Origin of the sequence: Kocuria sp. CPCC 205260 (assembly GCF_040981045.1) — a bacterium.
GTDB lineage: Bacteria > Actinomycetota > Actinomycetes > Actinomycetales > Micrococcaceae > Kocuria > Kocuria palustris.
In genome coordinates this window covers 115,344-230,686 of record NZ_JAVKPT010000001.1, presented here as the reverse complement: position 1 = coordinate 230,686, position 115,343 = coordinate 115,344, and the positions used below count along the sequence as shown (strand labels likewise).

Genomic DNA, 115,343 nt, shown 5'->3' with positions numbered 1-115,343 from the left:
GCAGCGCAGCGATCTCCAGCGAGTACGGGAGCACCGAGGACAGCAGCGCGGCCGCCAGGGCGAAGAGCAGCAGCCCGGGCTCCTCGACAACCCGCACCGCTCCCGAGGCGCCGATCGGCACCACGACGACTGCGGCGATGATCATGGCCGCACTGAGCCCGCCGAGTCCGGGGACCTGCTTGCCCGTCTCCGCGCTGGCCAGGATGTAGAGGGCCCAGAACGCCCCGGCGAGCAGGCCGAACACGACGCCCAGCGGATCCAGGGAAGCCGCGGTGACAGCGGACTCGACGCCCAGCAGGGCCATGCCGATGAAGGCCAGCGCGACCCAGAGCAGATCGCGGGAGCGTCGGGACAGGCACGCCGCCAGCACGAGGGGGCCCAGGAACTCGATGGCCACTGCCGTCCCCAGCGGGATCCGCTGGATGGCGGCGTAGATGAAGCCGTTCATCCCGGCCAGGGCGAGTCCCAGGGCGATCACGCAGCGCCACTGCAGCCGGTCCCACGCCCGGATCCTCGGGCGGGCGGCCAGCAGCATGAGACCGGCGGCCAGCAGCAGCCGCAGCGCGCTGGCGCCCCACGAGCCGAGGTCGTCGAAGAGCTGGGCGGCGGCTGCCGCGCCGACCTGGATCGACAGACAGGCGGAGAGGACCATCGCGGCCCCGGGGCCGGTGGAGCGGGCAGTCGACGGCGCGCTCACGAGGACGGGCTCATCGGGGTGGTGGCGATCATGGGCTCAGCATGTCGGAGCCGCGGCTGTCGGGGCCAGTCGGGCTGTCTCGTCGTCTCCCGCCGGTAGGCTGAGCCGCTGTGCAGACCTTCCTCCCGCTGCCGAGCCCAGCAGACTCCGCCCGCGCTCTGGACCGCCGTCGCCTGGGCAAGCAGCGCGTCGAGACGCTGCAGATCCTGCGTGCGCTGTGCCTGCCGGACTACGGCTGGGGCACGCACCCGGCCGTGCTGATGTGGTCCGGACATGTGCCCGGGCTGGTGTCCTACGGGCTGGCCATGGTCGATGAGTGGGAGGCCCGCGGCGGGCGGGATTCCACGCGCTGGAAGATCGCCGAGTTCGCTCCGGAGGCGGCCCGCAGCCCGGCGGCCCTGCCGCCGTGGGTGGGCGACCCGGAGTTCCACGCGGCGCACCGCTCGTCGCTGATCGCCAAGGACGAGCAGCACTATCGCCCGCTGTGGCCCGAGACCCCCATGGGCCTGGAGGCCGTCTGGCCGAGTCCGCCCAGTCCGCACGAGAAGCCGTTCGAACCCGGCCCGGGCCGGCGCGCCTGGGTCGTGACCGGTCCCGTGCTGGAGCACGATGCCCTGCTGCTGCCCGCCGAGCCCGCGCCCGGGGACACCGCAGCCCAGCGCCGACGCCGCCCGGGGCAGCTGGAGCGCCTGCGCACCGAGGCCCAGCCCGGTGAGGAGGTGCTCATCCCGCTGGCCTCGGCCTCCGCCGAGGGACCCGCGTTCGGGGCCGAACGAGATGAAGCGCAGGAGGGCTTCGACGAGCCGGTGCTGCGGGGTCGACTCGGCGCCGGGGAGCACGGCGACGACGGCATCCGCCGCGAGGTCGAGTGGCTGGAGATCCTCTCCCGCGATGCTCTGGAGGATCCGTGGCAGCTGCAGCGCCCCCGCACCGTCTTCCCGATCCGTCGCTGAGAGCGGATTCCGCCATGGGCTGAGCGCTGAGGTGGACGCACCGGGGCCGGCAGGCGGACAGTGGTGTCCATGAGCATTCCCACTGTGAACGATCTTGCCGCTTCCGCCCGCAGCACCCGTTGGGTGCTGGCCTCTCGACCCAGCGGCTGGCCCACCGAGGACGACGTCCGCCAGGAGACCGTGGAGCTGCCGGAGCTGTCCGACGGCGAGATCCGCGTGGTCAACGAGGCCATCTCCGTGGATCCTTACATGCGAGGGCGCATGAACGACGGCCCCTCCTACGTCCCGCCCTTCGAGCTCGGCGAGCCGATGGACGGCGCGGCGGTGGGAGTCGTCGTCGCCTCCCGCTCGGAGGATGTCCCCGAGGGCACCCGCGTGCTGCACGGACAGGGCTGGCGCGACGTCGCCCAGCTGTCGGCGGCGAAGACCCAGAAGCTGCCCGACCTGCGCGACACCGAGGGCCCGCTGGCCGCCTCGAAGTTCCTGGGGATCGCCGGGATGCCGGGCTTCACGGCGTGGCTGGGTCTGACGCGGATCGCGGCCATGCAGGAGGGCGACACGGTGTTCGTCTCGGGTGCCGCCGGCACCGTCGGCTCGGCCGTGGGGCAGATCGCCCGGCTCAAGGGCGCCGCCCGCGTCATCGGCTCGGCGGGCGGTCCTGAGAAGAACCGCATCGTGACCGAGCGCTACGGCTTCGACGCCTGCCTGGACTACAAGCGCGGCGACGTCATGGGCCAGCTCGGGGAGGCCGCTCCGAACGGCATCGACGTCTACTTCGACAACGTCGGCGGCGATCACCTGGAGGCTGCGATCCAGCACTTCAACGACGACGGCCGCGCAGCACTGTGCGGTGCGATCAGCCAGTACAACGACGACCAGCCCGCCCCGGGTCCGCGCAACATGGGGATGCTGGTCACCAAGCGGCTGATGCTGCAGGGGTTCATCCAGGGCTTCTACACCGAGGCCATGGGCGACTTCCTGGCCGAGATGGGTCCCTGGCTCGAGGCAGGGGAGATCGTGGCCGATGAGACTGTCGAGGACGGGATCGACCAGGCCTTCGACGCCTTCCTGGGCATGATGCAGGGCCGCAACGTCGGCAAGATGGTGGTGCGCACCGCCGTCGCCGACTGAACGCCCGCCTGTCCGACGAGGCTCAGCCCTCCTTGTCCTTGCGCTTCTTCTTCAGGGAGGGCTTCTTCTCCGCCTTGGCCTCCACCTCGGCGGAGTGGTCCGGGACGGCGCGCTGCAGCTCGCGCGGCGGGCGCTGATAGCCCGAGGAGGGCGGGCGCTTGGGCAGCTCCAGCTCCGGGCGCTCGATGTGCTCCCACTGGATGGTGTGCAGCAGGTCGGCGATCATGTTGATCCGCGCCCGCCGCTTGTCCTCGGCCTCCACGATGTTCCATCGCGAATAGGGGAGATCGGTGTGCACGAGCATCTCGTCGCGGGCCCGTGAGTAGTCCTCCCAGCGGGTCAGCGACTCGAGGTCCATGGGCGAGAGCTTCCAGTGGCGCATGGGATCGGAGAGCCGGGACTGGAAGCGCTTCTCCTGCTCCTTGCCGGAGACCGAGAACCAGTACTTGCGCAGGATGATCCCGTCTTCGATCAGCATCTGCTCGAAAATCGGGCACTGGCGCAGGAAGCGCTGATGCTCCTCCGGGGTGCAGAAGCCCATGACCCGCTCGACCCCGGCGCGGTTGTACCAGGAGCGGTCGAAGATCACGATCTCGCCCGCGGCCGGCAGATGCTCGATGTAGCGCTGGAAGTACCACTGCGTCTTCTGCCGCTCGGTGGGCGCCGGCAGCGCCACGATGCGGGCGGTGCGGGGATTGAGGTACTCGGTCAGGCGCTTGATCGCCCCGCCCTTGCCCGCCGCATCACGGCCCTCGAAGACGATCACGACGCGATTGCCGGTCGACTTCACCCACTGCTGCATCTCCACGAGCTCGGCCTGCAGTCGCAGCAGCTCCGCCTCGTACAGGGACTTGTCCATGCGCTTCGTCTTGGTCATGCCACGACGATAGCCAGCTGTGAAACAGATCACTCAGCCGGGACGGGCAACTTGCCGTCACGCGAAGGGGCGCCCGGCCCATATGGACCGGGCGCCCCTTCAGCGCTGCGCAGGATCACTCCGGGGAGACCTCCACGGGCGGACCCATGGCCAGCAGGGTCAGGTAGAGAGCCGCCACCACGACGACGACTACGACCGTCGAGACCACCGGATGCCGCAGCAGGGCGGCCAGCAGCTTCTCGAGCGGTCCGCGCGCGGGCTCGTCGCCGTCGTTCCCGCCGCGCAGGCGCCAGCGGTGGGGGAGCAGACCGCGGCGCAGGGCACGGCGCTCCACCGGGATCGTGGCGTAGGGGATCACGGCGCTGAGCAGGGCGAGCAGCCCGTCGGTCAAGGACCAGCGGGCGTCGATCCATACGATCACGACGACCGCGCAGTAGCTCAGGAACACGAAGCCGTGGATGCCGCCGCCCACGGACACCGGCCAGTCGCCCAGATGCAGCGCGTACTTGCCGATCATCCCCAGGATCAGCAGCGTCCAGGTCACCGCCTCGGCAAGCGCCAGGACGCGGAAGAGCCGGTGCGGCGTGACGGGGTCCGCGTGCGGCGCAGGCGCGGCGGGGTCCGTCGTGGGGCCGGTGCTCGGACCGGTGGTGCGGGGGTTCGGATCGCTCGACATGCCCCCATTGCACCGCATCAGGCTGGACGCGTCCTCCAGGCGCCGCCGGGGAGCGGGCGCCGCATCGCAGCCGCTCGGTCAGCGACCGCGGCACGACGACGGCTGGGCCGGCGTCGTGCGTGGTGGGTCTGGAGGGCTGTGCCAGACTGAGCGCCATGTCGCAGACCCGTCCGGAACAGGACCAGCAGCCCGTCGACCTGGCCACCGATCTGCTCCAGACCATGGATCAGGTCACGCAGGATGCCCTGAACTTCGGGTACCGGATCGAGCAGGGCTTCACCCAGTTCCGGCAGCGCAATGCGGAGCGGCGCGGGGATCGACCCGTCATGGTCGCCTTCGACTGCTACGGAACCACCGACCACGTGCGCATCCTGGGCCGGGCTCTCTACAAGACGCACGGGCGGGAGGACCCCACCGCCGAGGACGAAACCTCGATCCGCGGCTGGCGCTCCTTCACCTCGATCCCCATCGGCTTCGCCCACGTGGATGTCGAGATCGAGGGCGTGCAGTTCCGGCTGGTGGCGGACAAGGGCGGGGTGATCGATGCCGACGTGGAGATCAGCCTGGAGCCCGGCGTGCACACCGCGCGGCTGCGCACCGCCGGCTCGGCCTGGGCCACCTCCCGGATCTGGGTGGTCGACGACTCCCAGCGCATCGGCGTGGTCTCCGATATCGACGACACCGTCATGGTCACCGCCCTGCCGCGGCCCATGCTGGCGGCCTGGAACTCTTTCGTGCTCAACGAGCACGCCCGCGACGCCACCCCCGGCATGCCGGTGCTGCTGGAGCGCCTGCGCCGCCGCCACCGCGGCCTGCCCTTCATCTACCTCTCGACCGGGGCCTGGAACGTGGCGCCCACGCTGCGCCGCTTCCTGAGCCGCAACGCCTACCCGCCCGGAACGCTGCTGCTCACCGACTGGGGACCCACCACGGATCGCTGGTTCCGCTCGGGGCCCCGGCACAAGGTCGAGAACCTCGAGCAGCTGGCCCGCGAGTTCCCGCATATGAAGTGGATCCTGATCGGCGACGACGGCCAGCACGACCCGGAGATCTACGGGGGCTTCGCGCAGCGCTACCCGCAGAACGTGGCCGCCGTCGTGATCCGCACGCTCTCACCCACCGAGGCCGTGCTGGCCTCCGGTCGCCTGCTCACCGCCGACGGCCCCGAGCTGCCGGAGGGGATCCCGCTGATCCGCGCGAACGACGGTGCCTCGATCTCGGAGCAGCTCGAGGAGCACGGGCTGCTCTGAGGCAGGAGGCTGTGCTGTCGGGGAGGGCCTCTACCGTGGACCTATGACCGAGCAAGGCACCCAGTCCGAGTCCCTGCCCACGGCCCCGTCGTTCCGGCGGCCCGAGCCGCAGCTCAGCGCGGTCGAGGATCTGCCCGCAGACAGCGCCCGGCAGATCGATCGCCTCGTGGAGCGCACTCAGGCGGCATTCAGCGCCCCGGCGACGCTCGAGCTGCGGCTGGAGCGCCTGGACCGGCTCGAGCGCGTGCTGACCCGGCACCGTGAGGCGCTGCAGGCGGCGCTGGCCCAGGACCTGGGCAAGTCTCAGACCGAGTCCGAGCTCACCGAGATCGGCGTGACGCTCACCGAGCTGCGCCACGTCCGTCGCAGCCTGGCCTCCTGGATGGCGCCGCGGTCCGTGGGATCGGCTGCGGTGCTGAGTCCCTCCAGCGGCTGGGTCCAGGCGCAGCCCCTGGGCACCGTGCTGATCATCGCTCCGTGGAACTACCCGGTGCAGCTGCTGCTCTCCCCGCTGGTGGGCGCGCTCGCGGCCGGCAACACCGCGGTGGTCAAGCCCTCCGAGCACACCCCGCACGTGTCCCAGGCGCTGAGCCGGGCCCTGGAGCAGGAGCTGCCCGACTGCGTGGGCGTGGTCCAGGGCGGTGTCCCGGAGACCACGCGGCTGCTGCAGCACCGCTTCGACCACCTCTTCTTCACGGGCAACTCCGCTGTGGGGCGCGTGGTCATGCGGGCCGCAGCCGAGCACCTCACGCCCGTGACGCTGGAGCTCGGCGGCAAGTCGCCGGTGTGGATCGACGACACCGTCGATCTCGCCGCAGCCGCCCGGCGCCTGGCCTGGGCCAAGCTGGTCAATGCCGGGCAGACCTGCGTGGCACCGGACTACGTCATGGGCCCGGCCAGCGTGCTGGAGCAGCTCGTGCCGCTGCTCACGGAGGCCATCCGCGAGTTCTACGGCGAGGATCCGCAGTCCAGCCCCTCCTACGGGCGGATCGTGAGCTCACGGCACCTGCAGCGCCTGACGCAGCTGCTCGAGCGGGTTTCGGCAGCGGACGTCCTGGCCGGCGGGCGCCACGACCTCGAGGACCGGTACCTGGAGCCCACGATCGTGCGCAGCGCACCGGATGGTCCGCTCATGGAGCAGGAGATCTTCGGGCCCGTCCTGCCGCTCGTGGCGGTGGAGGACCACGGCCAGGCGATCGACGTCGTCCAGGCCGGGGAGAAGCCCCTGGCGCTCTACGTCATGAGCCGGGACGAGCAGGTGCGCGCCGGCTTCAGCGAGCGGACCTCCTCCGGCGGCATGACGTTCGAGGCCCCCATGGTCCATCTCATCCACCCGCTGCTGCCCTTCGGCGGTGTGGGCGATTCCGGCATGGGCGCCTATCATGGGCGCGCCAGCTTCGACACGTTCAGCCATCACCGCTCGGTGCTGGCCAAGCCCCTGAGCCCGGAGACCCTCAGCGTCACCTTCCCGCCGTACAGCGGCGCGCGGGCCTGGGCAGCGCGACAGCTCATGTCCGCGCCCACGCCGTCCGAGCTGGTGCATCGTCTGCGCCGCCGTCGGGGCGGGCGCACGCGGGACTGAGCCTTCCGCCGTCCACGACGGCCCCCGCAGGAGCACGGCCTCCGAGGCCGGGATGGCTTCGGGGGCCGCGCCCTGGGCGGATCAGACCGGGGGCCTCAGCCGGAGAGCCCGACCAGCCCCACCATCACCGGCACCATGGTCACGATGAGGATGATGCCCAGGACATCGAACACCGCGCCCGTGCGGATCATCCGCACCATGGGCACTGCGCCGGTGCCGTAGACGATCGCGTTCTGCGGCGTGGAGACCGGCAGCATGAACCCGAACGACGCCGCGAACGTGGCCGCCATGGCGGGCACCAACGGATCGACCTCCATGGCCTGGCACAGGGGGATGACGATCGGGACGATCACCGCGGCGGCGGCCGTGTTGGAGGTCGTCTCCGAGATCAGCACGGCCAGCACTGCGGAGAACACCGTGATCGCGGCCAGGCTCGTGACCCCCAGGTTCTCGGAGGCGCCGGTGCCGATGGTCTCGGCCAGGCCGGTGTCGGCCAGCATGGAGCCGAAGATGATGCCCGTGCCGAAGAGCAGGATCGTGCCCCAGTCGATCTTGGCGGCCTCGGACCAGGTGAGGGTGGGCTCCCGCTTGGCCCAGTCCTTGGGCAGGATGAACAGCAGGGAGGCGCCGAGCACCGCCACGATGCCCTCATCCAGGCGGTCGTCCATGAAGATGTAGAGCTCGGAGTCGGTGCCCGCGAACAGGCTGACCACGGCCGGCAGCAGCCACAGGGTGATGGTCACGCCGAAGGCGATGATCGTGTTCTTGGCCGCGCGATCCATGGGGCCCTGGGCTTCGCGCTGCTCGCGGACGTAGTCCTCCACACCGTCCAGGCGACGGACCTCGGGCCGGTTGAGCAGGAACATGGTCGCGGCGAGAACGATGAACATCCCCAGGCAGATCGGGAAGGCCATGACCATCCACTGTGCGAACGAGATCCGGATGCCCATGGCCTCCTCGATCAGGCCGCGGCCGATCAGGTTGGGCGGGGAGCCGACCGGTGTCAGCAGGCCGCCGACGCTGGCTCCGTAGGCCAGCATGAGCATGAGTGCTGCGCCCACGCGCAGGCGCAGCGGATCGAAGTCCTCCTTGACGATGCCTCGGTCCTGCATCAGCTGGGCGATCACCGCCAGGATGCCCAGAGCGGTGGGCATGAGCATGGCCACCGTCGCGGTGTTGGAGACGAAGGCCGAGAGGACGCAGGTGATCACGCCGAACGCGATGATCACCCGGTAGGTCGAGCGCCCCACGCCCGGCAGCGAGAGCACGAACAGGGCCACGCGCTGGGCGATCCCGTGCTTGAGCATGGCCTGGGCCAGGATGAACGCGCCGATGAACGTGAAGATCGTGGTCGATCCGAAGGGCGCGAGCACGTCGCCGGCCGGGGCCACGCCCAGCACGACGATCGCGCCGACGCCGATCAGGCCGCCCACGGGGATGGGCACCGGCTCGCAGATCCACAGCACGATCACGCCCAGCAACACGGAGGCCAGCAGATGCTGATCCGGCTCGAGGTTCACGGGCAGCAGCGCGAACAGGATCGCGATGGCGGGAGCGACGAAGAAGCCGGCCGTCTGGCGGGCTCGCTCGAACTTCTCCTCCCGCGGGGAGAGCTTCTGCTCGCTCAGGCTGCGGAACGTCTTGCCGCCGAGCAGGGCGGAGCGCACATCCGTGCGCCGGGAGGCGTCCCGGGCCCAGGAGATGGGGCTGGTGTCGGTCACTGGAGGTCCTTCCTCACGAGGGTCCCCTCACCCTGCGCCTGTGACGCAGGCCACGTCCAAGTCAGGATAGCTACCATTCGCATAGGCAGGGCCGATGAGTCGCTTCCGCGGCCCCCGAGAGATGAGGCTGCTTCCATGGACATCCGTCAGCTGACCTGCTTCCTGGCCGTGGTCGACCACGGCGGATTCACCCGGGCCGCCGAGCACCTGTACATCGCCCAGCCGTCGCTGTCCCAGACGATCAAGGGGATGGAGTCCGAGCTGGGTGTGCCCCTGTTCCACCGGATCGGCCGAGGCGTGGTGCTCAGCGAGGCCGGGAAGGCGCTCGTGGGACCCGCGCGGATCGTGCTGCGGGATCTCGAGGTGGCGCGCAGCGCGGCCGCGGAGCTGTCGGAGACGCTGTCGGGCAGGCTCGAGATGATCGCCATGCCGTCGCCGGCCATGGAGCCGCTGGCCACGCTCGTGGCGGGATTCACCGCCGAGCGCCCGGGCGTGCGGATCGCTGTGAAGGCGGCCTTCACCCCGGAGCAGGTCGTCGACGCGGTGCGCCAGGGCTCGGCCGAGCTCGGCCTTCTGGGCACCCCCGAGCCGTTCTGCAGCGCCGCGGTGGATGTGCAGCCGCTGCCGCGGCAGGACCTGATGATCGTCCTGGCCCGGCATTCGCGGGCCTTCGACGGGCTCGAGGCCGTGCCTCTGGCGAAGCTGTCCGGACAGCCGATGATCGCCTCGCAGCGCGGCTCGCTCATGCGCCAGGTCCTGGACGAGGCGCTGGCCGAGGGCATCGACCTGCGCATCGTGGTGGAAGCCGCGCACCGGACCTCGATCCTGCCGCTGGTCATGGCCGATGTGGGACACGCGATCCTGCCGTCGTCGTGGATGCCCACGGCCCGGGCGATGGGCCTGACGGCGCTGCCCCTGGATCCGCGGCCGCCGCTGCACATCTCGCTGATCAGCCGCACCGCCGATCTGACCCCGCTGGCCGTCGCCTTCCTGGGCCATGCCCGCGAGCACGCTCGTGAGGAGGGCCCGGACGGAGACGAGCTCCCGACCCCGCAACTTGGATAGGCCCTTCCTATGGAGGGGATCGCAATGCGGTCTTGGACCGATCGAGTCGTCGCGGTCTCTACTGGATCCCAGCCGCAGACTCCCGCGGCGCCGCACCTCGACGAAAGGCCGATCATGGCTGAGCAGACCTTCCGCATCGCCTCCATCCCCGCCGACGGCGTGGGCAAGGAGGTCGTCGCCGCCGGACGCCGCGTCCTCGACGCGATGGCCGAGGCCTCCGACGGCGCCTTCGCCTTCGACTGGCAGGAGTTCCCCTGGGGCTCGGCCTACTACGCCGAGCACGGCGTGATGATGGCCGAGGACGGCCTGGAGCAGCTGCGCGACTTCGATGCGATCTACTTCGGCGCCGTGGGCTGGGAGTCCGTGCCGGATCACGTGAGCCTGTGGGGCCTGCGCCTGAACATCACGCAGAACTTCGATCAGTGGGCCAACATCCGCCCCGTGAAGTTCCTGCCCGGCGTGCAGTCGCCGCTGCGCAAGGCCGATTCCGAGGACCTCGACTGGATCGTGGTGCGCGAGAACTCCGAGGGGGAGTACGCCGGACTGGGCGGACGCAACCTCTCGGGCCGCGGCCCCGGCGAGGAGGTCGCGATCCAGTCGTCGCTGTTCACCGAGAAGGGATGCGAGCGGATCATCCGCTTCGCCTTCGACCTGGCGCGCACCCGTCGGGTGAAGAAGGTGTCCTCGGTGACCAAGTCGAACGCCCAGCAGTACGGCATGGTCCTGTGGGACGAGGTCTTCCAGCGCGTGGCCGCCGAGTACCCGGACGTGGCGAACGAGTCGGTGCTGGTGGATGCCATGAGCGCCAAGTTCATCCTGCACCCGGAGGACCTCTCGGTCGTGGTGGCCTCGAACCTCAACGCCGACATCCTCTCGGACCTGGGCTCGGCGCTCGCGGGCAGTCTCGGCCTGGCCGCCAGTGCCAACCTCAACCCGGAGCGGCGCTTCCCGTCGATGTTCGAGCCGGTCCACGGCTCCGCTCCGGATATCGCCGGTCAGGAGATCTCCAATCCGATCGGCGCGATCGCTTCCGCGGCGCTGATGCTCGACCAGTTCGGCCTCTCCGATCAGGCGCGCCGCCTGGAGGCCGCGATCGAGGCCACGACGGGGGCCGGCCACCTGACCCGCGACATCGGCGGCACGAGCTCGACGGACGAGGTCACGCAGGCGATCATCGAGGCACTGGCCAGCGCGCAGCCCAAGCCCGAGGCCGACGCCGCCTACGAGACGGTCTGAGCCGAACCCACCGGATCTGCCGCCGACCGCACCACTGAGAACCGAGGTCCCCCTCATGCCATCGCCGAACGTGCTCATCGCTCCGGACAAGTTCAAGGGCAGCCTGACCGCCCGCGAGGTGGCCGCTGCGCTGGCCGAGGGGATCCGGGCCGTCGTGCCGCGGGCGCAGGTGCGCGAGCTGCCTCTGGCCGACGGCGGCGACGGCAGCGTGGAGGCCGGCCTCTCGGCGGGCTTCGCCGCGCATGAGGCGCCTGTGACGGGCCCGCTCGGGGATCCGGCCGTCACCGCCATCGCTCTGCGGGAGGCCACCGCGATCGTGGAGGCGGCCACCACGAGCGGGCTGCAGATGGTGCCCGACGATCGCCGCGATGCCGGTGCGGCGAGCAGTCGCGGCCTGGGGGAGGCGGTGCGTGCGGCGCTCGAGCTCGGCGCCGAGCGCATCGTCCTGGCCCTGGGCGGAAGCGCCTCGACCGACGGCGGCATCGGCATGCTCACCGCACTGGGGTGGCGATTCCTGGACGCCGACGGCGTCCCCGTGGACCCCAGCGGCCTGGGGCTGGCGGAGATCCGTCGGATCGAGGCGACGGGCGCGGTGGATCTCACGGGCATCGAGCTCGTGGCCGCCAGCGATGTCCAGAACCCCCTGCTCGGCTCCGACGGCGCCGCCGCGGTCTACGCACCGCAGAAGGGCGCGGACCCGCAGGAGGTCCAGCAGCTCGAATCCGGCCTGCAGCACCTGGTCCGGCAGCTGGCCGGGATCCGCCCCGATGCCTTCAAGCTGGCCGAGCGCCCGGCTGCGGGTGCCGCCGGCGGGCTCGGGTTCGCGGCCATGCTGCTCGGGGCCCGGATCGCCTCCGGCGCGGATCACTTCCTGGACCTGCTGGGCTTCGACCGCGCCGCGGCCGGCTGCGATCTGGTGATCACCGGCGAGGGCCGGATCGACAGCCAGACCCTGTCCGGCAAGCTGCCCGCCGTCGTCGCCCATAGAGCCGCCCCCGCGCGGGTGGAGGCCGTCGTGGGGCACAACGCCCTGGGCACGGACACCGCCCCGGAGGCGGGCATCGCGCGCATCCGCTCGCTGAGCGAGCGCACACAGGCCGACTGCGCGCACGACAGCGAGCTGTCCCGGACGCTGCTGGTCGAGATCGGCCGGGAGATCGGGGCGGAGCTGGCGGAAGGGGCCGATCAGGTCCGATGACGTCATGACACGCCGCGCGGCAAGAGATTTCGCCGGTGCACAGGCTGCTCGAAGGGGGCGTCCCCAGGTGTGGATGACGCCCCCTTCGTCATGCCCGATGCGCGTGGGGACGCGGTCCGCAGCGGCCGGTGAGGACACCCGGTCTGTGGACATCCTGGGGAGGGGGCCCGATGGTGACGAATCTGACCGTCACACATCATCTTGGGGTCGTGCCGTGGGTGCGGCACTAGATGTAGTATCTCTATCCAGCGCAGGAAACAGAGCGGCCCGGATGACGCGGACCGATCGGAGCCCCCGGAACGGCGGTCCTGCACCGAGCACCGGACACCTTCCGGAGGCCTCGGAGCGGCTCTTCTCACCACGCCACTCACCCCCATGAACAGGAAGGGATCACCGACATGTCAGTGACCGTCTACAGCAAGCCCTCCTGCGTCCAGTGCAACGCCACCTACCGTGCGCTCGCCAAGAAGGGCATCGACTACAGCGTCGTCGATGTGACCGAGGACCAGGCCGCCTACGAGCACGTCGTGAGCCTGGGCTACCAGCAGGTCCCGGTCGTGGAGACCGGTGAGGACCACTGGTCCGGCTACCGCCCGGACATGATCTCCCAGCTCGCGGTGCGCGTCTCCGCCTGAAGCTCTCCGACCACGACGGCCGGACCGCGCGGCGCTCGTCTCCCGAGAGGGGGATCGGTGCCCGGTCCGGCCGTCGAGCACCATGGTCGCCCCCGCACCCCGGCTCGTCCGGGACCCGTCGTACCGCTTGAGAAGTGAGTGACTGCCTTGTCCGCACTCATCGCTGATCTGCGCCGCGCGGCCGCTGAGCGCGACCGGCTGGCCGCCGAGACCACCGATCGCACGTCGACGAGCTCGGGCGACCCCCTCGTCGTCTACTTCTCGTCGATCTCGGGCAACACGCACAAGTTCGTCGAGAAGCTCAGCGCCCGCTCGCTGCGCCTGCCGCTGCGCACCCACGAGGAGGCCCCCGTCGTCCGGGAGCCCTACGTGCTGGCTGTGCCCACCTACGGCCGCCCCGGCGGCTCGGGGGCAGTGCCCCCGCAAGTCGTGAAGTTCCTCAACCTCGAGGAGAACCGCCGTCAGCTGCGCGGGGTCCTGGGGGCCGGCAACACCAACTTCGGCGAGCATTTCTGCCTCGCCGCCCAGAAGATCGCCGTCAAGTGCGATGCCCCGCTGCTCTACCGATTCGAGCTGATGGGCACCGAGCAGGACGTCGCCAATGTGAACGAAGGACTGATGAAGCTGTGGCAGTGACCACCCATACCTCCCACGCCGGCGTCTCCGGCTGGGGCCACGAAGATCCCAAGGTCCCCGAGAAGTTCCGCGGCATGGGCTATCACGAGCTCAACGCCGTGCTGAACCTGTACGACGCCGACGGCAACATCCAGTTCGACGCCGATCGCCACGCCGTGCGCCAGTACTTCCTGCAGCACGTCAACGAGAACACCGTCTTCTTCCACGACCTGAAGGAGAAGCTCGACTACCTGGTGGAGCACCAGTACTACGAGCCCGAGGTCCTCGAGAAGTACGACTTCGAGTTCGTGAAGAAGCTGTCCAAGCTCGCCTACGGGCACAAGTTCCGCTTCAAGACGTTCCTGGGCGCGTTCAAGTACTACACCTCGTACACGCTCAAGACCTTCGACGGCCAGCGCTACCTCGAGCGCTTCGAGGACCGCGTGGTCATGGTCGCGCTCTACCTGGCCGACGGCGACCGCGAGCTGGCCGAGCACCTGGTGGAGGAGATCATCTCCGGGCGCTTCCAGCCGGCGACCCCCACGTTCCTGAACGCGGGCAAGAAGCAGCGCGGCGAGATGGTCTCGTGCTTCCTGCTGCGCATCGAGGACAACATGGAGTCGATCGGCCGTTCGATCAACTCCGCACTTCAGCTGTCCAAGCGCGGCGGCGGCGTGGCGTTCGCGCTGACCAACATCCGCGAGTCCGGTGCCCCGATCAAGAAGATCCAGAACCAGTCCTCGGGCATCATCCCCGTCATGAAGCTGCTGGAGGACTCGTTCTCCTACGCCAATCAGCTCGGGGCTCGCCAGGGCGCCGGTGCGGTCTACCTGCACGCGCACCACCCGGACATCAACAAGTTCCTGGACACCAAGCGCGAGAACGCGGATGAGAAGATCCGCATCAAGACCCTGTCGCTGGGCGTCGTCATCCCGGACATCACGTTCGAGCTGGCCAAGAACAACCAGGACATGTACCTGTTCTCGCCCTACGACGTCGAGCGCGTCTACGGCATGCCGTTCTCGGACGTCAACGTCACCGAGAAGTACCACGAGATGGTCGACGACGCCCGGATCACCAAGACCAAGATCAAGGCGCGCGACTTCTTCCAGACCCTGGCGGAGGTCCAGTTCGAGTCGGGCTACCCGTACGTGATGTTCGAGGACACGGTCAACAAGGCCAACCCCATCGAGGGCAAGATCATCATGTCCAACCTGTGCTCCGAGATCCTGCAGGTCTCAGAGCCCTCGACGTACCACGACGACCTCACCTACGAGACGGTGGGCAAGGACATCTCCTGCAACCTGGGCTCGCTGAACATCGCGCTGACCATGGACTCCCCGGACTTCGGGCAGACCATCGAGACCGCCATCCGCGGACTCACCAGCGTCTCCGAGCTCTCGCAGATCGACTCGGTGCCTTCCATCCGTCGCGGCAATGAGATGTCCCACGCCGTCGGGCTGGGGCAGATGAACCTCCACGGCTACCTGGGGCGCGAGCGCATCTACTACGGCTCGGAGGAGGGTGTCGACTTCACGAACATCTACTTCTACACCGTGACCTACCACGCCGTGCGGGCCTCGATGCTGCTGGCCAAGGAACGCGGCTCCACGTTCGTGAACTTCGAGAACTCGGACTACGCGAACGGCTCGTACTTCGACAAGTACACGGAGCAGGAGTGGCTGCCGGCCACCCAGCGCGTGCGCGAGCTGTTCGCCCAGTCGGAGATCCACATCCCCACGCAGGACGACTGGCGCGAGCTCAAGGCCCAGGTGGCCGAGCACGGCATGTTCAACCAGAACCTGCAGGCCGTCCCGCCCACGGGCTCGATCTCCTACATCAACCACTCGACGGCGTCGATCCACCCGATCGCCGCGCCGATCGAGATCCGCAAGGAGGGCAAGCTGGGCCGCGTCTACTACCCGGCGCCCCACATGGATCAGGACAACCTGGAGTACTTCCAGGACGCGTACGAGATCGGCTACGAGAAGATCATCGACACCTACGCCGCTGCCTCCCAGCACGTGGATCAGGGCCTGTCGCTGACGCTGTTCTTCAAGGACACCGCCACCACCCGCGAGGTCAACAAGGCGCAGATCTACGCGTGGCGCAAGGGCATCAAGACGATGTACTACTCGCGCATCCGCCAGCTCGCGCTGGAAGGCACGGAGATCGAGGGCTGCGTCTCCTGCATGCTGTGATCCCCGGATCCAGCAGCGCACACGCACCCCGAACAGACTCGAACAGGAGATACTGACTGAGATGATGAGCGAGAAGGTGGAGCTCACCCGCCACCACGCCAAGGCCATCAACTGGAACCGCGTCCAGGACCCCAAGGACGACGAGGTCTGGGACCGGCTCACCGCCAATTTCTGGCTGCCGGAGAAGGTGCCGCTGTCCAACGATGTCCAGTCGTGGAACACGCTCACCCCGCAGGAGCAGGACCTCACCATGAAGGTCTTCACTGGGCTGACCCTGCTGGACACGATCCAGGGGACCGTCGGCGCCGTGTCGCTGCTGCCGGATGCGGTGACGCTGCACGAGGAGGCCGTCTACACGAACATCGCGTTCATGGAGTCGGTGCACGCCAAGTCGTACTCGTCGATCTTCTCCACGCTGGCCTCGACCAAGATGATCGACGACGCCTTCCGCTGGTCCGAGGAGAACGAGTTCCTGCAGCGCAAGGCCGACATCGTCCTGGACCGCTACGTGGGCGATGACCCGCAGAAGAAGAAGGTGGCCTCCACGCTGCTGGAGTCCTTCCTGTTCTACTCGGGCTTCTACCTGCCCATGCACTTCTCCTCGCACGCCAAGCTGACGAACACGGCGGATCTGATCCGCCTGATCATCCGCGACGAGGCCGTGCACGGCTACTACATCGGCTACAAGTACCAGCGCGCCATGGAGCAGGAGAGCCCTGAGCGCCAGGCCGAGCTCAAGGACTTCACCTACGACCTGCTCGACGAGCTCTACGAGAACGAGATCGCCTACACAGAGTCGCTCTACGACGCGGTGGGGTGGACCGAGGAGGTCAAGAAGTTCCTGCACTACAACGCCAACAAGGCGCTGAACAACCTCGGCTACGAGGCCCTGTTCCCCAAGGAGATGACCGACGTCTCCCCGGCGATCCTCTCCGCGTTGTCCCCGAACGCCGACGAGAACCACGATTTCTTCTCCGGCTCCGGGTCCTCCTACGTGATCGGCAAGGCCGTGAACACGGAGGACGAGGACTGGGACTTCTGAGCCCCCAGCCTTTGCTTAAGGCCCGACGGCGCTGATGAGAGGCCCGGGCCTGCAGATTTCTGCAGGTCCGGGCCTCTTTGCGTGCCCCCGTGGGCGGGGCAGGGAAGAGCACAGATGGACTGAAGCACCCTGGGCACGATCCGATTCTTCTTCAGAAAAGCTGGCCACGATGGGCTGGGGGCACTGGTGGAACACCGCTCGTCTGCATGAGGCCCTGGTCTATCGCACTCTCACGGAGGTCGAGTCGGCCTACATTGACGGCCAAGACACACAGCCTGTTACGTCGCGACCTCGGAACGAAACCCAGGGCACTTCAGCGACAGATTGGGTCGTGTCGCTCACGCTAGTCGGACCGAGTGCTTCGCCGGCCTGTCCGTGACGGGGTCGGGCCCTGTGAGTCCGGGATGATCCCGCACGCACCACTACGCTGGTCTCGTCCGCCGGGATCCTCCCGGCATCTCGAATCGGGGTCGGGGTGAGTTCCACGCATCGTCATGGCCTTCTGGGCGCCGCAGCGGTGGTGGTCGTCGTCGCCTCGCTGATCGCAGGAGTTCCCCAGGGCCCCATGTCCAAGCAGGTCCAGCACTACGAGTCCACCGACGAGCCGATCCCCAACCCGGGGCGCGGGATGTCGCACTACACCCAGACTCGCTACGCCGAGGACGGCTCCGGGCACACGCCCCTGGACGTCTGGCAGCTGCGCCGCTGGAAGGACGAGGACCAGACCACGGTCGTCTATCGGATCGTGCTGCTCGACGGATACCGCGAGTCGGACGCGCTGCCGCAGAAGGTCCTGGAGGACCTGGACGCGGATCTCGACCTGCTCAACGACGAAGGCATGAAGGCGATCCTGCGCTTCGCCTACACGGAGGACGGAACGAACGACGCCACCCCGGATCGCACCGTCGCCCACATCCAGCAGCTGGCGCCGGTGCTCAATGATCACCGCGGCGTGATCCACTCGCTGCAGGCCGGCTTCGTGGGGCAGTGGGGCGAGTGGTACTACTCGGACAACTTCGCCAGCAGCGCCGACGAGCCGTGGAACCTCACCGACGACGACTGGGCGAACCGCCAGCGCGTCATGGATGCGCTGCAGGAGAGCATCGACCCGCGGATCGTGCTGCAGGTCCGCTACCCGGAGATCCATCGCCGCCTCGTGCACGAGGACCGCAAGGACCGGGTGGGCATCCACAACGACTGCTTCCTGGCCTCGGACACGGACATGGGCACCCTGGTCAAGGACGACGACCGCGCCTATCTGGAGCAGGTCGCGAAGAACGTGCCCACGACGGGGGAGACCTGCGCGGTGAACCCCGGGCGCTCCGATGACGCCGAGACCGCGGTCTCCGAGCTGCAGCGCTACAGCTGGGCCGTGCTCAACGCCGACTTCAACCAGGAGGTCCTGCAGTCCTGGGGCGAGGACGACCTGGCCGAGATCCAGAAGCGACTGGGCTACCGCTATGCCCTGGCCAGCGCCTCCGCGCCGCGCGAGCTGGCGCCGGGGGAGGACGGCCAGCTCTGGCTGCAGCTGCGCAACGACGGCTACGCGGCCACCGGGCGGCATGCGGAGATCATCCTGACGTTCTCCGACGACTCCGGCCGGATCGTGCACACCGCGCGGACCGACGTGGAGCTGGATGACATCCGCCCGGGTGAGGAGGGCTATGTTCCGGTGCCGTTCCAGGCACCCGCCCAGACGGGGTCCTACTCCCTGGGGCTGCGGGTCCCGGATCCGGACAGCGACTCCACCAGCGCGGATCTGACCAAGCCGGCCTACAGCGTGCGCCTGGCCAATGACGGCATCTGGGATTCCGAGACCGGCGTCAACGACCTGGGGATGCAGCTCACGGTCGAGTGAGGCTCTCGGTGCTGCGCACCGCGCCAAGGGCCGCCGCACGACCGGCGCGCGTGGCTCCGATGGTCGAGGCCGAGGCGCCGTAGCCCACCAGGAACAGCCCGGGCTCCCCGGACACCGAGACGCCGTCTTCCTCCATCTGCACGCCGCCGCCGGGCTGACGCAGCCGCAGCGGCGCCAGGTGATCCAGCACTGCGCGGAAGCCTGTCGCCCACAGCACCGCATCCACCGGGGTCTCCCATGCCCTCGAACCATCCGCTTCGGACGGGTGACCGGGCAGGGCGGCGGCGGGGCGCTCCGACTGGTCCAGCAGGGCGTCGACGATCGTGCCCTGCGAAGGCAGCCCGCGACCGTCGGGCCTGGCGCCATCGAGCACGGCACCCGTCTGCGTGAGCCGCAGCAGGGGGCCCCGGGAGATCAGCGTGCCGTCTTCGATGCCGTGGCGGTACTGCTCCGTGAGCGGCAGGCCCGTCGCGGCGACCACCGACAGCGGCGGCAGGCCCGTCGTCGTGCGAGCGGAGACCGAGGCCTCCACGTCCGCGCCCCAGGACTTGTCGAAGAACCGATCCGTCCAGTCCGGCTCCCGACGGGTGCTCCACACCGTGTGCGCCCCGGTGGCCTCGAGCTGCAGCAGGAACTGCAGGGCCGAGGTGCCTCCGCCCACCACGAGGACGCGCTGGCCGGCGAACTCCTCGGCGGAGGTGAAGTCGCGGGTGTGCAGCTGCCGTCCCGCGAACTCCCGCATGCCGGGATAGGCGGGCCAGTGCGGACGGTTCCAGGTCCCGGTCGCGCTGATCACCGCGTGCGCTCGCCGCACCGAGCCGTCCGAGGCGGTGACGCGGAACAGGCCGTCGTCGTCGCGCTCCACCGCGGTCGCTGCAGTCGGGCGCACGACGGGCAGTCCGAGCTCGCGCTCATACGCCGCGTAGTAGCGGGAGACCACGCGGCTGGCCGGCTCGGTCGGATCGGGGTCGCCCAGCGGGAAGCCGGGCAGGTCGTGGATGCCGTGGGCGGCGTCGAAGGTCAGCGAGTCCCAGCGATGCCGCCAGGCGCCTCCGGGTCCGTCGTTGCCGTCGAGCACCACGAACTCCCGCCACGGCTGCAGCCCCTTGCGCAGCAGGTGCGCCGCCGCGCTGAGTCCCGCCTGGCCGGCGCCGATGACGATGACGCGCAGTGGATCGCCCTCGGCCTGCCCCGAAGTAGATGATGTGTCCACAAACACGAAAGCGCACAGAAGGGGTGAGCTATTCCCCCGAGGCGGGCGCGGGGATCACAGGGCGGAGATGCGCACCTGTGCAGACGCAGCGGCAGGGCTGCTGCCTGCGGGCGAGGACGTGCCGTCGGCCCAGGCCAGGAAGTCGTCGAACGCGATGATCGGCTTGCCGTACTGCGCGGCCTTCTTCGCCTTGCCGGACTGGGTGCCGAGCTCGGCGACCACCAGGGCGTCACACCGGGTCTTGGTGACGTTGGCGACGGGGGCGAGCCCGTGGGAGGCAGCCAGGCTCTCCACGTCGTAGCGGGAGAGCTCGCGCCCGTCGGCGCCGTGGGCGGTGCCCGTGAAGCAGACTCGCGCGCCGGGGGAGAGGACGTCGGACAGGTCGACGTCTGCGCCCTGGTCGCCGTCCAGGATCTGCGTGCCGAGCTGAGCCTCGATCTCCTGCAGGATCCCGTGTGCCGTGGGGCTCAGCGCGGCGCGCCCGGCGGCAGCCCGCAGCGCCTCGGTCAGCGCCGCCGCACGGTCCTCGTCCGACGCATCCAGGCCGGGGGCGTGCACGAGCAGCTCGACGCCCTCGTCACCGCGCGGCATCAGGTAACCGGGGCGGTCGTCGATCGCGGGGAACGGCTCCTCGCCGGTCAGGCCACGCCGGGCGGCGATGTCCCGGGCAGCCAGTGCCCGCTCCAGCGCAGTCGGGGCGCTCAGCCGCGTGCGGTCCTCCCAGGTCAGGGAGCCGTCGTCGAGCTCGGTGCCCAGCGGCATGCGGGTCACGTGCTGGTTGCGCTTGAGCTCGAAGTCGATGCGGCTCAGCGCCTGATCCACGTGCAGCCCGATGGGGGTCCGCTCGCTGAGCAGCGGAGCCAGCGCCGCCCAGGCCTGCTCGAGCAGGGGTGCCAGCTCCACGTCGGCGGCGGTGATGCCGTAGTCGGTGCGCGCGGAGCCCAGGTCGCGGGTGGGGTTCACGAGCGTAGAGGCCTGCTGGCCGTCGTCGGTGACCACGGCCAGCTCGATCGGGCGGGGCTTCCAGCGCGAGCCCTCATCGCCCACCCAGCACACGCCGAAGTAGACGCTGCCGCGGGTCTGCAGCGCCGGTGCCTGGGAGCGCAGGAAGCGGCGGACCCGCTGATCCACGCGCAGGTCCTTGGGCAGCACGTCGCGGGTGAGGACCATGCCGTCGAGGGAGCGGCAGCGGCTCAGCGCCACGTAGAGCTGCCCGTCGGCGAAGGTGCCTCCGGTCAGGTCCACCACCACGCGGTCCAGGGTCTGGCCCTGGCTCTTGTGGATCGTGATCGCCCAGGCCAGGCGGAACGGCAGCTGGGAGAAGGTGCCTACGACCTCGTGCGTGAGCTGCCCGCCCGCCACCGACGGCCGGGTCACCTCCCACAGGTGCCGCTCCACGGTGGCACGCGAGCCGTCGGGCAGCTCGACGACAACGTAGGGCTCGCCGTCGTCGTCGAACAGCGTCTCGGTGATCTTGGCCAGGGTCCCGTTGACCCAGCGATCGGCCGGATCATTGGTCAGCAGCATGATCTGGGCGCCGGCCTTGTACTCGAGCACGTCCTCGGCCGGGCGCTCCATGCCGTCGAGCTCGCCGGTGATCCGTGCGGTGGAGAAGGCGGAGTGGGCCGGGAGCCGTTCGAGCATCCGTCGGTTGCGCGCCCCGGCGATGCGGTTGGTCGTGGCCAGGGTCAGCCAGAACTCGTCCAGCGGCGGTTCGAACTCGGGGTCGGTGTGCCGGTTGAGCTCGGTGCGGGCCTCCTCGAGCAGGCCGCCGTCGCGCACGGCGTTGAGGATCTCGACCATGCGGGTGTCGTTGAGCTGGCGGAAGACCGTGGTCAGCTCCACGACCGCGAACGACGACGCCGCGTACTGGTGCCCCGAGAAGAAGAAGGGGGAGTCGTAGTAGGTCTGGAAATGCTCCCGCTCCGGCTCGGTGACCACCGGGGGCAGCTGATGCAGATCGCCGACCAGCACGAGCTGCACACCGCCGAACGGCGTGCCCGGCTTGGGCCCGAACTGCTCCAGGGCGAGCGCCAGGCAGTCGAAGAGATCGGCGCGGACCATGGAGATCTCGTCGATCACCAGGGTGTCCAGGGCCTTCAGCGTCTTCATGAACCGCCCGGGTCGATAGTCGCCGGAGCGCACCTGCTCGGGGGTGATGCCCGCAGGGAAGGAGAACAGTCGGTGCAGGGTGTAGCCGCCCACGTTCAGTGCGGCGATGCCCGTGGGTGCGGCCACCACCACGGAGCGGGAGGTGCTCTCCAGGAACGTGCGGATCAGCGTCGACTTGCCCGTGCCGGCGCGGCCGGTGAGGAAGACGGGGACGCCGGCGTGCAGCTTCTCCAGGGCGTCGGAGAACTCGGCGGTGAGGGTGAGGGTCATCGGCCTCAGTCTCCCAGGCGGAGGTCTTCGCGGGATGGCGGAACGCGCAGGTCCAGGGAGGTGTCCGCGATCACATAGTGTGGGCTCGAATCGGAAGCTCCGCCGATCGCGGACCGCACGCCGACAGCACTCATGGCGGATGTCGCGAAGGAGGTCACCATGGGCATCGTCGCCCTTGCGGTGTTCATCACCATCACGGTGGTGCTCAACGTTCCCCTGCGGCGCCCGATCGCCGAATCGCTGCTCGTCGCACTGATCGGCACCGCACTGGTCGGCGGAACCCGATTCTTCGAGCTGCTGAGCCTGGGCGTGGTGGAGGCTCTCGACAACGACGTCACCTTCGCAGGCATGGCCTTCGTCTTCATGGGCGTGATCGTCCAGCAGACCGGTCTGATCGAGCGCCTGATCACGATCTTCAACTCGATGTTCGGCCGCCTTCGCGGTGGCGCGGCCTACGTCTCCACGGCCGGATCCGCGGCGATCGGGCTCGTCGCCGGTTCGACGGCGGGCAATGCCGCCACCGTGGGCGCAGTGACCATTCCCTGGATGAAGGAGAACGGCTGGTCGCCGGCGCGCTCTGCGACGCTCGTGGCCGGCAATTCGGGACTGGGAGTCTCCCTGCCTCCGAACTCGACCATGTTCATCATCCTGGCTGCGATCCCCGCAGGGCTGGGGGTCAGCGGCGCCGACGTCTATGTCTCGCTGCTGGTCACCGGTGCCTATGCCGTCGTGTACCGCATGATCGTGGTCTGGATCTGGGCCCGGCGCGACGGATTGGAACCGGCAGACGCCTCGGAGATCATGCGCTTGCCCCAGGCCCTGCGGCAGGGCTGGAGCTCCACCCTGATCTTCCTGGGCATCCTCATCCCCGTCGTTCTGACCTTCGGGCCGCTCTACGACTGGCTCTCGGCGTCGCAGCGGGTCGGTGAGGAGCCGATGGGCGAGATCTCGATCATCGTCTGGGTGCCGATTCTCATCTCTGTGATCGCATTGATCGAAGGCCGCAAGCGTCTCGCCGGGAGGTGGCGGGAGACCGCTCGCGCCGTGCGCGACGAAGCGCCGCAGTTCGCGACCGTCGGCATCTCCCTGTTCTCGGCGCTGGCCGCCTCGACGATCATGTCCGAGCTGGGAGTGGGGGATCAGCTCTCCGCCGCCCTGGAATCGGTGCACCTTCCTGTGCCGCTGCTCGTGCTGCTGATCTGTGCTGCGATCGTCGTGGTGGCCACGCCGCTGTCGTCGACAGCGACCGCCGCCGCCATCGGCGCCCCAGCGGTGATCGCCATGGATTCCATGGGGATCCCCGCCGTCGTGGCCGTCTGCGCCGTGCTGCTGTGCACCTCGACGGAGGGGGCATCCCCGCCTGTCGGCGCGCCCATCTACCTCGCATCGTCCTTGGCGAAGGTTGAGCCGCGACGCATGTTCGTGCCGCTGATCGTCTGGTTCGTGGTCCCGGTCATTCTGCTCGCCTGGGTCGTGGCCCTGGGCTTCCTGCCGATCCCGCATTGAGCCATGGATCCGACAATGCACCGAAAGGAGCCGTCATGAGACGGATCGTTCTCGTCGTCTTCTGGGCCTCGCTGGCAGTCTTCCTGCTGCTGGGCCTCGGCATCGTGGCAGGTCAGCTGGCGGGAGTCCTGCTGGGCAGCGGAAGTATCGTGGCCGGGGTCGCCTCGGTCCTGAACTGGCCGGCCTTCTCCGCAGCGACGGTCTGCTCCCTGGCTGCGTTCGTCCTCGGTTACCTCCCCGATCCTGACCGTCCTTCGACGCGGGTGGAGCTGTCGGCAGACAATTGAGACGTCACTGATACGACACGAACCACGGCTTGGGGTCGTTGTCGAAGGTCTCCTCCGGGGTCCAGGTGGGGGTGTCCTCGTCGTAGAAGTTCTTCCACGCCATGCGCATGCCCTCGGGCAGGTCGCTCTTCAGAGCATCCCACGTGCCCAGCTTCAGCTCGCGGGTTCCGTGGCCGTCGGCGTGCACGACCATGGCGACCTCCGGTACAGACGCGTCGATGTTCTCGCGATCCGGGAGCATGTCCACGGAGAACTGGTGCAGGATCAGCACCTTCTGCGGAAGCTCGTCCTCCTGCACGATGCCGGCGAGCCACTGGGCGACCTCGTCGACCTCCGCGGCCTCGACCGAGCCGACCTGCACCATGTGCTGCCCTCCGGGCTGCAGCCGCCACTCGGGATCCAGGGCCAGGCCCACATGGGGCTCGCGCAGCAGGTCCTCGTAGCGCTTGGCCTGAGTCAGGAAGTCTGTGGAGCCGGGCTGCAGATCCAGCACGCAGTAGACGCCTGCCTCGCCGGCGGCGTCGATCCACGGGCGCAGCGTCTGGGGATCGAGCTCGTTGGAGTAGTCGCCGTCGGGCCCGGCCTCGGAGGAGGCGACGGTCGCGATGATCTCGAAGGCCGGGATGACCGGTTCCTCGGAGAACGGCTCGTACTCCTTGGCCAGCTCCTGCACGCGGGTGATGGACGCGTCGACGTCCTGCTCGCCCAGGCAGCCCAGCCCTGGGACGCCCGGGGAGCCGTAGAGGGCGATCATGCGCCGGCCGGGGAAGACCTCGGTGCCGCCGCCGGGCAGCTCGACCGGCTCCGGCGTCGACGACGCGCTGCCGCCCGTGGCCTCGGAGCCGCCCTGGCCGTCGTCGTCCTGCGAGCCGCAGGCGGCCAGGCTCAGCACCGCCGCGGCGGCGCCGCTCAGGAAGACGGATCGGGGGAGTCGGGCGCTGCTCATGGGGGTGAGCTCCTCTGCGGGAAGACATCGGGAAGAGCCCTCACCCTAAGCTCACTGAGCATGAGGAGCCCTCAGGGTTGCCCGGGGTTTCTCGTGGTCCCGGGCGCTCAAGCCACGGGGATCTGCCCCGTGGGCGGCGACGGGGTCCGACCTGCGCCGCGACCGTGGACGAGCCAGTAGTACGCGACGGCGACCAGCAGCACACCGGCTGCGCACAGGTACATCCCGCGGTAGCCGAGAGCGGGCACCGCAGAGCCGAGGACAGCGGGCCCGACGGTCGCGCCGAGGTCCATGCACAGGAAGAAGGTCGCCGTTGTCAGTCCCACGCGAGCGATTGGGGCGACCTTGACGGCCGCCGCCTGGGCCGCGGTGATGATCGCGCCGAAGGAGCAGCCCAGCATGGTCCCGGCCGCCAGCAGCATCCATCCGGAGCTCGCGAAGGCCAGCATGACCAGGGTCGCCGAGAACAGCACCAGCGCCGGAGGGATCACACTGTTGTCGCCGCGCCGGTCCTGCCGCCTGCCCAGGTACGGGCGCGTGAGGACGATGGCGATCGCGTACACGACGAAGAAGGCCGCGGCCGAGCTCACCAGATCCAGCTCCACGGCGTAGGCGTTGAGGTAGGTCAGGATCGTGGAGTAGGCCATGCCCGCGAAGACCATGAGCCCGGATATGGGGAGGGCGCGCGTCTCGATGATCGACGACAGCCGCCACTGCCGTGCCGAGCGGCGCTGGGCCTGAGTGAGCTCGACCTCGGGGACGCGCAGCACGAGCACCACGATCAGGGCCAGGCCCGCCACCGCGGAGACGAGCACGAAGAGGCTCCCGTAGCCGATCGAGCGCGAGAGCCACACGCCCAGGGCGGGGCCCACAGCTGTGGCCAGGGTGGTCGATAGCCCGAAGTACCCCGTGGCCTCACTGCGGCGCCGAGGCGGGATGACGCCCTGGACCGCCGCCGGGGCGATCGTGGTCACGGCGGCGAAGGCGATGCCGTTGACGAAGCGCACGGCCAGCAGCCCGGCCATCCCGGTGTCCGGCAGATAGGCCGTGGAGATCAGCGTGAACAGGACCATGGCCGTGACCAGGACGCGCCGCCGTCCGATGAGCTCCATGTACTTGCCCGTGAGCAGCCGGGCGATCACCGCGCCGACGGTGAACGACGACGTCGTCAGCCCGGCCTCGGCCTGACCGGCCGAGAAGCGGTCCATCGCGTAGGCGGCCGAGATGGTGGTCACGAGGTAGAACTGCATGGACACCAGGAACTGGACCAGCCACAGCAGCACGAACCGGGTGCTCAGGATCCGCTGCGACAGGTCCTTGGACGCCTCGGGTGCGGGGCGCTGCAGCAGCGGGATCTGTCCGGTGACCGGCTGGTCGTAGCGCAGCGGCTCGACCTCGGGCTCGTCGTTCCGCCGGTCCTCGTGGGGATCGTCGGGGTCGTCCTGCGGGGCGGGAGGCGTCGTCATATGGCTGCGGGGACTCCGTTCGGGACAGGCGGCGACCGGGATGGCTGGGGCACGACCATTGTGCCCCGCCCGCAGAGGCTTGCCTCGCGAGCTGCGTCGTCGCACCGCGCCGGTAGCATGGCCTGGTCGCGCGGCCCCTGTACGGCCGCGTCCCTCGAACCGAAAGGCTGCAGCAGCTCATGAGCGAGTCCGTGTCCCAGAACCCCTCCGCGCAGGATCCCAGCGTCGGCGGGATCACCGTCACCGTGGACGGACAGCAGCAGCAGGTCGCGACCGGCACCACCGCCGCCGACCTCTACCAGGGCCAGCGGGAGGTCGTCGTCGCCCGGGTCGACGGCACCCTGCGGGATCTGGCCACGCCCTTGGCCGAGGGCCAGTCCATCGAGCGCGTGCTGATCTCGGACCCGGAGGGCCTGGAGGTCCTGCGCCACTCGACCGCCCACGTGATGGCCCAGGCGGTGCAGGAGCTCAAGCAGGAGGCCAAGCTCGGCATCGGCCCGTACATCACGGACGGGTTCTACTTCGACTTCGACGTCGATGAGGCCTTCACCCCGGAGGATCTCAAGGCGCTGGAGAAGCGCATGCAGAAGATCGTGAACTCCACGCAGAGCTTCCGCCGGCGCTCCGTGACCCACGATGAGGCCGTCGCGGAGATGGCCGATGAGCCCTACAAGCTCGAGCTGATCGGGCTGGCCCAGGGCCCCGGCTCCGGTGCGGAGGTCGCCGCCACGGAGGGCGCCTCGCAGGAGGTGGCCGCTGGCGAGCTGACCATCTACGACAACGTCGACCGCAAGTCCAGCGAGATCGTCTGGAAGGACCTGTGCCGCGGGCCCCACCTGCCGGACACCAAGCTGATCGGCAACGGATTCGCCCTGATGCGCTCGGCGGCGGCCTACTGGCGCGGCTCGGAGAAGAACAAGCAGCTGCAGCGCATCTACGGCACGGCATGGCCCACCAAGGACGAGCTCAAGGCGTACAAGGATCGGCTCGCCGAGGCCGAGCGCCGCGATCACCGCAAGCTGGGCTCCGAGCTGGACCTGTTCTCCTTCCCGGACGAGATCGGCTCCGGCCTGGCCGTGTTCCACCCCAAGGGCGGTCTGATCCGCATGGAGATGGAGAACCTCTCGCGCGAGCAGCACGTCAAGCACGGCTACTCCTTCGTGAACACGCCGCACATCACCAAGTCCACGCTCTACGAGATCTCCGGTCACCTGGGCTTCTACAAGGACGGCATGTTCCCGCCCATGCAGATGGACGAGGAGCGCGATGCCGCAGGCAATGTCACCAAGCAGGGCCAGGACTACTACCTCAAGCCCATGAACTGCCCCATGCACAACCTGATCTTCCGCCAGCGCGGCCGCTCCTACCGCGACCTGCCGCTGCGGCTCTTCGAGTTCGGCACGGTGTACCGCAACGAGAAGTCCGGCGTGATCCACGGCCTGACCCGCGCCCGCGGCTTCACGCAGGACGACGCCCACATCTACTGCACGCGCGAGCAGATGCGCGATGAGATCGCCACCACGCTGGACTTCGTGCTGGACCTGCTGAAGGCCTACGGCCTCGATGACTTCTACCTCGAGCTGTCCACGCGGGACCCGGAGAAGTCGATCGGCGACGACGCCGCCTGGGAGGAGGCCACCACCACGCTGGAGGAGGTCGCCACCGCCTCGGGTCTGGAGCTCGTGCCGGACCCGGAGGGCGCTGCGTTCTACGGCCCCAAGATCTCGGTCCAGGCTCGCGACGCCATCGGGCGCACCTGGCAGATGTCCACGATCCAGCTGGACTTCTTCATGCCCGAGCGCTTCGACCTCGAGTACGCGGCCGCCGACGGCTCCCGTCAGCGCCCCGTCATGATCCACCGCGCGCTGTTCGGCTCGATCGAGCGCTTCTTCGGCGTGCTGACCGAGCACTACGCAGGCGCCTTCCCGGCGTGGCTGGCGCCCGAGCAGGTCCGTGCCATCCCGGTGGCTGAGGCCTTCGACGACTACCTGGGCGATGTCGTGGCAAAGCTGCGCACCGCCGGGGTGCGCGCCGAGCTCGACTCATCCTCGGACCGGTTCCCCAAGAAGATCCGCACCGCGTCCAAGGACAAGGTGCCGTTCGTGCTGATCGCAGGCGGCGACGACGCCGAGGCCGGTGCGGTGTCCTTCCGCTTCCGTGACGGCTCGCAGGAGAACGGCGTGCCGGTCGAGGAGGCCGTCGCCCGGATCGCCGCGCACGTGAGCAACCGCGTGAACGACGACCCCGTCCCCTCAGCCGCCGCAGGCGATGAGACGGTCGGGCAGGCCCCCGGCGTGGACGCCGATGCGCCGGGGTCGCAGGGCGCGCAGTCATGAGCACGGGGGAGCAGGACGCGCGCGTGGGCCAGCACCACTGGGTGCGCCAGGACGACTTCGAGATCCCCGGGGTGCCGGATTCGTTCCAGCGCCTGTGGACCCCGCATCGGCTGGCCTACGTGCGCGGTGAGGACACCTCGGTCGAGACAGTGCCGGGCTGCCCGTTCTGCACGGGTCCCGAGCGCAGGGACGACGAATCCCTGATCGTCTTCCGCGGCGCGCACTGCTTCGTGATCCTCAACCTGTTCCCCTACAACCCGGGCCACCTGCTGGTGTGCCCGTACCGCCACGTGGCGGATCTGACGGAGCTGACGGACCAGGAGCTCACCGAGCTCATGCGCCTGACCCGCGACGCTGTCGTGGCAGTGAGCGAGGCCTCGCACCCGAACGCCTTCAACACGGGGCTGAATCTGGGCCAGGCGGCTGGCGGTTCGCTGTCGGATCACCTGCACATGCATGTGGTGCCGCGGTGGATCGGGGACTCCAACTTCCTGCCCGTGACCGCGCACACCAAGGCGATCATGGACTCGCTGGGCGGGACGTGGATCGATGTCCGGGAGCACTGGCCGGAGCCGGATTCGGCGGCGCCGTCGTCCGTTGCGGCAGGTCAGGATCCGACCGCGCCGTCCGAGGAGAGCTGATCGCCCCGGCCTCGCCCGCAGCCATGCAGCCTCCTTCGACTCTGTGTGGCATCCAGCGGCCGAGTCCGCACCGTTGAGCCATCGATAGGCCGAGTCTTCACCGCTTCCGCGCTGAAACGGTGTCAGATCGGCCTCTGGAGTCGCGACGGGTGCGGAATCGGCCGACGGATGGCAGTGAGGTGAAGAAGCGGCCGCTCGATGCCGCTCCGGGGATAACTGAGTGCACTTAGGCTGAGGGGATCCGCAACGCCGCGGGTTCGCTTTCGGAGGCTGCGGCAGGTGAATCGACGGGAGCCACGATGTCCGCGAACCAAGGCACGCCGAGCTGCCCGGCGACGGCCGCGCTCAAGCACCTGAAGGCGCAGCTGGGGACGCGGCTGAGCACCGACCCCGCTGAGCTCGAGCCGCTGCGGGAGGACCGCTCGGGACACCGCAGCGACGGCGCCCCTCTGGCGCTGATCCGCGCCGGAAGCATCGAGGACGTCCAGCTCGTGTGCCGCACCGCCTCCGAGCACGGCATCCCGGTCGTCACCCGCGGCGCGGGCACCGGCCTGGCCGGAGGGGCGTGCGCCGGCCCCGGAGAGCTCGTGCTCTCCACGCAGGACCTGGATCAGGTGCACGAGATCTCGGTGCCCAACCGGCTGGGCGTCGTCGGGCCCGGGATCCTCAACGGCGCGCTGAACGCACAGCTCGCCGCGCACGGGCTGTGGTGGGCCCCGGACCCCGCGAGCAAGGACATCTCCACGGTGGGCGGCAACATCGCCATGAACGCCGGCGGCCTTCTGTGCGCCAAGTACGGTGTGACCCGCGAAGCGGTGCTCACGCTGAAGATAGTGCTCGCAGACGGCCGCCTGATCTCGGTGGGTCACCGCACCGTGAAGGGCGTGACCGGTTACGACCTGTGCACGCTGCTGATCGGCTCGGAGGGCACGCTGGGCGTGATCGTGGAATGCACGCTGGCGCTGCGTCCCGTCGTGACGAGGCCCCGGCCGGTGGTCGCGGCGAGCTTCCCCAGCCTCCTCTCCGCCTCGGCGGCCGCCTCCGCCGTGATGGCCGAGGGGCTCACCCCGGCGCTGCTCGAGCTGATGGACGGGCCCACGGTGGAGTGCGTCGAGCAGCTGCGCGGTCGGCGCATCGGAGCGCCCGGGTCGTCGTTCCTGCTGGCCCAGACCGACGGGCCCGAAGGGGCCGAGGTCGCAGGGCGGATCGCGGCGATCCTCGAGCGCGCAGGGGGCGAGGTCCGAGCGGCCGAGGACGAGGCGGAGGCCGAGGAGCTCATCGGTCTGCGACGCAGAGCGTTCCCGGCGCTGGAGGCGCGTGCGCAGCGGATGGCCCAGGAGGGCGGCTTCGCCGGCGGCGGCTCGATCCTGGTCGAGGACATCGCCGTGCCGCGCGACCGGCTGGCCGAGGCCTTCGAGCGGATCCGCGAGATCGAGCTGCGTCACGGGATCCTCATCCCCACGACCACCCACGCCGGCGACGGCAACCTGCACCCGATCTTCCTGGTCGGCGACGACGAGGTCCCCGAGCGGACCTGGGAGGCCGCCGGAGAGGTCTTCCGGATCGCCCTGGAGCTGGGCGGCACGCTGTCGGGGGAGCACGGCATCGGCCTGCTCAAGCGGCGCTGGCTCGGAGATGAGCTCGGAGAGGATCAGCTGGACCTCCAGGCGCAGATCCGCGCGGTGTTCGATCCGCAGGGGATCCTCAATCCCGGCAAGGTCTTCGCACGGGAGCACTGAACCTGGCGGCGAGCCCCGGCCCTGCCGTCGCTGAGTCGTCAGGGCGACGAACTAGGATGTCCGCCATGTCCAGACCACTTGTGAGGCTCCTCGGCCAGGGCGTGCGCGCCGCCACCAAGCTGCGCGGCGGAGGCTCGGCGTTCCCCGGGCTGGTGATGGAGAAGCTGCACCCGGACTTCGTGGCCGAGCAGCTGGCCCGGCTGCCCCAGGGCGTCGTGGTGATCTCCGGGACCAACGGCAAGACGACCACCACCAAGATGGCCGTCCAGCTGCTCGAGTCCCAGGGCCTGCGCGTGTTCACCAACCGCACCGGCTCGAACTTCGTGCGCGGGGTGGCGGCCTCCCTGCTGGAGGAGATCTCCCTGACCGGCAGGCTGGACGCGGACATCGCCGTGCTGGAGCTCGACGAGGCCCACGCGGTCCACTTCGTGAAGCTCGTCCAGCCCCGGTTCGCACTGCTGCTCAACGTCATGCGAGATCAGCTCGACCGCTTCGGCGAGATCGACACCACCCGCCGCATGCTCTCGCAGATCGCGGCGGCCACCACCGAGGCCGTGGTCCTCAACCGCGAGGACCCGCGCATCGCCTCTCTGGCCGATGACGTCCGCCCCGGGACCGCGGTGCACTGGTACGGGCTGTCGGAGAAGCTGCGGCCCATGTTCCCGTCGGACGACGACATGCGCGGCGCCGACGGCCCCGAGGCTCCGGTGCCGTCGCAGGAGGCCAAGCCGGAGGCGATCGTCCAGCTCGAGGACTTCGAGGCCACCGACGTCACGTTCTCCGTGCGCGGGGAGCCGGCGCAGGCGGAGGTCCATCTCTACGGCGTCTACAACGTCTACAACGCCGCGGCCGCCCTGGCGCTGGCGCTGACCGTCTCGCAGGAGCGCAGCGGCCTGTCCGCCGCGCTGCCGTCGCTGCTGGGGGAGCTGTCCCGCGTGACCCCGGCCTTCGGACGCGGCGAGACGATCATGGTCGACGGCACCCCGCTGCAGCTGCTGCTCGTGAAGAACCCCGCGGGCTTCCGCCTGTCGCTGGCCTCCGCCGCACCGGAGTCCTACGCGACCATGATCTCCATCAACGACGAATACGCCGACGGTCGCGACGTCTCCTGGCTGTGGGACGTCGAGTTCGAGTCCCTGCGCGGCGGGGGAGTGGACATGGTCACCGGCACGCGCGCCTGGGACATGGCTCTGCGCCTGGACTACGACCAGGTGCAGGTCGGCGCCGTCGAGCCGGACATCGCCCGAGCGCTCACGGAGTTCATCGCCTCCGCCGACGGACGCCCCATGCGCGTTTTCTGCACCTACACGTCCATGCTCACGCTGCGCCGCGAGCTGCGCGCCGTGGCCGTCGTGCCCGAGATCTGAGAGAGGACCGCGATGACCACTGCGACTCCCAACCTCCCCGCCGCAGGAGCCGAGCCCGAGCTCGGCGGGCAGGGCGAGATCCACCTCGTGCAGCTCTATCCGCGCGACATGAACATCTACGGCGACTGGGGCAACACGCTGACGCTCAAGCGCCGTCTCGAGCGCCGCGGCTACAGCGTGCGCGTCACCGACTACAACCCCGGCGACTCCTTCCCCGGCGACGGCGACATCTTCGTGGGCGGCGGCGGCCAGGACTCCGGGCAGTTCCGCGTCATGGAGGACCTGCAGCGCATCAAGCCCCTGCTGCTGGAGCTGGTGGAGGACGGCGCGCCCATGCTCGCGATCTGCGGGCTCTACCAGCTCTTCGGCCACCGGTTCCGCACGATCGGCGGTGAGACGCTGACCGGCGTGGGGATCTTCGACCTCGAGACCGTCGGGGGCCCGGAGCGGCTGATCGGCAACATCGTCACCGAGTCGCCCGATCTCGGCACCGTGATCGGCTACGAGAACCACTCCGGTCTGACCCACCTGGGCGCGGGCCAGAAGCCCTTCGGCAAGGTGGTCTCCGGTGCGGGCAACGACGGCCAGGACGGCACGGAGGGCGCGGTGACCCGCGAGGTCATCGGCACCTATCTGCACGGCTCCCTGCTGCCCAAGAACCCGGCGGTGGCCGATCACCTCATCGCCACGGCGGTGCGGCGACGCTATGCGCACGAGACCCTCGAGCCGCTGAACGATCTGCTGGCGGAGAAGGCGCGGGAGGTCGCGGCCTCCCGTCCGCGCTGAGCCCGGGACCCGTCGCCTACAATCGACCAGCAGACTTCCCAGCGCAGCGTCATGCGCCGCGGTGGTGCGCCGCACGGCCCCTCCGGCCGTGACCGGCACCCCCGACGCACGCGCTGCCAGCCGCCGCCGGGAGGAGCCCGGCGCTGCGGCACCGACACGAACCAGGAGGCAAGCCATGTCCGGTCACTCCAAGTGGGCCACGACCAAGCACAAGAAGGCCGCCATCGACGCCAAGCGCGCCAAGGCCTTCGCCAAGTACATCAAGGGCATCGAGGTCGCCGCGCGCCAGGGCGGCGCCGACACCGCGGGCAACCCGGCGCTGGATCTGGCCGTGTCCAAGGCCAAGAAGAACTCGGTGCCCAACGACAACATCGACCGCGCCATCAAGCGCGGCGCCGGCCTGACCGGCGAGGTCATCGAGTACTCGGAGATCTTCTACGAGGCCCGCGGCCCCCAGGGCTCGGCGCTGTACATCGAGTGCCTGACCGACAACAAGAACCGCGCGGCCTCCGAGGTCCGCGTGGCCGTGACTCGCAACGGCGGCACCATGGCCGATCCGGGCTCGGTCACCTTCATGTTCGAGCGCAAGGGCGTGGCCGAGGTCGCCAAGGCCGACGGCGTCACCGAGGACGACGTCATGATGGCCGTGCTGGACGCCGGGGCGGAGGAGGTCATCGAGGACCAGGACGTCTTCGAGGTCATCTCCGAGGCCACCGACCTGCCCCAGATCCGCACGGCTCTGGACGAGGCGGAGCTGGAGTACAACAACGACGACCCCCAGTTCCGCCCGAACATGAAGGTCGAGCTCGACGCCGACGCCGCGCGCAAGTTCCTGCGCCTGGCCGATGCGATCGAGGAGCTCGACGACGTCCAGAACGTCTACTCCAACGTGGAGATCACCCCCGAGGTCGCCGCCCAGCTCGAGGACGAGGACTGAGCCAGGCTCCGGCACCCGCCCGACGTCCGGCCATGGGCTCCGCGGCCAGGGCGCAGGCCCCCGAGCAGGTCATCCTGGGCGTCGATCCCGGGCTGACCCGCTGCGGGTTCGGGATCGTGCGCATGCGCGCCGACCGCCGCGCCGAATGGGTCCACCACGAGGTCCAGGGCACAGGCGCCGACGAGCCCCTGGAGCAGCGGATCCTGCGCATCGCCCAGGCGGCCGATCAGCTGCTCGAGCGCTTCGCCCCGGATGCTTTGGCGATCGAGCGCGTGTTCGCGCAGAACAACGCCCCCACCGTGGTCGGCACCGCCCAGGCCTCGGGCGTGGTGATCGCCGCCGCAGCCGCTCGCGGGGTCCCCGTCGCCTGGCACACCCCGTCCGAGGTCAAGGCCGCGGTCACCGGCGACGGCTCGGCCGAGAAGGCCGCCGTGACCAAGATGATCGCGCGCATCCTCCGCCTCGAGCAGCTGCCGCGTCCGGCCGACGCCGCCGATGCCCTGGCGATCGCGGTCTGCCACGGCTGGCGCTCCGGTGTGGGCGCGGGCCTGGACGCCCAGGCGGGCACTACGACCACGCACCAGGGCGCCCGCACGGGACTGCAGCGCGCGACCCAGGAGCGCGGCACCGCCCTGACACCCGCTCAGCGCGCCTGGCAGGCCGCGGAGCAGAAGGCTCGGCGCGGCCACTGAGGGACCGCATCGTCCTCGGGTGCGGGCCCTCGCCCCGGGCGAGGGCCTGCACTGTGTGGTCGTCGCGGCTTGGTAGGGTGAGCGAGGCATCGTACTGATGTTCGAATGGCTGCCCGATTCGCGGGCGGCTCCCCGCATCGAGGAGAGGGTGTTCCCATGATCGCGTCCGTGCGCGGCGAGGTGCTGCACAAGGGGCTGAGCACGGCCGTCGTCGACGTCATGGGGCTGGGCCTCGAGCTGCAGGCCACCCCGCAGACTCTCTCCGGGCTGCACGAGGGCCGCGAGGCCCGGCTGGCCACCGCGTTCGTGGCGCGCAAGGACGACTCCCCGCTGCTGTTCGGCTTCGCGGACGCGGAGGAGAAGGAGATCTTCGAGACCATGCTGGGCGTCTCCGGCATCGGTCCGCGCACCGCACTGGCGGTGCTGGCCGCGCTGGGCACGCAGGAGGTCCGCACGGCCATCGCCCAGGGCGACCCCAAGCCGTTCACCACCGTCTCCGGGATCGGGCCCAAGGGCGCCAAGCGCATCGTGCTCGAGCTCGCGGACAAGCTCGTTCCCGCCGATCCGGCACCGGCCTCGGCCCCGCAGGCGGCGCAGATCCCGCTGTGGCGCACCCAGGTCACGGAGGCCCTCACGGGTCTGGGCTGGAACGAGAAGGACGCCTCGGCGGCCATCGACGACGCCCTGGTCGGTCGAGAGGAGCTCGCCGACTCCGGTGACGTCGCCCTGATCTTGCGCACCGTGCTCGCGTGGCTCGGCGCCCGGGCCTCGGCTCCTGCCGCCGGCCGGGGCTCGACTCGCACGGGGGAGGGCCGCTGAGCATGGACGCACAGCACAGCGGGTCCGAGCGCCTGGTGGGCGGGGAGCCGGAGCTGGACGAGCGCGCCGTCGAATCGGCCCTGCGCCCCGAGTCCCTGGCGGACTTCGTGGGTCAGCCGCGTGTGCGCCAGCAGCTCTCCCTGGTCCTGGAGGCCTCCAGACTGCGGGGCCGCAGCGCCGATCACGTGCTGCTGTCCGGACCTCCCGGTCTGGGCAAGACCACGCTGGCCATGATCATCGCCCAGGAGATGGGCGCTCCGCTGCGCATCTCCTCCGGGCCTGCCATCCAGCACTCCGGCGACCTGGCCGCGATCCTGTCCTCCCTGACTGAGGGCGAGGTCCTGTTCCTCGACGAGATCCACCGCATGTCCCGGCCCGCCGAGGAGATGCTCTACATGGCCATGGAGGACTTCCGGGTCGACATCGTGGTGGGCAAGGGCGCCGGGGCCACCTCCATCCCGCTGGACCTGCCTCCGTTCACCCTGGTCGGTGCCACCACGCGCGCCGGGCTGCTGCCGGGACCGCTGCGCGATCGCTTCGGCTTCACCGGGCACCTCGAGTTCTACAGCGACCACGAGCTCGTCTCCGTGCTGCGCCGCTCCGCCGGGCTGCTGGACCTGCGCCTGTCCACGGAGGGCTTCGAGGAGGTCGCCACCCGCTCCCGCGGCACTCCGCGCATCGCCAACCGCCTGCTGCGCCGCGTGCGCGACTGGGCGCTGGTCCACGGCGTGGACAGCATCGACGCCCGCGCCTGCTCCGCCGCCCTGGAGATGTACGAGGTCGACTCGCGGGGCCTGGACCGCCTGGACCGCTCGGTGCTCGAGGCGCTGGTCCGCCACTTCGGCGGCGGACCGGTGGGGCTGTCCACCCTGGCGATCGCCGTGGGGGAGGAGACGGAGACCGTCGAGGAGGTCGCCGAGCCGTACCTGGTCCGCGAGGGCCTGCTGGCGCGGACCCCGCGAGGACGCATCGCCATGCCCGCGGCTTGGGAGCACCTGGGACTGGTACCGCCCGAGCACGCAGCCTTCCGGGACACTGCGGTGCGCCAGGCCCTCGGCGACCAGGACCCCCCGCAGCAGTAGCCCTCCGGACGGCGACCGGCTGCGATCCGGCGCCTGGGAGCCCGCTGACCGGGCCCTGCGCGGCCGCGTCCCCTACCATGGACGGGAATCCTCGCCGCCGCCGCGTTGCCCCACGTGCTTGTCCAGGGGCGGAGTCCCGGTCGCGGCACCGACCACCACGCGATGCGCAGAAGCGCATCGCAGGATCAGGAGTCTGCATGACACCCGTCGTCACCGAATCGCTGTCCGCCGCCGGAGCCGCTGGAGGCGGCGGGTCCTCCATGCTGCTCTTCGGCTTCATGCTGCTGCTGATCATCGGCATGTTCTGGTTCTCCAGCCGCACCCGCAAGAAGCAGCAGGAGAAGCTGAAGTCGCAGCAGCGCGCCATGGAGCCCGGCATGGAGGTCATGACGAGCTACGGCCTCTACGGCCGCCTGGTCTCCAAGGACGAGGACGCCGTCAAGGCCGTCATCGAGATCGCCCCGGGCACCCAGGTCACCGTGCACCTGCAGACCCTCACCAACGTGGTCGAGCGTGACACCCCCGCTGCCGGCGGCACGGATGCCGCAGGCTCCACCGCAGCAGGGGGCGCCTCCGCTGACGAGACCCCAGCCGGCGACCCCACGGATCCCCGCGATCCGGGAGCCGACTCCTCCCGCTGATCAGCCAGCACCCGCGCCTCGGCCCCGTCGGCCGGGGCGCTCGTGCGTGTTGCGGCACCTGAGACCGTCTCTTCGGGTCCACCCGCGCCCGCCCGGCCCACGTGTGCCGCGCTTCACAGCCCCCTCGAACCCCGCAAGGATCTGCGCCCCGATGTCGACATCGCCAGAAGATCGCTCGTCCGCGAGCACCCCCGGCCGCGAGCCGGGGGACCGGAAGAAGAAGCCGCGCCGCAGCGAGCAGGAGACGACGGCCCAGCGGGCGCAGCGTCGTCAGCTCGGCGGCACCGAGCTGCACCGGGCGGTGAGAACTGCTCGAGGCTCGCTCGTGGGCATGTTCGTGCTGCTGGTCGCCATGCTCGGCGTGCTGGGCTGGGGCGCAGGTCAGGGCCACACCGGCTGGGGGCCGCGCCTGGCGCTGGACCTCGAGGGCGGCACGCAGATGATCCTGACCCCTGAGCTGACCGGTCAGCAGGAGGGCGAGGAGATATCCCAGGAGCAGCTCGACCAGGCGGTGGAGATCATCCGCCAGCGCGTCGACGGCTCCGGCGTCTCGGAGGCCGAGGTCTCCACCCAGGGCGGCGAGAACATCGTCGTGTCCATGCCGGGCACGCCCGATCAGGAGACCCGGGACCTGATCCAGACCTCGGCGCAGATGAGCTTCCGACCCGTGCTGATGGTCGGCCCCGCCGAGGCCACTCCGGAGGACGAGCGCACCCCCGAGGACGAGCAGGTCGAGCCGGACGGCGAGCCCACGGACTCGTCGGACCCCAACTGGGTCGACGGCGATCTGATGGCCAAGTACGAGGCCACGGACTGCACGCAGCCGCAGACCCCCGAGCAGCGCGCCGCCCAGGACCCGGAGGCGGCCATCGTCGCCTGCGATCCCAGCGGCGGCGGCAAGTACATCCTCGGCCCGATCGAGCTCGAGGGCACCGATATCTCGGACTCGTCGTACGGCATGGCCCAGGGTGCCAACGGGACGACCACCGGCCAGTACGCCGTGAACATCCAGTTCAACGAGGAAGGCACCCAGACCTTCAAGGAGCTCTCCGAGCGCCTGAACTCGATCGGTCAGACCAGCCCCGGGGACCCCCGCAGCCAGTTCGCGATCCTGCTGGACGGCGAGGTCATCTCCGCACCGTCCATGGACGCGGTCATCCCCGACGGCCAGGCGCAGATCACCGGCTCCTTCACGGAGGAGGACGCGCAGTTCCTCTCCGAGCAGCTGCGCTACGGCTCGCTGCCCGTGAGCTTCGAGATCTCCTCGGAGCAGCAGATCTCGGCCACCATGGGCGCCGATCAGCTGCGCTGGGGCGTCATCGCCGGGCTCATCGGCCTGGTCCTGGTGGCCGTCTACTGCCTGTTCCAGTACCGCCTGCTGGGCCTGGTGACCATCGCTTCGCTCGTGGTGCTGGGCGTGGCGTCCTGGCTGGCCATCGTGCTGCTGGGCTGGGGCATGAACTACCGCCTGTCGATGGCGGGCGTGGCCGGCCTGATCGTGTCGATCGGCATGGCCGCCGACTCGTTCATCGTCTACTTCGAGCGCATCCGCGATGAGATCCGCATCGGGCGCACGATCCCAGCGGCCATCGATCACGGCTGGAAGCGCGCGCGTCAGACCGTGATCGCCTCCAAGTCCGTGAACCTGATCGCCTCGGTGGTGCTCTACTTCGTGGCCGTGGGCAACGTGCGCGGCTTCGCGTTCACTCTGGGCCTGACCGCGGTGATCGACCTGGTGGTCGTGTTCCTGTTCACCCATCCCGTCATGGTCCTGCTCTCGCGCACCCGCTTCTTCACTCAGGGCCGCAAGGGCTCCGGGCTGGATCCCGAGTCCCTCGACGCCGTGCCGTTCTACCGCGGCGCCGGTCGCACCCGCACCCCGGACGACCTGGACCCGGCCGCCGGTGCCGTGGCGGAGGAGTCCGCCGTGCAGAGCGCCCCGGCCGAGCAGGAGCTCGTGGGCGCGTCCTCGCCGCTCAGCTCCCGCACGGAGCACGCGGCCTCCACGGAGCCCGACGACGACAGCGCCCCCGAGAGCTCCGCGGCGCACAGTGCTGCAGTGACAGAGGACTCTCCCGGGCCCGGCAAGGCAGCGACCGAGGCTCAGAGCACCGGCTCGAGCGCTGCTGCGGGCAGGCCCTCCCGCCGCAGCGCGGGGGCCCCGGACGACGAGCGCGGTCTCACCGTGGCCGAGCGCCGCCGTCGGGCCCGGCGCGCGGCAGGCGAGTCATCGCCGTCGGGCCCGCCGCCCCCGCAGGACCCAGAAGCGACCCGCCCGGCCTCCGACCGACGCACGAACGAGGAGGACGCCTGATGTCCCGCTTCTCAGACTTCGGCAACGACCTCTACAGCGGTCGTCGCTCCTTCGGCTTCGTGCCCCGCCGCGGGCTGTGGCTGGCCATCGCCGGCGTGCTCGTGGTCATCAGCCTGCTGATCCCCGTGGTCAAGGGCGGCTTCAACCTGGGCATCGACTTCACCGGCGGCTCCGAGTTCACGATCTCCTCGGTGGCCGACGACGATCCGCAGGTCGGCCAGCAGGCGCTGCAGGACACCGGTGCCACCGAGGAGGGCGAGGTCACCAACATCGCCCCGGGCACCATGCGCGCCCAGACGGAGCAGCTCGACGACGAGCAGACCCTGGAGGTCCGCGACGCCCTGGCCCAGGCCTATGACGTCCCGGCCGAGAACGTCACCTCGAACTTCGTGGGCCCCACCTGGGGCGCGGGGATCTCGCAGCAGATGCTGCGCGGCCTGGTGATCTTCCTGGTGCTCACCGCGGTCGTGATGGCTCTGTACTTCCGCACCTGGAAGATGTCCGTGGCCTCGATGGCAGGCGTGTTCGTCACGGTGGCACTCACCGTGGGCACCTACTCGCTCGTGGGCTTCGAGGTCACGCCCTCGGCCGTCATCGGCTTCCTGACCGTGCTGTCGTACTCGCTGTACGACACCGTGGTCGTCTTCGACAAGGTCCGCGAGAACACCAAGGGCCTGCTCGACGGCTCCGCGCCGGCCTCCCGCAGGCAGCGCGGGTTCCTGGGGCAGATCAACCTGGCGGCCAACCAGACGCTGGTGCGCTCGATCAACACCTCGATCGTGGGCCTGCTGCCCGTGGGCGCCATCCTGTTCATCGGCGCCGCGCTGCTGGGTGCAGGAACGCTCAAGGACCTGGCGCTGTCGCAGTTCGTGGGCATCATCTACGGCACGCTGGCCACGCTGTTCGTGGCCACGCCGCTGTATGCGGCGCTGCGCTCCCGCGAACCGGCCGTGCGCCGGATCGACGAGGCTGCCGAGGCCTCCGCCGGCCGCTCCGGTGCTTCGGGCGAGGACACCGAGGTGCCGCTCGACGACGAGGCCGCGGGCAGCGTCACCACAGGTGCGACCACGACCCGCGCCGGGGGCTCCACAGCCTGAGGATGCGGCCCGATGTGGTCTGGAGCATGTCCCGGTAGTCCTACAATTGCCGGATTGATCCACTTCGGGGATCGCGTGGAAGGGCCGGGCGCTGAACCTGGCCGGACCGAGAACAGGAGGCGGAGATGATCGAGGGCCGCAGGGGAGTCATCGACGACGGCCGGGGGCGGCCTCCGCGCGCGCCCGAACCCTCCGCCGAAGCCGTCGAGCCCGCCCAGGAGGGCGCCTCGGCGGAGACCTCGCCGCAGCCCTCCGCCGATCGGTCAGGCGACAGCGACTCCGTCGCGGCGGCCCCGGAAGCCTCGGTGACTTTCGGTGCCGCCTCGAAGGCGACCGCCGACTCCGCCGCCGACGACCCGGACGAGGCCATCGAGCGCCGGTCCCGCCAGCTCGAGGCCGAGGAGGCCGAGCGTGCGGCGCGGCGTCGCACGGGCTCGAGCGCCGGGGGCACGCACTGGGTCGTGCCCGCCTCGCGCCCGGTCTTCGGCCGCGCGGTGTTCCCGGGGCGCTCGGAGCGCACCCGCTCCACGCTGTCGTACCTGTCGGGGGCCTCGATCTCGTCGTCCCCGCTGATCGAGCCGCTGCTGCGCACCGTGCGCGAGAACGCTCCCGACGAGGACCTGGCGGTCCTGCAGCGCGCGTTCTCCGTGGCCGATGAGCGCCACCAGGGGCAGAAGCGCAAGAGCGGCGACCCGTACATCACTCATCCGGTGGCCGTGACGACCATCCTGGCCGAGCTCGGCATGACCGGCCCGGTGCTGGTCGCCGCGCTGCTGCACGACACGGTCGAGGACACCGACTACACCCTCGAGGACCTCACCGAGGAGTTCGGCGAGGAGGTCGCGGCGCTCGTCGACGGCGTGACCAAGCTCGACAAGGTGCAGTACGGGGAGAACGCGCAGGCCGAGACCGTGCGCAAGATGATCGTGGCCATGGCCAAGGACATCCGCGTGCTGCTGATCAAGCTCGCCGACCGGCTGCACAACGCCCGCACGTGGCGCTTCGTGTCCCAGGAGTCCTCGGGGCGCAAGGCGCGCGAGACCCTGGAGATCTTCGCTCCGCTGGCTCACCGCCTGGGCCTGAACACGATCAAGTGGGAGCTCGAGGATCTGTCCTTCGCGGCGCTGTATCCCAAGATCTATGAGGAGATCGTGCGGATGGTGGGGGAGCGCCAGCCCCAGCGCGAGCGCAACCTGGCCCAGATCCGCTCCCTGGTGGCCGAGGACCTGGACAAGGCCGAGATCGAGGCCACGATCACGGGGCGCCCCAAGCACTACTACTCCGTCTACCAGAAGATGGTCGTGCGGGGTAAGGACTTCGACGAGATCCAGGACCTGCTGGCCGTGCGCGTGCTCGTGGGCACGGTGCGCGAGTGCTATGCGGCCCTCGGTGCCCTGCATGCGCGGTGGCGGCCCCTGCCGGGGCGGTTCAAGGACTACATCGCCATGCCCAAGTTCAACATGTACCAGTCGCTGCACACCACGGTGCTGGGACCGAACGGGCGCCCGGTCGAGATCCAGATCCGCACCCACGACATGCACCAGCGCGCCGAGTACGGCGTGGCCGCGCACTGGAAGTACAAGGCCTCCGGCGCCGCCGACGGCCCCGCGGCCAAGGCGGATGCCGATGACATCGGCTGGCTGAAGTCCCTGGTGTCCTGGCAGGACGAGACGCGGGACTCGACCGAGTTCCTGGACTCGCTGCGCTACCAGATCGACACCAAGGAGGTCTTCGTCTTCACGCCCAAGGGCGATGTCATGGCGCTGCCCGTGGGCTCCACCCCGGTGGACTTCGCCTACGCCGTGCACACGGAGGTCGGCGACAAGACCATCGGTGCGCGGGTCAACGGCAAGCTCGTGGCGCTGTCCTCCGAGCTGCAGCACGGCGACTGGGTCGAGGTGCTGACTTCCAAGTCGGAGGCGGCCGGGCCGTCGCAGGACTGGCTGAAGTTCGTCTCCTCGCCGCGGGCCCGGTCCAAGATCAAGCAGTGGTTCTCCAAGGAGCGCCGCGAGGAGGCCATCGAGCGCGGCCAGGAGTCGCTGACCCGTGCGCTGCGCAAGCACCACCTGCCGCTGCAGCGCACGGTCACGCAGGAGGCTCTGGTCTCAGCGGCGCACACGCTGAACAAGTCGGACATCGCCGAGCTCTACGAGGCCATCGGCACCGACTCGGTCACGGCGCGGCAGGTCGTGGACCTGCTGGTGGAATCGGCCGGCGGCGAGGAGGGCTCGGCCGAGGAGATCGACGACACCTCCACGCCCATCCAGCCGGTGCGCTCCCGCGTGGTCGACTCCGGCGTGGCCGTGGACGGCGCCAGCGACGTCTACGTGAAGCTCGCCCGCTGCTGCACGCCGGTGCCCCCGGACGAGATCGTCGGCTTCGTGACCCGCGGGCAGGGCATCTCGGTGCACCGGGCCGACTGCTCGAACATCGCCGCGCAGAAGGAGCCAGAGCGCCTGGTCAAGGTCCACTGGGCCCCCACCCAGGCCTCGGTGTTCCTGGTCGAGATCCAGGTCGAGGCGCTGGATCGCAACTCGCTGCTCTCCGATGTCACCCGGGTGCTCTCGGAGAACCACGTCAACATCCTCTCGGCCAACGTCGCGACCTCCACGCAGCGCGTGGCGATCTCCCGCTTCGCCTTCGAGATGGGCGATGCCCGCTACCTCAATCACGTGCTGAACCAGGTCCGCCGGATCGACGGCGTCTACGACGTCTATCGCACCTCCGGCCAGCGCAGGCTCTCCACCGCGGAGGCCTGAGCACTGAGCCGCGGCTTGCGCAGCTCGTGCCTGAGGGGTCTGTGCCGCGCATCTGCTGTCCCTCGGCAGCTCAGCGCGGCACGACCAGTCCGAGCCTCCGACAGACACTGCGCAGCGTGACCATTCCCCTGCGTCGATCCGGAAGCCGGGACCGCTGCCGCAGCAGGTCCGTGACCGCCTGCGGCTCCACACCCAGATGCGGGGCCTCCAGGAGCTGCTCCAGGGCGGGCACGGCAGTCGGGTCCTCCCAGCAGGCCAGATCCGCTGCGGTGCGCAGCGGCGTGGTGACCTGCAGACCGTGCAGCCGATCCACGTCCTGCGGCTCGTGGACCAGCTGTCGGACCTCCCAAGCGAGACCCTCCAGCTGAGGATCGACCGGGCGGGTGGTCGTGCGCCGCTGGCGATGGACCATCAGGTGCAGACGCTGCGGAGCCGGGCAGCAGGACAGGAACCAGGCGGCGGTCGTGCGGTGCAGCACCGCGTGCTCCAGCACTGCCTCCGGCACGACGGCACGGATCGCCCGGGCACGGTCGGCACGGGTCACCGGAAGCAGACGCGGGCTGCAGATCCCGCCCAGCAGCGGGACCGCCAGGTCGTCACGCTGCAGGGCCGAGCGCTCCAGAGCGGAGAGCTCTGCCCAGCGCGGTGCCTCATCGTCGGGGAGGGACAGAATGCCGCCGGCCGGTCCTGCGGCCGCCGGCGGCAGCGCGGTCGCAGCGTGGGCGTACCGCGGGTCGAGCAGAGGATGCGTCATGCCGGACAGTCCACACCGGATCGCGGCCCACCGAGCGGATGCTCCTCCGCCTGTGGATGGCTTCAGGGCAGAAGCGGGCGCGTTCGACGGCAGGGCCTTCCGAACATGCCGATGGCCCTGATCCTGGGACGGATCGGGGCCATCGGGCGGGGCGCCTCAGCCGGCGCGGCAGAGGCGGTCAGCTCACAGCGAGGCGGCGGAGCGGCGGATCATCTCGAGCATCGACTGCGCGCTCTCGATCTCCTTGTCCAGCTTCTTGGCCTTGGCGGTGTCGCCGGCGGACTCGGCGGCCTCCTTCTTGGCCTGCAGATCCGCCAGCTTCTCCTCCGCCTGTGCGGTCATGGCGTTGGAGCGGACCTCGGTCTGCGAAGCGGCCTTGATGCGACCGCCGGAGTCGGCCTCGCGGACGGCGTCCTCGACCTCGCCGAGCTCGTTCTCGATGCGCTTGAAGTCGCCGCGCGGGACCTTGCCGATCTCCTCCCAGCGGGCCTGGATGGAGGACAGCTTCTTCTTGGCGGCCTTGGCGTCCGTGACCGGAAGCAGCTCGCGGGCCTCCTTGACGAGGGCCTCCTTCAGCTCGAGGTTGGCCGCGAACTCGCGGTCCACGGCCTTGTCGGCCTCCTTGCGGGCGTTGAAGAACACGTCCTGGGCTGCGCGGAAGCGGGCCCACAGGGCGTCGTCGTCCTTGCGCCCAGCGCGCGGGGCGGCCTTCCAGCGGTCCATCAGATCGCGATACTTGCCGGAGGTGGGGCCCCAGTCGGTCGAGGACTGCAGGGCCTCGGCCTCGGCGATCAGCTTCTGCTTGGTCTTCTTGGCCTCGGCGTTGCGCTCGTCGAGCTTGGAGAAGAACGCGCGACGGTGGCGGTCGAACGTGGTGCGAGCGCCGCGGAAGCGCTTCCACAGGGACTCCTCGTCCTTGCGGGACAGCCGGTTGCCCGACTTCTGATGGGCCTGCCAGGCCTCGAAGAGCTCGTTCATGCGAGCGGTGGACTGCTTCCACTGCGTCTTCTCGGGCTCCTGCGCGGAGATCTGCTCGGCCTCCGCCACGATGGCCTCGCGGTGGGCCAGGTTCTCGGCGCGGGCGGCATCGGCAGCCTTGCGGTGCTCGGCCTCCAGCTCCTTGATGCGCGGGCGCAGCGCCTCCAGGCGGGCCTCCAGGGCGGGGACGTCGCCGACGAGCTTGCGCTCACCCAGCTGGGACTTCACGCGATCCAGGCTGCGGGTCAGGTCCCCGGCGGGAGCGCCGGCGGCCACGCGCTGCTCGAGCAGCTCGACCTGGGTGCGCGCCTCCAGGAACTTCTTGGCGAAGTACGCCAGCGCCTCGTCCTTCGGCACGTCCGGGACCTGTCCGGCCAGGACCTTCTCGCCGTCGATCAGCAGGTGCACGCTGCCGTCGTCGTCGACCTCGGCGAAGGCGCGGGCCACCTCGAGCTGCTCGGGGGTCACGTCCGCGGACGGCGCGGGCGTGGACGGAGCCGGTGCGCTCGAGGGCGCGGGGGCCTGCGCGGCGGAAGCGGGCGTGGGCGCAGCCGGCGACGGAGCCGACGGGCGCGCGGCGGCCTCCTGGGCGGCGGCCTCCTGGGCGGCGGCCTGCTCGGGGGCCTTCTCCGACTCTGTGGGCTGCGGCTCGGCGGGGGCTGCGGTCTCCTCAGCCGGGGACTCGGCCTCGGCGGCCGGGACGGTGGAGGCCGACGGCTCGCCGTCCTCGGCGGCACCGGCCTGCTCGATCACAGCCTGATCCGCGGCCTCCTTCTCCTCTGCGGCCGTGGCCTCCTCGACGGCGACGGCATCGGCGATCTCGCCGGCCACGTCCTCGCCGTCGGCCTGCGCCTGGGCCATGCGGGTCTGCTCCTCCTCGGCCCGCTCAGCCACCGTGGTCTCGCCCGCAGCCGATTCCGCCTGGGCGGCGTCGGCATCAGCCGCAGCCTCGGCAGCCGCGGAGTCGGGATCGGCGGCCGCTTCGGTCGCCGGGAGGAAGTTGTCGTCGGATTCGAGACGCTCAGTCACCGCTGGAACTCTTTCGCTCGTGCCGACCCGCGATCCCGGAGCTCGCTCCGGGGGCGCTCGGCAGCCTGTCGTGGCCCGGCGCTGGCTGCGCGCGGACGCTGTACGCGGCCCATCGTAGCCAGACGGGACGACGGCCCCCAGGAATCGGTGCTCCTCGGCCCCGGCATCCCACGGCGCCTAAGATGGTTCGGACGGTCCCGTACTGTGTGCCCACCCCCTTCAGCATCCTCAGGAGACGACGCCCCATGGCCAGCAAGACCTCCCTCTCCGGCTTCCCCGAGTGGCTCCCGCAGGAGCGGCTCGTGGAGCTGCACGTGCTCGACACGCTGCGGGAGACCTTCGAGCTGCACGGGTTCTCCTCGATCGAGACCCGCGCTGTGGAGACCGTGGATCAGCTGCTGCGCAAGGGCGAGATCGACAAGGAGGTCTACGGCGTCTCCCGTCTGCAGGAGGACGAGGACGGCGGTCCCAAGGAGGGCCAGCTGGCGCTGCACTTCGACCTCACCGTGCCGTTCGCCCGCTACGTCGTGGACAACGCCGGGCACCTGAACTTCCCGTTCCGCCGCTACCAGATCCAGAAGGTCTGGCGCGGCGAGCGCCCCCAGGAGGGCCGCGCCCGCGAGTTCACGCAGGCGGACATCGATGTCGTCGGCGACGGCGCACTGCCGTTCCGCTACGACGTCGAGATGGCCCTGGTGATCATCGACGCCCTCTCGAAGCTGCCCATCCCGGAGTTCGTGCTGCGGGTCAACAACCGCAAGCTCGCCGAGGGCTTCTACCGCGGCATCGGCCTCCACGACGCCCCCGCCGTGCTGCGCGAGATCGACAAGCTCGAGAAGATCGGCGCCCAGGCCGTGGCGGCGAACCTCATCGAGAACGTGGGCGCCACGCAGGAGCAGGCAGACGCCGCGCTGAAGCTGGCGAGCATCCGCACCGAGGACGCCTCCTTCGTGGAGCAGGTCCGCGCCCTCGGCGTCCAGGACGAGCTGCTCGACGAGGGCCTGGCCGAGCTCGAGGAGGTCGTCGCCGAGGCCGTGCGCCGCGCTCCCGGCAAGCTCGTGGCTGACCTGTCGATCGCCCGCGGCCTGGACTACTACACCGGCACCGTCTACGAGACCGTGCTGGTCGGCCACGAGAAGCTCGGCTCGGTGTGCTCCGGCGGTCGCTACGAGTCGCTGGCTTCCTCCGGCAAGCGCACCTTCCCGGGCGTGGGGCTCTCGGTGGGTGTGACCCGCCTGGTCTCGCGCATCCTCTCGCAGGGGCTGGCCGAGGCCTCGCGCTCGGTGCCCACCGCCGTGCTGATCTCCCTGGTGGATGAGGACTCCTGGTCCGAGGCGCAGGACGTCGCCCAGCAGCTGCGTTCCCGCGGCATCTCCTGCGAGGTCTCGGCCTCGGCCGCCAAGTTCGGCAAGCAGATCCGCCACGCCGATCGCCGCGGGATCCCGTTCGTCTGGTTCTCGACCCGCGACGAGTCGGGCGCGGTGACCCACGAGGTCAAGGACATCCGCTCCGGCGAGCAGGTTCCGGCCGATCCGGCCTCCTGGATGCCCCCGACTGAGGACCTGCGCCCGTCGGTCGGCGCGCCGGTCAGCTCCGCCGATTGAGCACGATCGCCCGCCCCGCGAATCCCACGGCGAAGATCCCGATCATCACGGCCACGGACTGCCACGGCAGCGTGAAGGCCAGCAGAAGACAGCCGATCAGGCCCACGATGTTCAGGCCCCTGGGCGCCCAGCGCGGGCGCTCGCGCAGGGTCAGCGCCGAGAGGTTGGCCAGCGCGTAGTAGACGAGCACGCCGAAGGACGAGAAGCCGATCACGGTGTGCAGGTCGGTGAGGACGATCAGCGCGATCACGACCACGGCGGTGGTCAGCTCCGAGGCCCACGGCACCTGCCGTCCCGAGATGCGGGACAGGTACCCCGGCAGGTCGCGCTCTCGCGCCATCGCCAGGGTCGTGCGCGAGATCCCGGCGACCAGGGCCAGCAGGGCGCCCAGCGCCCCGGCCGCCGCCGCGACCGTCACCGCCGCGGACAGGGCCGTCGCCGCGCCGTCGCCGAGTCCCAGCCGGACGGAGATCTCCTGGGAGGCCGAGAGGAACGGGGCCGACGAGTCCGCCAGCCCTCCTGCCCCCAGCAGCCCGAGCAGCAGGACAGCGAGCACCAGGTAGACCACGAGCACGAAGGCCAGCGCCCCCAGGATCGCCCGCGGGATGGTGCGCTGCGGGTCCCGGACCTCCTCGCCCATGGTGGCCACACGGGCGTAGCCGGCGAAGGCGAAGAACAGCAGACCCGCAGCGGGCAGCACGCCCAGGGCACCGCCCCCGCCTTCCTGCACCGAAGGACCCGCGCCGAACATCGTGCTCGCGCTCAGGGCGGCTGCGGCCAGACCCGCCACGACGGCCAGGATCAGCAGGACCACGGAGACCAGGATCCGCGTGAGCCCGGCGGTGCGGGTGATCCCGCCCAGATTGACACCGGTCAGCACCACGATCGCGGCCACCGCCAGGGCTCGGGCTGCGGCATCGGCGTCGTCGATCCCGAGCAGAGAGGCGGCGTAGAGGCCGAAGGCCATCGACATGCCGGCGGCCGAGGCGGTCTTGCCGGTCACGAAGCCCCAGCCGGCGGTGAAGCCCGCCCACTGCCCCAGCTGGCGGTTCGCATAGACGTAGGTGCCCCCGGAGCTCGGGTGGACCATGGCCAGCTGAGCCGTGGAGGTCGCATTGCACCAGGCCACGACGGCCGCCAGCAGCAGCGCGACCGGCAGCAGCGAGCCTGCGTGCGCGGCGGCCGGGGCGAAGGCCACAAAGACGCCCGCGCCGACCATCGATCCCACGCCGATGACGGCAGCGTCGGAGGTGCCCAGCCTGCGGGCGAGCTCGTCCGGATCGTGTGCGGGGGAGGCGGCGGGAGGCTGGGCGGGCGAGGCGTTCACGGATCTCCTGGGCGGCGCGGCGGTGGGGCCGGGTCCGTGGGGCGAGCGTCATCCCCGGCTTGTAGACTCGACGGCGGCGACGCTACAGATCCCCGGTGAACCCGGCATGAACGGGCCCGGGGCCGGCTGCCGCCCTCGGACACCGCAGAGGCCGTCGGCGCATCCCGCCGGAGAGGCCCCACGACGACCACGACCAGAAGGAAGTCCCACGTGCTGCGCACTCATCGACTCGGCGAGCTGAACGCCGAGCTCATCGGAGAGACCGTCACCCTGACCGGCTGGGTGGACCGTCGTCGCGACCACGGCGGCGTCGCCTTCCTGGATCTGCGCGACGCCTCCGGCGTGGCCCAGGTGGTCGTGCGCGATGAGAAGGACTTCCACCCGCTGCGCAACGAGTTCGTGCTGCAGATCCAGGGCACCGTCGAGCGCCGCCCGGAGGGCAACGAGAACCCGAACCTGCCCTCGGGCGAGATCGAGGTCATCGCCGAGACCGTCACCGTGCTCAACACCGCGGCCCCGCTGCCGTTCCAGATCGACGAGCACGTGGAGGTCGGCGAGGAGGCTCGCCTCAAGTACCGCTACCTGGACCTGCGCCGCCCGGAGCCGGCCCGCATCATGCGGCTGCGCTCGGAGGCCTCGCGCGTGGTGCGCGAGCTGCTGCACCAGCAGGACTACCTGGAGGTCGAGACGCCCACGCTGACCCGCTCCACCCCGGAGGGCGCCCGCGACTTCCTGGTGCCGGCGCGCCTGGCCCCGGGCTCCTGGTACGCCCTGCCGCAGTCGCCGCAGCTGTTCAAGCAGCTGCTGCAGGTCGGCGGTCTCGAGCGCTACTTCCAGATCGCGCGCTGCTACCGCGACGAGGACTTCCGCGCCGACCGCCAGCCCGAGTTCACGCAGCTGGACATCGAGGCCTCGTTCGTCGAGCAGGACGACGTGATCGAGCTCGGCGAGGCCATCGTCAAGGCGCTCTGGTCGCTGATCGACGTGGAGGTCCCCACCCCCATCCGCCGCATGACCTACGCCGAGGCCATGGAGAAGTACGGCTCGGACAAGCCCGATCTGCGCTTCGGCCTGGAGCTCACCGAGCTGACCGAGTACTTCAAGGACACCCCGTTCCGCGTGTTCCAGGCCCCGTACGTGGGTGCCGTGGTCATGCCCGGCGGCGCCTCCCAGCCCCGACGCACGCTGGATGCCTGGCAGGAGTGGGCCAAGCAGCGCGGTGCCAAGGGCCTGGCCTACATCCTCTACAAGGAGGACGGCGAGTTCTCGGGTCCGGTGGCCAAGAACATCACCGACGAGGAGAAGGCCGGCCTGGCCCAGGCCACCGGCGCGCAGCCGGGCGACTGCATCTTCTTCGCCGCGGGCGAGGCCAAGCCCTCTCGCGCCCTGCTGGGTGCTGCGCGCGTGGAGATCGGGCACCGCACCGGGCTGATCGACCCGAACGACTGGGCCTTCGTGTGGGTCGTCGACGCCCCCATGTTCGAGCCGGCCTCCGACGCCGTGGCCTCCGGCGACGTCGCCGTGGGCTCCGGGGCGTGGACCGCCGTGCACCACGCGTTCACCTCCCCGCGCCCGGAGTACCTGGACACGTTCGACGAGAACCCCGGCGAGGCCCTGGCCTACGCCTACGACATCGTGCTCAACGGCACCGAGCTCGGCGGCGGCTCGATCCGCATCCACCAGCGCGACGTCCAGGACCGGGTCTTCCGCGTCATGGGGCTGTCCGAGGAGGAGGCCCAGGAGAAGTTCGGCTTCCTGCTGGACGCCTTCTCCTTCGGCGCGCCCCCTCACGGCGGCATCGCCCTGGGCTGGGACCGCGTGATCGCCCTGCTGGCAGGAGCGGACTCCATCCGCGAGGTCATCGCCTTCCCCAAGACCGGCAACGGCTACGACCCGCTGACGGCCGCGCCCGCGCCCATCACCGCGCAGCAGCGCAAGGAGGCGGGCGTGGACGCCAAGCCCGAGCCGCAGGCGAAGAAGGCGGCCGCTGCGGAGGACGTCCGCGAGGATCAGGGCGAGCAGCCCTCGGCGCCGACCGAGGGCTGAGCGGGTCCGCCCGCCGCGCCAGGACCACCACGACAGGAGCCGAGCATGGCCCAGCAGGACATCATCCTGATCCACGGCACGTGGGGCAGCGGCGAAGGCTGGGGCCCGTTCGCCGATGAGCTGTGCGGGCTCGGGCTGCGCGTGCACACGCCCACGCTGCGCCATCACGGCACGCCGCAGACCCACGACGTGTGGGATCTGGCGCAGAAGGTGCGGGCGCTGAGCCTCACCGACTACGTCGATGACCTGCAGCGCGAGGTCGAGCAGATGGAGACCGCCCCGATCATCCTGGGCCACTCGCTCGGAGGGCTGCTCGCTCAGCTGCTGGCTGCCCGGGTGCCGAACGCCGGTGTCGTGCTGCTGTCCCCGGCGCCCAGCCGGGGCATGTTCGCGCTCTACCCGTCGATGCTGCGGCTGTGGGGGCCCCATGCGTTCACCTGGCTGCTCAGCCGACCCATGTGGCCGGTGTCGCTGGAGACCTTCGACAGGCGGATCGCCAACGTCCATGACCGTCAGGACAACGCGCAACGTCATCGCGCGCATTGCGCAGAGTCGGGACGGGCCTACCGGGAGATGAGCCTGTGGTTCCTCGATCGGGCGCGCGCCTCGGCAGTGGATCCGGCGGATATCCAGAGCCCGGTGCTGGTGGTGGGCGGCACGGAGGACCGCTGCGTGGCCCCGGGCATCGCCAAGGCGACCTCGCGCCGGCTGGGCGACGGCGCGCAGCTGCGCATGATGCGCGGTGCCGATCACGAGATGGCCTCCGGAGAGCACATGCCCGAGACCGTCCGCCTGATCGAGCAGTGGGCCCGGGAGCACCGCCTGGTGCCCAGCAGCTGAGATCGCGGGCGGGCGCAGGATCGTGATGGACTGGGCGTCATGCGAGTCATCCTGCAGCGAGCGCGCGGCGCCTCCGTCACGATTCCCGGTCCCGACGGCCCCCGGACGGTCGGGTCCTTCGACGGCCCCGGCCTGGTGGCCCTCGTGGGCGTGACCCACGGCGACGACGCCGAGACGGCCGCCGCCCTGGCCGAGAAGACGGCCGGTCTGCGGATCATGTCCGATCACGAGCGCAGCGAGATCTCCTGCGCGGATCTGGGTGCTCCGGTGCTGGTGGTCAGCCAGTTCACCCTCTACGGCGACGTCCGCAAGGGCCGGCGTCCGTCGTGGTCCCAGGCGGCCCCGGGCGAGGCCTCGGAGCCGATCGTCGAGGCGTACGCGCAGAAGCTGCGCGAGCTCGGGCTCGAGGTCGCCACCGGCGAGTTCGGGGCGGACATGCAGGTCAGCCTGGTCAATGACGGCCCCGTGACCCTGATCCTGGACTCAGAGCAGCTCGGCCGGCCGCGGCGCGGCTGAGGGGTCTTCCTCCGTGGGCCCCGTCGGCCGTGATCGCGCTGCGAGCCCATGGGCGCGATGGCCGTCGCGCCTGCGGTGTCGGAGGCCGTCCCTAGCCTGAGAGGGTGACGAGCCAGACAGACACCTCGCTGTTCGATCTCGAGCCGGAGCCGGACCCCGATCCGGACCCGGAGTCCGTCGCCGCGCCTTCGCAGAGCCGCGGGGCCGCCCGCTCGGGAGCAGGAGGGCGCCGCTCGCCGTCTCCACTGGCGGTGCGCATGCGCCCGCGCACCCTGGACGAGGTCGTGGGCCAGAAGCACCTGCTGCGCCCCGGCTCGCCGCTGCGCGTGCTGGCCGGCGAGGACACCGGCCCGGCAGGTCCCAGCTCGATCATGCTGTGGGGACCACCCGGAACCGGCAAGACCACGATCGCCCACGTCATCGCCCGCGGGCCGCACCGCAAGTTCGTGGAGCTGTCGGCCATCACCGCCGGCGTGAAGGACGTCCGCCGGGTCATGGACCAGGCGCTCAAGGACCGGGACCTGCACGGGCGCACCACCGTCCTGTTCCTGGACGAGATCCACCGCTTCACCAAGGCCCAGCAGGACGCCCTGCTGCCCGGCGTCGAGCGCGGATGGGTCGTGCTCGTGGCAGCGACCACCGAGAACCCGTCCTTCTCGGTGATCTCCCCGCTGCTGTCCCGGTCGCTGCTGCTGACCCTGCAGCCGCTGGAGCGGCAGGACATCGGGGAGCTGATCGACCGCGCGGTGGACGATCCGCGCGGTCTCGACGGCGCGGTCACCCTGCAGCCGCGGGCGCGCGAGCACCTGCTCGAGCTGTGCGGAGGGGACGCACGCAAGGCCCTGACGGGGCTGGAGGCGGCTGCGGCCGTCGCGCTGTCCGAGGCGGCCGCGCGGGGCTCCGAGCAGCCCGCCGCAGCCGAGGACGACGGCGAGCCGGAGACGGAGGAGGCCGATCCGGAGACGCCCGAGGCCAGTGGAGTCCCGGAGGTGACCGTCGAGCACACCACGGAGGCCATAGACCGGGCAGCGCTGCGCTACGACCGCGACGGCGATCAGCACTATGACGTCATCTCGGCCTTCATCAAGTCGATCCGCGGCTCGGACGTCGATGCCTCGCTGCACTACCTGGCCCGGATGATCGAGGCCGGGGAGGACCCCCGGTTCATCGCCCGGCGGCTGATCATCTCCGCCTCGGAGGACATCGGCACCGCAGATCCCACCGCCCTGCAGACGGCGGTGGCCGTGGCCCAGGCCGTGCAGCTGATCGGCATGCCGGAGGGGCGGATCCCGCTGGCGCAGGCCACGGTCCTGCTGGCCACCGCCCCCAAGTCGAACGCCTCCTACCTGGCGATCGACCAGGCCATCGCCGATGTCCGCGCGGGCAAGGCCGGTCCCGTGCCCCAGCACCTGCGCGATGCCCACTATCCGGGCGCGCAGTCGCTGGGCCACGGACGCGGCTATCAGTACGCCCACGACGCCCCCAACGCCGTGGCCGCTCAGCAGTACCCGCCGGATGAGCTGGTGGGCCGGGACTACTACCTGCCCACCGCCTACGGCCATGACCGAGACCTGCAGCAGCGCACGCGCAAGCTGCGCGGCATCATCCGCGACGGCCCCTGACCGGCGTTGCGCACCACTTGATCCCCAATAATGATTATCGTCACATGGGACGCCGGGTATCGGGCACCGAGCTCGCGCGGACCGCGTGACGGGAGGAGAGGAAGACCCCATGGCGAACAGCACCTTCACCACTGACCGATCTGCGCTGAACCCCGACTCCCGCGCTCGCGCCCTGGAGCAGATGGAGAACGGGCCCGAGCTCGACGTCCTCGTGGTCGGCGGCGGGGTCACCGGCGCCGGCATCGCCCTGGATGCGGCCACCCGCGGCCTGCGGGTGGGGATCGTCGAGGGCCAGGACTGGGCCGGGGCCACGTCGCGCTGGTCCTCCAAGCTGGTCCACGGCGGCCTGCGCTACCTGCAGCAGCTCGACGTCAAGCTCGTCGCGGAGGCGCTGGGGGAGCGCGAGCGGCTGCTGTACACGCTGGCCCCCCACCTGGTGGAGCCCGTCCCGTTCCTCTACCCCCTGCACCGCGGCTGGGAGCGCCCGTACGTGGGCACGGGCATCGGCCTGTACGACACCCTCGCGCATCTGAACTCCAAGGTGACCTCGCTGCCCAAGCGCGAGCACCTGAGCACGGAGGAGGTGCTCGAGCAGTTCCCCGACTTCCGCGAGGACGCCTCCGTCGGGGCCTTCAAGTACTGGGACGCCAAGGTCGACGACGCCCGCCTGGTGCTCACCCTCATCCGCACGGCCGCCGCCAACGGGGCCCTGGCGGCCAACCGCGCGGAGGTCATCGACCTGCTGCGCGAGGACGACGAGTTCCAGGACGGGCAGAACGTCGTGGGCGCGCTGGTGCGGGACAAGGAGACCGGCCGCGAGTTCGCGGTGCGCGCCTCGACCGTCATCTCCGCCACCGGCGTGTGGACGGAGAGCCTGCAGGAGCTCAGCGGAGCGGATGCGGGACTGAAGGTGCTGGCCTCCAAGGGCATCCACATCGTGGTGCCGCGCGAGCGGATCCGCGGCGACGTCGGGCTGATCCTGCAGACGGAGAAGTCCGTGCTGTTCGTGATCCCGTGGGCGCATCACTGGATCATCGGCACCACCGACACCCCCTACGAGCAGTCCCTGGACACCCCCGCGGCCACCGGGGCGGACATCGACTACGTGATCGAGCACGCGAACCAGGTGCTCGCGGATCCGCTGACCCGCGACGACGTCATCGGCGTCTACGCCGGTCTGCGCCCGCTGCTGCAGCCGGTGACCCGCGACGGCCAGGAGACCGCCTCCACCAAGGTCTCGCGCGAGCACACGGTGATGGAGCCGGTGCCGGGGCTCGTGAGCATCGCCGGCGGCAAGCTGACCACCTACCGCATCATGGCCCAGGACGCGGTGGACCTGGCCCTGGGCGAGGAGGAGGCGCAGAAGCGCCCCTCGATCACGGACCGCACGCTGCTCCACGGCGCCGACGGCGTCTTCGGGCTGCGCGCGCGGATCCCGCTGCTGCTCGAGGAGCTGCGCGCCGGCTCCCAGGACCCGGAGATCTGGACCGAGCAGCGCCTGAACGACCTGATCGCCCGGTACGGCTCGGACCTGCATGCCGTGCTGGCGCTGATCCAGGAGGACCCGTCCCTGGAGCGGCCTCTGGAGGGCGCACCGGTCCACCTGCGCGCCGAGATCGTCCACGCCTGCCGGGCCGAGGGCGCACTGCACCTCGAGGACCTTCTGGACACCCGCACCCGCCTCACCTATTCCGCACCCCATCACGGCGATGCCGCCGTCGATGAGATCGCGGATCTGGCCGCGGCCGAGCTCGGCTGGGACGGACAGCGCCGCGATCGGGAGGTCGAGGCCTACCGCTCCCGCAGCGCCGCCGAGGACGCCGCGGCACGGACCGAGGACGACCCGGCGGCCGAGCACGCTCGCGAGTCCGCCGAACCGGTCGTGGAGGGGCTGCGCGTGCGCACCGTCCACGGCGACGACCAGCAGGGGGCGTCCGACCGCGACGCCGACACGATCGGAGACTGATCCATGATGGGCATCCACGGGCAGGCACTGCTGCCCCAGGCGCAGGAGACCGCCGAGATCGGCCTCGGCCAGGTCTTCTTCTCGGAGATGGTCGGCACAGCGGTGCTGATCATCCTGGGCGGAGGCGTGGTGGCCAACGTCCTGCTGCCCCGGACCAAGGGCCACGACGGCGGCTGGCTCCTGATCAGCTTCGGCTGGGGGCTGGGCGTCTTCGCCGGCGTCTACCTGGCCTGGGCCTCGGGGGCGCACCTGAACCCCGCCGTGACCATGGGGATGCTCGTCTCCGGCGCCGAGGAGTACGCCCCCGGCGTGGCCGTCAGCGCGGCCTCCACGGCGGTCTACTTCGCGTCCACGATCCTGGGCGCGTTCCTGGGAGCGGTCCTCGTCTGGCTGGCCTACAAGAAGCACTACGACGCAGCCGATGACCCCGGCGCCATCCTCGGCACGTTCTCCACCGGCCCGGAGATCCGCTCCGCCCCGTGGAACGTGATCACCGAGGTCATCGCCACCTTCGTCCTGGTGGCTGTGATCCTCGTCTTCGGCGAGACCCCCTCCGAGCTCGGCCCGCTGGCCGTGGCCTTGCTCGTGGTCGGCATCGGCGCGAGCATCGGCGGGCCCACCGGCTACGCCATCAACCCCGCCCGCGATCTCGGTCCGCGCATCGCCCACGCCGTGCTGCCCATCCCGGGCAAGGGGGGCTCCGACTGGTCCTACGCCTGGGTCCCGATCGCCGGGCCCCTGATCGGCGCCGTCCTGGCCGGGCTGCTCGTGCGCGCCATGGTCTGACCCGCTCGCCCCGGGGCCCATGCCCCGTCCCGACCCATCCGCAGGCCACCGAACACGGCCCACTCACCAGCGGTCCCCGAGGGGACCCGAGCCCAGGAGACGACGATGTCCCAGAGCAGCAAGAAGGCAGAAGCCGAGACCAAGGACGAGCGCAGGCGCAGCAGCGGCTCGGCCAAGAAGGCGGCCAGGGGCACCAGCCCCAAGCCGAAGAGGGCGGCATCGTCGGCCTCCGCGAAGTCCTCGGCGAAGGGGTCTTCCAGCAAGGGGCAGGATCCGGAGAAGACCCACGTCATCTCGATCGACCAGGGCACCACGAGCACACGGGCGGTCGTCTACGACCAGAAGGGCCGGGCCGTCTCCTCGGCCCAGCTGGAGCACAAGCAGATCTTCCCGCGCGCCGGGTGGGTCGAGCACGATGCCAAGGAGATCTGGCGCAACGTCCGCAAGGTCGTCGGCGATGCCCTGGCCGATGCCGACATCTCCTCCGACCAGATCGCCGGTGTGGGCATCACCAACCAGCGCGAGACCACGGTGGTGTGGGAGAAGGAGACCGGCAAGCCGATCCACAACGCGATCGTCTGGCAGGACACCCGCACGCAGAAGGCCGTGGACGATCTGGCCGACCAGCACGGCGAGGAGCTGTTCCGGGAGCGCACCGGCCTGCCCCTGGCCAGCTACTTCGCCGGGCCCAAGATGGCCTGGATCCTCGATGAGGTGAAGGGCGCCCGCAAGCGCGCCGAGAAGGGCGAGCTGCTCGCGGGCACGATCGACTCGTGGCTCGTGTGGAACATGACCGGCGGCAAACCGGATTCGGTGCACATCACCGATGTCACGAACGCCTCGCGCACGCTGCTGATGAACATCGACACCCTCGACTGGAACGAGGACCTCTGCAAGAAGGTCGGCGTGCCGGTGAAGATGCTCCCGGAGATCCGCTCCTCGCTCGAGGTCTACGGCGAGGTCCGTCGCCGGGGCCTGCTGCACGGCGTGCCGATCGCGGGCATCCTGGGGGACCAGCAGGCGGCCACGTTCGGGCAGGCCGTGTTCGAGCCCGGGATGATCAAGAACACCTACGGCACGGGCAACTTCGTGCTCATGAACACCGGCACGGAGCTCACGCGCTCGGACAACGGGCTGATCACCACGGTGGCCTACCAGATGGAGGACCAGAAGCCCGTCTACGCCCTCGAGGGCTCGATCGCGGTGACCGGCTCGCTCGTGCAGTGGCTGCGCGACAACCTGGGCCTGATCTCTTCGGCCTCCGAGACCGAGAAGCTGGCCGCGGACGTCGAGGACAACGGCGGGGCGTACATCGTGCCGGCGTTCTCGGGCCTGTTCGCCCCGCATTGGCGCCCGGACGCCCGCGGCGTGATCGTGGGCCTGACCCGCTACGTGGACAAGCGCCACATCGCCCGGGCCGCTCTGGAAGCGGCGGCCTTCCAGTCGCGCGACGTGGTGCTCACCATGGACACCGACGCCGACGCTGCGCCGAAGGAGATCCGCGTGGACGGCGGCATGAGCGCCAACGACCTGCTGATGCAGTTCCAGGCCGACCTGCTGAACACCACAGTGATCCGGCCCAAGAACATCGAGACCACCGCGCTGGGCGCTGCCTACGCGGCCGGCATCACCGTCGGGTTCTGGGACGGCATCGACGACGTCGCCGCCGCCTGGGAGGAGGACAAGCGCTGGGAGCCCACCATGGAGAAGAAGGAGCGCGAGCGCCTGGCCCGCAACTGGGACAAGGCCGTGGAGCGCACCCTGGGCTGGATGGACGACGACGTCCTGTGATCTCCAGCTCCTCCTGACCTGCCGGCTCGGGCGTCCCCGTTCGGGGGCGCCCGAGCTGATAAGGTGGCCCGTCGGCCGGCAAGGCCCTGCCTCGCGCACCTCGGACGTGTCCCAACCGCACGGACCCGGGAGCTCGAGCAGGTGACCTGCAGCGTGAGGGGATTGCGGCTGATCCCCAGCTCTCCGCACGGAAAGATGCCGTGACGGAGGCCGTGCCGAACAGAATGCACTGCGGATCGCAGCACTGCTGTGCCGGATCCGCAGCGCCCGCATGAAAGGGGACCATCGTGTCCAACAACGCCAATCGCGCGCGCCGCCAGGTGCGCAAGTCGCGTGCCCTCGGCATCGCGCTGACGCCGAAGGCCGAGAAGTACTTCGAGCGCCGTCCGTACGGTCCGGGCGAGCACGGCCGTGCCCGTCGCAAGCAGGATTCGGACTACAAGGTCCGCCTGCTCGAGAAGCAGCGTCTGCGCGCGCAGTACAACATCCGCGAGAAGCAGATGCACCGCGCCTACGTCGAGGCCAAGCGCCGCGAGGGCCGTACGGGTACGAACCTGCTGACCCTGCTCGAGTCCCGTCTCGATGCCCTGGTCCTGCGTGCCGGCTTCGCCCGCACCATGGCCCAGGCCCGTCAGCTCGTCGTGCACCGCCACATCATGGTCGACGGCCAGCGAGTCGATCGCCCGTCGTTCATGGTCAAGCCCGGCCAGATGATCCACGTGCACTCGCGCTCGGAGAAGATGGCTCCGTTCCAGGTCGCCGCCACCGGCGCGCACCAGGATGTCCTCCCGGACACCCCGGCCTACCTGGACGTCGCGATCGACAAGCTGCAGGCGACCTTCACCCGCCTGCCGGAGCGCTCGGAGATCCCCGTGACCTGCGAAGAGCAGCTCGTGGTCGAGTACTACGCCCGCATGGCCTGATCCAGGCCTGCACCCGGTCTGCCGCTCTTGCGGCCGTCCGGTCGGCGGAAGGGCCCGCACCGTCCTCGGACGGTGCGGGCCCTTCGTCATGTCCGTCCCGGTCAGCCGCGCAGCGGCTCACCAGGACGGAGGCGATCTTCAGTGCTTGTGCGGCGTGCGGCTCACGGCGCTGGCGGCATTGACGATCCCGGAGCCGTAGAACCCGTTGAACTCCGCGGTGCCCTCGCACGGCGCCGTGTAGGAGGCATCGCGCCCGGGATAGGAGACCACCGGGGCGTCACAGGCCTTCTCGTGGGCGGAGAGCTCGAGCAGCTTCTCGGTGCGGTGCGGCTGCAGCTTCACCCCGCCGAGCTGGCGATCGGGCTGGCCCTGGGAGCCGATGATCAGCGCGGCGACTCCGGTGGCGTGCGGGGCGGCCATGGAGGTGCCCTGCATGTGCTCGTAGTAGGCGCACTGTCCGGCGGCGTCGCACTCGCTGACGATGAACGGGTCCGTGGACTCGCCCTTCTCATCCAGCACGCCCATCTCCCGGACCACGACGGCCGGGACGGCCGCCAGGATCATGTTCCCGGGCTGGCGCCCGCGCGGGGTGCCGTCGTAGTCGCGGAAGTACCCGCCCGGGGCGGCGACCGTGGTCTGCTCGGTGCCGTAGTTGGAGTAGTCCGCCTTGATCCCCGACGGCCCCACGGCGGAGACGCTCAGCACGCCGTCGCCCTCGGTCGGGATGTCCAGGCAGGAGTTGTCGATCGTGCGCTCACGGACCTGGCCCTCGGGGAAGTCCGGGCTCGAGTCGTCCACCTGCGGGTTGCCCAGGTCCATGTGGGAGTTGCCCATGGCGGCGATCAGCGTCACCCCGTGGGTCTTCGCGTAGCGCAGCGCCCGATTGGTGGCCTCGATCGTGAGCCGCTGCTGCGCCTGCTCCTCGGGGCTGTCGGCCGGGTTGGCCGTGCAGTTGAAGGCCCAGGGATCGATGTAGTAGCTCATGTTGACCACGTCCACGCCCGCGGTGGGGGCATAGGTCAGGGCCTCGAGCGTCGGCTCCAGGAAGAAGTAGCCGCTGTCCTGGCCCACGCGCAGGTTCACGATCTCTGCGCCCGGGGCCACGCCCTCGATGCCCAGACCGTTGACGGGGGAGGCGATCGTGGAGGCCACGTGGGTGCCGTGACCGCCCTCGTCCACGGTGCTGCCGTCCTCGCAGGAGCCGTCGGGATCCTCGGCGCAGGCGCCGTCGATCTCCGGGATGTCGGTGGTGAAGTTGCGGGAGAGGCCCGTGTTGAGGTTGGGGGCGATGTCCGGGTGCGTGCCGTCCACTCCGGTGTCCATGACGCCGACCCGCACGCCCTTGCCGGTCTGGGTGCGGTGGGCCTGGTCGGCATCGATCATGTCGAGGTTCCACTGCCGGCTGCGCAGGGGGTCATCGGCGGTCGTGGGCTCGGGGCGCTTCTTCGCCTGTCCCGGCGGCACCCGTCGGTTCTTGGGGTCGGCCTTCACCGCCGGGCGGTCGGCACGGGCGCGCTCGACCTCGTCCGTGTCCTTGCGCCGCTGCTGCGCCTGGGCATCCGGGGTGTAGCCGATGACTTGGTCGTCCATGGTGCCGGCGATGGCGGCGGAGGATTCCAGGCGCTCGTCCAGATCTGAGGGGCCATTGACCGTGAACAGGCCGATCGCGTCATTGCGCTCGGCGACCTCGCCGCCGGCCGCTTCGATCGCTGCGACGGCCTGAGCGGCGCTGACGCCCTCTGCGGCGAGCACGAGCTGGCGCTGCTCGCCCGTCTCGGCGGCGGGTGCGGCGTAGGCGGGCAGCAGCCCGCCGGAGGACGTCAGGGCCATGGCCGAGGTGGCGATGAGTGCCGCGACGGCGCGGGAGCGACGGCGGCTGCGGACGGGCGTCGGCGTCTGGGCGCCGCCGCGCGGCGCGCGGGAGGGTGTGGTGCGGTGCATGGATTGCCCTTGATCCGAGAGCTGAACACCGGTTCTCCGGTGTGGTGCCGCTCACAGTACACACTTGTATGCGCTGGTCACGGAGGGGGCGGCGCGTCATCGGACGGAAGGGTGCTGGGGCGTGTCTTCAGCGGACGCCACGAAGTCCTCATCACAGCTGGCCGCGACGATCGTGACCTTTTGGTTACAGTTGGACCCGCACTGCACGCCCTGCCGCCGACTTCCGTCCGTCGTCGGGACGTGCGGCCCAGGGCAGGTTCTCCCGATCTCTGCCGCCGCCGAGCAAGGAGCACTCCAATCACATGACCGGAGGAGACATCGCCGGGCTCATCGCCGCCGGCGTGTTCGCAGTGCTCGTCGCTCTGCTGGCGGTCCCGATCGTCAAGCTGGGCCGCGTCTTCGATGAGCTGCGGATCCTGATCCGCGACCTCAACGACGAGACCGAGCCGCTGCTCGAGGAGGTCACGCGCACGGTCGCCACGACCAACTCGCAGCTCGAGAAGGTCGATGTCATCACCGACAGCGTCTCGGACGCCTCGGCCAGTATGTCGGCCATGACCTCCCTGGTGGCCTCGACCGTGGGCCAGCCCATCATCAAGACGGCCGCGTTCTCCTCCGGGGTGCGCCGGGCCTTCAGCGGCGATGCCGTGCGGGCCCGTCGTGAGGAGCGCCGCAGGGCCCGCGAGGCCGAGCATGCCGCCCGCCCGGGTGCCGCCGAGGACCTCGATCGCACCGAGACGGCACCGACCGATCACGCCGGCTCCTTCCCGCGCGACGAGCAGTCCGTGCCGAGACGCACGGCCCCCGCTCATGGGATGCCCGTGAGCGAGCAGGGCGGCGCCTGGTGGGAGGGCACGGAGTGGGATACGGATTCGCCCTCCGACAGCCCCGAGACGGGCGCCTCATCCGCGCAGCGGCCTCAGGGTGAGAGCATGTCCGGGGAGTCCGTCGAGCGCAGCTCAGCACGGCGCGATCCCGACCAGGCCGACCAGCCCGAGCGCCGAGACGCGGAAGGACCCCACGCATGAGCGCATTGACCAGGCTCGCCGTTCTGGCGGCCGGCGCCGCCGTGGGCGCAGGCGCCGGTCGGGCCGTCGGCAGCGACCGCGGTCGTCGGGCGCTCGCCCAGGCTGTCGAGCGCGGGCGCGGCGCCGTCGAGCCGGCGGATCAGGGCCTCGAGGTGCCCGTGCGGGAGAACCGGCTGGGCACACGCGTGCTGCGCGTAGTCCAGGACATCCGCGCGGGCATGGACCAGGCCGAGACCGAGCTGCGGGATCAGCTCGGCGGCTCCGGTGCAGGAAGCCGCCGCGAGGCTGCGGCGGAGCGGCTGAGCGGGCGCGCTGCAGCTGAGCTCCAGCCCGGGCCCCGGGCAGACGAGCAGACGATCATCGAGCACGACGACCACGCGACTGTCGAGAGCTCCCGCGGCGGGTCCTGATCCGCGACGCACGGATCGGCTCCTGCCGATTCCCCCCACAGACCGACACGATTCCAGAGGACCAAGAGGACGACATGCTGACCCACGAGATCACCGAGCGCTGGCTGAGCTTCTTCGAGAAGAAGGGACACACGGTCGTGCCGTCGGCGTCCCTGGTCTCGACCGCGCCCGGTTCGATGTTCACCATCGCGGGCATGGTCCCCTTCATCCCGTACTTCCTGGGCCAGGAGCAGGCGCCGTACGACCGCGCGACCTCCGTCCAGAAGTGCATCCGCACGCTCGACATCGACGAGGTGGGCAAGACCGCCCGCCACGGCACGTTCTTCCAGATGGCGGGCAACTTCTCCTTCGGCGACTACTTCAAGGAGAAGGCCATCCCGTTCGCCTGGGAGCTGCTGACCAGCTCCGTGGAGGACGGCGGCTTCGGGCTGGATCCCGAGCGGCTGTGGATCACGATCTACGAGCACGACGAGGAGTCCTACGCGCTGTGGCGCGAGACCGTGGGCGTGCCGGATGAGCGCATCCAGCGCATGCCCAAGGAGGAGAACTTCTGGGACACCGGCCAGCCGGGCCCGGCCGGTCCCGACTCCGAGATCTTCTACGACCGCGGCCCCCGCTACGGCAAGGAGGGCGGCCCCGCCGCGGATGACGACCGCTACATCGAGATCTGGAACCTCGTGTTCATGCAGTACCAGCGCGGCGAGGGCAGCGGCAAGGACTACGAGATCCTGGGGGAACTGCCCAAGAAGAACATCGACACCGGCATGGGCGTCGAGCGCATGGCCATGCTGCTGCAGGGCGTGGAGAACTTCTACGAGACCGACCAGGTCCGTCCCGTCCTGGACGCCGCCGAGAAGCTCTCCGGCCGCAAGTACCGCGGCTCCGAGAACCCCGGGGACGAGGGCTACGAGGACGACGTCCGCATGCGCGTGGTCGCCGATCACGTGCGCTCCTCGCTGATGCTCATCGGCGACGGCGTGGTGCCCGGCAACGAGGGCCGCGGCTACATCCTGCGCCGCCTGCTGCGCCGCGCGATCCGCGCCATGCGCCTGCTGGGCGTGACCGAGCCCTGCCTGCCGACTCTGCTGCCGGCCTCCTCCGAGGTCATGGGCAAGGTCTACTCGGTGGTCAAGGACGACTTCGAGCGCATCTCCCGGATCGCCTACGCCGAGGAGAAGGCGTTCCTGAAGACGATCGAGTCCGGCACGGCTCGCCTGGACCAGGCGGTCTCCGCGGCCAAGGCCCAGGGCGGGTCGGTCGGCGGTGCCGATGTCTTCGCCCTGCACGACACCTACGGCTTCCCGATCGACCTGACCCTCGAGATGGCCGCCGAGGCCGGTGTCGCGGTCGACGAGACGGCCTTCCGCTCCCTGATGGAGGAGCAGCGCCAGCGCGCCCGCGCGGATGCCAAGGCCAAGAAGGGCGGCTTCGAGGACCTCTCGGTGCTGCGCGCCCTGCAGGAGCAGCGCGGCTCGATCTTCACCGGCTACGACGAGTTCTCCACCGCGACCACGATCCGCGCCCTGCTCGTGGACGGGCAGACGGCTCCGGCCGCCTCCGAGGGCCAGGAGGTCGAGGTCGTGCTCGAGACGACCCCGTTCTACGCCGAGTCCGGCGGCCAGGCCGCAGATACGGGCACGATCTCCGGCGACGGCTTCGTGATCCGGGTCGCGGACGTCCAGCAGCCCGTCAAGGGCCTGTCGGTCCACCGCGGCAAGGTCGTCTCCGGCGAGGTCGCCGTGGGCTCCGAGGTCACGGCCGCGATCGACGTCCGCCGCCGCCGCGACGGCGAGATGGCGCACTCGGCCACGCACATCGTCCACGCGGCGCTGCACGAGGTGCTCAGCCCCGAGGCTGTCCAGCGCGGCTCCTTCAACAAGGAGGGCTACCTGCGCTTCGACTTCAGCTGGGGCGAGGGCCTGACCACGGCGCAGAAGCAGGAGGTCGAGGGCCTGGCCAACGCCGTGATCCACGACGACCACGAGGTCTTCACCCGTGAGATGCCGCTCGATGAGGCCCGCGCCCTGGGCGCCATGAGCCTGTTCGGCGAGAAGTACGGCGACGTCGTGCGCGTGGTCGAGATGAACGGCGAGTGGTCGCGCGAGCTGTGCGGCGGCACGCACGTCGATGACACCGCGCAGATCGGCTCGCTGTCGCTGATCTCGGAGGGCTCCGTGGGCTCGGGCAACCGGCGCGTGGAGGCCCTGGTGGGCCTGAACTCGTTCAACCACCTGGCCGCCGAGCGCACGCTCGTCAGCCAGCTGACCGACATGCTCAAGGTGCAGTCCTCGCAGGAGCTGCCCGAGCGCCTCCAGTCGACCCTGGACAAGCTCAAGGAGACGGAGCGCCAGCTCGGCGAGCTGCGCCGCGAGAAGCTGCAGGCCCAGGCGGGCTCGCTGCTGGATCAGGCACAGCAGATCGGCTCGCTGACGGTGCTGGCCCACGACATGGGCGAGGTCTCCGGAGCGGACGACCTGCGCGCACTGGCCCTGGACCTGCGCGGGCGCCTGAATGATCGTGCCGCCGTCGTGGCCGTGACCGGTGCCTCCAACGGGCGTCCGCTCGTGCTCGTGGCCACCACCGAGGCCGCCCGCGCGGCCGGAGCCAAGGCCGGGGCGCTCGTGCGCACCGCCGCAGGCGTGCTCGGCGGCGGCGGAGGCGGCAAGGACGACCTCGCCCAGGGCGGCGGCCAGGACCCCGCCCGCACCGGGGCTGCGCTCGAGGCCATCCAGGCCGAGCTGCGCACCGGAGCAGGGGCCTGAGGCCTTGGCCATGTCCTCCGAACAGCTCAGCGCGCAGGCGCCGACGGCCATCCGGCCGGGTCGGCGCCTGGGCGTCGACGTCGGCACCGTGCGCGTGGGCGTGGCCCTGTCCGACCCCGACAGCATCCTGGCCACCCCGCTGACCACGCTCGAGCGGGACCGCCGCAAGGGCTTCGACATCAAGCTCGCGGCCAACCTGGTCCACGAGCACGAGGTTGTCGAGGTCGTCGTCGGGCTGCCGCTGGCCATGTCCGGCGGGCACACCGACTCCACGCGCGCGGCGATCGCCTGGGCCCAGGGGCTGCAGCGGCGCCTGGCGGCCAAGGGCTGGTCGGTGCCCGTGCGCATGCTCGACGAGCGCTGGAGCTCCGCCGAATCCCATCGCGCCCTGCTCCAAGCGGGCGTGTCCCGACGCGAGCATCGGGACAAGGTGGACCGCCAGGCGGCGGTCACCATCCTCGAGGCCGCACTGTCCATGATCCATCGTTCCGGCGGGCTGGCCGGAGTGGAGGTTTCCCCCGCTGACGGAGCCGACGCCGGCTCCGGAGCACACCAGACCACGGTCGCCTCCGCGGAGACGACCGCCCATCCGGAGGGAGACCTGTCGTGAGCGACCAGGACCCGCGCACTGACGCGCACACCGAGGACTCGGCCGGCACCAGCGGGGGGCCGCGGCGCGAATCGCGCGAGATCGCGGGGGCCTTCGAGGCCGAGAACCGATCGCCGGAAGAGCTGCGTCGGCTGACCCAGAAGCACAACATGTCGCTGCTGGGGGCCATCGCGCTGTTCACCGTGGCCGTGGTGCTCACCGTGACCGTGCTGGGCTCCACCTTCGGGTGGTTCGAGCGCCACGACTACCGCGGCGAGGGCCAGGACCCTGTGACCTTCACCGTCCAGGAGGGCGCGACCGTCGATCAGATCGCGGTCACTCTGGAGGAGGAGGACATCGTCGCCGACGGCGAGCGCTTCGTGGAGGTCTTCAACGAGGGCCATGCGGGCGACTTCGTGCAGCCGGGGGAGTACGAGCTCAATCGCCAGATGAGCTCGGAGGCCGCCGTCTCGAGGCTGATGCAGGAGGAGGAGGCGACCGACTACGCCGCCGTCCCGCGCACGGTCCGCATGGACGAGACGTTCCAGATCCTCTCCGAGTCCACCGGGCACTCGGTGCAGGACTTCGAGGACGCTGCCGAGGATCCCACGCAGTACGGCATCTCGGACGAGTTCCCCACGATCGAGGGCTACCTGCACCCGGGCGAGTACCGCTTCCCGCTGGATGCCACCCCGGAGGAGATCCTCCAGGAGATGGTCGACTCCACGAACAGCGCGCTCGAGGACGCAGGCGTGGCCGAGGAGGACGAGTTCGAGATCCTCACCGTGGCTTCGATCGTCGAGTTCGAGGGCGTGCCGGACATCTACGACGACGTCGCGGGAGCGATCTACAACCGCCTGGACAACCCGGACGCCGGAACCGGCGGGCTCATCCAGTCGGACGCCTCGGTGGCCTACGGCCTGGGCGAGACGACCGTCCACATCTCCGAGGAGGAGAAGGAGGACAAGTCGAACGAGTACAACACGTACGCCAACCCGGGCCTGCCCGTGGGCCCGATCGGCTCGCCGAGCACCGAGGCCATCGACGCGGCGGCCAACCCGGCGGAGAACGACTACTACTACTGGGTCACGGTCAACCTCGACACCGGTGAGACGAAGTTCGCCTCCACGCTCGAGGAGCACGCGGAGAACGTCGACGAGTACCAGCAGTGGTGCTCCGAGAACGAGGACAAGTGCCAGTGAGCACTGCCCACGCGGGGGTGGCCGGCCATCCGATCGGCCACTCCCTGTCGCCTCGGCTGCACGAGGCCGCCTACCGGGTGCTGGGGGAGGCGATCGACTATCGGGCCTACGACCTCGAGGAGGGCGAGCTCACCGGGCAGATCGCGCTGCTGCGCCAGGATCCGGCCTGGCAGGGGATGTCGGTGACCATGCCCCTGAAGTCGGAGGCCGCCGAGCTGGCCGACGAGCTGAGCGATCAGGCGGCGGCCATCGGCACGGTCAACACGCTGCGCCCGCGCTCCGACGGCTCCCTGCTGGGGCACAACTCAGACGTCGCCGGGATCGCTGCGTCGCTGCGGGCGGCCGGCGCGGTTCCGGAGGGTGCGCGGGCCTCGGTGCTCGGCGGCGGCGGGACGGCCACGGCGGCCCTGGCCGCCCTGCAGCAGCTGGGTGCCGAGGAGATCGAGCTGTGGGTCCGCTCGCCACAGCGCGCCGGGCGCGCGGTCGAGGCCGCTGAGCGCCTCGGGCTGCCGCTGCGGATCCGGGACTGGGACGCCGCGGCGGAGCATCTGGCCGGATCGGATCTGGTGGTCTCGACCCTGCCGCCGCACGGCGCCGATGACCTGGCCGCGCAGCTGGCCTCGGTGCCCGGGCGCAGCACCGGTGGAACCCTGCTGGATGCCGCCTACGACCCCTGGCCCTCGGCGCTGGCGCGGGCATGGCAGCGGGCAGGGGGCACGGTGGTCCCCGGGCTGGATATGCTCGTGCTGCAGGCACTGGATCAGATCCGGCTGTTCACCGGTCGCTCGATCGACCAGACCCTGCCCCAGGAGCACGCGGTGATCCGCGCCCTGTGCACCGCCGCCGGGCGGCCCGAGCTGGCCGAGGCGGTCCTGCGCAGCTCCTGAGCCCCTTCGGGGCACGGGCTGCGCTCGGCACGAACGCCGAGGAATCACCCACATGCTCCCGCGACCGCGCGAGGAGCCCAGGACGAAGAGAGGCTGAACATGCTGCGCTGGCTGAGTGCTGGTGAGTCCCACGGAGAAGCCCTCGTGGGCATCATCGAGGGCGTTCCCGCCGGGGTCAGCCTGACCTCGGCCGACATCCAGGCCGCGCTGGCCCGACGCCGCCTCGGCTACGGCCGCGGCGCGCGCATGAAGTTCGAGCAGGACCGCGTGCGGCTGCTGGGCGGCGTGCGACACGGCCTGACCCAGGGCGGTCCGGTGGCGATCGAGATCGCCAACACCGAGTGGCCCAAGTGGGAGACGGTCATGTCCGCCGATCCCGTGGACCCTGCGCTGCTCGAGGGCCGCGCCCGCAATGCCGCGCTCACCCGCCCGCGTCCCGGTCACGCCGACTTCACCGGCATGCAGAAGTACGGCCACGACGAGGCCCGTCCGGTGCTCGAGCGCGCCTCTGCCCGGGAGACCGCCACGCGCGTGGCCCTGGGCGCCGTGGCCGCTGCGATCCTCGAGGCCCTGGGCGTCGGCCTGGTCTCGCACACGACCGCTGTGGGCGGCGTCGAATCCCCGATCGAGGCGGCGCGCCCGGTGCCCGGCGACGTCGAGGCCCTGGACGCCGATCCGCTGCGCTGCCACGACGCCGAGACCTCGGCGAAGATGGTCGAGGCCGTCGACGCCGCGCACAAGGACGGCGAGACCCTCGGCGGCGTCGTCGAGGTCCTGGCCTACGGACTGGCTCCGGGCCTGGGCTCCTACGTGCACTGGGACCGCCGCCTGGACTCGCGCCTGGCCGGTGCGCTGATGGGCATCCAGGCGATCAAGGGCGTGGAGGTCGGCGACGGCTTCCTCACCGCCGCGCGTCCCGGCACGCAGGCCCACGACGAGATCATGATCGGCGATGACGGCCGCGTGCACCGCGTCTCCAACCGCGCGGGCGGCATCGAGGGCGGCATGTCCATCGGAGACGTCCTGCGCGTGCGGGCTGCCATGAAGCCCATCGCGACCGTCCCCAAGGCGCTGCGCACCGTGGACATCGCCACGCGCGATGCCTCCCGGGCCCACCACCAGCGCTCGGACGTCTGCGCCGTGCCGGCCGCCGGCGTGGTGGCCGAGGCCATGGTCGCGCTCGTGCTCGCGGAGGCCGCGCTCGAGAAGTTCGGCGGCGACTCGATCGCCGAGACCGTGCGCAACAAGGACGCCTACCTGGCCGCCATCCCGGAGGCGCTGCGCTCGAGCGGCGAGCTCGGCGCGTTCGAGGGCACGGAGGGGCCTGCGCCGGAGCGCAACGCGTGAGCCGACGTCGTCCTCCCGCGGCCCCGGATCCGCAGGCGGATCTGGGGCCCTCCCAGGGCCCGATCGTGCTGATCGGGCCCATGGCTGCGGGCAAATCGCACCTGGCCAAGTACATGGCCCGGCGCTACGGCTACGGCTACGCCGACTCGGACTCGCTGATCGTGCAGCGCCACGGGCAGATACCGCAGCTGTTCGAGGCCCGGGGCGAGGACGAGTTCCGCAGGATCGAGGCGGAGACCATCGCCGAGCTGCTGGAGGACGAGTCGCTGGACGACTCGATCCTCTCGCTGGGCGGCGGCGCTCCCATGACGGCCTCGGTCGAGGCCCTGCTGCAGCACCAGATGGTCGCCTACCTGGAGATCGACGAGCGCTCCGTGCGCCGCCGGCTGCGTCGGGCGGGCAACCGCCCCATGCTCAAGGGAGACCCCGTGCAGCGCTGGCGCGATCTGATGGCGCAGCGCCGGGACACCTACGAGGCCCTGGCGGACATCCGCCTGGACGCCAGCGGCAACCGCCCGATCTCCAGGATCGCCGAGGACCTGCACGAGGAGATCCAGGCCCTGCGCCGCCAGGCCGCCGGCTGAGTCCATCGAGACAGACCACCGCACGAACCGCTCGTGACGCGCCTCGTCGCGCGGAGCGCACAGCGAAGGAGAGCCATGACCACCACACGCATCCCCGTGACCGGCTCGCGCCCCGAGGACGAGTACGAGGTCCTCGTGGGCAGAGGCCTGATGGGCCACCTGGCCGAGATCCTGGGCAGCCGAGTCCAGAAGGTGCTCGTCATCCACCCGCAGGCCCTCGAGGCCAACGGCCAGGTGGTCGTCGAGCAGCTGCAGGGGGAGGGCTACCAGGCCTTCCAGGCCGTGATCCCGGATGCCGAGGAGGGCAAGCGCCTGGAGGTCGCGGGCTTCTGCTGGCAGGCTCTGGGCCAGGCCGACTTCACCCGCACCGACGCCATCGTCTCGGTCGGGGGCGGAGCGGTGAGCGATCTGGCCGGCTTCGTGGCCGCGACCTGGCTGCGCGGCATCCGCGTGGTGCACGTGCCCACGACCTTCCTGGGCATGGTCGATGCCGCGGTGGGCGGCAAGACCGGGATCAACACCTCCGAGGGCAAGAACCTCGTGGGCTCGTTCCATCCGCCGGCCGGCGTGCTGTGCGACCTCGACGTGCTGTCCACCCTGCCGCGCAACGAGCTGCTCACGGGCATGGCCGAGACGGTCAAGTGCGGGTTCATCGCCGATGAGCGGATCCTCGAGCTGATCGAGCAGCAGCTGGAGGAGGCCACCGACCCGGCCTCACCCGTGCTGCGCGAGCTCGTGGAGCGCACCATCCGGGTCAAGGCGGGCGTCGTCTCCGGGGACCTGCGGGAGGCGGGGGAGCGCGAGATGCTCAACTACGGCCACACCCTGGGGCATGCGATCGAGCAGAACGAGCGCTACCAGTGGCGCCACGGCGCCGCCGTCTCGGTCGGCATGATGTTCGCCGCCGAGCTGGGCCGCACCAACGGCACGCTCTCGGACGAGGTCGTGGAGCGCCACCGCAGCATCCTGGAGTCCCTGGGGCTGCCGGTCGCCTACCGCTTCGACCAGTGGCCCAAGCTGCTGGAGGTCATGAAGCGGGACAAGAAGACCCGCGGCGGCCTGCTGCGCTTCGTGGTGCTGGACGGCATCGCCCGTCCCCGCATCATGGAGGTTCCCGACCCGTCGATCCTCTACGCGGTGTACCAGGAGGTCGCGGTCTGAGGCCCCCGACAGGCGCCGCCCCCGGGATCGCGGCGGCGCCCGCCTTGCTAGAGTGTCCTGCGATCCGCACCCGTCCGCGCTTTTCGGACGCCCCGGCGACGAGAGAGAGAGCATGGCCACCTCGAACGACATCAAGAACGGCACCGTCCTGAAGATCGACGGCAATCTCTGGAGCGTCATCGAGTTCCAGCACGTCAAGCCGGGCAAGGGCGGCGCCTTCGTGCGCACCAAGATGCGCAACATCACCTCCGGCAAGGTCGTCGACAAGACCTTCAACGCCGGCGCCAAGGTCGAGACCGCCACGGTCGACCGCTCCGAGTACCAGTACCTGTACAAGGACGGCGAGGACTTCGTCTTCATGGACAACGACACCTTCGACCAGGTGACCATCCCGGCCGCCGTGGTGGGAGATGCCGAGAACTTCATGCTCGAGGCCTCCAACGCCACCATCGCGTTCAACGAGGGCACCCCCCTGTACATCGAGCTGCCCCCGTCGGTCGTGCTCGAGATCACCGAGTCGGCCCCGGGTCTGCAGGGCGACCGCTCGACCGGCGGCACCAAGCCCGCCACCGTCGAGACCGGCTACCAGATCCAGGTCCCGCTGTTCGTCGAGGAGGGCACGCGCGTCAAGGTCGACACCCGCACGGGCGACTACCTCGGCCGCGTCTCCGAATGAGCGCACGCGGAAGGGCCCGCACCAGGGCTGTCGAGGTCCTCTTCGAGGCCGAGCAGCGCGACGAGCCCGCGCTCGAGGTCATGAGCCGGCGCCGCGCCCACGACGACAAGCAGCTCGGCGCCTACACGGAGGAGATCATCCGCGGGGTGCTGCTGCGCCGCCAGGAGATCGACGAGGCCGTGCAGACCTGGTCTCGCGGCTGGACGCTGGAGCGGATGCCCGCCGTGGACCGCACGCTGCTGCGCGTGGGGGCCTGGGAGCTGCTCTACAACGACGACGTCCCGGACGCCGTCGCCGTGGCCGAGGCCGTGGGGCTGGCCCGCGAGCTGTCGACCGACGACTCCCCGAAATTCGTCAACGGCCTGCTCGGGCGCCTGCAGAAGATCAAGCCCACTCTGCTGGCCGCCCAGCAGGCGGATCCCGAGGCAGCGGACCAGCCCACGGTGGCGCAGGTCCTGGCCGAGTCCGCCGAGCAGGAGCAGGGTGTGGCCCTGCCCGATTTCGACGAGGCCGAGCTCGAGGGCGCGCAGGTCCTGGCGCCCGGCTCCGACGAGCAGGAGGAAGGCTCCGCAGGGCGCACCGACGCCTCCTGAGGCCGGCTCCAGGCCGACATGCACACGCGCACCGGTGCCCCGCACCGGTGCGCGCGCATGTCCGGGCCCCTGGCCGATGGCCGCACGAGCGGCAGAGCCCGTCCGGGGGACAGGGTCCCCGGTGCTAGGGTTGCCGTCGGCACAGCACCCTTTAAGTCCGTCCGGAGAGGCGGGGAAGGAGGCGCACCGTGGCAGAGGAGAACCTCCGCGAGACGGCGACGCACAGCTCGGGCCGCGAGCAGGACGGCGGCGCGTCGAGCGCACGGCGGATCCTGGCTCCGGCCGACATCGACAGGGCGCTGACGCGCATCGCCCACGAGATCCTGGAGTCCAACCGGGGCGCTGAGAGCCTCGTTCTCATGGGCATCCCGCGCCGCGGCTATCCGCTGGCGCAGCGACTGGCGGCCAAGCTCGCCCAGTTCGACGACTTCGATCCGCAGACCTCCCTCGGCCAGCTCGACGTCACCATGTACCGCGACGACCTGCGCACCTCCGGCTCACGCGTCCCCTGGCCCACCCGCCTGCCCGAGGCCGGCATCGACGGCCGCACCGTGGTCCTGGTGGACGACGTCCTCTACTCCGGTCGCACCATCCGTGCGGCCCTGGACGCCCTCACGGAGCTGGGACGCCCGGAGATCGTGCGCCTGGCCGTGCTGGTCGACCGCGGCCACCGCCAGCTGCCGATCCGCGCCGACTTCGTCGGCAAGAACCTCCCCACCTCCTCCCAGGAGCGGGTCCGCGTGCGGCTGTCCGAGATCGACGGAAGCGCCGAGGCGAGCGCGCAGGAGACCGACCAGGTGGTGATCGAGGGATGAAGCACCTGCTGAGCACGCGGGAGATGACCCGCGCCGAGGCCCTGCAGGTCCTCGACACCGCCGAGCGGATGGGGGAGCTGGGGCAGCAGTCCGTGCGCAAGCTGCCGGCCCTGCGCGGCCGCACCGTCGTGAACCTGTTCTTCGAGGACTCCACGCGCACCCGCATCTCCTTCGAGACCGCCGCCAAGCGCCTGTCGGCCGACGTCTTGAACTTCTCGCCCAAGGGCTCCTCGGTCTCCAAGGGTGAGTCCCTCAAGGACACCGCCCAGACCCTGATGGCCATGAACGCCGACGCCGTGGTGATCCGCCACGGCGCCTCGGGCGCCCCGCAGCAGCTGGCGACCTCCGGGTGGATCGACGCCGCCGTGCTCAACGCCGGAGACGGCAAGCACGAGCACCCCACCCAGGCACTGCTCGATGCCATGACCCTGCGCCAGCACCGCGCCCGCCTGGCCGGGGTGGACCCCACGGGCACCGACCTCGCCGGCATGCACGTGGTGATCGTGGGCGATGTCCTGCACTCGCGCGTAGTCCGCTCCAACATGTGGCTGCTGTCCACGCTCGGCGCCCGGGTGACCCTGGTGGCCCCGCCCACGCTGGTGCCCGTGGGCGTGCAGCACTGGCCGGTCGAGGTGCGCTTCGACCTGGACGAGGCCCTGGCCGAGGGCCCGGATGCCGTGATGATGCTGCGCGTGCAGCGCGAGCGCATGCACGCGGCGTTCTTCCCGTCCGAGGCCGAGTACGCCCGGACCTGGGGCCTGACCCACGAGCGCCTGCAGCTGCTGGATGCCGCCGGGCTGGAGACGGCGATCATGCACCCCGGCCCCATGAACCGCGGCCTGGAGATCTCCTCCGAGGCCGCCGACTCGCCGCGCTCGACCGTGCTGCGCCAGGTCGCCAACGGCGTCTCCGTGCGCATGGCCTGCCTGTACCTGCTGCTGACCGGCGCGGACGAGACCGCCGGCGCCGATCCCTTCAGCCCTGAGGAGACCCGATGAGCCACGCCAACGAACCGTCCGCGACAGGCGCGCAGCGCTGGCTGATCCGCGGCGCGAGCCTGCTGGGCGAGCGCACGGCCGACCTGCTCGTGACCGGCGGCCGCATCGAACGCATCGGCGAGGGTCTCGAGGACTCCGATGCGCGGGTGATCGAGGCCCAGGGCCTGATCGCGCTGCCCGGACTGGTCGACATCCACACCCACCTGCGCGAGCCCGGACGCGAGGACGCCGAGACCGTGGAGACCGGCACACGCGCAGCCGCCCGCGGCGGCTTCACCGCAGTCTTCGCCATGGCCAACTCCGACCCGGTGGCCGACACCGCCGGCGTGGTCGAGCAGGTCTGGGGCCTGGGCCGCGATGCCGGCTGGGCGCAGGTCCAGCCCATCGGCGCCGTGACCGTCGGACTGGCCGGCGAGCAGCTCTCCGAGATCGGCGCCATGGCCGAGTCGCGGGCCGCCGTGCGCGTCTTCTCGGATGACGGCAAGTGCGTCCACGACCCGCTGCTGATGCGCCGGGCTCTCGAGTACGTCAAGACCTTCGACGGCGTCGTCGCCCAGCACGCGCAGGACCCGCGCCTGACCGAGGGCGCCCAGATGAACGAGGGCGCCGTCTCGGCGGACCTCGGCCTGGGCGGCTGGCCGGCGGTCGCCGAGGAGGCGATCATCGCCCGCGACGTCCTGCTCGCGCAGCACGTGGGCTCGCGCCTGCACATCTGCCACCTGTCCACCAAGGGATCGGTCGAGCTCGTGCGCTGGGCCAAGGAGCGCGGGATCGACGTCACGGCCGAGGTCACCCCGCACCACCTGCTGCTCACCGACGAGCTCGTGCGCACCTTCGACCCCGTCTACAAGGTCAACCCGCCGCTGCGCACCGAGGAGGACGTCCAGGCCGTGCGCCAGGCGGTCGCCGACGGCACGATCGACGTCATCGGCACCGATCACGCACCGCACCCGCGCCAGGACAAGGAGTGCGAGTGGTCCGGTGCGGCCCACGGCATGACCGGGCTGGAGACCGCGCTGTCGATCGCTCAGCACACCCTCGTGGACACCGGCCTGCTCACCTGGGCGGACGTGGCCCGGGTGCTCTCCGAGACCCCGGCGCGCATCGGCGGACTGGGGGAGCAGGGCCGACCGCTGGCCGAGGGGGAGCCCGCCAACATCGTGCTCTTCGACCCGGCCGCCGAGACCGTCGTGGATCCCGAGGCCCACGCCAGCAAGGGGCGCAACAGCCCCTACCGCGGCCTGACCCTGCCCGGTTCGGTCCGCGCGACCCTGCTGCGCGGGCACCCCGTCGTGCTCGACGGCGAGCTCTCCAGCCCCCATCCCGACGCCGCCCGCAGCGTCGGCGGCCCGTACCAGGGGCGGTGAGCGGCATGGATGTCAGGCTGCAGACCGCCCTGTGGGGCATCGCCGTCGTGCTCGTGGTCCTGGTGCCGGCTGCGCTGGCCTGGCGCCGTCGCCGCAACCGCGACGAATCCCGTGCGCCGCTGCCTGAGCTGCCCTCGGACATCGAGCAGCGCGACCCGCTCGGGCACGTGGACGGCATGTACGTGGCCACGACCCGCCACGGCAACACCATGGACCGCCTGGTCGGCCACGGCCTGGGCGTGCGCACCCGGGCCCGGGTCTTCCTCTACGAGGACGGCCTGCTCATCGACCGGACGGGCACCGAGCCCGTGTGGATCGCCGCCGAGCGCGTCACCGACTACGGCACCGGCTCCGGCATGGTCGGCAAGTTCGTCGAGCCCGGCGGGCTCGTCATGGTGACCTGGGACTTCGCGGGCGAGCCGGTGGACACCGGCTTCCGGCCGCAGGGCTCCCAGGATCGCCCCCGGCTGCTCGAGGCGCTGGCCGCCTACGGCACCGCACAGACTTCCGAGACGCCCCACGAGGGCGCCGCTTCCGCATCGCAGAACCAGGAGACTGCTCCGTGACCGCACACCCCCTCACCCCTGCGATTCTCGTCCTGGAGGACGGGCGCACCTTCCGCGGCAGCGCCTGGGGCGCTGAAGGCCGCACCCTCGGCGAGGCTGTGTTCTCGACCGGGATGACCGGCTACCAGGAGACCCTGACCGACCCGTCGTACGCGGGCCAGATCGTGGTCATGACCGCTCCGCACGTGGGCAACACGGGCACGAACGCGCAGGACGACGAGTCCCGCCGCGTGTGGGTCGCCGGCTACGCCGCGCGCGACGCCGCCCGTGTGGCCTCGAACTGGCGCAATGAGAAGACCCTGGACGAGCTGCTGGCCGAGCAGGGCATCGTCAGCATCCGCGACATCGACACCCGCGCGGTGACCCGCCACCTGCGCAGCGCCGGGTCCATGCGCGCCGGGATCTTCTCGGGCGAGGCCCTGGGCTCGCGCACCGTCGACGAGCTGCTGGCGGAGGTCCGCGAGCAGCCCTCGATGGCCGGGCAGCGCCTGGCCGAGACCGTGACGACCGAGCAGGCCCACACGATCGAGCCGTCCGAGCACGGCTGGGACGGCGAGGTCATCGGCGACGTCGCCGCGATCGACCTCGGCATCAAGTCCATGACCCCGCGGCGCATGGCCGAGCGCGGGCTGCGCGTGCACGTGCTGCCGGCAACCACCACTGTCGAGCAGATCCGCGAGCTGGGCGCTGACGGCGTGTTCATCTCCAACGGCCCCGGCGACCCGGAGACCGCCGAGGCCCAGATCGAGGTCCTGCGCGACGTCCTGCGCTCGGGCACCCCGTTCTTCGGGATCTGCTTCGGCAACCAGCTGCTGGGCCGGGCCCTGGGCTTCGGGACCTACAAGCTGCCCTTCGGCCACCGCGGCATCAACCAGCCCGTGCTGGACCGCCGCACAGGCAAGGTGGAGATCACCGCGCAGAACCACGGCTTCGCCGTCGACGCCCCGCTCGACGGGCCCGTCGAGGCCCCGGCCGGCGGCTTCGGGCGCGTGGAGGTCAGCCACATCGGGCTCAACGACCAGGTGGTCGAGGGCCTGAACTGCCTGGACATCCCCGCGTTCTCCGTCCAGTACCACCCCGAGGCGGCGGCCGGTCCGCACGACGCCGCCTACCTCTTCGACCGCTTCGTCGACATGCTGCGCACCCGCGAGCCCTTCACCGGCGGCGCGCAGGCTGAGGCCGTCGTCGCAGAGACCACCCAGAGCACCGCCAGCCAGGAGGCCAAGAACTGATGCCGCGCAGGAACGATCTCAACAGCGTCCTGGTCATCGGCTCCGGCCCGATCGTGATCGGTCAGGCAGCCGAGTTCGACTACTCGGGGACCCAGGCCCTGCGGGTTCTCAAGGAGGAGGGCCTGCGGGTCATCCTCGTGAACTCGAACCCGGCCACGATCATGACGGACCCGGAGTTCGCCGACGCCACCTACGTCGAGCCGATCACCCCCGAGGTGGTCGAGAAGATCATCGCCCAGGAGCGCCCCGACGCGATCCTGCCCACCCTCGGCGGGCAGACCGCGCTGAACACCGCGATCGCCCTGGATGCCAACGGCGTGCTCGAGAAGTACGACGTCGAGCTGATCGGCGCGAATATCGCGGCGATCAACCTGGGCGAGGACCGCGAGGCCTTCAAGGGCGTCGTGGAGCGCTGCGGCGCCGAGTCCGCCCGCTCGATCATCGTCCACTCGATGGATGAGGCCCTGGCCGCCGCTGAGGAGCTCGGCTACCCGATGGTCGTGCGCCCGTCGTTCACCATGGGCGGCCTGGGCTCGGGCCTGGCCTACGACGAGGCCGACCTGCGCCGCATCGCCGGCGCCGGCATCCAGTACAGCCCGACATCCGAGGTCCTGCTCGAGGAGTCGATCCTGGGCTGGAAGGAGTACGAGCTGGAGATGATGCGCGACCGCAACGACAACGTCGTGGTGGTCTGCTCGATCGAGAACTTCGACCCCGTGGGCGTGCACACCGGCGACTCGATCACGGTGGCCCCGGCGCTGACGCTGACCGACCGGGAGTACCAGAACCTGCGCGACATCTCGATCGCCGTGATCCGCGAGGTCGGCGTGGACACCGGCGGCTGCAACATCCAGTTCGCGGTCGAGCCGGAGACCGGACGCGTGGTCGTCATCGAGATGAACCCCCGCGTCTCGCGCTCCTCGGCTCTGGCCTCCAAGGCGACCGGCTTCCCGATCGCCAAGATCGCGACCAAGCTCTCGCTGGGCTACACCCTCGATGAGATCCCCAACGACATCACCAAGAAGACCCCGGCGTCGTTCGAGCCCACGCTCGACTACGTCGTGGTGAAGTGCCCGCGCTTCGCCTTCGAGAAGTTCCCGGCCGCCGATCCCACGCTGACGACCACCATGAAGTCGGTCGGCGAGGCCATGGCCATCGGGCGCAGCTTCACCGAGGCGCTGCAGAAGGCCATGCGCTCGCTCGAGCAGAAGGGCTCGAGCTTCGACTTCGCCCGCCCCGAGGTCGAGATGGGCCCGCACGGGATCCAGCGCCTGATCGATGCCACCCGCGCCTCGACCACCGAGCGCATCCACGCGGTGCAGCAGGCGCTGCTCAACGGCGCGAGCATCGACCAGGTCCACGAGGCCACCGGGATCGACCCCTGGTACCTGGACCAGATCAGCCTGCTCAACGAGGTCGCCGAGACGGTGCGCGCCGATCCGGACCTCAGCGAGGACACGCTGCGCCTGGCCAAGCGCCACGGCTTCTCCGACGAGCAGATCGGCCGGCTGGCCCTGGTCTCGGAGGACGTGGTGCGCGGGGTGCGCCACGCCCTGGGCGTGCGCCCGGTGTTCAAGACCGTGGACACCTGCGCGGCCGAGTTCGAGGCCTACACCCCGTACCACTACTCGTCCTACGACGAGGAGACGGAGGTCGGGGAGCACTCGGCGAACTCGGTGCTTATCCTGGGCTCCGGGCCCAACCGCATCGGGCAGGGCATCGAGTTCGACTACTCGTGCGTGCACGCCTCGATGGCCCTGGGCGCGGCCGGCTGCGAGACCGTGATGCTCAACTGCAACCCGGAGACGGTCTCGACCGACTACGACATCTCTACGCGCCTGTACTTCGAGCCGCTGACCTTCGAGGACGTCATGGAGGTCATCGCCGCGGAGCGGGCCACCGGCGGGCTGCTGGGCGTGTTCGTGCAGCTGGGCGGTCAGACCCCGCTGAAGCTGGCCGCGCAGCTCAAGGCCGCCGGGGTCCCGATCCTGGGCACCACGCCGGAGGCCATCGACCTGGCCGAGGACCGCGGCGCCTTCGCCCGCGTGCTCCACGATGCCGGGCTGCTTCAGCCGCGCAACGGCACGGCCTCGACCTTCGAGGACGCCCGCACGATCGCGGCCGAGATCGGCTACCCGGTGCTCGTGCGCCCGTCGTACGTGCTGGGCGGGCGCGGCATGGAGATCGTCTACGGCGATGACCAGCTGCGCACCTACCTGGAGAACGCGACCGAGGTCTCGCCGCAGCGCCCGGCGCTGATCGACAAGTTCCTCGAGGACGCGATCGAGATCGACGTCGACGCCCTCTACGACGGACAGAGCCTGTACGTGGGCGGGATCATGGAGCACCTCGAGGAGGCCGGCATCCACTCCGGCGACTCGGCATGCACCCTTCCGCCGGTCACCCTGGGCCCGGACGTGCTCGAGCGCGTGCGCCAGGCCACCGGGGCGATCGCCGCCGGTGTGGGGGTGCGCGGGCTGATCAACATCCAGTTCGCCCTGGCCGCGGACATCCTCTACGTCATCGAGGCCAACCCGCGCGCCTCGCGCACCGTGCCGTTCGTCTCCAAGGCCACCGGCGTGCAGCTGGCCAAGGCTGCGGCGCTGATCGGCACCGGAGTCTCCATCCGGCAGCTGCGCGCCGACGGGACGCTGCTGCCCGAGGGCGATGGCTCGCACCTGCCGGACGACGCCGCGGTGGCCGTGAAGGAGGCCGTGCTCCCGTTCGCCCGCTTCCGCACCGCCGAGGGCCGTGCCGTGGACTCGCTGCTGGGCCCCGAGATGCGCTCGACCGGCGAGGTCATGGGCTTCGACGAGCACTACGACACCGCCTTCGCCAAGGCCCAGGCCGGCGCGGGGGTGGCGCTGCCCACGCAGGGCCGGGTCTTCGTCTCGGTCGCGAACAAGGACAAGCGCGCCGCGGTGGCCTATGTGCGCATGTTCCGCGACCTCGGCTTCGAGATCGTGACCACCGGCGGCACCGCCAAGGTGCTTCGCCGCAACGGGATCGACTCGACGGTGGTCGCCAAGATCTCCGATCGCGATTCGACGGAGCGCACCGTCGTGGACCTGATCGAGGCGGGCGAGATCGACCTGGTCTTCAACACGCCCTCCAGCGGCGGGGACTCCCGCGGCGACGGCTACGAGATCCGAGCCGCGGCTACTTCGGTCGGCATGCCGATCGTGACCACCGTGGCCCAGCTGGGTGCGGTGGTGCAGGCCGTGACGGCGCTGCGCGAGCACACCTGGGACGTCACGCCGCTGCAGGTCCACGAGCAGCGGCTGCGCGAGTCTGTGGCCGCCGCCCGCGAGTCGGCGGAGCCCGCCCGTGGCTGAGCCGGCGGCACCCAGCTTCGGCACCCGCGCGGCGGCGGCGATCGCCGAGCACGGTCCGCTGTGCGTCGGGATCGACGCCCATCCCTCGCTGCTGGAGGCCTGGGGGCTGCCCCAGACCCCGGCGGGGCTGCTGCGCTTCTCCATGGGCGTCGTGGAGGCCCTCGAGGGCCGGGTGGCCGCGATCAAGCCGCAGGTGGCCTGGTACGAGGCCTACGGCTCCTCCGGGATGGGCGTCCTGGAGCAGACCCTGGAGGCCTGCCGTCAGGCCGGGATCCTCTCCATCGCCGACGCCAAGCGCGGGGACATCGGCTCCACCATGCAGGCCTATGCCCGCACCTGGCTGGCCGAGGAGTCCTCGCTTCGCGCCGATGCCGTGACGCTGAGCCCGTACCTGGGCGCCGGGGCCCTCGAGCCGGCCTTCGAGCTGGCCGAGGCCACGGGTCGCGGCACCTTCGTGCTGGCCCTGACCTCCAATCCCGAGGGCGCTTCGGTGCAGCACCGAGGGGCTCCGGAGTCAGTGGCAGCCGCCGTCGCGGAGGCCGTCTCCCAGCGCAATTCCGAGGCTCTCTCAGCGTCGGTGCAGGTCATGCCCGGTGAGGACTCGCATTATGACCGCTTCGTTACGGGGCCCCACGGACTCGTCGTCGGAGCGACCACCGGAGAGGCGATCGCGCAGGTCGGAGTGGACCTGGCCGGCCTCGACGGCCTGGTCCTGGCTCCGGGCTACGGCGCCCAGGGCGCGACCGCTCAGGATCTCGGTGCCATGTTCGCCCAGGTCAGAGGACGGGTGCTCGTGAACTCCTCGCGCGGTATCCTCGCTGCCGGACCCGAGCCCCAGGCCCTGCAGGGGGCCGTCAGCGCTGCTCAGGCCGAGCTGTCCCCGGAGCTCTCCGCCGCCTAGACCGCCCCGGCTGCCGGTCGCGGAACCCGATCCACCGGGGTATCGGCCCAGGTCCAGTACCACCTCCGCTATGACCATTCCAACGAATGTGCATACAGTTGCGCGAGCGCGTCGACCTCGATCCTGGTCGGATCATGGGCGAACGGCGAGCGAGAACTGGTGTTCATAGGGAGGAACCGGTCATGGCATTGCGCCAGCTGACAGATGAGGAACGGGCTGCGGCCCGAGAGAAGGCGACCGCCGCTCGCGCGGTGCGCGCCGAGGTGAAGGCCAAGCTGAAGGATCGCTCCATCACGGTGGCGGAGATCCTTCAGCGCGCCGAGGAGGACGAGGCGCTGAGCCGCATGAAGGTCTCCGACCTGCTGGAGTCCGCTCCGGGCATCGGCAAGGTCCGCTCCGCGGCCATCATGGAGGAGATCGGCATCGCCAAGACCCGCCGCGTGCGGGGCCTGGGCGTGCACCAGCGCAAGGCGCTGATCGATCAGCTCGATCGCTGAGCCGGCGGCCGCCCGGTCCTGCGGCCGCTTCCTGACGAGGCGCCCCGCCTCCTTCCGTCGATCCGCGGAAGCAGGCGGGGCGCCTTCGTCATCGGCGGTATCCTGAGGCTCCCATCCGCAGGACGCAGACTGAACAGCAGCTGGAGGAGCATCCTTGCCGCAGGAGCACACCGGAGCGAGCATCGCCCCCGAGCACGTCACCGTGCTGGCCGGGCCCACGGCCGTCGGGAAGGGCACGGTCTCCACGTACATCCGCGACCACTGCCCGGATGTCTGGCTCTCGGTCTCGGCCACCACCCGCGCCCCGCGCCCGGGCGAGCAGGAGGGCGTGCACTACTTCTTCGTCGACGACGACGAGTTCCAGCGCATGGTCGACGAGGGCCAGATGCTCGAGTGGGCAGTGGTGCACAACCGCAGCCGCTACGGCACGCCGAGGCAGAAGGTGCTCGACGCCGTCGCCGCCGGGCGCCGCGTCCTGCTGGAGATCGATCTGGCCGGGGCGCGCCAGGTCCGGCAGTCCATGCCGGAGGCGCAGCTGGTCTTCCTGGCCCCTCCCACCTGGGAGGAGCTGGTCGCCCGGCTGACCGGTCGAGGCACCGAGAGTCCCGAGGAACAGCAGGTCCGCCTCGAAACCGCTAAGATGGAGCTTGCTGCGGAGCCGGAGTTCGACCACACCGTCGTCAACGACCAGGTGGAGACCGCCGCGCAGAGGCTCGTCGAGCTCATGGGGCTCGACCCGCGCACCTGCGCCTGAGGCCGCGAACCCGTCGCCCCCCGCGGCATCGCAGACTTCGTGCGGCGCCCGCGCCCGCACCGCGAACATCACGGGAGCAGCCCCGCTGCTCCGCACCGAAAGAGCGTCAGGAGAGACTCCTTGTCCACTCAGCACCAGGGCATCACCGATCCGCCCGTCGACCGCCTGCTCACCAAGGCCGACTCCAAGTACGGACTCGTGATCTTCTCGGCACGTCGCGCCCGGCAGATCAACGCCTACTACTCGCAGCTGCACGAGGGCCTGTTCGAGTACGTCGGCCCGCTGGTAGAGGTCCAGCCGAACGAGAAGAGCCTCTCGATCGCCATGCGCGAGATCGACGAGAACCTGATCGAGGCCACCGAGGTCTCGGACGTCGGGTTCTCCGAGAACGGCCAGGCCGTTCCCGAGCGCGAGCTCGGCGTCGACGACTTCTACGCGGACTACTTCGGCGAGCAGCAGGGCGGGGAGATCGACTCGTCCATGGTGTTCTCCGAGAACGCGGAGGACCAGGGCTCCGAGGAGGCCGCTCCGGAGGCCGCGGCCGCCGAGGAGCAGGCGGAGATCCCCTCGGACGAGCCCTCCGAGAACTGAGCCACCGGGGCGCCAGCCCCAGCGCAGTCTGCCTGCGCACAGCGACGGCCGGTCGGGACCAGCTCCCGACCGGCCGTCGCCTTACCCTCGCCGCGGTGCCCCGGCACTGCGGCCGCCACGCGAGCAACAGAAGGGGCCGGTCCATGCGCATCGTCCTGGGCATCGGCGGCGGGATCGCCGCGTACAAGTCAGCGCTGCTGCTGCGGCTGCTCACCGAGGCGGGACACCATGTGGTGCCCATGCCTACGCGCGCGGCCCTCGAGTTCGTGGGCGCGCCGACCTGGGAGGCGCTGTCCGGCGAGCCGGTGAGCACCGATGTCTTCGACCGGGTGGACACCGTCAACCACGTCCGGCAGGGCCAGGCGGCGGACCTGGTGATCGTGGCGCCGGCGACCGCGGATCTGCTGGCGCGCGCCGCGCACGGGCTGGCCGACGACCTGCTCACCACCACGCTGCTGGCCACCGAGGCTCCCGTGCTGCTGGCCCCGGCCATGCACACCCAGATGTGGGAGAACCCCGCGGTGCGCGAGAACGTCGCCGCGCTGCGCCGCCAGGGCCGCCACGTGCTCGACCCGGCCTCCGGGCGCTTGACCGGACAGGACACCGGCCCCGGACGGCTCCCGGATCCGGAGGCGGTCCGCGACGCCGCCTTGGCGCTCGTGGCCGAACCCGCGCGGACCCCGACCAGGCCGTCGCTGTCCGGGCTGCGGGCCGTCGTCTCCACGGGCGGCACGCAGGAGCCGCTGGACCCGGTGCGCTTCCTGGGCAACCGCTCCTCCGGCAAGCAGGGCCTGGCTGTGGCCCGCGCCCTGCAGGCCGCTGGTGCGCAGGTGGACCTCGTGGCCGGTCACACGGAGGTCGCCCTGCCCGAGGACGCCGAGGGACTGAGCGTGCACCGCGTCAGCACCGCCCTCGAGCTGCAGGAGGCCATGCAGCGGCTGTCGCGGGAGGCGGACGTCGTGGTCATGGCCGCGGCGGTGGCCGATTTCCGCCCGGCGGAGATCGCCGAGTCCAAGATCAAGAAGACCGACGACGACAACGACGCCCCCACGATCGTGCTGACCCGCAATCCCGACATCCTGCGCGGACTCGTCCAGGCGCGGGACGACTCCGGGCGGGAGCAGCTGATCGTGGGCTTCGCCGCCGAGACCGGCGATGCGCAGACGGATCCGCTCGAGTTCGGCCGGGCCAAGCTCGTCCGCAAGGGATGCGACCTGCTGTGCGTCAACCAGGTGGGCACCGACCTCGTCTTCGGCCAGGACACGACCCGCGTGACGATCCTGGAGGCTCCGGTGCAGGGCCGTGCGGCGCCGGACGAGACCGTCGACGGCACCAAGGCCGAGGTCGCATCGGCACTGGCCCGGCGCATCGCGCAGCGAGTGGGCCGAGCCGACTGAGACGCGCCGTGTCCGGGGATGCTGCGGACGCGCTGGGACGTCGTGGGCTGGCGGTACCCTGGCAGGCGTGACTTCGACGCCTTCTGCCACCAGCAGCGCCCGCAGGGCCCAGACGCCAGGCCGCATGAGCCTGTTCACCTCGGAATCCGTGACCGAGGGCCACCCGGACAAGATCTGCGACCGCATCTCGGACTCGATCCTCGACGCCCTGATCACCGACGACCCGAACTCGTCGGTGGCTGTGGAGACCATGGCCACCACCGGGCTCGTCCACGTCGCAGGCGAGGTCAAGTCGGAGGCCTACGTCGACATCCCCTCGATCGTGCGCCGCTCCATCCTGGACATCGGCTACAACTCCTCGGTCCAGGGCTTCGACGGCAAGTACTGCGGCGTCTCCATCTCGGTGGGGGAGCAGTCCCCGGAGATCTACGACGGCGTCTTCCACTCCCTCGAGTCCCGCGAGGGCCTTGCCCGGGATCCGCGCGACGCCCAGGGCGCGGGCGATCAGGGAATCATGTTCGGCTACGCCTCCAATGAGACCGATGTCCTCATGCCGGCGCCGATCTACTATGCGCACCGACTCTCCGAGCAGCTCACGCGCGTGCGCAAGTCCGCGGTGCTGCCCCACCTGCGCCCGGACGGCAAGACCCAGGTCACGCTGCGCTACGACGGCATCACCCCGGTGGCCGTGGAGACCGTCGTGGTCTCCGCCCAGCACGCCGAGGACTACGCCCTGGAGCAGCTGCGCCACGACATCCGCGCCTCGGTGATCGACCCCGTCCTGGAGAAGACCGGGCTGGACATCTCGGAGCTGAAGGTCATCGTGAACCCGGCCGGGGACTTCATCACCGGAGGACCGGTCGGAGATGCCGGTCTGACGGGGCGCAAGATCATCGTGGACACCTACGGAGGAATGGCCCGCCACGGCGGCGGCGCCTTCTCGGGCAAGGATCCGTCCAAGGTGGACCGCTCGGCGGCCTACGCCATGCGGTGGGTCGCCAAGAACGTCGTGGCGGCGGGCCTGGCAGCGCGCGCCGAGGTCCAGGTGGCCTACGCGATCGGCAAGGCCCGCCCCGTGGGGGTCTACGTGGATACGTTCGGCACGGAGACCGTCGACCCGGTGCGCATCGAGTCCGCCGTGGAGGAGGTCTTCGACCTGCGACCGCTGGCGATCATCGAGGACCTGCAGCTGCAGCGGCCCATCTACGCCAAGACCTCGGCCGGCGGTCACTTCGGCCGCCAGGACCCCGACTTCACCTGGGAGAAGACCGACCGCGTGGACGCCCTGCGATCGGCGGTCGGAGCCTGATCCGTGCCGGCCGACCGCACGCCCGAGCGGGCATCCGACCAGGCGGCATCCTCGCCCGAGCAAGCACCAGATCGGGTTCCGCTCGCGACCGAGCGTGCACCCGAGCAGGTGCCGCCCACGCCCGGGCGTGCCCCCGAGCGGCCGGCCCCGGCGGAGGAGCAGGGGCCAGAGCAGCTGGCGCTGATGGCCGAGCCCGTCCGGAGCGCACGCGCCGGTGGGCGCGGTGCGTCCGGAGGCCGCGGCGCCCGGCACCGCTCGGGCCCGCTCGAGCCGGCGTACCTGGCCGAGACCGATCCGGTGGCCCGTGTGCGGCTCGAATCGCACCTGCCGCACCTGGACCGGCTGTTCGACTACGGCGTGCCCCAGGACCTCTCCGAGGGCGCCCAGGCGGGGACGCGCATCCGCGTGCGCTTCGGCGGGCAGCAGATGCGCGGCTGGATCATCGAGCGGACCGCGTCATCGGAGGTCGCCTTCGACCGGTTGCAGCCCATTCTGTCGCTGCAGTCCGCCCTTCCGGTGCTCGTGCCGCAGGTGCTGGCCGTCGCCGAGCTCACGGCACAGCGCTGCGCCGGCACGGTCGCCGATGTCCTGCGCTGCGCGGTGCCCCCGCGCGTGGCCTCCGTCGAGAAGGCCGCTCTGGCCGCCCGCGATTCGGCCGAGGCCTCAGCAGCAGTCGCCGCCGTGAATCCGGGTGCTGCGCAGCGGGCCGGTCATCCCGGTGCCGAAGAAGCCGCTGAGGCCCTCCCGGACGCGCAGGCCGAAGCTGACCCGGAGACCGCGGCGCACAGGGCCCGACCCCTGATCGCAGCCGAGCCTGCGGCCCCGAGCGCCTGGTCGGAGTACGTGGGCGGCCGTGAGGCGATCGAGGCCCTGCGCGGCGGGCAGCGGGTGCGGGCCGTGGTGCAGGCCCTGCCGTCGCACCCCGAGCACGACCTCTACGACCTCATCGCCCAGGCGGTCGCCGCGGCGCTGGAGTCGGGGCGCGGAAGCGTCGTGATGGTCCCGGACCACAAGACCCTCGAGCGCGCCCAGCGCGCTGTGGAGGCGGTCGTGGAGCCGCAGCTCGTGGCGCGGCTGCACAGCGAGGACAAGCCGACCCCGCGCTATCGGGCCTTCGTCCAGGCCTTGGAGGGCCACGCGCGGGTCGTGATCGGCACTCGCCCGGCGGTCTGGGCGCCGGTGGAGGACCTCGGCCTGATCGTGGTCGTCGACGACGGCGACCACAGCCTCGTGGAGCCCCGAGCGCCGTACCACCACGCGCGCGATGTGGCGCTGCTGCGCGCACAGCACGACGATCTCGGCCTGCTCGTCATGGGCCAGGCCGTGACTCCGGAGGCCGAGCGGCTCGTGGAGACCGGCTGGGCGAGCTCGATCGCCGCCCAGCGCCCGGTCCTGCGGGCGAACATGCCGCGGATCGAGTCGACCTCGGACTCCTGGCACGAGGCGCACGACCCCCTGGCAGGCCGTGCCCGGCTGCCGGAGACCGCGTTCCGCGTGGCTCGTCGCGCCCTGGCCGACGGTCCGGTCCTGGTCCAGGTGGCCAGGACGGGATATGCCCCGTCGCTGACCTGTCATCGCTGCCGCAATGCCGCGCGCTGCACCGTCTGCGACGGGCCCCTGTCGGTGCCGGCCCGCGGCAGGCTGCCGCAGTGCGGCTGGTGCGCCCGCCAGGCGGCGAACTGGTCCTGCGGCCACTGCGGGGCCACCCAGTGGCGCTTCTCCTCCGTGGGCTCGGAGCGCACCGCCGAGGAGCTGGGCAGGGCGTTCCCGCAGGTGCCGGTGATCTGGTCCTCGGGCGATCAGGTCCGCCGGGAGATCCCCGCGGCACCGGCGCTCGTGGTGGCCACACCGGGGGCTGAGCCGCAGGCGGAGGGCGGCTACGCCGCGGCGCTGCTGCTCGATGGCGATCGCATGCTCTCCCGGCCCGGGCTGCGGGTCGAGGAGGAGGTGCTGCGCAAGTGGGTGCACGCCGCCTCGCTCGTGCGCCGCGGCAGCGCCGGCGGAACCGTGGTGGTGACCTCGGAGCACGAGCGCGTCGTGGCCTCGCTCGTGCGCTGGGACGTGCGCGGCCATGCCGCCCGCGAGCTGGCCGAGCGCCGAACCCTGCAGCTGCCGCCGGCCGTGCGCTGCGCCGCCCTGACCGGACCGCTTCCGGCGCTCGAGGCCTTCCTGGAGCTGGTCGATCTGCCCGACGACGTCCGCACCGTGGGCCCTGCTCCCGTCCATCAGCGCTGGGACGAGGAGGCTGAGGGCCCGCAGTCAGAGGCCGCCTCCGCAGACGTCCTCGGCGGACTTCCCGACGACGACGAGGCCCACCGCCTCCTGCTGTTCTTCACGTACTCGCAGGCCGCCGAGGTCACTCGACGGCTGCGCGCAGCTCGTGCCGAGGCCTCCGCTCAGCGCAAGCACGCCCCGGTCAACGTCCGCTGCGACGTGGCCGACCTGCTCTGAGACGAGGCGACAGGGACGAGACCGGGACGGCGGCTGCGTCGGCTTCAGGGGCGCCGGCTGCGCTCGATCTCCCGGGCCAGCTCCACCAGGGATTCGGCCGAGTCCCGCCAGGTCCAGGACGCCGCCCGCTCGAGCCCCGCCAGCACGCGGGCCCGGGCCACCTGCGGGTCCTCGAGCTCGGTGACGGCGCGGGCGAAGGCAGCGTCGTCGCCGGCAGGGCAGTAGGCGGCGGCCCGGCCGCAGACCTCGTGGAAGATCGGGATGTCCGTGCACACCACGGGGGTGCCCGCGCAGAACGCCTCCATCAGGGGCAGGCCGTAGCCCTCGGCCCGCGAGGCGTGCAGGAGCACTCCCGCTCTTGCCAGCAGACGCGCGTGCTCCTGCTCGGAGACCCCGTTGTGGAAGACGAGCCGGGCCTCGGGTCCGGCGGCCTGCACCAGGCGCTCCTGCTGGGCGGGGGTGACCCGCGAGAGCAGGTGCAGCCGCCGGTGCGGAAGCCGTGCCGCCATGCGTGCCAGGGTCTCCACGTCCTTGTACGGCATGAAGGATCCGAGGTAGACCATCGAGTCGTCGCGCTCGTCCAGCCGCTGCAGCGCGGTCTGTTCGCTGACGATCGAGTCCTGAGCCGCGGCATTCGGGATCACGCGCACGGGCCGGTCGCTCAGGCGCCTGCCCTGGATCAGCCCCGCGGAGGTCTGGGAGACGGTGGCCACGGCGTCGGCGCGGTTCAGGGCCAGGCGCTGCGGCCATGAGGCACGGTGGAAGGCGCGCCAGCCCAGACGCACGGGCAGCGGCAGCTCCGGCGGGGGCGAGGGGTGGTCGTAGTAGATCAGGTCATGCAGCGTGAGGATCAGCCCGAAGCGCCGCCGCAGCGCCCCCATGGTCTGCATGGGGGAGAAGACCACATCCGGACCCCGGCGGTTGAGCAGCCGGCTCGTGAGCAGCTCCCCGGCCGAGACCGGATCCGGCCCCATGAACCACTCGAGGCGCGGGAGGTGCTGCAGCTGAGCCTGATCCGAGATCATCAGCTCGACCCGCAGCGAGGGATCCTGCGCGGCCAGCTGCGCCAGCCCGTGGGCCAGTCCTGCGCTGTAGCGCGAGATGCCGTCGTGCGGCCCCACCCGCACGTATCGGGCATCCAGCACCAGGTGCAGGGGGCCGGTCATCGCCGCCCCCTGCGCACGATCGGCAGCAGCTGCGTGAACTGCGAGGTGTTCGGCCGAGCCTGATCGATGGACGGCAGCTCGTCGTGGACATCGATGGGCTCGGGATCCGGGCCCTGCACGAACTCGTGGATCAGCTCGGCGGTCTCGAGGGGCTTCTCGTAGTGGATGAGATGGCCGACGTCGTCGAGGATCACCAGGCGGCGCCGGCGGATCCAGGTGGCCATCCTCTCCTGCGCCTCGACGGAGCCCAGCGGATCCTGGGCGCCCACCACGAGCAGCACGGGCATGGACAGCAGCGGCGCGACCTCGGCGACGGTGCCGGAGATCGAGGCGCGGTAGCCCTCGGCCACCACGCGGCGATCGGCGAAGGAGCCGAAGTACGCGCGGTGCTGGTTCTCCACGTAGCTGCGCAGCTGCGGGTCCTGGGAGACCGTCATCTCCCGGCTCATGAGGTCGCTGACCGCGTGGCTGCGCAGGAGGCGCTCGCCTATGGCCTTCGGCAGGCGCATGGCCAGGGTGTAGTAGGCGTCCGCGATCTTGGTGGCGGCTGCGTCCTGGGCGCTGAGCGCCGGCTCGCAGATGGGGTTCAGCAGCAGCAGCTGCTCGACCATGGCCGGGTGCTCGGCGGCCAGGTGCGAGGCGATCACCGAGCCGAAGGAGTGCCCGAGCAGCAGCACCCCTCGCTCGCCCTGCGGATGCACCGCGCCATCGGTGAGCTCGGTGATGAACCGGCGCAGGAAGCCGACGTAGTGGGGGACGTCGTGCGGGTCCTGGGGGAACGGCTCCGAGCGTCCGAAGCCCGGCAGATCCGGCACGACCACGTGGTAGCGATCGCGCAGGCGGTCGGCGATCAGCTGCAGGCCGTGGTGGTCGCCGCGGAAGCCGTGGACCATCACGAGCAGCGGCTTGCGCTGCGTGTCGATGTCGTAGAACCAGTAGCGGGTCTTGTACCCGTCGAATCTCATGCTGCGCTGCGCGGCCTGCGGATTCTGCTGCACGCGTTCCTCTCCGGGCGGATCTGTCCGTGTCTGCTCGGGCCCGAGTCTACGGAGGGCCTCGGACGCCGCGGGCCCCCGGCGCGGATAGGATGGCGGCGTCATCGCGTCATGGTCGCAGCCCCGTCGGGCTCCCGGCGCGGATGGCGCACGGCGGCCGGGCCCAGCGCCCCGGCAGGACCGCACAGCAGTCGGACGAGAGACAGCCGGGGCAGCCCCGGCGGATGAAGGCAGGCACGTGAGCACGCAGCAGGATGGCCAGGAAGAGACCGGGCAGGTCTGGGACGCCCACGAGCTCGAGGCACGCTGGCAGGGCTGGTGGGAGCGCAACGACGTCTTCCGTCCCCTCGACGACGGCTCCAAGCCGCGGCGCTACGTGCTGGACATGTTCCCGTACCCGTCGGGCGACCTGCACATGGGCCACGCCGAGGCGTTCGCCATGGGGGATGTGGTCGCCCGCTACTGGCGCCAGAAGGGCTTCGACGTCCTGCACCCCATCGGCTGGGACTCCTTCGGGCTGCCGGCGGAGAACGCGGCGATCAAGAACAACGCGCACCCGGCCGAGTGGACCTACCGCAACATCGAGACCCAGAAGGCCTCGTTCCAGCGCTACGCCATCGCTGTGGACTGGTCCCGGGAGCTGCACACCTCCGATCCCGAGTACTACCGCTGGACGCAGTGGCTGTTCCTGCAGTTCTGGCAGCGCGGGCTGGCCTATCGCAAGAACTCCCCGGTGAACTGGTGCCCCAAGGACCAGACGGTGCTGGCCAACGAGCAGGTCGTCGACGGCGCCTGCGAGCGCTGCCACACGCCCGTGACCAAGAAGTCGCTGAACCAGTGGTACTTCAAGATCACCGACTACGCCGATCGGCTGCTCGATGACATGGACCAGCTCGAGGGCGCCTGGCCCGAGCGCGTGCTGTCCATGCAGCGCAACTGGATCGGACGCTCGCAGGGCGCCCACGTATCCTTCGGGATCGTGGACCGGGACGCCGACGACGCGGCGGTCGAGCGCGAGCTGACCGTGTTCTCCACGCGTCCGGACACGATCTTCGGCGCCACGTTCTTCGTGGTGGCAGCCGACTCGCAGCTGGCGCAGGATCTCGTGGCGCAGGAGCACGCCCAGGAGCTCGACGAGTACCGCGAGTCCCTCAAGGCCGTCTCGGACATCGAGCGCCAGGCCACGGACCGCACCAAGACCGGCGTGTTCCTGGGCCGCTGGGCCGTGAACCCGCTCAACGGCGAGCGCCTGCCCGTCTACGCCACGGACTACGTCCTGGCCGACTACGGCACCGGAGCGGTCATGGGCGTGCCCGCCCACGATCAGCGCGACCTCGACTTCGCCCGCGCCTTCGGCCTGCCCGTGCGCGCGGTGGTGGACACCGGGGCGGAGGACCCCGCCGAGACCGGTGCGGCCACCGGCGGTGACGGCGTCCTGATGAACTCGGGAGAGCTCGACGGGCTGAGCAAGGACGCCGCGATCGACAAGGCCATCGAGCTGCTCGAGGCCGCGGATGCCGGTGCTCGGCACATCAACTACCGCCTGCGCGACTGGCTGCTGTCCCGCCAGCGCTTCTGGGGCGCCCCGATCCCGATCATCCACTGCCCGCAGTGCGGCGAGGTCCCGGTGCCCGAGGACCAGCTGCCCGTGCGGCTTCCGGAGGATCTCAGGGGCGAGCAGCTGGCGCCCAAGGGCCAGTCGCCGCTGGCCTCGGTCGAGGACTGGGTGAACGTGGCCTGTCCGTCGTGCGGCGGGCCCGCCCTGCGCGACACCGACACCATGGACACCTTCGTGGACTCGTCCTGGTACTACTACCGCTATGTGTCCCCGCAGGACGAGACGGCCCCGTTCGATCCGGAGGCCGTGCGCCGCTGGGGCCAGGTGGATCAGTATGTGGGCGGCGTGGAGCACGCGATCCTGCACCTGCTCTACGCCCGCTTCTACACCAAGGTCCTGTACGACCTTGGCATGATCGACCACGACGAGCCCTTCGCCCGTCTGCTCAACCAGGGCCAGGTGCTCAATCAGGGCAAGGCCATGTCCAAGTCCCTGGGAAACGGCGTGGACCTGGGCCAGCAGCTCGACGCCTTCGGCGTGGACGCCGTGCGCCTGACCATGGTCTTCGCCTCCCCGCCGGAGGACGACGTCGACTGGGCGGATGTCTCCCCGGGCGGCGCCCAGAAGTTCCTGGGCCGCGCCTGGCGCGTGGGTCAGGACGTCGCCGCCTCGGGCAGCGCCGTCGACGCCGATCCGGCCGCAGGCGACGTCGCCGTGCGCCAGGCGACCCACCGCGCGGTCGCCGAGGCCGAGTCCGCGCTGGAGAACCGCAAGTTCAATGTGGTGATCGCCAAGGCGATGGAGCTGGTCAACGCGCTGCGCAAGGCGATCGACTCCGGGGCCGGTGCCGCCGATCCCGCTGTGCGCGAGGGCGCCGAAGCGGTGGCCGTGCTGCTGTCCCTGGTGGCTCCCTACACGGCCGAGGACATGTGGCATGCCATGGGCCACGACTCGGCGGTGATCGATGCCGGCTGGCCGGTCGTCGACGAGTCGCTGCTGGTGGACGACACGATCACCGCCGTCGTGCAGGTCAAGGGCAAGGTGAAGGACCGCCTGGAGGTGCCCGTGGACATCGCCGAGGACGACCTGCGCGAGCTCGCGCTGGGCTCCGAGGCCGTGCAGCGGGCGATCGGCGACGCCGAGATCCGCAAGGTCATCGTGCGGGCCCCCAAGCTCGTGAACATCGTGGTCTGAGATGTCCGGCCAGCGCAGGATAGCGGTCGTCACCGACGACGCCGCAGCCCTGCCGCAGGAGTGGGTCTTCCCGCCGGCGGGCGGGACTGCCGGCGCAGACGTCGCGGGCCAGGACCCCGAACGCACGGAGGGCGCGGCGGACGCGTCGTCGGTGCTGACCGACGAGGACGAGCGCGCCGTGGCACGCTCCGGCCGTCCCGGGCTGGCCGTCGCGGCCATGCCTGTGTCGGTCGATGACACCGATCTCGACCAGGACCGCGACGACTGGCTCGCGGTGGTCGAGGAGGCCCTGGCGGCCGGGCGCAGCGCGGTGACCTCTCGGCCGTCGCCGGGTCAGCTGCTGCGCCAGTACCGTCAGCTGGAGGCGCAGGGCTACGAGGGCATCGTCTCGGTGCACTGCTCGGCCCAGCTCTCCGGCTCCGCCACCTCGGCCCGGATCGCCTCGGCTGCCGTCGGGATCCCGGTGGAGATCGTCGATTCGCGCACGATCGCCATGGCCGAGGGCCGCGGCGTCATGGAGGCGTGGGAGGCCGCCGGCACAGGGGCCGATCTGGCAGAGACGGCCGAGGCGGCGCGGGCCGGCAGCGCGGCCAGCCAGCTGCTGCTGTGGGTGCCCGGGCTCGACGCGCTGCGCCGCGGCGGGAGGATCCCGCCGTCCGTGGCTGCGCTGGGCTCCATGCTGCAGGTGCGCCCGGTGCTGCGTCTGGTCAACGGCCAGCTTGCGATCGCCGAGCTGCCCATGACCGAGCAGCGCGCCCGCACGAGGCTGCTGCGCCGAGCGGGTCGTGCGCTGCGGGATTCCACCCGGGACGTCCCCGAGGTCACCGTGCACCACCTGCTCGACGACCACGGCCAGGAGCGCGCCGAGGAGTTCGCCGAGCAGCTGGTGGCCGAGCACTGTCCCGACGCCCGCGCCCGCTGCGTGCCCATGCCCGCGGTGCTCGCCGCCCACGCCGGTGCCGGGGCGCTCAGCGTGATCATCCACGGCTGAGCCGGGCGGCTCTGCTGCCCGCGCGCCTGCCCCGCGTCTCCACAGCGTCGGGATTCTCCCAAGCGCGGGGTGAAGCCTCTGCTGCGCACCTGCGCGGCCCGCCGGGATCCTGCTGCCGCAGTGGACTGGGGGCATGACCCCTGTGACCCATCGCGGACGGCGCCGTCTGGAGCGAGAGCGGCCCGTCGAGCGCCTGCGCGGACTGCTGGATGACGACCTGCGCGCCACCGGCCACGACCTGCCCCACGACGACCGCCCCGAGGACTGGGTGGAGGACTCTGCCTCGGCACCCGAGACCGAGTCCGCGGAGTCGGCACCTGCCGAGAGCGGAGGGGCGGCCGCCAGGCGCCGACGGCTGCTCGCCGCGCCGCCCGCGTCGGGGTCGAGCTCGTCTGCGGAGCCCCTCGGCCCGAGGGCTCTGCCGCTGGATCCCGACGAGCAGCCCTGGGTCTCGCCCATCCGTGCGCGTCTGCCCTGGGCCACACTGGCGATCGCGGGTCTGGTGCTGATCCTGGTGGTGGTCTCGGTCCTGCTTCGCGGGCGCGAGCAGGAGGCCGTGGTCTCGGCTCCGTCGTCCGCAGGACCCGTCGTGGACGAGCAGGCGGGTGCCTCGCAGGCGGCAGCGGAGGGCGGATCCGTGGAGGGGGCGGGAGCGCTCGGTGCGGCCGGGGACGGAGCCAGTGCAGGGACAGTCGACGCACCGGCCTCCGGCAGCCCGGTCACGGTCCATGTGGTGGGGGAGGTGGGCGAGCCCGGGGTGGTCGAGCTGCCGGCCGGGTCCCGCGTGGCCGATGCAGTGGAGGCCGCCGGCGGGCTGAGCGAGTCGGCCGTGACCGATGCGGTGAACATGGCGGCCCCCGCGGCCGACGGCGTCCAGATCGTCATCCCGGACCAAGCACTGGCGGAGCAGTGGGAGCAGGACCCGCTGACGCCGTCCTCGGGATCCGGCGGACAGACTGCCACCGGCAGCGCTCAGGACGGATCTGCCGCCGCAGGATCAGGGGCAGCCGCAGGCGGGAGCCCCGAGGAGGGGGCTGGGCCTGCGGCCACGGGCGCAGCGATCGATCTCAACACCGCCACGGCTGCACAGCTCGAGGAGCTGCCGAAGGTCGGACCCGTTCTGGCTCAGCGGATCGTCGAGCACCGAGAGCAGATCGGCGGATTCCGCTCGGTCGAGGAGCTCGATGATGTCTCCGGCATCGGCCCGGCCATGATGGAGGCCATCGCGCCGCTGGTCACCGTGTGAGAAGGCCCCGACGGCATCCGTCGGGGCCTTCGTCCTGCGCTGAGGGCTCAGGCTCGATCAGGGGGCGGTGTCCATCTGGGCGAACTGCACGTGGGTCTGCCAGTCCTCGGCGGTGATCGGTCCGAGGGCCGGAGCCTCGGAATCCCCCGAGACGCCGGGGGTGAGCAGCGTGAAGGACAGGCCGACCCCCAGCGCAGCGACCGTCACGAGCTGAAGCGGCCGCTGGTGTTTGGACTGGGGCAGGAATCGCAGGAGGCGAAGCTGGGCCATGATGCTCCTCGGTGCTGATCTCGACGCCCCGGCCGGGGCCGGGCGCTGCGGGGCGGCACTGCTGGTCAGGATCAGAATGCGCCCGGCAGGTGTCCGGAACGTCGACGGCCGGTCTCCCGGAGCCGACCCCCGGACGACGGTTCGGCGACGCTCAGGCGAACGGACGGTGACCTGGTCCGCAGCACCCGAGGGCCGCCTCAGGAGGTGACCGTGAACATGATCCGCTCGGTCGTGGAGACGCCGTAGCGATCCGTCTGCGTCACGGTCGCCGTGTGCTCACCCGGAGCGAGGTCCTCCGGCAGATCCAGACGCCACAGGTGACCGGAGGCCTCGGCGACGGAGCCGCCGTGGACCAGCTGCTCCTGGGCAGCCGCCGGATCCGAGAACTCGGCGCCCACGCGCTTGGACTCGCCCTCCAGCCGCTGGGTGCGCTGCGCCTGCTGAGCCGGGCGGCTGTCGATCGAGACCGAGACCTCGGTTCCCGTGCCGCCGGCCCACACGTTCGTGGTCAGCCACGACTCGCCCAGCTCGTCCGCCGAGACCTCGAGCGGGGTCTCGAAGGAGGGTGCCTTCCCGACATTGCGACGGTTCGCGTCGTACCAGTCGCGGTAGGCCGGGGTGTTCAAGCCCAGGGACATCTGCTCCGAGGCCGCCCGCCCGGTGCCGATGAACGAGTCCTCGTACCGGTTGCCGTGGGCCTCCAGCGTGAAGACGCCGGGGACGGCGCCGTCGCGCTGCAGTGCGGTCGGGTAGCCGTCCTCCGTCACGCGCCCGGTGTACCAGTCGCCGGAGATCGCTCCTGCGGTGATGTGGTCGAACGGCAGCTCGTCCACGCCGTAGAGGCTCTTCCAGCCCTCCATGGAATCGCCCTCGCGCATGACCTCCAGCGTGTGGCTGTGCCCGCCGAAGGCGACGGCCGGCCGGTCGCCGATGATGTCGTGGATCGCCTGGACCTGATCCACCTGGTGGCGGTCCGAGCCCTGGTCGTGCCAGTTCAGCAGCGGGATGTGCGTGGCCAGCTCGATCAGCTTGTCCTCGGGGGTGTTCGCGATGTCCTGGCGCAGCCATGCGAGCTGCTCATCGTCGATGCCGCCGTTGTACGTGCCGTTGTAGGGCGCGCCCTGCGAGTGCTGCACGGTGTTCAGCGAGATCACGTGCACGTCGCCGGCGTCGTAGGAGTAGTAGTCCGGACCGAACTGGGACCGGTAGGTGTCGAAGCGGTGGTCATAGTCCGCGTCGAGGTCCAGGTCGTGATTGCCCGGCAGGAAGCGGGCGGGTCCGTTGAGCAGCGACGTCAGTTCGCGGGTCTGGTCGTACAGGTCCAGGTCATCGCCGACGATGTCGCCGATGAACAGCGCACCGCAGCCGGTGAAGTCGGTGCGCTGAGTAAGGTCGGCGAAGGCCCCGCGCAGGGCGTAGTCGACCTCCTCCTGCGTGTAGGTCTGGATGTCGCCGCCGATCAGGCAGCGCTGATCGCGGCTGAGCGTGTCCGTGGTGCGCGTCAGCGGGAAGTCGACGGCATCGGGCAGCGGGCCGGTCGGGTCGATGCCGCCGTAGCGCAGCTCGGGGGAGCCGGCGGGCATGTGGGTGTAGAAGAACTGGGCCACGTTGTCCTCGTCCACGGGGACCTGGTAGCCGGCCGGCTGGGTGAGGAACACCGTCTCGCCGTCGCGCACGGAGATCTCGTAGCGGCCCTGGCGATCGGTGGTGACGATCTTGCGGCCGTTGGAGACCTCCACCCCGGCGATCCCGCGCTCACCGGGGTCTTGCTGCGAGTTGCGGTTGCGGTCGTCGAAGACGGCGCCGTCCAGGACGTCCTGGTCGGCATCGGGACCGGCGGTGACGTCCACCTGGCCGCGGAAGGCCTTGCCGTTCCAGTCGTCTGCGGAGGTGGAGGATCGCGACGGCTCCTGGGCCAGGGCTGGCGCTGGCGCGAGCAGGGTGAGGCTCAGCCCCGCGGTGAGGACGGCGGCGCTGAGCGCGCGTCGCGGGCGAGGATCACGGGAACGGGCAGTGCTGGGGTGGGAGAGGTGCTGGGACATGATGCTCCTGACGGGTGGTGCGGAGGATGCAGATCCGTGCTCGACAGGGCCGGGGAGCGGACCCTGATCGGCCCTCGGCGGGGCGGACAGGTCCAGGCTGACCTGGGAAGATGTCCTCCGCTCCACCTGAGGGTCGACAGCAGTCGACCACTTCCCGTCCCGGTGCCGACGCCTCGGGAAACACTCGGTGCATTGACGTCTGGAGCTGCGTGGGGGTCTTGACGCACGTGGCTCGGTGCTGTGACCTGCGTCGCTGTCGCTGTCGCTGTCGCTGTCGCTGTCGCTGTCGCAGCGAGGAGCGGTCGGGCCCTCGCGCCTCCACAGGGGACCCGTCCGAAGGCCGGCCGGACGGGGGGGCCTCTGCCCGCCTCAGCTGAGGACTGCCATGCAGGAGGCACTGGTGCAATGCGCCGGTGACCTCCTCCCGCCGTCCCGCCCGCGCCCTGCCTCCACGGGGTCGGCAGGAGCCGGGATCTGAACGGGGACGTGGACGGCGGAAGCCGGGCAGACCGAGTGGCGCCTCCGGAGCGGGTCCCGAGGCTCCAGGCGTGCTCGCGCGGCTGTGGCTGCACTCGCAGGAGATGCCCGAGCGGTGGGCGCTGGCACACAGCGCTCGCCGGGAGGAGCGCCTCGAGGCGGCCCAGAGGGCGCTGCGCCCCACCTGGGATCTGCGCCTTGTGCCCGTGGCGCTGAGCGCGTGGGGAGCCGCGCTGCTGGGGACGTCGCAGTCGGAGTCGGTGGGCGCTGCGCTGGGAGCGGTGCTCGAGGTGGATCTCCTGCTGCTCGTCGCAGCGGGACTCGCCATGGTCCTCCTCGTGGCCGTGTTCGCTCGTCGGAGCGGGCGCAGACTGCCCGGGGGAGCAGCACCGGGCTCGCCTCGCGGCCGGACACTGGCCGCCCTGCTGCCGACGGCCGCATTGTGCGCGGTGGTCGTCGTGTGCGTCCTGCTGCGCGCAGGCACCCAGCAGCTGGCGGCCGCCGAGGACATGCGCGGGATGGACGCAGATGCGCAGCGCGTGGTCGTCGAGGTGACCGACCGACCCGTGACATGGCAAAGCGCCACCGCCTCGAGCTTCGGGCCGGGACCGGAGGAGGTCGGCGAAACCTCCAGCGGGGTCGTCGTGCCGGTGCGGCTGAACAGCGGAGCCCGGGCCACCGTCTTCGCCCAGGACGGCCGGTGGGCGAGCCTGCGCAGCGGGGATCGCGCGGAGGCCGTGGTGAGCGCCCCCGAGATCGAGCAGACCGACCTGCAGCTGCGCAGCACCGGCCCGCCGCAGCCGATGACGGAAGCCCAGGACCGCCCGTCCCTGCTCGAGACGGCCACGGAGCGCTTCGCCCTGGCCGCACAGGCCCGCGGACCCGATGCCGCCGGGCTGCTGCCGGGGATGACCTACGGGGACCGCAGCGGACTGGACACCGGACTCGAGAAGGCCATGAAGGTCACGGGCCTGACCCATCTGACCGCCGTCTCCGGCTCCAATTGCGCCCTGGTCATGGCCCTGGCCGGCCAGCTCGCCCTGGGGCTGGGCGCCCGTCGGCGGGTGTGCGTGATGATCGGTCTCGGCGCGCTCGGGCTGTTCGTCGTGCTCGTGGGACCGGACCCCTCCGTGCTGCGCGCGGCGGTGATGGGAGCCGCGGCCGCGCTCGCGGTCCTCTCCGGGCGCGGACCCGTCTCGCTGGCCGCGCTGTCCACGGCCATGTGCGTCCTGCTCGTGATCGATCCGGGCCTGGGCCCCGAGTTCGGCTTCGCCCTCTCCGTGTGTGCCACCGCAGGGATTGTGGTGACCGCCGGACCGCTGACACGGGTCCTGGAGCACCTCATGCCCACGGTCCTCGCGATCGTGCTCGCTGTTCCGCTCGTGGCCCAGCTGTGGTGCGGGCCCGTGCTGGCGCTGCTGACGCCCACCGTGGCCACCTATGCCGTGCCCGCCAACGTGATCGCCGCCCCAGTCGTCCCGCTGATCACCGTGCTCGGACTCGCAGCTCTGATCCTGCTGGGGCTCGGAGGGCCCGTGGGGGAGGCGCTGGGCTCGGCGCTGCTGGAGCCGGGATCGTGGGCGGTGGGGGTGATCGCGCGCTCGGCCCGCTTCTTCGCTGGGCTTCCCGGCTCCACAGCTCCCTGGCTGGGCCCGCCTGCTGGACCGGTGCTCATGCTGATCCTCAGTGCGGGGATGGTAGTGGCCCTGCATCGCCTGGATGCCCGCTGGTTGGAGCGCTCCCGCGTGGGCGAGGTCCGCTCCGGACCGGCACCCGGCCCCGTCTCCGAGGCTGCCTGGATCCGGGCCCGACGACGTGAGCGGGCCTGGCGCAGCGCCGGGCTGATCGTGATCGCGACGGGCATCGCGGCCCTCGTCGCGGTGCTGCGCTGGCCGGATCAGCATGCGGAGCAGTGGTCGGTGCTGGCCTGCGACGTCGGCCAGGGCGATGCCGTGCTGCTGCGCGGCCGCCAGGACGACCGCGAGTCCACGGTCCTGATCGATGCCGGGCCCGATCCGGGTGCGCTGCGCGGCTGCCTGAAGGACGCCGGGGTCGAGCACCTGGACCTGCTGGTGCTCACCCACGACCACGCCGACCACGTGGCCGGCGCCGAGGGCCTGGGGCAGTTCGTGGAGATCGATCGGGTGTGGTGGTCCTCGGCCTCCGGGCGGGCCCCCGAGGAGCTCGCCGGACTGGACGACCGCGCCGCCCGCCCGACGATCGGGCAGCGCTTCGAGGGCGCGGGGCTGGAGCTGCTCGTGCTCGCTCCCGATCCCGCGACGACCCGGATCAGCCCCGAGTCCGAGGACGAGAACAACGCCTCGATCGTCCTGCGCGCCGAGGTCTCCGACGGTTCGCAGCGCTTCTCGATGCTCGCCGCGGGGGACCTGGAGGAGTCGGGGGCCGGTGCCCTGCTGCGCACGGACCCCTCCGTGCTGGACGTGGATCTGCTCAAGGTCTCCCACCACGGCGCGCGCAACGGCGGGGTGGCGATCATCGACGCCGCTTCACCGAGCCTGGCGCTGGCCTCCGTGGGAGCGGACAACGACTACGGCCACCCGCATCCCGTGATCACCGAGCATCTGGCGCAGGGCTCGATCCCCCTGACGCGCACCGACCGGATGGGTGCGGTGGCCATCCACGTGCAGGACGGTGCGCTGGTGGCCCAGACCACCGGGTGAGCCGCCCGAGCCGAAGCCTCCCGGGGCGTCCGAGACGGCGGGACCCAGGCGGCGCGGAAGCTCGAGCAGCAGATGCCCGTCGCAGCTGTGGACCAGCGTCTGCTGTCTGCCGCTCGTGCGATCCTTGAGTACATGACTCCGCCTCGTCGTCGCACCGCCGCAGCCGCCGCCCCCGGAGTCTCCTGGCGCGATGTCGAGCCTGCCCCTCTGATCCTGATCACCGGCAAGGAGGGCTTCCTGATCGCCCGCGCCGTGGACCGGCTGCGGGCCCAGCTGAAGGAATCACGCGGGGCCATCGAGCTCTCGCGAGTGGACGCGTCCGGCTACACGCCGGGTCAGCTCCAGGTGCTGGCCAGCCCGTCGCTGTTCGAGGACCCCAAGCTGATCGTGATCGAGGATCTCGCGCAGATGAGCGAGGACCTGCTCAAGGACGGCCTGGAGTACGTGGGACAGGCGGATCCCGAGGTCGTGGTGGTCTTCGTGCACTCGGGCGGCAATCGCGGCAAGAAGCTGCTCGACGCCCTGAAGGCCAAGGCGGTCGTGGTGGATGCCGCTCCGCTGAAGAACGACCGCGACAAGGTCGAGTTCGTGCGCCACGAGTTCCGCACCCATCAGCGCACGATCGACCCGGATGCCGCCCGAGCGCTGACGCAGGCCGTCGGCAACTCCACGTCCGAGCTCGCCTCGGCGTGCTCGCAGCTGCTCTCGGACGGCCCGGAGCACATCACCTTCGACGTCGTGGAGACCTACTACGGCGGGCGCGTGGAGGCCACGGCCTTCAAGGTCGCCGACGCCGCCCTGGCCGGTCAGCCGGCGGCGGCGCTGAAGCTGTGGCGGCAGGCCCTGGACACCGGCACGGACCCGGTGCCCATGGTCGCGGCCCTGGCCGCCAAGGTGCGGCTCGTGGCCGCCGTGCACGGTGTGAGCGGCAGCGCGAACCAGCTGGCCGGGCAGGTCGGGGGAGCCCCGTGGCAGGTCGAGCGCGCGCAGCAGGAGGCCCGTCGCTTCACGGAGGCGGACATGGTCAAGGCCTTGCGCGCGCTGGCGGAGGCCGATGCTCAGGTCAAGGGCGAGTCCCGCAGCGCGCCGTACGCGGTGGAGAAGGCGATCACCACGATCGCCCTGTCCGGCCGGCGCTGAGGCACGGGCCATCCGACCTGCTCGTCGGTGAGGAGTCGCTCGTGCCGGTCATCTGCGCGGCGAGCTCCGCATCTGAGACTCCTCACGGCAGTTCGACATCCAAAGCCCTCGCGGCGGCTCTGATCGACTCGCGCGCCATGCCGTCGTCGCGGCCACGGAAAAGCGAATGGTCCCGCTCCCTCGAGGGGAGCGGGACCATTCGACGAAGCGCCGCGGTCGCGGCAGCCGGATCCGAGAAGCGGATCAGGCCATCGAGGCGACGCGCTTGGCGAAGCCCGACTTCTTGTTGGCCGCGTTGTTCTTGTGCAGGACGCCCTTGGAGACGGCCTTGTCGTACTTGCGGGAGACGTCGCGCAGTGCGGTCTCGGCAGCGGACTTGTCGCCGGAGGCGACGGCCGAGTCGAGGCGGCGCACGTAGGTCTTCAGCTCCGACTTGTACGCGTTGTTGCGCAGGCGCGACTTCTCGTTCGTCAGGTTGCGCTTCTTCTGGGACTTGATGTTAGCCACAGGTACTCCTCTTCACAGGTTCACGTTGATCGGATCGGTGAGGGCTCACGGCCGACTCTGACTGAGACATGAGAGTGGGGACGCTCGCAACAGTCAGCCGCTGTGCCCGGCGATCAGCGCGGACACACAGCGTACAATCCTACCAGAGCGGGGGCCCGGCGGCCCCGAGGCCTCAGCCGCGTCGCTCGAGCCCCCGGGCGACGTCGTCGAACCGGTCCTTCGGCAGCACCGCGCCCTCGCGGCGCACATCCTCGGGCCGGACCCGGATCACGCGGTCCAGCTTGACCTCGGACGGGCGGCCGTCGCGGTCCCAGGCGCCCGTGCCGATGTCGAGGTAGTCGGCATCCGAGGAGCTCGCGTTGTTGCGGTCCTTGGAGGTCAGCATCAGCACGAGCAGGTACGGGCCGTCGTGCCCGACGATCAGCACGGGCCGGTCCTTGCCCCGGGAGTGGTCCTCCTCGTAGGGCACCCAGGTCCACACGATCTCCCCGGGATCGGGCTCGCCGTCGGGGTCCGGGGCGTAGGACACCGCCACACGGCCCCGGTAGTCGCCAGGGTACTCACCGGACAATCCGCGACCGGAGGAGTGCGACGACGACGGCGACGGCGACGACGAGCGCTGCTGGGATCCGGGACTGTCCCGGGCGGTCGTGGAGGTCGAGGGTCCCGAGCTCGTTCGGCCCGTCTCGCGCTGGAGGCGCTGCACGACCCGATAGCCGCGCAGCAGACCGCGGGCGACCTGCTGGAAGTTGATGTTCATGCCCGCCATTGAACCAGGCCCGCTGCCCGGGACCGGCTGAGGCCTCGCCGAGGGCTGGGGCACAGCATCGGCTGGGCGCGGTCGTCGCGACGAGCGCGGCGCAGAGGACATGAGACACTGGGCCATTGATCCGCCCTGCCCGTCGGGCGCCGAGCACTGAACAGCCGCGCGTCCGGATCGACCAAGAGAGGCCCCGCCTTGTCCCCACTGGCCGCCCATCCGCCGGTGCCCGCGCGCACCGACCAGTCGGTGCTGCGCAACTTCTGCATCATCGCGCACATCGACCACGGCAAGTCGACGCTGGCCGATCGCATGCTGCAGTCGACCGGCGTGGTCACGCCGCGTGAGATGAAGGCTCAGTACCTGGACCGCATGGACATCGAGCGCGAGCGCGGCATCACGATCAAGTCGCAGGCGGTGCGCATGCCCTGGGGCGTGAACGGCACCGACTACGCCCTCAACATGATCGACACCCCGGGCCACGTGGACTTCACCTATGAGGTCTCCCGCTCGCTGGCCGCCTGCGAGGGCGCGCTGCTGCTGGTGGACGCCGCGCAGGGGATCGAGGCGCAGACCCTGGCCAACCTCTACCTGGCCATGGAGAACGACCTCACCATCATCCCGGTGCTCAACAAGATCGACCTGCCGGCCGCTCAGCCGGAGAAGTACGCCGAGGAGATCGGCAACCTGATCGGCGAGGACCCGGAGCGCGTGCTGCGGGTCTCCGGCAAGACGGGGGAGGGCGTCGAGGAGCTGCTGGACCGCATCGTGGAGGAGATCCCGGCGCCGTCGGGCGATCCCGAGGCTCCCGCCCGTGCCATGATCTTCGACTCCGTGTTCGACACCTACCGCGGCGTGGTCACCTACGTGCGGCTCTTCGACGGCAGCCTCAAACCGCGCGAGCGCATCGAGATGATGTCCACCGGGGCCCAGCACGAGCTGCTCGAGATCGGCGTGATGTCGCCGGAGCCCAAGCCCACCGACGGCCTGGCCGCGGGGGAGACCGGCTACCTCATCACCGGTGTGAAGGACGTCCGCCAGTCCCGTGTGGGCGACACCGTCACCACCGCCGTCAAGGGCGCTGAGCAGGAGCTCGGCGGCTACGAGGACCCCAAGCCCATGGTCTTCTCCGGGCTGTTCCCGATCGACGGCTCCGACTACCCGGTGCTGCGCGACGCCCTGGAGAAGCTGCAGCTCAACGACGCCGCCCTGGTCTGGGAGCCCGAGACCTCCACGGCGCTGGGCTTCGGCTTCCGCTGCGGCTTCCTGGGCCTGCTGCACCTGGAGATCACGCGCGAGCGCCTCGAGCGCGAGTACAACCTGGATCTGATCGCCACGGCGCCGTCGGTGTCCTACGACGTCACGACCGAGGACGGCACCGAGCTGCTGGTCACCAACCCGTCCGAGTTCCCCGAGGGCAAGATCAAGGAGATCCGCGAGCCGATGGTCGCGGCCACGATCCTCGCGCCGTCGGAGTTCGTGGGCACCATCATGGAGCTCGCCCAGTCCAAGCGCGGCCAGATGGGCGGCATGGACTACCTCTCCGAGGACCGCGTGGAGCTGCGCTACCGCCTGCCGCTGGCCGAGATCGTGGTGGGCTTCTTCGACCAGCTGAAGTCCAAGACCCGCGGCTACGCCTCCTTGGACTGGAAGGCCGACGGCGACGAGGTCTCCGAGCTCGTGAAGGTCGATCTCCTGCTGCAGGGGGAGCGCGTGGACGCCTTCTCCGCGATCACCCACAAGGACAAGGCCTACTCCTACGGCACCACCATGGCGAACAAGCTGCGCGAGCTCATCCCGCGCCAGCAGTTCGAGGTCCCCGTCCAGGCGGCGATCGGCTCGCGGATCATCGCACGAGAGAACATCCGGGCCATCCGCAAGGACGTGCTCTCCAAGTGCTACGGCGGCGACATCACCCGCAAGCGCAAGCTGCTCGAGAAGCAGAAGGAGGGCAAGAAGCGCATGAAGATGGTCGGTCGCGTGGAGGTCCCCCAGGAGGCCTTCGTGGCAGCGCTGTCGGCGGACGAGCCGGAGAAGAAGAAATAGTCGTGAGCTGCGGCCCGGCCGTGGTGGCCGTCTCGGCGAAGCGGCGCACGCAGGACGCCTGGGGAACGGCCCGCGATGCCAGCGGACGGCTCCAGGCGGCCTGGGTGCTCGACGGGGCCACAGCGCTGGGCGCCCAGGACCCCCGCAGCGCCGACGAGCAGGTCGCCCGCTTCGCCTGGAGGCTCTCCGCAGCCCTGCGCGCGATCCTCGCCGACGCCGGAGCTCGAGCGCGCAGCCAGCCCCTGCACCAGATCGTCGAGGCCGCCCGCGCCGAGGCCCAGCGCGGCATCGAGATCGGCTGGCCCGGGGCCGAGATCCCCACGGCCACGCTGTCGCTGATCCGGCGCACCGCCCAGGGCCTCGAGTGCTTCGCGCTGGGGGACTCGCCGCTGTGGCTCGAGGACAGTGGGCAGATCCTGGAGGTCGTCGATCCGCAGTTCGCCGGCGGCGACGCCCGAGTGCTGCGCCGCTGGCACGAGCTGCGAGCACAGGGCCGCAGCGCTGAGGCCGCCTACGCCGAGCTTCTCGAGGCGCAGGTGCGGGACCGGCGCACACGCAGCACCGAGGACGGGCTGTGGATCCTCGGCGGCTCGCCGCAGGCCGCGCAACATGCCCGCGTGGAGCTGATCCCCGGGGCCGAGCAGCGGCGCGTGTGTCTGCTCACCGACGGTCTGGAGCGCGTGGTCGATCCCTTCGCGATCACCGGTCGGCGCGGGCTCTTCGAGGCGCTGCACAGCGGTTCGGCCGGCTCCCTCGCCCAGCGCCTGCGTAGGCTCGAGCGAGCGGATCCCCGCCGCGTGCGCGAGCCCCGGATGACCGTGCACGACGACATCACCGGCCTGGCGATCACGCTCTGAGCTGCACGAGAGCGCCGTCCTGGAGTTCACGTCGAACGTGAAGTCCATGCGAATAATCCAAACCTGAAGTAGAACTCGAAGGATGAAGATGCCCTCTCTGCCCGATGGCGAGACCCCTCCGGAGGACGGGCTGCTCCCGGAGACCGCCGCTCACGGAAGCGACGAGCGGACCCTGAGCCTGTACGTGCACGTGCCGTTCTGCTCCGTGCGCTGCGGCTACTGCGACTTCAACACGTACACCGCCCTGGAGCTGGGCCCCGACGTCTCGCAGGCGGCCTACCACCTCGAGGCCGTGCGCGAGATCGAGTTCGCCCGCGAGGCGCTCGAGCGCTCCGGGGCGGCGCGCCGCGGACTGCACTCCGTCTTCTTCGGCGGGGGCACGCCCACCCGGCTGGCGTCCTCGGCGCTCGTGGAGATCCTGGACAGCGCCCGCGGGAGCTTCGGTCTGCTGGAGGGCGCGGAGGTCACCACCGAGGCCAACCCCGACTCGGTGACCCGGGAGGACCTGCAGACGCTGGCCGACGGAGGATTCACCCGCGTGTCCTTCGGCGTCCAGTCCGCGGTGCCGCACGTCCTGCGCACCCTGGAGCGCACCCACGATCCCGCGAACGTCCCGAGGGTCGTGCAGTGGGCCAAGGAGGCCGGGCTGTCCGTGAGCACGGATCTGATCTACGGCACGCCGGGGGAGTCGCCCGAGGACTGGAGGGAGTCGCTGCGCCAGGCCATCTCCCTGGAGCCGGACCACCTCTCCGCCTACTCCCTGATCGTGGAGGACGGCACGCGCATGGCGGCGCAGATGCGCCGCGGCGACGTGGACCCGGTGGACCCGGACGACCAGGCGGAGAAGTACGGGATCGCCGAGCAGATGCTCTCCGAGGCAGGCTTCGAGTGGTACGAGATCTCCAACTGGTCCCGGGTCGCGGGCGGGCGCAGCGCGCTGGAGAACCGCTCGACGCACAACCTCGCCTACTGGCACAACCAGGACTGGTGGGGCGTCGGCCCCGGCGCCCACAGCCACGTGGGCGGCGTGCGCTGGTGGAACCGCAAGCACCCCATGCCGTACGCGCAGACGGTGCGCAGGGGCCTCTCTCCCGCCGTGGGCCGCGAGCAGCTCGACGACGACACCCGGTACATGGAGCGCGTGATGCTCGAATCCCGCATCGCCGACGGCATGCCGCTGACGGCGCTGCGTCCGGAGGGGCGCGAGCAGATCGCGGGGCTGGTGGCCGAGGAGCTGATCGACGGCCGCAGCGCGCTGAAGGGCCGGCTCGTGCTCACGCTGCGCGGCCGCCTGCTCGGGGACGCCGTGGTGCGGCGGCTGCTCGTCGACTGAGCCGCAGGGCTCTCGGACCCGTCGGAACGGCCGGTCCACGGCCGGGCACACCTGCGGCTGACATGCAGAAGGCCCCGCCGAAGCGGGGCCCTCTGCGCGTGCCGCGGGGCGTCCGGGTCAGTTCTGCGCGCCGGCACCCGGCTCGGGGGCATCAGCGGTGCGGCCGCTGGGGGTGACGACCTGGCCCTGGGCTGTGACCGGACCGGAGGTCTCGCGCTCCCGGCGGCGCTCCTGGCGTCGGCTGGCCAGGGCGTCGTAGAGGTACCAGTTGAGGCGGTAGCGGTACGGACGCCCGGAGTTGGCGGAGACGGCTGCGGCGACCGAGGAGATGGCGAGGATCAGCCAGGCTGCGGCGGCCAGGATGGCGAAGATCCAGCCGACCCACGGGATGAAGGCCAGCAGCGCGCCGGCGATCACCACGAGGGTGGGCAGCAGCGTGAAGTTGGCGGCCTCCAGGGACTCCTGCTCGGTGAAGCGGGCGCGGCCCCTGGCCCAGCGGTGGATGATCATGCTGGGCACGCAGCCGACCACTCCGAGCATGTGCGTCAGCGTGGCCAGCTGCTGATCGTCCGAGACGGAGACCGGACCGGGCTGTGCGCTGAGCCCCTCGTACTCGTTCGGCGCCAGGGCCGCCTGGTCGTCGGAGCCGAGGTCGTCCGGCTCGGCACCGGAGTCGCTGAGACGCTGGGGGTTGCTGCTGGAGACGGCCACTGTCCACCTTCGAGGTCGTGTGACCGGCAGGGCCGGTCGTGCGGGCGCCGCAGGTCCCCTGGGGGTCGGGGAGGCGCTCGGGTCCTGCACAGTCTAGCCGCTGACGGCCTCCGAGGGCTTCGTGCGAGGCCCCGTGTGACGGGTTGCTCAGGCGCTGCCGGGGACCGTGACGAAGTCGATGAGCTCCTCGACGCGCCCGAGCAGCGCCGGCTCCAGATCGGCGTAGGTGTCCACGCGGGAGAGGATCGAGCTCCAGGCCCGTCCGATGTCCTCGGGGGTCTCGTGCGGCCAGCCCAGTCCGCGGCAGATCCCGGTCTTCCAATCGATCCCGCGCGGCACCTCGGGCCAGGCGCGGATGCCCATGGCGCTGGGCTTCACGGCCTGCCAGATGTCGATGTACGGGTGGCCCAGCACCGCCACGTTGCCGGGGGCGGACGGCACCCGCATGGCCTGCTCGGCGATCCGGGACTCCTTGGAGCCTGCGACCAGGTGATCGACCAGGATGCCCAGGCGCCGCGACGGCCCGGGGGAGAACTCCGCGACGGCCGCGGCCAGATCGTCCACGCCGTGCAGCGGCTCGACCACGATGCCCTCGACCGCCAGGTCGTGGCCCCAGACCTTCGCGACCAGCTCGGCGTCGTGCTTGCCCTCGACCCAGATGCGGGAGGCCTGGGCCGTGCGGGCGCGGAAGCCCTCCACCTCGACCGACCCGGAGCGGGTGCGCGCGGGAGCCTTGGGGGCGCTGCGGCGCTGAGGCTCGGCCGCGATCACGGGCTCGCCCTCGAAGAGGAAGCCGGGTCCCAGGGGGAAGCTGCGGATCCTGCCCCGACGGTCCTCGAGGCTGAGCACGCGCATGCCGCCGATCGTCTCCAGACGCACTACGGCCCCGACCCAGCCGGTCTCGAACTCCTCGAGGACCATGCCGCGGGCCACCGGCAGCTGACGCGGCTCGGGCGGGCGGTTCGAGGCGGACAGGTCGCTGAGGGAGCGCGGTCCCCAGGACGAAGGGGGCATGGAGGCCTCCAGATCGACGGACGTGGTGGTGCGGTGCGCCGGAGGGGGCGCCTCCGGGCGGATCAGCGGCGAGCGTACCAATGCCCCGGTGCGAGCGCGGAGGCGTGAGCCCGCCTACACTGGCTTAGCAGTGTGTGCCCCCGAGTGCCAGAATGGTCCTCCGAGCGAGCACGCACAGCGCAGGAAGGAGCGGAACATGGATCACCCCCGGCGACTGCAGGTCCTGCAGGCCATCGTGGAGGACTATGTCCACTCCCGGGAGCCGGTGGGCTCCCAGGCCCTCGTCGAGCGCCACGCCCTCGGCGTGTCCTCGGCGACCGTGCGCAACGACATGGGCGTGCTGGAGGAGGAGGGCCTGATCATGGCCCCCCACACCTCCTCGGGTCGGATCCCCACGGCCAAGGGGTATCGCGAGTTCGTCGACCGGATCGCGGCGGTCCAGCCGCTGACCCCGGCCCGGCGCCGCGCGATCCAGACCCTGCTCGAGGGCGCCGACGGCATCGACGACGTCATGGAGCGCACGGTGCGCCTGCTCTCGCAGCTCACCCACCAGGTGGCGGTCGTGCAGTACCCGTCGGTGAGCTCGGCCGCGCTGCGGCACCTGGAGCTGGTGCGCATGGACGAGCACCAGGTCCTGCTGGTCGTGATCCCCACCGACGGCCGGGTCTCCCAGCGGATGCTGCGCATGCCCGAGCCGGTGGCCGAGTCCGTCGTCCTGGATGCCCGGGCGAGGCTGCTGGGCGCGGTCGTCGGGCATCCGCTGGCCGGAGCCGGTGCGGCCGTGATGGCCGCGGCCCAGCAGGCGCCCCCGGCCGAGCAGCCCCTGCTGGAGGCGGCGGCCGCGGCCGTGGCCGCCGTGCTGGACAGCGCGTCCGGGCAGCGCATGCTGCTGGCAGGCACCGCGAACCTGGCCCAGTCCACCGACGACTTCCGCCGCAGCATCGGCCCCGTGCTGGAGGCGCTCGAAGAGCAGGTCACCCTCCTGCAGCTGCTCTCGGAGATGGAGCAGGACGAGCGCGGGGTGGCCGTGCGCATCGGCGCGGAGGACTCGTCGGACCCGCTGGTCGAGACCTCTGTCGTCGCCACCGGATACGGTCCGCAGCGCAGGGCCAAGCTCGGCGTGCTGGGTCCCACCCGCATGGACTACCCGCAGACCATGGCGGCGGTGCGCGCCGTGGCCAGCTACCTCTCGCGCTCGCTGCCCAGCTGAGCCGCACCGAACAGACTCGCGCTCTCCTCGAGCCCGGCCATGCGCCCGGCGAGGGGCGCGCAGACCACGAATCCCAGAGATGACGAGGACGGAACGACCTGTGAGCGATCACTACGAGACCCTGGGCGTGTCCCGGGACGCCTCCGCCGAGGAGATCAAGCGCGCCTACCGCAAGAAGGCCCGTCAGCTGCACCCGGACGTCAACCCGTCGCCGGATGCCGCCGATGAGTTCAAGCGCGTCTCCCACGCCAACGACGTCCTCTCCGACCCGGAGAAGCGGCGCATCTACGACGCCACCGGCAATGAGAACGGCGAGTCCGGCTTCGGCGGAGGCGGCTTCGGCGGCGGCGGGTTCGGGGGCTTCGGCGACATCTTCGACGCCTTCTTCCAGGGCGGCGGAGCCCAGGGCCCCAAGTCCCGCACGCGCCAGGGCCAGGACGCCCTGATCACCGTGGACGTCTCCCTGCAGGAGGCCGTCTTCGGCACCCAGAAGCGGATCACGGTGGACACCGCGGTCGTGTGCCCCGAGTGCCAGGGCACCTGCTGCCAGCCGGGCACCCACCCCGAGCAGTGCACCGACTGCGGCGGCCAGGGCCAGGTCCGCCAGCCCATCCGCTCGCCCCTGGGCACCGTGATGACCGTGGCCGAGTGCCCCACCTGCCGCGGCTACGGCGATGTCATCAAGTCCCCGTGCCAGGAGTGCTACGGCCACGGGCGCGTGCGCGACAAGCGCCCGCTGAACGTCAAGATCCCCGCCGGCGTGCGCAGCGGAGTGCGCATCCGCCTGTCGGGGCAGGGCGAGGCCGGCGTGGCCGGCGGCCCCAGCGGCGACCTGTACGTGGAGACCAAGGTCACCCAGGACCCCACGTTCACCCGCGACGGCGACGACCTGCACGTCACCGTGCAGATCCCCATGACCTCGGCCGCGCTGGGCACCACCCTCAAGCTCGACACCTTCGACGGCCCCCAGGAGATCTCGATCCCCGCAGGCACCCAGTCGGGTCAGACCCGCCGGGTCGAGGGCCTGGGCTCCACCCGCCTGCGCAGCCAGAGCGGGGAGCGCGGCGATCTGGTGGTGCACCTGGAGGTCGAGACCCCCGAGGACCTCACCGGCGAGCAGCGCGAGCTGCTCACCCGGCTGGCCTCCCTGCGCGGCGAGGAGCAGCACACCGGAACCGCCGTGAGCCGCACGCAGGAGCGCGGGGGCGGCGGCGGGTTCTTCTCGCGGCTGCGCGACCGCTTCGCGGATCAGTGAGGCGCCGGACATGACCACGCTGCCCGTCTTCCTCGCCGAGACCGAGATGCTCGGCGCCGGCGCGGGGGAGCAGATCGTGCTCAGCGGCCCTGAGGCCCGCCACGCCGCCACCGTGCGGCGCCTGAGCACCGGCGAGCGGCTCGAGCTCGTCGACGGCCGCGGGCTGCGGGTCACCGGCAGCGTCGTGAGCGCCGCCGGCGACCGGATCGAGCTGCGCGTCGAGGACTCCGTTGAGGAGCCGGCGCGCAGCCCCGAGCTGGTCCTCGTGCAGGCCCTGGCCAAGGGCGACCGTGATCTGCAGGCCGTCGAGTCCTGCACCGAGCTCGGCGTCGAGGCCGTCATCCCGTGGCAGGCCGAGCGCTCGATCGCCAAGCTGCGCCCCGAGCGCCAGGCCAAGCAGCTGGCCAAGTGGGAGTCCGCCCTGACTTCGGCGGCCAAGCAGTCCCGACGGGCTCGCTGGCCGCAGCTGCGCGAGCCGGTCACGAGCTCCTCGCTGGCCCGGCTCATCGAGGAGGCGCCGGGCACGCGCTGGCTGGTCCTGCACGAGAGCGCGCAGCAGCGTCTCACCGAGCTGCTTCCGGAGCTCGCGTCCCACGAGGACCTGGAGGGGATCGGGCTGATCGTGGGCCCGGAGGGCGGCGTCTCGGACACCGAGCTCGAGCGCTTCGTGCAGGCCGGGGCTCAGCCGATGCTGCTGGGCCCGGAGGTCCTGCGCTCCTCCACGGCAGGGGCCGCTGCCGTGGCCGTGCTGTCCTGCGCTCTCGGGCGCTGGTGAGCATCCACGGCGGCACAGCCGCCCGCCGGCGCGTCGCACCGGCGCGATAGCATGGGCCCTCGAACCGCACCTCGGCCTGCACCAGCTGCAGCCTCCCGTGCGGAGCAGACCACGCGCAGCGCAACGGAAGGCGGCAGCGGCCACACGGCCCTCACCATGGATCACAGCACCCTCTCGGACACCGAAGCGGACCCGCAGCGTCCCGTCGGGGCACCCGCGCAGGACACGTCCCCGGAGCAGGAGCGCGTGCGGCGCACCGTCGTCTTCCACGACCGCGAGACCATGGTGCGCAGCATCGGCCAGGCCGATTCCGCGCTGACCCAGATCGAGCTGGCCCGTCCGGGCACCCATCTGCGCGCCCACGACCTCACCGTCTCGGTCGACGGCCGCGCGGAGGACGTCGCCGTCGTCGTCGCGCTGCTCGAGGAGATCCGAGCCCTGGCCTCCCAGGGGACGCTCGTCACCCCGCAGGTGATCGCGCAGCTGATGGGCATCCTGGGCAGGGATGCGGCGGCACGGCCCTCGAGCGCTCTGAACCAGGACATCCTCAGCTCGCGCGGGCGCACCATCCGCCCCAAGACGATCAACCAGAAGCTCTACGTGGACGCCATCGACGACCACACCGTGACCTTCGGCATCGGCCCGGCCGGCACGGGCAAGACGTACCTGGCCATGGCCAAGGCGGTGCAGGCACTGCAGCGCAAGGAGGTCTCGCGGCTGATCCTCACGCGTCCCGCGGTCGAGGCCGGCGAGCGGCTGGGCTTCCTGCCCGGCTCCCTCAACGAGAAGATCGACCCCTACCTGCGGCCGCTCTTCGATGCCCTGCACGAGATGCTCGACCCGGACGCGATTCCCAAGCTCATGGAGGCCGGGACCATCGAGGTGGCCCCGCTGGCCTACATGCGCGGGCGCACGCTCAACGACTCCTTCATCATCCTCGACGAGGCCCAGAACACCACGCCCGAGCAGATGAAGATGTTCCTCACGCGCCTGGGCTTCGGCTCCAAGATCGTGGTCACCGGCGACATCACCCAGGTGGACCTGCCCGGCGGCACATCCTCGGGCCTGCGCCAGGTCGAGCACATCCTCCACGGCGTCGAGGACATCGCCTTCCCGGAGCTGACCAGCGACGATGTCGTGCGCCACGAGCTGGTGGGGCGGATCGTCGATGCCTACGAGGTCTTCGGCGTGACCAACCGCCGGCGCCAGGAGCGCCGCGAGCGCAAGGACGCCCGTCGTGAGGCCGCAGCCCAGCGCGGGACGTCGCAGGACGCACAGGAGCGGCAGGGGGAGGACGCATGAGCGTCGAGTTCGACATCCGCCCGCTGCCGGAGGACGCCACGGCCGCCGATCGCGCCAGCTGGGAGGCGTACGTCCCGGCGCGGCAGCGGGAGCTGATCGAGCACTGCTTCCGCGAGCTGCACCTGTCGAAGTCCGTCGAGCTGTCGATCGCCGTGGTCGACGAGGACGAGATGTCCGAGCTGCACGTGCAGTGGATGGATCTTCCCGGGCCCACCGACGTCCTGTCCTTCCCCATGGACGAGCTGCGCGCCGGCACCGCCCAGGAGCCGACCGAGGGCGTGCTCGGGGACATCGTGCTGTGCCCGCCGGTGGCCGCCAGGCAGGCCGCCGAGGCCGGGCACAGCACCGAGGACGAGTTCGCCCTGCTGACCGTGCACGGCATCCTGCACCTGCTCGGCCACGACCATGCCGAGGACGACGAGCGCACGACCATGTTCGCCCTGCAGCGACAGCTGCTCAGCGGCTTCCTGGGCCGGCAGGCCCCCGCCGAG

Annotated in this window: 91 protein-coding genes and 2 pseudogenes (2 of these 93 cut by a window edge); 73 read left to right on the top strand and 20 right to left on the bottom strand. The window is 70.9% G+C overall.

What is annotated here, in order from left to right:
* On the bottom strand, window positions 1-697 hold the 5' portion of the coding sequence (locus RF645_RS00940) for a DMT family transporter (RefSeq protein ID WP_368818404.1). It extends 197 nt beyond the left edge of the window; only the first 697 of its 894 coding nucleotides appear in the window; the start codon lies at window positions 695-697; its stop codon lies beyond the left edge, outside the window.
* Between the two features lie 110 nt (window positions 698-807).
* Here RF645_RS00940 and RF645_RS00935 point away from each other — a divergent pair, with 110 nt between their 5' ends.
* Complete coding sequence (locus tag RF645_RS00935; RefSeq protein ID WP_368818403.1) at window positions 808-1,650, top strand: MSMEG_6728 family protein; 843 nt, start codon at window positions 808-810, stop codon at window positions 1,648-1,650.
* Window positions 1,651-1,719: 69 nt separating this feature from the next.
* A complete protein-coding gene (locus tag RF645_RS00930; RefSeq protein ID WP_061711275.1) occupies window positions 1,720-2,781 on the top strand; it encodes an NADP-dependent oxidoreductase in 1,062 nt (353 codons plus the stop codon).
* A 22-nt stretch (window positions 2,782-2,803) separates the two neighbouring features.
* On the opposite strand, the gene ppk2 is transcribed toward RF645_RS00930, so the two are convergent.
* Both ppk2 and RF645_RS00920 read right to left on the bottom strand, forming a co-directional pair.
* Window positions 2,804-3,658, bottom strand: a complete 855-nt coding sequence (gene ppk2, locus RF645_RS00925) for a polyphosphate kinase 2 (protein WP_006213342.1) — start codon at window positions 3,656-3,658, stop codon at window positions 2,804-2,806.
* 115 nt (window positions 3,659-3,773) lie between these two features.
* Window positions 3,774-4,334, bottom strand: coding sequence for a DUF3817 domain-containing protein (locus RF645_RS00920; RefSeq protein WP_368818402.1), 561 nt, complete (start codon window positions 4,332-4,334; stop codon window positions 3,774-3,776).
* A 155-nt stretch (window positions 4,335-4,489) separates the two neighbouring features.
* Here RF645_RS00920 and RF645_RS00915 point away from each other — a divergent pair, with 155 nt between their 5' ends.
* Entirely contained in the window at window positions 4,490-5,584 is a 1,095-nt protein-coding gene (locus RF645_RS00915; RefSeq protein WP_259903086.1) for an App1 family protein, read from the top strand.
* Between the two features lie 43 nt (window positions 5,585-5,627).
* Window positions 5,628-7,166 carry an aldehyde dehydrogenase family protein gene (locus RF645_RS00910; RefSeq protein ID WP_368818401.1) on the top strand — a complete coding sequence of 513 codons (1,539 nt, stop codon included), beginning with the start codon at window positions 5,628-5,630 and terminating at the stop codon, window positions 7,164-7,166.
* A 95-nt stretch (window positions 7,167-7,261) separates the two neighbouring features.
* Here the strand turns inward: RF645_RS00910 and RF645_RS00905 are convergent, their stop codons facing one another.
* A complete protein-coding gene (locus RF645_RS00905; protein ID WP_259903088.1) occupies window positions 7,262-8,887 on the bottom strand; it encodes a DASS family sodium-coupled anion symporter in 1,626 nt (541 codons plus the stop codon).
* 135 nt (window positions 8,888-9,022) lie between these two features.
* Here RF645_RS00905 and RF645_RS00900 point away from each other — a divergent pair, with 135 nt between their 5' ends.
* The 8 genes from RF645_RS00900 to RF645_RS00865 all read left to right on the top strand — a co-directional run bounded on the left by RF645_RS00900 (window position 9,023) and on the right by RF645_RS00865 (window position 18,737).
* Window positions 9,023-9,952 (top strand): LysR family transcriptional regulator, encoded by a 930-nt coding sequence (locus RF645_RS00900; protein ID WP_024290579.1) that lies wholly within the window; start codon window positions 9,023-9,025, stop codon window positions 9,950-9,952.
* Window positions 9,953-10,063: 111 nt separating this feature from the next.
* A complete protein-coding gene (locus tag RF645_RS00895; protein ID WP_280614282.1) occupies window positions 10,064-11,188 on the top strand; it encodes a tartrate dehydrogenase in 1,125 nt (374 codons plus the stop codon).
* 55 nt (window positions 11,189-11,243) lie between these two features.
* Window positions 11,244-12,386 carry a glycerate kinase gene (locus RF645_RS00890; protein WP_368818400.1) on the top strand — a complete coding sequence of 381 codons (1,143 nt, stop codon included), beginning with the start codon at window positions 11,244-11,246 and terminating at the stop codon, window positions 12,384-12,386.
* A gap of 398 nt (window positions 12,387-12,784) precedes the next feature.
* Window positions 12,785-13,021, top strand: a complete 237-nt coding sequence (nrdH, locus tag RF645_RS00885; protein ID WP_006213334.1) for a glutaredoxin-like protein NrdH — start codon at window positions 12,785-12,787, stop codon at window positions 13,019-13,021.
* A 198-nt stretch (window positions 13,022-13,219) separates the two neighbouring features.
* The gene (nrdI, locus tag RF645_RS00880; protein ID WP_368818666.1) at window positions 13,220-13,657 is read left to right on the top strand and encodes a class Ib ribonucleoside-diphosphate reductase assembly flavoprotein NrdI; all 438 of its coding nucleotides are present in this window, start codon (window positions 13,220-13,222) and stop codon (window positions 13,655-13,657) included.
* A 74-nt stretch (window positions 13,658-13,731) separates the two neighbouring features.
* Window positions 13,732-15,837: a class 1b ribonucleoside-diphosphate reductase subunit alpha gene (gene nrdE / locus RF645_RS00875; protein WP_368818665.1), complete on the top strand. Its 2,106-nt coding sequence runs from the start codon at window positions 13,732-13,734 to the stop codon at window positions 15,835-15,837.
* Window positions 15,838-15,901: 64 nt separating this feature from the next.
* Window positions 15,902-16,879: a class 1b ribonucleoside-diphosphate reductase subunit beta gene (gene nrdF, locus RF645_RS00870; protein ID WP_040560293.1), complete on the top strand. Its 978-nt coding sequence runs from the start codon at window positions 15,902-15,904 to the stop codon at window positions 16,877-16,879.
* A 475-nt stretch (window positions 16,880-17,354) separates the two neighbouring features.
* Window positions 17,355-18,737 (top strand): DUF4832 domain-containing protein, encoded by a 1,383-nt coding sequence (locus RF645_RS00865; RefSeq protein ID WP_368818399.1) that lies wholly within the window; start codon window positions 17,355-17,357, stop codon window positions 18,735-18,737.
* Here the strand turns inward: RF645_RS00865 and RF645_RS00860 are convergent.
* A complete protein-coding gene (locus tag RF645_RS00860) occupies window positions 18,724-19,950 on the bottom strand; it encodes an NAD(P)-binding domain-containing protein (protein ID WP_235586723.1) in 1,227 nt (408 codons plus the stop codon). The genes RF645_RS00865 and RF645_RS00860 overlap by 14 nt on opposite strands.
* Window positions 19,951-20,004: 54 nt before the next feature.
* On the bottom strand, window positions 20,005-22,332 hold the full coding sequence (locus RF645_RS00855; RefSeq protein ID WP_058870975.1) for an AAA family ATPase: 2,328 nt from the start codon (window positions 22,330-22,332) through the stop codon (window positions 20,005-20,007).
* A gap of 159 nt (window positions 22,333-22,491) precedes the next feature.
* Between RF645_RS00855 and RF645_RS00850 the strand changes: the two genes are divergently transcribed.
* Together RF645_RS00850 and RF645_RS00845 are read left to right on the top strand one after the other, a co-directional pair.
* Window positions 22,492-23,838, top strand: a complete 1,347-nt coding sequence (locus RF645_RS00850; protein WP_058870974.1) for a TRAP transporter large permease subunit — start codon at window positions 22,492-22,494, stop codon at window positions 23,836-23,838.
* 35 nt (window positions 23,839-23,873) lie between these two features.
* Window positions 23,874-24,125: a hypothetical protein gene (locus tag RF645_RS00845; RefSeq protein WP_058870973.1), complete on the top strand. Its 252-nt coding sequence runs from the start codon at window positions 23,874-23,876 to the stop codon at window positions 24,123-24,125.
* A gap of 4 nt (window positions 24,126-24,129) precedes the next feature.
* On the opposite strand, the gene RF645_RS00840 is transcribed toward RF645_RS00845, so the two are convergent.
* A complete protein-coding gene (locus RF645_RS00840; protein ID WP_058870972.1) occupies window positions 24,130-25,071 on the bottom strand; it encodes a hypothetical protein in 942 nt (313 codons plus the stop codon).
* A gap of 107 nt (window positions 25,072-25,178) precedes the next feature.
* The gene (locus RF645_RS00835) at window positions 25,179-26,537 is read right to left on the bottom strand and encodes an MFS transporter (protein WP_058870971.1); all 1,359 of its coding nucleotides are present in this window, start codon (window positions 26,535-26,537) and stop codon (window positions 25,179-25,181) included.
* Between the two features lie 179 nt (window positions 26,538-26,716).
* Here RF645_RS00835 and thrS point away from each other — a divergent pair, with 179 nt between their 5' ends.
* The 13 genes from thrS to RF645_RS00770 all read left to right on the top strand — a co-directional run bounded on the left by thrS (window position 26,717) and on the right by RF645_RS00770 (window position 43,747).
* Window positions 26,717-28,873, top strand: a complete 2,157-nt coding sequence (thrS, locus tag RF645_RS00830) for a threonine--tRNA ligase (RefSeq protein WP_368818398.1) — start codon at window positions 26,717-26,719, stop codon at window positions 28,871-28,873.
* Complete coding sequence (locus tag RF645_RS00825; RefSeq protein ID WP_082676875.1) at window positions 28,870-29,514, top strand: HIT domain-containing protein; 645 nt, start codon at window positions 28,870-28,872, stop codon at window positions 29,512-29,514. Before thrS ends, RF645_RS00825 begins: the two co-directional genes overlap by 4 nt.
* 299 nt (window positions 29,515-29,813) lie before the next feature.
* A complete protein-coding gene (locus tag RF645_RS00820) occupies window positions 29,814-31,253 on the top strand; it encodes an FAD-binding oxidoreductase (protein ID WP_058870969.1) in 1,440 nt (479 codons plus the stop codon).
* A gap of 56 nt (window positions 31,254-31,309) precedes the next feature.
* Complete coding sequence (locus tag RF645_RS00815) at window positions 31,310-32,620, top strand: Mur ligase family protein (protein ID WP_040560230.1); 1,311 nt, start codon at window positions 31,310-31,312, stop codon at window positions 32,618-32,620.
* 12 nt (window positions 32,621-32,632) lie between these two features.
* The gene (locus tag RF645_RS00810; protein ID WP_368818397.1) at window positions 32,633-33,406 is read left to right on the top strand and encodes a type 1 glutamine amidotransferase; all 774 of its coding nucleotides are present in this window, start codon (window positions 32,633-32,635) and stop codon (window positions 33,404-33,406) included.
* Between the two features lie 175 nt (window positions 33,407-33,581).
* A complete protein-coding gene (locus tag RF645_RS00805) occupies window positions 33,582-34,343 on the top strand; it encodes a YebC/PmpR family DNA-binding transcriptional regulator (RefSeq protein WP_006213310.1) in 762 nt (253 codons plus the stop codon).
* Window positions 34,344-34,375: 32 nt separating this feature from the next.
* Window positions 34,376-35,035: a crossover junction endodeoxyribonuclease RuvC gene (gene ruvC, locus RF645_RS00800; RefSeq protein ID WP_368818396.1), complete on the top strand. Its 660-nt coding sequence runs from the start codon at window positions 34,376-34,378 to the stop codon at window positions 35,033-35,035.
* Between the two features lie 156 nt (window positions 35,036-35,191).
* Window positions 35,192-35,854 carry a Holliday junction branch migration protein RuvA gene (gene ruvA / locus RF645_RS00795; protein ID WP_024290551.1) on the top strand — a complete coding sequence of 221 codons (663 nt, stop codon included), beginning with the start codon at window positions 35,192-35,194 and terminating at the stop codon, window positions 35,852-35,854.
* A 2-nt stretch (window positions 35,855-35,856) separates the two neighbouring features.
* A complete protein-coding gene (ruvB, locus tag RF645_RS00790) occupies window positions 35,857-36,936 on the top strand; it encodes a Holliday junction branch migration DNA helicase RuvB (RefSeq protein WP_368818395.1) in 1,080 nt (359 codons plus the stop codon).
* Window positions 36,937-37,133: 197 nt separating this feature from the next.
* Window positions 37,134-37,577, top strand: a complete 444-nt coding sequence (gene yajC / locus RF645_RS00785) for a preprotein translocase subunit YajC (protein ID WP_368818394.1) — start codon at window positions 37,134-37,136, stop codon at window positions 37,575-37,577.
* 151 nt (window positions 37,578-37,728) lie between these two features.
* On the top strand, window positions 37,729-39,891 hold the full coding sequence (gene secD / locus RF645_RS00780; RefSeq protein WP_368818393.1) for a protein translocase subunit SecD: 2,163 nt from the start codon (window positions 37,729-37,731) through the stop codon (window positions 39,889-39,891).
* A complete protein-coding gene (secF, locus tag RF645_RS00775; protein ID WP_368818392.1) occupies window positions 39,891-40,988 on the top strand; it encodes a protein translocase subunit SecF in 1,098 nt (365 codons plus the stop codon). Before secD ends, secF begins: the two co-directional genes overlap by 1 nt.
* A gap of 125 nt (window positions 40,989-41,113) precedes the next feature.
* Entirely contained in the window at window positions 41,114-43,747 is a 2,634-nt protein-coding gene (locus RF645_RS00770; RefSeq protein ID WP_368818391.1) for a bifunctional (p)ppGpp synthetase/guanosine-3',5'-bis(diphosphate) 3'-pyrophosphohydrolase, read from the top strand.
* A gap of 70 nt (window positions 43,748-43,817) precedes the next feature.
* On the opposite strand, the gene RF645_RS00765 is transcribed toward RF645_RS00770, so the two are convergent.
* Window positions 43,818-44,501: a hypothetical protein gene (locus RF645_RS00765; RefSeq protein WP_368818390.1), complete on the bottom strand. Its 684-nt coding sequence runs from the start codon at window positions 44,499-44,501 to the stop codon at window positions 43,818-43,820.
* Window positions 44,502-44,684: 183 nt separating this feature from the next.
* A complete protein-coding gene (locus RF645_RS00760) occupies window positions 44,685-46,508 on the bottom strand; it encodes a DUF349 domain-containing protein (protein ID WP_368818389.1) in 1,824 nt (607 codons plus the stop codon).
* Between the two features lie 245 nt (window positions 46,509-46,753).
* Between RF645_RS00760 and hisS the strand changes: the two genes are divergently transcribed.
* A complete protein-coding gene (gene hisS / locus RF645_RS00755; RefSeq protein ID WP_058870959.1) occupies window positions 46,754-48,112 on the top strand; it encodes a histidine--tRNA ligase in 1,359 nt (452 codons plus the stop codon).
* Here hisS and RF645_RS00750 read toward each other — a convergent pair.
* The gene (locus tag RF645_RS00750; protein WP_368818388.1) at window positions 48,096-49,439 is read right to left on the bottom strand and encodes an APC family permease; all 1,344 of its coding nucleotides are present in this window, start codon (window positions 49,437-49,439) and stop codon (window positions 48,096-48,098) included. The two genes, hisS and RF645_RS00750, sit on opposite strands and share 17 nt — an antisense overlap.
* Before the next feature lie 210 nt (window positions 49,440-49,649).
* Here RF645_RS00750 and aspS point away from each other — a divergent pair, with 210 nt between their 5' ends.
* The 8 genes from aspS to rpsD all read left to right on the top strand — a co-directional run bounded on the left by aspS (window position 49,650) and on the right by rpsD (window position 59,929).
* Window positions 49,650-51,485: an aspartate--tRNA ligase gene (gene aspS / locus RF645_RS00745; protein ID WP_053447311.1), complete on the top strand. Its 1,836-nt coding sequence runs from the start codon at window positions 49,650-49,652 to the stop codon at window positions 51,483-51,485.
* A 45-nt stretch (window positions 51,486-51,530) separates the two neighbouring features.
* On the top strand, window positions 51,531-52,325 hold the full coding sequence (locus tag RF645_RS00740; RefSeq protein WP_368818387.1) for an alpha/beta hydrolase: 795 nt from the start codon (window positions 51,531-51,533) through the stop codon (window positions 52,323-52,325).
* Window positions 52,326-52,364: 39 nt separating this feature from the next.
* Window positions 52,365-52,841 carry a D-aminoacyl-tRNA deacylase gene (gene dtd / locus RF645_RS00735; protein ID WP_368818386.1) on the top strand — a complete coding sequence of 159 codons (477 nt, stop codon included), beginning with the start codon at window positions 52,365-52,367 and terminating at the stop codon, window positions 52,839-52,841.
* A 104-nt stretch (window positions 52,842-52,945) separates the two neighbouring features.
* Window positions 52,946-54,463 (top strand): replication-associated recombination protein A, encoded by a 1,518-nt coding sequence (locus RF645_RS00730; protein WP_368818385.1) that lies wholly within the window; start codon window positions 52,946-52,948, stop codon window positions 54,461-54,463.
* A 109-nt stretch (window positions 54,464-54,572) separates the two neighbouring features.
* Window positions 54,573-56,429 carry a glycerol-3-phosphate dehydrogenase/oxidase gene (locus tag RF645_RS00725; RefSeq protein ID WP_368818384.1) on the top strand — a complete coding sequence of 619 codons (1,857 nt, stop codon included), beginning with the start codon at window positions 54,573-54,575 and terminating at the stop codon, window positions 56,427-56,429.
* 3 nt (window positions 56,430-56,432) lie between these two features.
* Window positions 56,433-57,215 (top strand): MIP/aquaporin family protein, encoded by a 783-nt coding sequence (locus tag RF645_RS00720; protein WP_278855503.1) that lies wholly within the window; start codon window positions 56,433-56,435, stop codon window positions 57,213-57,215.
* Between the two features lie 105 nt (window positions 57,216-57,320).
* Entirely contained in the window at window positions 57,321-59,006 is a 1,686-nt protein-coding gene (glpK, locus tag RF645_RS00715; RefSeq protein WP_368818383.1) for a glycerol kinase GlpK, read from the top strand.
* 287 nt (window positions 59,007-59,293) lie between these two features.
* Window positions 59,294-59,929 (top strand): 30S ribosomal protein S4, encoded by a 636-nt coding sequence (gene rpsD / locus RF645_RS00710; RefSeq protein ID WP_006213290.1) that lies wholly within the window; start codon window positions 59,294-59,296, stop codon window positions 59,927-59,929.
* 138 nt (window positions 59,930-60,067) lie between these two features.
* Here the strand turns inward: rpsD and RF645_RS00705 are convergent, their stop codons facing one another.
* A complete protein-coding gene (locus RF645_RS00705) occupies window positions 60,068-61,870 on the bottom strand; it encodes a S8 family serine peptidase (RefSeq protein ID WP_368818382.1) in 1,803 nt (600 codons plus the stop codon).
* A gap of 302 nt (window positions 61,871-62,172) precedes the next feature.
* Here RF645_RS00705 and RF645_RS00700 point away from each other — a divergent pair.
* From RF645_RS00700 to RF645_RS00585, 24 genes and pseudogenes are all read left to right on the top strand, one after another.
* Window positions 62,173-62,514: pseudogene (locus tag RF645_RS00700) on the top strand (DUF948 domain-containing protein); the annotation flags it as partial.
* Between the two features lie 380 nt (window positions 62,515-62,894).
* Window positions 62,895-63,308: a hypothetical protein gene (locus tag RF645_RS00695; protein WP_153005635.1), complete on the top strand. Its 414-nt coding sequence runs from the start codon at window positions 62,895-62,897 to the stop codon at window positions 63,306-63,308.
* A gap of 74 nt (window positions 63,309-63,382) precedes the next feature.
* Entirely contained in the window at window positions 63,383-66,070 is a 2,688-nt protein-coding gene (gene alaS, locus RF645_RS00690) for an alanine--tRNA ligase (protein ID WP_285729720.1), read from the top strand.
* Window positions 66,071-66,080: 10 nt separating this feature from the next.
* On the top strand, window positions 66,081-66,680 hold the full coding sequence (ruvX, locus tag RF645_RS00685) for a Holliday junction resolvase RuvX (RefSeq protein ID WP_285729722.1): 600 nt from the start codon (window positions 66,081-66,083) through the stop codon (window positions 66,678-66,680).
* Window positions 66,677-67,861 (top strand): endolytic transglycosylase MltG, encoded by a 1,185-nt coding sequence (gene mltG, locus RF645_RS00680; RefSeq protein ID WP_285729724.1) that lies wholly within the window; start codon window positions 66,677-66,679, stop codon window positions 67,859-67,861. Before ruvX ends, mltG begins: the two co-directional genes overlap by 4 nt.
* Window positions 67,858-68,748 (top strand): shikimate dehydrogenase, encoded by an 891-nt coding sequence (locus RF645_RS00675; RefSeq protein WP_368818381.1) that lies wholly within the window; start codon window positions 67,858-67,860, stop codon window positions 68,746-68,748. Before mltG ends, RF645_RS00675 begins: the two co-directional genes overlap by 4 nt.
* A 99-nt stretch (window positions 68,749-68,847) precedes the next feature.
* The gene (gene aroC, locus RF645_RS00670) at window positions 68,848-70,095 is read left to right on the top strand and encodes a chorismate synthase (protein ID WP_285729726.1); all 1,248 of its coding nucleotides are present in this window, start codon (window positions 68,848-68,850) and stop codon (window positions 70,093-70,095) included.
* On the top strand, window positions 70,092-70,679 hold the full coding sequence (locus RF645_RS00665; protein WP_206390138.1) for a shikimate kinase: 588 nt from the start codon (window positions 70,092-70,094) through the stop codon (window positions 70,677-70,679). Before aroC ends, RF645_RS00665 begins: the two co-directional genes overlap by 4 nt.
* A 75-nt stretch (window positions 70,680-70,754) precedes the next feature.
* Window positions 70,755-71,840: a 3-dehydroquinate synthase gene (gene aroB, locus RF645_RS00660; RefSeq protein ID WP_006213280.1), complete on the top strand. Its 1,086-nt coding sequence runs from the start codon at window positions 70,755-70,757 to the stop codon at window positions 71,838-71,840.
* 112 nt (window positions 71,841-71,952) lie between these two features.
* Window positions 71,953-72,516 (top strand): elongation factor P, encoded by a 564-nt coding sequence (gene efp, locus RF645_RS00655; protein ID WP_006213279.1) that lies wholly within the window; start codon window positions 71,953-71,955, stop codon window positions 72,514-72,516.
* Window positions 72,513-72,920 (top strand): annotated as a pseudogene (nusB, locus tag RF645_RS00650) (transcription antitermination factor NusB); the annotation flags it as partial. The gene efp and the pseudogene nusB, both read left to right, overlap by 4 nt.
* Before the next feature lie 377 nt (window positions 72,921-73,297).
* A complete protein-coding gene (gene pyrR, locus RF645_RS00645; protein WP_006213277.1) occupies window positions 73,298-73,924 on the top strand; it encodes a bifunctional pyr operon transcriptional regulator/uracil phosphoribosyltransferase PyrR in 627 nt (208 codons plus the stop codon).
* Window positions 73,921-74,922 (top strand): aspartate carbamoyltransferase catalytic subunit, encoded by a 1,002-nt coding sequence (locus tag RF645_RS00640; protein WP_368818380.1) that lies wholly within the window; start codon window positions 73,921-73,923, stop codon window positions 74,920-74,922. The genes pyrR and RF645_RS00640 overlap by 4 nt, the downstream gene beginning before the upstream one ends.
* Window positions 74,919-76,289: a dihydroorotase gene (locus RF645_RS00635; protein ID WP_368818379.1), complete on the top strand. Its 1,371-nt coding sequence runs from the start codon at window positions 74,919-74,921 to the stop codon at window positions 76,287-76,289. Before RF645_RS00640 ends, RF645_RS00635 begins: the two co-directional genes overlap by 4 nt.
* Before the next feature lie 5 nt (window positions 76,290-76,294).
* Entirely contained in the window at window positions 76,295-76,855 is a 561-nt protein-coding gene (locus RF645_RS00630) for an ABC transporter permease (RefSeq protein WP_368818378.1), read from the top strand.
* Window positions 76,852-78,087: a glutamine-hydrolyzing carbamoyl-phosphate synthase small subunit gene (carA, locus tag RF645_RS00625; protein WP_053447327.1), complete on the top strand. Its 1,236-nt coding sequence runs from the start codon at window positions 76,852-76,854 to the stop codon at window positions 78,085-78,087. The genes RF645_RS00630 and carA overlap by 4 nt, the downstream gene beginning before the upstream one ends.
* The gene (carB, locus tag RF645_RS00620) at window positions 78,087-81,422 is read left to right on the top strand and encodes a carbamoyl-phosphate synthase large subunit (protein ID WP_368818377.1); all 3,336 of its coding nucleotides are present in this window, start codon (window positions 78,087-78,089) and stop codon (window positions 81,420-81,422) included. The genes carA and carB overlap by 1 nt, the downstream gene beginning before the upstream one ends.
* Window positions 81,415-82,323, top strand: coding sequence for an orotidine-5'-phosphate decarboxylase (gene pyrF / locus RF645_RS00615; protein ID WP_251715011.1), 909 nt, complete (start codon window positions 81,415-81,417; stop codon window positions 82,321-82,323). Before carB ends, pyrF begins: the two co-directional genes overlap by 8 nt.
* 182 nt (window positions 82,324-82,505) lie before the next feature.
* The gene (mihF, locus tag RF645_RS00610) at window positions 82,506-82,820 is read left to right on the top strand and encodes an integration host factor, actinobacterial type (protein WP_251715010.1); all 315 of its coding nucleotides are present in this window, start codon (window positions 82,506-82,508) and stop codon (window positions 82,818-82,820) included.
* Window positions 82,821-82,974: 154 nt separating this feature from the next.
* A complete protein-coding gene (gene gmk / locus RF645_RS00605; RefSeq protein ID WP_006213269.1) occupies window positions 82,975-83,574 on the top strand; it encodes a guanylate kinase in 600 nt (199 codons plus the stop codon).
* Window positions 83,575-83,694: 120 nt separating this feature from the next.
* A complete protein-coding gene (gene rpoZ / locus RF645_RS00600) occupies window positions 83,695-84,165 on the top strand; it encodes a DNA-directed RNA polymerase subunit omega (protein WP_053447330.1) in 471 nt (156 codons plus the stop codon).
* Between the two features lie 143 nt (window positions 84,166-84,308).
* Window positions 84,309-85,562, top strand: a complete 1,254-nt coding sequence (gene coaBC, locus RF645_RS00595) for a bifunctional phosphopantothenoylcysteine decarboxylase/phosphopantothenate--cysteine ligase CoaBC (protein ID WP_368818376.1) — start codon at window positions 84,309-84,311, stop codon at window positions 85,560-85,562.
* Window positions 85,563-85,686: 124 nt separating this feature from the next.
* Window positions 85,687-86,871: a methionine adenosyltransferase gene (metK, locus tag RF645_RS00590; RefSeq protein WP_368818375.1), complete on the top strand. Its 1,185-nt coding sequence runs from the start codon at window positions 85,687-85,689 to the stop codon at window positions 86,869-86,871.
* 108 nt (window positions 86,872-86,979) lie between these two features.
* Window positions 86,980-89,322, top strand: a complete 2,343-nt coding sequence (locus RF645_RS00585) for a primosomal protein N' (RefSeq protein ID WP_368818374.1) — start codon at window positions 86,980-86,982, stop codon at window positions 89,320-89,322.
* Between the two features lie 44 nt (window positions 89,323-89,366).
* Here RF645_RS00585 and RF645_RS00580 read toward each other — a convergent pair whose 3' ends face one another.
* Window positions 89,367-90,488 carry a glycosyltransferase family 4 protein gene (locus tag RF645_RS00580; protein ID WP_368818373.1) on the bottom strand — a complete coding sequence of 374 codons (1,122 nt, stop codon included), beginning with the start codon at window positions 90,486-90,488 and terminating at the stop codon, window positions 89,367-89,369.
* Window positions 90,485-91,486, bottom strand: a complete 1,002-nt coding sequence (locus RF645_RS00575; protein WP_368818372.1) for an alpha/beta fold hydrolase — start codon at window positions 91,484-91,486, stop codon at window positions 90,485-90,487. Before RF645_RS00575 ends, RF645_RS00580 begins: the two co-directional genes overlap by 4 nt.
* A gap of 235 nt (window positions 91,487-91,721) precedes the next feature.
* On the opposite strand from RF645_RS00575, the gene leuS reads away from it, so the two are divergent.
* The 3 genes from leuS (at window position 91,722) to RF645_RS00560 (ending at window position 96,472) form a co-directional block, all read left to right on the top strand.
* On the top strand, window positions 91,722-94,235 hold the full coding sequence (leuS, locus tag RF645_RS00570; protein WP_053447333.1) for a leucine--tRNA ligase: 2,514 nt from the start codon (window positions 91,722-91,724) through the stop codon (window positions 94,233-94,235).
* 1 nt (window position 94,236) lies between these two features.
* Window positions 94,237-95,226, top strand: a complete 990-nt coding sequence (locus RF645_RS00565) for a DegV family protein (RefSeq protein WP_024290512.1) — start codon at window positions 94,237-94,239, stop codon at window positions 95,224-95,226.
* A gap of 133 nt (window positions 95,227-95,359) precedes the next feature.
* A complete protein-coding gene (locus RF645_RS00560; protein WP_285729762.1) occupies window positions 95,360-96,472 on the top strand; it encodes a ComEA family DNA-binding protein in 1,113 nt (370 codons plus the stop codon).
* Between the two features lie 57 nt (window positions 96,473-96,529).
* Here the strand turns inward: RF645_RS00560 and RF645_RS00555 are convergent, their stop codons facing one another.
* Window positions 96,530-96,742, bottom strand: coding sequence for a hypothetical protein (locus RF645_RS00555; protein ID WP_024290510.1), 213 nt, complete (start codon window positions 96,740-96,742; stop codon window positions 96,530-96,532).
* 197 nt (window positions 96,743-96,939) lie between these two features.
* The gene (locus RF645_RS00550) at window positions 96,940-98,784 is read right to left on the bottom strand and encodes a calcineurin-like phosphoesterase family protein (protein ID WP_006213257.1); all 1,845 of its coding nucleotides are present in this window, start codon (window positions 98,782-98,784) and stop codon (window positions 96,940-96,942) included.
* Window positions 98,785-99,332: 548 nt separating this feature from the next.
* On the opposite strand from RF645_RS00550, the gene RF645_RS00545 reads away from it, so the two are divergent.
* Together RF645_RS00545 and holA are read left to right on the top strand one after the other, a co-directional pair.
* Window positions 99,333-101,942, top strand: coding sequence for a ComEC/Rec2 family competence protein (locus RF645_RS00545; RefSeq protein ID WP_006213255.1), 2,610 nt, complete (start codon window positions 99,333-99,335; stop codon window positions 101,940-101,942).
* A 72-nt stretch (window positions 101,943-102,014) separates the two neighbouring features.
* Window positions 102,015-103,082: a DNA polymerase III subunit delta gene (holA, locus tag RF645_RS00540; protein ID WP_006213254.1), complete on the top strand. Its 1,068-nt coding sequence runs from the start codon at window positions 102,015-102,017 to the stop codon at window positions 103,080-103,082.
* A 243-nt stretch (window positions 103,083-103,325) separates the two neighbouring features.
* Here the strand turns inward: holA and rpsT are convergent, their stop codons facing one another.
* Window positions 103,326-103,589, bottom strand: a complete 264-nt coding sequence (gene rpsT, locus RF645_RS00535; RefSeq protein ID WP_006213253.1) for a 30S ribosomal protein S20 — start codon at window positions 103,587-103,589, stop codon at window positions 103,326-103,328.
* 172 nt (window positions 103,590-103,761) lie between these two features.
* Window positions 103,762-104,349, bottom strand: coding sequence for a type II toxin-antitoxin system PemK/MazF family toxin (locus RF645_RS00530; RefSeq protein WP_100244579.1), 588 nt, complete (start codon window positions 104,347-104,349; stop codon window positions 103,762-103,764).
* A gap of 198 nt (window positions 104,350-104,547) precedes the next feature.
* On the opposite strand from RF645_RS00530, the gene lepA reads away from it, so the two are divergent.
* The 3 genes from lepA to hemW all read left to right on the top strand — a co-directional run bounded on the left by lepA (window position 104,548) and on the right by hemW (window position 108,585).
* Window positions 104,548-106,395, top strand: a complete 1,848-nt coding sequence (gene lepA / locus RF645_RS00525; RefSeq protein ID WP_024290505.1) for a translation elongation factor 4 — start codon at window positions 104,548-104,550, stop codon at window positions 106,393-106,395.
* 2 nt (window positions 106,396-106,397) lie between these two features.
* Entirely contained in the window at window positions 106,398-107,252 is an 855-nt protein-coding gene (locus tag RF645_RS00520; protein ID WP_368818371.1) for a hypothetical protein, read from the top strand.
* 88 nt (window positions 107,253-107,340) lie between these two features.
* A complete protein-coding gene (hemW, locus tag RF645_RS00515; protein WP_368818370.1) occupies window positions 107,341-108,585 on the top strand; it encodes a radical SAM family heme chaperone HemW in 1,245 nt (414 codons plus the stop codon).
* Between the two features lie 117 nt (window positions 108,586-108,702).
* On the opposite strand, the gene RF645_RS00510 is transcribed toward hemW, so the two are convergent.
* Complete coding sequence (locus RF645_RS00510) at window positions 108,703-109,296, bottom strand: DUF4870 domain-containing protein (protein WP_368818369.1); 594 nt, start codon at window positions 109,294-109,296, stop codon at window positions 108,703-108,705.
* Window positions 109,297-109,443: 147 nt separating this feature from the next.
* The gene (locus tag RF645_RS00505) at window positions 109,444-110,310 is read right to left on the bottom strand and encodes a DUF3097 domain-containing protein (protein WP_024290501.1); all 867 of its coding nucleotides are present in this window, start codon (window positions 110,308-110,310) and stop codon (window positions 109,444-109,446) included.
* Between the two features lie 196 nt (window positions 110,311-110,506).
* Here RF645_RS00505 and hrcA point away from each other — a divergent pair, with 196 nt between their 5' ends.
* From hrcA to ybeY, 5 genes are all read left to right on the top strand, one after another.
* Entirely contained in the window at window positions 110,507-111,520 is a 1,014-nt protein-coding gene (gene hrcA, locus RF645_RS00500) for a heat-inducible transcriptional repressor HrcA (protein WP_368818368.1), read from the top strand.
* Window positions 111,521-111,620: 100 nt separating this feature from the next.
* Complete coding sequence (gene dnaJ / locus RF645_RS00495; RefSeq protein WP_368818367.1) at window positions 111,621-112,775, top strand: molecular chaperone DnaJ; 1,155 nt, start codon at window positions 111,621-111,623, stop codon at window positions 112,773-112,775.
* 10 nt (window positions 112,776-112,785) lie between these two features.
* Window positions 112,786-113,550 carry a 16S rRNA (uracil(1498)-N(3))-methyltransferase gene (locus RF645_RS00490; protein WP_368818366.1) on the top strand — a complete coding sequence of 255 codons (765 nt, stop codon included), beginning with the start codon at window positions 112,786-112,788 and terminating at the stop codon, window positions 113,548-113,550.
* A 282-nt stretch (window positions 113,551-113,832) separates the two neighbouring features.
* Window positions 113,833-114,852 (top strand): PhoH family protein, encoded by a 1,020-nt coding sequence (locus RF645_RS00485; protein ID WP_249933811.1) that lies wholly within the window; start codon window positions 113,833-113,835, stop codon window positions 114,850-114,852.
* Window positions 114,849-115,343: the 5' portion of an rRNA maturation RNase YbeY gene (gene ybeY, locus RF645_RS00480; protein ID WP_171004124.1), read on the top strand. It continues 12 nt past the right edge of the window; 495 of the gene's 507 nt are visible here — the first part of the coding sequence; the start codon lies at window positions 114,849-114,851; its stop codon lies beyond the right edge, outside the window. Before RF645_RS00485 ends, ybeY begins: the two co-directional genes overlap by 4 nt.

Coding starts and splice junctions, on each gene's coding strand:
- glpK (WP_368818383.1), top strand. CDS start 57,321: ATGTCCCAGAGCAGCAAGAAGGCAGAAGCCGAGACCAAGGACGAGCGC.
- RF645_RS00485 (WP_249933811.1), top strand. CDS start 113,833: ATGGTGCGCAGCATCGGCCAGGCCGATTCCGCGCTGACCCAGATCGAG.
- RF645_RS00705 (WP_368818382.1), bottom strand. CDS start 61,870: ATGCACCGCACCACACCCTCCCGCGCGCCGCGCGGCGGCGCCCAGACG.
- RF645_RS00765 (WP_368818390.1), bottom strand. CDS start 44,501: ATGACGCATCCTCTGCTCGACCCGCGGTACGCCCACGCTGCGACCGCG.
- RF645_RS00555 (WP_024290510.1), bottom strand. CDS start 96,742: ATGGCCCAGCTTCGCCTCCTGCGATTCCTGCCCCAGTCCAAACACCAG.
- RF645_RS00565 (WP_024290512.1), top strand. CDS start 94,237: ATGTCCGGCCAGCGCAGGATAGCGGTCGTCACCGACGACGCCGCAGCC.
- RF645_RS00835 (WP_058870971.1), bottom strand. CDS start 26,537: ATGACGACGCCTCCCGCCCCGCAGGACGACCCCGACGATCCCCACGAG.
- metK (WP_368818375.1), top strand. CDS start 85,687: ATGAGCCTGTTCACCTCGGAATCCGTGACCGAGGGCCACCCGGACAAG.
- dtd (WP_368818386.1), top strand. CDS start 52,365: ATGCGAGTCATCCTGCAGCGAGCGCGCGGCGCCTCCGTCACGATTCCC.
- RF645_RS00890 (WP_368818400.1), top strand. CDS start 11,244: ATGCCATCGCCGAACGTGCTCATCGCTCCGGACAAGTTCAAGGGCAGC.
- ppk2 (WP_006213342.1), bottom strand. CDS start 3,658: ATGACCAAGACGAAGCGCATGGACAAGTCCCTGTACGAGGCGGAGCTG.
- secF (WP_368818392.1), top strand. CDS start 39,891: ATGTCCCGCTTCTCAGACTTCGGCAACGACCTCTACAGCGGTCGTCGC.
- hrcA (WP_368818368.1), top strand. CDS start 110,507: ATGGATCACCCCCGGCGACTGCAGGTCCTGCAGGCCATCGTGGAGGAC.
- holA (WP_006213254.1), top strand. CDS start 102,015: ATGCCCGTCGCAGCTGTGGACCAGCGTCTGCTGTCTGCCGCTCGTGCG.
- RF645_RS00530 (WP_100244579.1), bottom strand. CDS start 104,349: ATGAACATCAACTTCCAGCAGGTCGCCCGCGGTCTGCTGCGCGGCTAT.
- ruvA (WP_024290551.1), top strand. CDS start 35,192: ATGATCGCGTCCGTGCGCGGCGAGGTGCTGCACAAGGGGCTGAGCACG.
- RF645_RS00815 (WP_040560230.1), top strand. CDS start 31,310: ATGTCCGCCATGTCCAGACCACTTGTGAGGCTCCTCGGCCAGGGCGTG.
- alaS (WP_285729720.1), top strand. CDS start 63,383: ATGCTGACCCACGAGATCACCGAGCGCTGGCTGAGCTTCTTCGAGAAG.
- RF645_RS00550 (WP_006213257.1), bottom strand. CDS start 98,784: ATGTCCCAGCACCTCTCCCACCCCAGCACTGCCCGTTCCCGTGATCCT.
- aroC (WP_285729726.1), top strand. CDS start 68,848: ATGCTGCGCTGGCTGAGTGCTGGTGAGTCCCACGGAGAAGCCCTCGTG.
- hisS (WP_058870959.1), top strand. CDS start 46,754: ATGGCCAGCAAGACCTCCCTCTCCGGCTTCCCCGAGTGGCTCCCGCAG.
- RF645_RS00910 (WP_368818401.1), top strand. CDS start 5,628: ATGACCGAGCAAGGCACCCAGTCCGAGTCCCTGCCCACGGCCCCGTCG.
- hemW (WP_368818370.1), top strand. CDS start 107,341: ATGCCCTCTCTGCCCGATGGCGAGACCCCTCCGGAGGACGGGCTGCTC.
- RF645_RS00770 (WP_368818391.1), top strand. CDS start 41,114: ATGATCGAGGGCCGCAGGGGAGTCATCGACGACGGCCGGGGGCGGCCT.
- RF645_RS00930 (WP_061711275.1), top strand. CDS start 1,720: ATGAGCATTCCCACTGTGAACGATCTTGCCGCTTCCGCCCGCAGCACC.
- RF645_RS00560 (WP_285729762.1), top strand. CDS start 95,360: ATGACCCCTGTGACCCATCGCGGACGGCGCCGTCTGGAGCGAGAGCGG.
- RF645_RS00820 (WP_058870969.1), top strand. CDS start 29,814: ATGTCCGCGAACCAAGGCACGCCGAGCTGCCCGGCGACGGCCGCGCTC.
- RF645_RS00825 (WP_082676875.1), top strand. CDS start 28,870: ATGAGCACGGGGGAGCAGGACGCGCGCGTGGGCCAGCACCACTGGGTG.
- nrdE (WP_368818665.1), top strand. CDS start 13,732: ATGGGCTATCACGAGCTCAACGCCGTGCTGAACCTGTACGACGCCGAC.
- efp (WP_006213279.1), top strand. CDS start 71,953: ATGGCCACCTCGAACGACATCAAGAACGGCACCGTCCTGAAGATCGAC.
- coaBC (WP_368818376.1), top strand. CDS start 84,309: ATGCGCATCGTCCTGGGCATCGGCGGCGGGATCGCCGCGTACAAGTCA.
- carB (WP_368818377.1), top strand. CDS start 78,087: ATGCCGCGCAGGAACGATCTCAACAGCGTCCTGGTCATCGGCTCCGGC.
- mihF (WP_251715010.1), top strand. CDS start 82,506: ATGGCATTGCGCCAGCTGACAGATGAGGAACGGGCTGCGGCCCGAGAG.
- RF645_RS00490 (WP_368818366.1), top strand. CDS start 112,786: ATGACCACGCTGCCCGTCTTCCTCGCCGAGACCGAGATGCTCGGCGCC.
- RF645_RS00640 (WP_368818380.1), top strand. CDS start 73,921: ATGAAGCACCTGCTGAGCACGCGGGAGATGACCCGCGCCGAGGCCCTG.
- ruvX (WP_285729722.1), top strand. CDS start 66,081: ATGTCCTCCGAACAGCTCAGCGCGCAGGCGCCGACGGCCATCCGGCCG.
- RF645_RS00845 (WP_058870973.1), top strand. CDS start 23,874: ATGAGACGGATCGTTCTCGTCGTCTTCTGGGCCTCGCTGGCAGTCTTC.
- RF645_RS00740 (WP_368818387.1), top strand. CDS start 51,531: ATGGCCCAGCAGGACATCATCCTGATCCACGGCACGTGGGGCAGCGGC.
- nrdH (WP_006213334.1), top strand. CDS start 12,785: ATGTCAGTGACCGTCTACAGCAAGCCCTCCTGCGTCCAGTGCAACGCC.
- RF645_RS00580 (WP_368818373.1), bottom strand. CDS start 90,488: ATGACCGGCCCCCTGCACCTGGTGCTGGATGCCCGATACGTGCGGGTG.
- RF645_RS00505 (WP_024290501.1), bottom strand. CDS start 110,310: ATGCCCCCTTCGTCCTGGGGACCGCGCTCCCTCAGCGACCTGTCCGCC.
- secD (WP_368818393.1), top strand. CDS start 37,729: ATGTCGACATCGCCAGAAGATCGCTCGTCCGCGAGCACCCCCGGCCGC.
- RF645_RS00725 (WP_368818384.1), top strand. CDS start 54,573: ATGGCGAACAGCACCTTCACCACTGACCGATCTGCGCTGAACCCCGAC.
- RF645_RS00695 (WP_153005635.1), top strand. CDS start 62,895: ATGAGCGCATTGACCAGGCTCGCCGTTCTGGCGGCCGGCGCCGCCGTG.
- yajC (WP_368818394.1), top strand. CDS start 37,134: ATGACACCCGTCGTCACCGAATCGCTGTCCGCCGCCGGAGCCGCTGGA.
- RF645_RS00720 (WP_278855503.1), top strand. CDS start 56,433: ATGATGGGCATCCACGGGCAGGCACTGCTGCCCCAGGCGCAGGAGACC.
- nrdF (WP_040560293.1), top strand. CDS start 15,902: ATGAGCGAGAAGGTGGAGCTCACCCGCCACCACGCCAAGGCCATCAAC.
- RF645_RS00840 (WP_058870972.1), bottom strand. CDS start 25,071: ATGAGCAGCGCCCGACTCCCCCGATCCGTCTTCCTGAGCGGCGCCGCC.
- RF645_RS00915 (WP_259903086.1), top strand. CDS start 4,490: ATGTCGCAGACCCGTCCGGAACAGGACCAGCAGCCCGTCGACCTGGCC.
- ruvC (WP_368818396.1), top strand. CDS start 34,376: ATGGGCTCCGCGGCCAGGGCGCAGGCCCCCGAGCAGGTCATCCTGGGC.
- ruvB (WP_368818395.1), top strand. CDS start 35,857: ATGGACGCACAGCACAGCGGGTCCGAGCGCCTGGTGGGCGGGGAGCCG.
- RF645_RS00920 (WP_368818402.1), bottom strand. CDS start 4,334: ATGTCGAGCGATCCGAACCCCCGCACCACCGGTCCGAGCACCGGCCCC.
- RF645_RS00850 (WP_058870974.1), top strand. CDS start 22,492: ATGGGCATCGTCGCCCTTGCGGTGTTCATCACCATCACGGTGGTGCTC.
- RF645_RS00635 (WP_368818379.1), top strand. CDS start 74,919: ATGAGCCACGCCAACGAACCGTCCGCGACAGGCGCGCAGCGCTGGCTG.
- RF645_RS00855 (WP_058870975.1), bottom strand. CDS start 22,332: ATGACCCTCACCCTCACCGCCGAGTTCTCCGACGCCCTGGAGAAGCTG.
- aroB (WP_006213280.1), top strand. CDS start 70,755: ATGACCACCACACGCATCCCCGTGACCGGCTCGCGCCCCGAGGACGAG.
- RF645_RS00810 (WP_368818397.1), top strand. CDS start 32,633: ATGACCACTGCGACTCCCAACCTCCCCGCCGCAGGAGCCGAGCCCGAG.
- RF645_RS00630 (WP_368818378.1), top strand. CDS start 76,295: ATGGATGTCAGGCTGCAGACCGCCCTGTGGGGCATCGCCGTCGTGCTC.
- RF645_RS00805 (WP_006213310.1), top strand. CDS start 33,582: ATGTCCGGTCACTCCAAGTGGGCCACGACCAAGCACAAGAAGGCCGCC.
- RF645_RS00900 (WP_024290579.1), top strand. CDS start 9,023: ATGGACATCCGTCAGCTGACCTGCTTCCTGGCCGTGGTCGACCACGGC.
- thrS (WP_368818398.1), top strand. CDS start 26,717: ATGAGCGAGTCCGTGTCCCAGAACCCCTCCGCGCAGGATCCCAGCGTC.